Origin of the sequence: Streptomyces sp. NPDC002057 (genome assembly GCF_040296665.1) — a bacterium.
Classification (GTDB): Bacteria; Actinomycetota; Actinomycetes; order Streptomycetales; family Streptomycetaceae; genus Streptomyces.
In genome coordinates this window covers 1-115,343 of record NZ_JBEOXR010000007.1, presented here as the reverse complement: position 1 = coordinate 115,343, position 115,343 = coordinate 1, and the positions used below count along the sequence as shown (strand labels likewise).

At 72.8% G+C, this 115,343-nt stretch carries 89 protein-coding genes, 4 tRNA genes and 1 pseudogene (1 of these 94 running past the window's edge); 49 read left to right on the top strand and 45 right to left on the bottom strand.

The genetic code is table 11. The features are described from left to right. The 10 genes from ABT129_RS08680 to ABT129_RS08635 form a co-directional block, all read left to right on the top strand. Nucleotides 1-674 carry the 3' portion of a TIGR03364 family FAD-dependent oxidoreductase gene (locus tag ABT129_RS08680; protein ID WP_351898322.1) on the top strand. Its footprint begins 448 nt before the window's first position, so the window shows 674 of its 1,122 coding nt (coding positions 449-1,122); its start codon lies beyond the left edge, outside the window; its stop codon occupies nt 672-674. Between the two features lie 5 nt (nt 675-679). After that, nucleotides 680-1,366, top strand: coding sequence for a phosphonatase-like hydrolase (locus tag ABT129_RS08675; protein WP_351898319.1), 687 nt, complete (start codon nt 680-682; stop codon nt 1,364-1,366). After that, a complete protein-coding gene (locus ABT129_RS08670) occupies nt 1,363-2,415 on the top strand; it encodes an ABC transporter ATP-binding protein (protein WP_351898317.1) in 1,053 nt (350 codons plus the stop codon). Before ABT129_RS08675 ends, ABT129_RS08670 begins: the two co-directional genes overlap by 4 nt. Beyond that, a complete protein-coding gene (locus tag ABT129_RS08665) occupies nt 2,408-3,295 on the top strand; it encodes a 2-aminoethylphosphonate ABC transporter permease subunit (protein ID WP_351898315.1) in 888 nt (295 codons plus the stop codon). Before ABT129_RS08670 ends, ABT129_RS08665 begins: the two co-directional genes overlap by 8 nt. After that, nucleotides 3,282-4,079, top strand: coding sequence for an ABC transporter permease (locus ABT129_RS08660; protein ID WP_351898312.1), 798 nt, complete (start codon nt 3,282-3,284; stop codon nt 4,077-4,079). The genes ABT129_RS08665 and ABT129_RS08660 overlap by 14 nt, the downstream gene beginning before the upstream one ends. A 30-nt stretch (nt 4,080-4,109) precedes the next feature. After that, complete coding sequence (locus tag ABT129_RS08655) at nt 4,110-5,168, top strand: 2-aminoethylphosphonate ABC transporter substrate-binding protein (protein ID WP_351898311.1); 1,059 nt, start codon at nt 4,110-4,112, stop codon at nt 5,166-5,168. A 195-nt stretch (nt 5,169-5,363) separates the two neighbouring features. After that, nucleotides 5,364-6,899 (top strand): alkaline phosphatase family protein, encoded by a 1,536-nt coding sequence (locus ABT129_RS08650; protein ID WP_351898309.1) that lies wholly within the window; start codon nt 5,364-5,366, stop codon nt 6,897-6,899. A gap of 79 nt (nt 6,900-6,978) precedes the next feature. Then, nucleotides 6,979-7,758 carry an HAD-IIA family hydrolase gene (locus ABT129_RS08645; protein WP_351898306.1) on the top strand — a complete coding sequence of 260 codons (780 nt, stop codon included), beginning with the start codon at nt 6,979-6,981 and terminating at the stop codon, nt 7,756-7,758. Between the two features lie 119 nt (nt 7,759-7,877). Beyond that, a complete protein-coding gene (locus tag ABT129_RS08640; RefSeq protein WP_351898304.1) occupies nt 7,878-8,519 on the top strand; it encodes a PT domain-containing protein in 642 nt (213 codons plus the stop codon). 2 nt (nt 8,520-8,521) lie between these two features. Further along, the gene (locus tag ABT129_RS08635; protein WP_351898301.1) at nt 8,522-9,256 is read left to right on the top strand and encodes a class F sortase; all 735 of its coding nucleotides are present in this window, start codon (nt 8,522-8,524) and stop codon (nt 9,254-9,256) included. Nucleotides 9,257-9,563: 307 nt separating this feature from the next. Here ABT129_RS08635 and ABT129_RS08630 read toward each other — a convergent pair. Beyond that, nucleotides 9,564-9,637, bottom strand: a tRNA-Lys gene (locus ABT129_RS08630). Nucleotides 9,638-9,821: 184 nt separating this feature from the next. On the opposite strand from ABT129_RS08630, the gene ABT129_RS08625 reads away from it, so the two are divergent. From ABT129_RS08625 to ABT129_RS08600, 6 genes are all read left to right on the top strand, one after another. Further along, nucleotides 9,822-11,186 (top strand): peptidoglycan-binding protein, encoded by a 1,365-nt coding sequence (locus ABT129_RS08625; RefSeq protein ID WP_351898299.1) that lies wholly within the window; start codon nt 9,822-9,824, stop codon nt 11,184-11,186. 919 nt (nt 11,187-12,105) lie between these two features. Continuing rightward, nucleotides 12,106-13,968: an SPFH domain-containing protein gene (locus ABT129_RS08620; RefSeq protein WP_351898297.1), complete on the top strand. Its 1,863-nt coding sequence runs from the start codon at nt 12,106-12,108 to the stop codon at nt 13,966-13,968. 119 nt (nt 13,969-14,087) lie between these two features. Next, nucleotides 14,088-14,681: a lytic polysaccharide monooxygenase auxiliary activity family 9 protein gene (locus ABT129_RS08615; protein WP_351898295.1), complete on the top strand. Its 594-nt coding sequence runs from the start codon at nt 14,088-14,090 to the stop codon at nt 14,679-14,681. A 68-nt stretch (nt 14,682-14,749) separates the two neighbouring features. Continuing rightward, nucleotides 14,750-16,489, top strand: a complete 1,740-nt coding sequence (locus tag ABT129_RS08610; protein ID WP_351898293.1) for an AMP-binding protein — start codon at nt 14,750-14,752, stop codon at nt 16,487-16,489. Nucleotides 16,490-16,500: 11 nt separating this feature from the next. Then, nucleotides 16,501-17,805, top strand: coding sequence for a sensor histidine kinase (locus ABT129_RS08605; protein ID WP_351898290.1), 1,305 nt, complete (start codon nt 16,501-16,503; stop codon nt 17,803-17,805). Beyond that, complete coding sequence (locus ABT129_RS08600) at nt 17,736-18,398, top strand: response regulator (RefSeq protein WP_351898288.1); 663 nt, start codon at nt 17,736-17,738, stop codon at nt 18,396-18,398. The genes ABT129_RS08605 and ABT129_RS08600 overlap by 70 nt, the downstream gene beginning before the upstream one ends. A 75-nt stretch (nt 18,399-18,473) precedes the next feature. On the opposite strand, the gene ABT129_RS08595 is transcribed toward ABT129_RS08600, so the two are convergent. Together ABT129_RS08595 and ABT129_RS08590 are read right to left on the bottom strand one after the other, a co-directional pair. Further along, nucleotides 18,474-18,547: transfer RNA gene (locus ABT129_RS08595), tRNA-Lys, on the bottom strand. Between the two features lie 64 nt (nt 18,548-18,611). Further along, nucleotides 18,612-19,370: an IclR family transcriptional regulator gene (locus tag ABT129_RS08590; RefSeq protein WP_351898285.1), complete on the bottom strand. Its 759-nt coding sequence runs from the start codon at nt 19,368-19,370 to the stop codon at nt 18,612-18,614. Nucleotides 19,371-19,730: 360 nt separating this feature from the next. Here ABT129_RS08590 and ABT129_RS08585 point away from each other — a divergent pair, with 360 nt between their 5' ends. Together ABT129_RS08585 and ABT129_RS08580 are read left to right on the top strand one after the other, a co-directional pair. Continuing rightward, the gene (locus tag ABT129_RS08585) at nt 19,731-20,804 is read left to right on the top strand and encodes an LLM class flavin-dependent oxidoreductase (protein WP_351898283.1); all 1,074 of its coding nucleotides are present in this window, start codon (nt 19,731-19,733) and stop codon (nt 20,802-20,804) included. A 548-nt stretch (nt 20,805-21,352) separates the two neighbouring features. Then, nucleotides 21,353-23,047: a glycosyl hydrolase family 18 protein gene (locus tag ABT129_RS08580; protein WP_351898281.1), complete on the top strand. Its 1,695-nt coding sequence runs from the start codon at nt 21,353-21,355 to the stop codon at nt 23,045-23,047. Between the two features lie 192 nt (nt 23,048-23,239). Here the strand turns inward: ABT129_RS08580 and ABT129_RS08575 are convergent, their stop codons facing one another. Further along, complete coding sequence (locus ABT129_RS08575) at nt 23,240-25,102, bottom strand: putative bifunctional diguanylate cyclase/phosphodiesterase (protein WP_351898278.1); 1,863 nt, start codon at nt 25,100-25,102, stop codon at nt 23,240-23,242. Between the two features lie 356 nt (nt 25,103-25,458). Here ABT129_RS08575 and ABT129_RS08570 point away from each other — a divergent pair, with 356 nt between their 5' ends. Continuing rightward, the gene (locus ABT129_RS08570) at nt 25,459-26,709 is read left to right on the top strand and encodes a M6 family metalloprotease domain-containing protein (RefSeq protein ID WP_351898276.1); all 1,251 of its coding nucleotides are present in this window, start codon (nt 25,459-25,461) and stop codon (nt 26,707-26,709) included. An 83-nt stretch (nt 26,710-26,792) separates the two neighbouring features. On the opposite strand, the gene ABT129_RS08565 is transcribed toward ABT129_RS08570, so the two are convergent. From ABT129_RS08565 to ABT129_RS08535, 7 genes are all read right to left on the bottom strand, one after another. Beyond that, a tRNA-Lys gene (locus ABT129_RS08565) sits at nt 26,793-26,866 on the bottom strand. Continuing rightward, nucleotides 26,857-27,483: a hypothetical protein gene (locus tag ABT129_RS08560; RefSeq protein WP_351898274.1), complete on the bottom strand. Its 627-nt coding sequence runs from the start codon at nt 27,481-27,483 to the stop codon at nt 26,857-26,859. Before ABT129_RS08560 ends, ABT129_RS08565 begins: the two co-directional genes overlap by 10 nt. 158 nt (nt 27,484-27,641) lie before the next feature. Next, nucleotides 27,642-27,998 carry a DUF8844 domain-containing protein gene (locus tag ABT129_RS08555; RefSeq protein WP_351898271.1) on the bottom strand — a complete coding sequence of 119 codons (357 nt, stop codon included), beginning with the start codon at nt 27,996-27,998 and terminating at the stop codon, nt 27,642-27,644. A gap of 139 nt (nt 27,999-28,137) precedes the next feature. Continuing rightward, a complete protein-coding gene (locus tag ABT129_RS08550) occupies nt 28,138-29,484 on the bottom strand; it encodes an AAA family ATPase (protein ID WP_351898269.1) in 1,347 nt (448 codons plus the stop codon). An 8-nt stretch (nt 29,485-29,492) separates the two neighbouring features. Further along, entirely contained in the window at nt 29,493-31,082 is a 1,590-nt protein-coding gene (locus ABT129_RS08545; protein ID WP_351898266.1) for a hypothetical protein, read from the bottom strand. Between the two features lie 37 nt (nt 31,083-31,119). Next, a complete protein-coding gene (locus ABT129_RS08540; protein WP_502981690.1) occupies nt 31,120-32,307 on the bottom strand; it encodes a hypothetical protein in 1,188 nt (395 codons plus the stop codon). Beyond that, the gene (locus ABT129_RS08535; protein ID WP_351898264.1) at nt 32,201-33,079 is read right to left on the bottom strand and encodes a phosphatase PAP2 family protein; all 879 of its coding nucleotides are present in this window, start codon (nt 33,077-33,079) and stop codon (nt 32,201-32,203) included. Before ABT129_RS08535 ends, ABT129_RS08540 begins: the two co-directional genes overlap by 107 nt. A gap of 144 nt (nt 33,080-33,223) precedes the next feature. Between ABT129_RS08535 and ABT129_RS08530 the strand changes: the two genes are divergently transcribed. After that, the gene (locus ABT129_RS08530) at nt 33,224-33,817 is read left to right on the top strand and encodes a histidine phosphatase family protein (protein ID WP_351898262.1); all 594 of its coding nucleotides are present in this window, start codon (nt 33,224-33,226) and stop codon (nt 33,815-33,817) included. A 57-nt stretch (nt 33,818-33,874) separates the two neighbouring features. Here ABT129_RS08530 and ABT129_RS08525 read toward each other — a convergent pair whose 3' ends face one another. Beyond that, nucleotides 33,875-35,161: an NsdA family TPR-like regulatory protein gene (locus ABT129_RS08525; RefSeq protein WP_351898259.1), complete on the bottom strand. Its 1,287-nt coding sequence runs from the start codon at nt 35,159-35,161 to the stop codon at nt 33,875-33,877. Nucleotides 35,162-35,389: 228 nt separating this feature from the next. Between ABT129_RS08525 and ABT129_RS08520 the strand changes: the two genes are divergently transcribed. Both ABT129_RS08520 and ABT129_RS08515 read left to right on the top strand, forming a co-directional pair. Next, on the top strand, nt 35,390-35,833 hold the full coding sequence (locus ABT129_RS08520) for a hypothetical protein (RefSeq protein WP_351898257.1): 444 nt from the start codon (nt 35,390-35,392) through the stop codon (nt 35,831-35,833). Between the two features lie 88 nt (nt 35,834-35,921). Continuing rightward, the gene (locus ABT129_RS08515; RefSeq protein WP_351898254.1) at nt 35,922-36,788 is read left to right on the top strand and encodes a spermidine synthase; all 867 of its coding nucleotides are present in this window, start codon (nt 35,922-35,924) and stop codon (nt 36,786-36,788) included. A 55-nt stretch (nt 36,789-36,843) separates the two neighbouring features. Here ABT129_RS08515 and ABT129_RS08510 read toward each other — a convergent pair whose 3' ends face one another. Further along, nucleotides 36,844-37,425, bottom strand: coding sequence for a hypothetical protein (locus ABT129_RS08510; RefSeq protein ID WP_351898252.1), 582 nt, complete (start codon nt 37,423-37,425; stop codon nt 36,844-36,846). A 78-nt stretch (nt 37,426-37,503) separates the two neighbouring features. On the opposite strand from ABT129_RS08510, the gene ABT129_RS08505 reads away from it, so the two are divergent. The 3 genes from ABT129_RS08505 (at nt 37,504) to ABT129_RS08495 (ending at nt 41,285) form a co-directional block, all read left to right on the top strand. After that, on the top strand, nt 37,504-38,214 hold the full coding sequence (locus tag ABT129_RS08505; RefSeq protein WP_351898250.1) for a response regulator transcription factor: 711 nt from the start codon (nt 37,504-37,506) through the stop codon (nt 38,212-38,214). After that, on the top strand, nt 38,211-39,620 hold the full coding sequence (locus tag ABT129_RS08500; RefSeq protein WP_351898248.1) for a HAMP domain-containing sensor histidine kinase: 1,410 nt from the start codon (nt 38,211-38,213) through the stop codon (nt 39,618-39,620). The genes ABT129_RS08505 and ABT129_RS08500 overlap by 4 nt, the downstream gene beginning before the upstream one ends. A 150-nt stretch (nt 39,621-39,770) precedes the next feature. Next, nucleotides 39,771-41,285: a glycoside hydrolase family 18 protein gene (locus ABT129_RS08495; RefSeq protein ID WP_351898245.1), complete on the top strand. Its 1,515-nt coding sequence runs from the start codon at nt 39,771-39,773 to the stop codon at nt 41,283-41,285. Nucleotides 41,286-41,407: 122 nt separating this feature from the next. On the opposite strand, the gene ABT129_RS08490 is transcribed toward ABT129_RS08495, so the two are convergent. The 7 genes from ABT129_RS08490 to ABT129_RS08460 all read right to left on the bottom strand — a co-directional run bounded on the left by ABT129_RS08490 (nt 41,408) and on the right by ABT129_RS08460 (nt 49,700). Continuing rightward, nucleotides 41,408-43,057: a bifunctional aspartate transaminase/aspartate 4-decarboxylase gene (locus tag ABT129_RS08490; RefSeq protein WP_351898243.1), complete on the bottom strand. Its 1,650-nt coding sequence runs from the start codon at nt 43,055-43,057 to the stop codon at nt 41,408-41,410. A gap of 32 nt (nt 43,058-43,089) precedes the next feature. Next, nucleotides 43,090-44,793: an aspartate-alanine antiporter gene (aspT, locus tag ABT129_RS08485; RefSeq protein ID WP_351898241.1), complete on the bottom strand. Its 1,704-nt coding sequence runs from the start codon at nt 44,791-44,793 to the stop codon at nt 43,090-43,092. A gap of 9 nt (nt 44,794-44,802) precedes the next feature. Beyond that, nucleotides 44,803-46,485, bottom strand: a complete 1,683-nt coding sequence (gene aspT / locus ABT129_RS08480) for an aspartate-alanine antiporter (RefSeq protein ID WP_351898239.1) — start codon at nt 46,483-46,485, stop codon at nt 44,803-44,805. Nucleotides 46,486-46,748: 263 nt separating this feature from the next. After that, nucleotides 46,749-46,821 (bottom strand) — tRNA-His (locus ABT129_RS08475). Nucleotides 46,822-46,940: 119 nt separating this feature from the next. Beyond that, nucleotides 46,941-47,543: an oligoribonuclease gene (gene orn / locus ABT129_RS08470; protein WP_351898237.1), complete on the bottom strand. Its 603-nt coding sequence runs from the start codon at nt 47,541-47,543 to the stop codon at nt 46,941-46,943. Between the two features lie 170 nt (nt 47,544-47,713). Continuing rightward, entirely contained in the window at nt 47,714-48,883 is a 1,170-nt protein-coding gene (locus tag ABT129_RS08465; protein ID WP_351898235.1) for a helix-turn-helix domain-containing protein, read from the bottom strand. Nucleotides 48,884-49,319: 436 nt separating this feature from the next. After that, nucleotides 49,320-49,700 (bottom strand): hypothetical protein, encoded by a 381-nt coding sequence (locus ABT129_RS08460; RefSeq protein WP_351898232.1) that lies wholly within the window; start codon nt 49,698-49,700, stop codon nt 49,320-49,322. Nucleotides 49,701-50,045: 345 nt separating this feature from the next. Between ABT129_RS08460 and ABT129_RS08455 the strand changes: the two genes are divergently transcribed. Further along, nucleotides 50,046-50,567 (top strand): universal stress protein, encoded by a 522-nt coding sequence (locus ABT129_RS08455; protein ID WP_351898230.1) that lies wholly within the window; start codon nt 50,046-50,048, stop codon nt 50,565-50,567. Between the two features lie 172 nt (nt 50,568-50,739). Continuing rightward, nucleotides 50,740-51,303, top strand: coding sequence for a GPR1/FUN34/YaaH family transporter (locus tag ABT129_RS08450; RefSeq protein ID WP_351898228.1), 564 nt, complete (start codon nt 50,740-50,742; stop codon nt 51,301-51,303). Between the two features lie 177 nt (nt 51,304-51,480). On the opposite strand, the gene glmS is transcribed toward ABT129_RS08450, so the two are convergent. Next, nucleotides 51,481-53,298 carry a glutamine--fructose-6-phosphate transaminase (isomerizing) gene (gene glmS, locus ABT129_RS08445; protein ID WP_351898225.1) on the bottom strand — a complete coding sequence of 606 codons (1,818 nt, stop codon included), beginning with the start codon at nt 53,296-53,298 and terminating at the stop codon, nt 51,481-51,483. A gap of 61 nt (nt 53,299-53,359) precedes the next feature. Next, nucleotides 53,360-53,635, bottom strand: coding sequence for a hypothetical protein (locus ABT129_RS08440; protein WP_351898223.1), 276 nt, complete (start codon nt 53,633-53,635; stop codon nt 53,360-53,362). A gap of 193 nt (nt 53,636-53,828) precedes the next feature. Between ABT129_RS08440 and ABT129_RS08435 the strand changes: the two genes are divergently transcribed. After that, nucleotides 53,829-55,472 (top strand): beta-N-acetylhexosaminidase, encoded by a 1,644-nt coding sequence (locus ABT129_RS08435; protein ID WP_351898221.1) that lies wholly within the window; start codon nt 53,829-53,831, stop codon nt 55,470-55,472. A gap of 82 nt (nt 55,473-55,554) precedes the next feature. Here the strand turns inward: ABT129_RS08435 and ABT129_RS08430 are convergent, their stop codons facing one another. The 11 genes from ABT129_RS08430 to ABT129_RS08380 form a co-directional block, all read right to left on the bottom strand. Then, nucleotides 55,555-56,775 carry an FG-GAP-like repeat-containing protein gene (locus ABT129_RS08430; protein ID WP_351898218.1) on the bottom strand — a complete coding sequence of 407 codons (1,221 nt, stop codon included), beginning with the start codon at nt 56,773-56,775 and terminating at the stop codon, nt 55,555-55,557. 572 nt (nt 56,776-57,347) lie between these two features. Continuing rightward, entirely contained in the window at nt 57,348-58,208 is an 861-nt protein-coding gene (locus ABT129_RS08425) for a hypothetical protein (protein ID WP_351898216.1), read from the bottom strand. A gap of 343 nt (nt 58,209-58,551) precedes the next feature. After that, entirely contained in the window at nt 58,552-60,342 is a 1,791-nt protein-coding gene (locus tag ABT129_RS08420) for an IucA/IucC family protein (RefSeq protein WP_351898214.1), read from the bottom strand. Continuing rightward, nucleotides 60,339-60,869: a GNAT family N-acetyltransferase gene (locus ABT129_RS08415; protein WP_351898211.1), complete on the bottom strand. Its 531-nt coding sequence runs from the start codon at nt 60,867-60,869 to the stop codon at nt 60,339-60,341. Before ABT129_RS08415 ends, ABT129_RS08420 begins: the two co-directional genes overlap by 4 nt. Next, entirely contained in the window at nt 60,866-62,149 is a 1,284-nt protein-coding gene (locus ABT129_RS08410; RefSeq protein ID WP_351898209.1) for a lysine N(6)-hydroxylase/L-ornithine N(5)-oxygenase family protein, read from the bottom strand. The genes ABT129_RS08415 and ABT129_RS08410 overlap by 4 nt, the downstream gene beginning before the upstream one ends. Further along, nucleotides 62,136-63,575 (bottom strand): pyridoxal phosphate-dependent decarboxylase family protein, encoded by a 1,440-nt coding sequence (locus tag ABT129_RS08405; protein ID WP_351898207.1) that lies wholly within the window; start codon nt 63,573-63,575, stop codon nt 62,136-62,138. The genes ABT129_RS08410 and ABT129_RS08405 overlap by 14 nt, the downstream gene beginning before the upstream one ends. A 187-nt stretch (nt 63,576-63,762) precedes the next feature. Beyond that, nucleotides 63,763-64,626 (bottom strand): siderophore-interacting protein, encoded by an 864-nt coding sequence (locus tag ABT129_RS08400; RefSeq protein ID WP_351898204.1) that lies wholly within the window; start codon nt 64,624-64,626, stop codon nt 63,763-63,765. Between the two features lie 205 nt (nt 64,627-64,831). Then, nucleotides 64,832-65,992: an acyl-CoA dehydrogenase family protein gene (locus ABT129_RS08395; protein WP_351898202.1), complete on the bottom strand. Its 1,161-nt coding sequence runs from the start codon at nt 65,990-65,992 to the stop codon at nt 64,832-64,834. Nucleotides 65,993-66,000: 8 nt separating this feature from the next. Then, on the bottom strand, nt 66,001-66,918 hold the full coding sequence (locus ABT129_RS08390; RefSeq protein ID WP_351898530.1) for a hydroxymethylglutaryl-CoA lyase: 918 nt from the start codon (nt 66,916-66,918) through the stop codon (nt 66,001-66,003). Between the two features lie 14 nt (nt 66,919-66,932). After that, nucleotides 66,933-68,897, bottom strand: a complete 1,965-nt coding sequence (locus ABT129_RS08385; RefSeq protein WP_351898199.1) for an ATP-binding protein — start codon at nt 68,895-68,897, stop codon at nt 66,933-66,935. A 14-nt stretch (nt 68,898-68,911) separates the two neighbouring features. Beyond that, complete coding sequence (locus ABT129_RS08380) at nt 68,912-70,519, bottom strand: carboxyl transferase domain-containing protein (protein WP_351898197.1); 1,608 nt, start codon at nt 70,517-70,519, stop codon at nt 68,912-68,914. Nucleotides 70,520-70,606: 87 nt separating this feature from the next. Here ABT129_RS08380 and ABT129_RS08375 point away from each other — a divergent pair, with 87 nt between their 5' ends. Both ABT129_RS08375 and ABT129_RS08370 read left to right on the top strand, forming a co-directional pair. Beyond that, a complete protein-coding gene (locus tag ABT129_RS08375) occupies nt 70,607-71,218 on the top strand; it encodes an SACE_7040 family transcriptional regulator (protein WP_351898194.1) in 612 nt (203 codons plus the stop codon). 169 nt (nt 71,219-71,387) lie between these two features. After that, entirely contained in the window at nt 71,388-72,161 is a 774-nt protein-coding gene (locus ABT129_RS08370; protein ID WP_351898192.1) for a phosphatase, read from the top strand. A gap of 8 nt (nt 72,162-72,169) precedes the next feature. On the opposite strand, the gene ABT129_RS08365 is transcribed toward ABT129_RS08370, so the two are convergent. The 4 genes from ABT129_RS08365 to ABT129_RS08350 form a co-directional block, all read right to left on the bottom strand. Further along, entirely contained in the window at nt 72,170-73,123 is a 954-nt protein-coding gene (locus ABT129_RS08365; RefSeq protein ID WP_351898189.1) for a cation diffusion facilitator family transporter, read from the bottom strand. A gap of 22 nt (nt 73,124-73,145) precedes the next feature. Further along, on the bottom strand, nt 73,146-74,015 hold the full coding sequence (gene tesB, locus ABT129_RS08360; protein WP_351898187.1) for an acyl-CoA thioesterase II: 870 nt from the start codon (nt 74,013-74,015) through the stop codon (nt 73,146-73,148). 6 nt (nt 74,016-74,021) lie between these two features. Further along, complete coding sequence (locus ABT129_RS08355; RefSeq protein ID WP_351898184.1) at nt 74,022-75,179, bottom strand: acyl-CoA dehydrogenase family protein; 1,158 nt, start codon at nt 75,177-75,179, stop codon at nt 74,022-74,024. A gap of 87 nt (nt 75,180-75,266) precedes the next feature. Further along, a complete protein-coding gene (locus ABT129_RS08350; protein ID WP_351898182.1) occupies nt 75,267-76,634 on the bottom strand; it encodes a helix-turn-helix domain-containing protein in 1,368 nt (455 codons plus the stop codon). Between the two features lie 170 nt (nt 76,635-76,804). Between ABT129_RS08350 and ABT129_RS08345 the strand changes: the two genes are divergently transcribed. Further along, nucleotides 76,805-77,407, top strand: coding sequence for a hypothetical protein (locus tag ABT129_RS08345; RefSeq protein WP_351898180.1), 603 nt, complete (start codon nt 76,805-76,807; stop codon nt 77,405-77,407). Nucleotides 77,408-77,422: 15 nt separating this feature from the next. Here the strand turns inward: ABT129_RS08345 and ABT129_RS08340 are convergent, their stop codons facing one another. Further along, on the bottom strand, nt 77,423-78,955 hold the full coding sequence (locus tag ABT129_RS08340; protein ID WP_351898177.1) for a PucR family transcriptional regulator: 1,533 nt from the start codon (nt 78,953-78,955) through the stop codon (nt 77,423-77,425). A gap of 225 nt (nt 78,956-79,180) precedes the next feature. On the opposite strand from ABT129_RS08340, the gene ABT129_RS08335 reads away from it, so the two are divergent. The 6 genes from ABT129_RS08335 to ABT129_RS08310 all read left to right on the top strand — a co-directional run bounded on the left by ABT129_RS08335 (nt 79,181) and on the right by ABT129_RS08310 (nt 89,636). Beyond that, nucleotides 79,181-80,674: a sodium:solute symporter family protein gene (locus ABT129_RS08335; protein ID WP_351898175.1), complete on the top strand. Its 1,494-nt coding sequence runs from the start codon at nt 79,181-79,183 to the stop codon at nt 80,672-80,674. Between the two features lie 108 nt (nt 80,675-80,782). Further along, complete coding sequence (speB, locus tag ABT129_RS08330) at nt 80,783-81,760, top strand: agmatinase (RefSeq protein WP_351898172.1); 978 nt, start codon at nt 80,783-80,785, stop codon at nt 81,758-81,760. A gap of 133 nt (nt 81,761-81,893) precedes the next feature. Then, entirely contained in the window at nt 81,894-83,576 is a 1,683-nt protein-coding gene (locus tag ABT129_RS08325; protein ID WP_351898170.1) for a thiamine pyrophosphate-binding protein, read from the top strand. Between the two features lie 210 nt (nt 83,577-83,786). Further along, a complete protein-coding gene (locus ABT129_RS08320) occupies nt 83,787-87,515 on the top strand; it encodes an ABC transporter ATP-binding protein (RefSeq protein ID WP_351898168.1) in 3,729 nt (1,242 codons plus the stop codon). Between the two features lie 147 nt (nt 87,516-87,662). After that, a complete protein-coding gene (locus tag ABT129_RS08315) occupies nt 87,663-88,091 on the top strand; it encodes a hypothetical protein (RefSeq protein ID WP_351898166.1) in 429 nt (142 codons plus the stop codon). 99 nt (nt 88,092-88,190) lie between these two features. After that, on the top strand, nt 88,191-89,636 hold the full coding sequence (locus ABT129_RS08310) for a serine protease (RefSeq protein ID WP_351898164.1): 1,446 nt from the start codon (nt 88,191-88,193) through the stop codon (nt 89,634-89,636). A gap of 55 nt (nt 89,637-89,691) precedes the next feature. On the opposite strand, the gene ABT129_RS08305 is transcribed toward ABT129_RS08310, so the two are convergent. Beyond that, entirely contained in the window at nt 89,692-91,521 is a 1,830-nt protein-coding gene (locus ABT129_RS08305) for a glycoside hydrolase family 3 protein (RefSeq protein WP_351898161.1), read from the bottom strand. Between the two features lie 110 nt (nt 91,522-91,631). Continuing rightward, entirely contained in the window at nt 91,632-92,561 is a 930-nt protein-coding gene (locus ABT129_RS08300; RefSeq protein ID WP_351898159.1) for a LysR family transcriptional regulator, read from the bottom strand. Nucleotides 92,562-92,664: 103 nt separating this feature from the next. Between ABT129_RS08300 and ABT129_RS08295 the strand changes: the two are divergent. Together ABT129_RS08295 and ABT129_RS08290 are read left to right on the top strand one after the other, a co-directional pair. Beyond that, a pseudogene (locus ABT129_RS08295) lies at nt 92,665-93,588 on the top strand (EamA family transporter); the annotation flags it as partial. Between the two features lie 203 nt (nt 93,589-93,791). Continuing rightward, complete coding sequence (locus tag ABT129_RS08290) at nt 93,792-94,355, top strand: AAA family ATPase (protein ID WP_351898153.1); 564 nt, start codon at nt 93,792-93,794, stop codon at nt 94,353-94,355. Nucleotides 94,356-94,689: 334 nt separating this feature from the next. On the opposite strand, the gene ABT129_RS08285 is transcribed toward ABT129_RS08290, so the two are convergent. Continuing rightward, entirely contained in the window at nt 94,690-95,757 is a 1,068-nt protein-coding gene (locus ABT129_RS08285) for a LacI family DNA-binding transcriptional regulator (protein WP_351898150.1), read from the bottom strand. A gap of 112 nt (nt 95,758-95,869) precedes the next feature. Here ABT129_RS08285 and ABT129_RS08280 point away from each other — a divergent pair, with 112 nt between their 5' ends. The 3 genes from ABT129_RS08280 to ABT129_RS08270 are packed head-to-tail and all read left to right on the top strand — an operon-like array spanning nt 95,870 to nt 98,969. After that, nucleotides 95,870-97,021, top strand: coding sequence for a Gfo/Idh/MocA family protein (locus ABT129_RS08280; RefSeq protein ID WP_351898147.1), 1,152 nt, complete (start codon nt 95,870-95,872; stop codon nt 97,019-97,021). Beyond that, nucleotides 97,018-98,169, top strand: a complete 1,152-nt coding sequence (locus tag ABT129_RS08275) for a dihydrodipicolinate synthase family protein (protein WP_351898144.1) — start codon at nt 97,018-97,020, stop codon at nt 98,167-98,169. The genes ABT129_RS08280 and ABT129_RS08275 overlap by 4 nt, the downstream gene beginning before the upstream one ends. A 26-nt stretch (nt 98,170-98,195) precedes the next feature. Beyond that, the gene (locus ABT129_RS08270; RefSeq protein ID WP_351898527.1) at nt 98,196-98,969 is read left to right on the top strand and encodes a sugar phosphate isomerase/epimerase family protein; all 774 of its coding nucleotides are present in this window, start codon (nt 98,196-98,198) and stop codon (nt 98,967-98,969) included. A gap of 169 nt (nt 98,970-99,138) precedes the next feature. Here the strand turns inward: ABT129_RS08270 and ABT129_RS08265 are convergent, their stop codons facing one another. Beyond that, nucleotides 99,139-99,612 carry a DUF937 domain-containing protein gene (locus ABT129_RS08265; RefSeq protein ID WP_351898141.1) on the bottom strand — a complete coding sequence of 158 codons (474 nt, stop codon included), beginning with the start codon at nt 99,610-99,612 and terminating at the stop codon, nt 99,139-99,141. A 99-nt stretch (nt 99,613-99,711) separates the two neighbouring features. Here ABT129_RS08265 and recD2 point away from each other — a divergent pair, with 99 nt between their 5' ends. Both recD2 and ABT129_RS08255 read left to right on the top strand, forming a co-directional pair. Further along, nucleotides 99,712-101,937 (top strand): SF1B family DNA helicase RecD2, encoded by a 2,226-nt coding sequence (gene recD2, locus ABT129_RS08260; RefSeq protein ID WP_351898138.1) that lies wholly within the window; start codon nt 99,712-99,714, stop codon nt 101,935-101,937. A 179-nt stretch (nt 101,938-102,116) separates the two neighbouring features. Beyond that, nucleotides 102,117-103,406 carry a citrate synthase gene (locus tag ABT129_RS08255; protein WP_351898135.1) on the top strand — a complete coding sequence of 430 codons (1,290 nt, stop codon included), beginning with the start codon at nt 102,117-102,119 and terminating at the stop codon, nt 103,404-103,406. 589 nt (nt 103,407-103,995) lie between these two features. Here the strand turns inward: ABT129_RS08255 and ABT129_RS08250 are convergent. Further along, on the bottom strand, nt 103,996-106,233 hold the full coding sequence (locus ABT129_RS08250; protein WP_351898132.1) for a heavy metal translocating P-type ATPase: 2,238 nt from the start codon (nt 106,231-106,233) through the stop codon (nt 103,996-103,998). A 74-nt stretch (nt 106,234-106,307) separates the two neighbouring features. After that, on the bottom strand, nt 106,308-106,532 hold the full coding sequence (locus tag ABT129_RS08245) for a heavy-metal-associated domain-containing protein (RefSeq protein ID WP_351898129.1): 225 nt from the start codon (nt 106,530-106,532) through the stop codon (nt 106,308-106,310). A 269-nt stretch (nt 106,533-106,801) separates the two neighbouring features. On the opposite strand from ABT129_RS08245, the gene ABT129_RS08240 reads away from it, so the two are divergent. After that, nucleotides 106,802-108,010 (top strand): cation:proton antiporter, encoded by a 1,209-nt coding sequence (locus ABT129_RS08240; protein WP_351898126.1) that lies wholly within the window; start codon nt 106,802-106,804, stop codon nt 108,008-108,010. 29 nt (nt 108,011-108,039) lie between these two features. Here the strand turns inward: ABT129_RS08240 and ABT129_RS08235 are convergent, their stop codons facing one another. Then, on the bottom strand, nt 108,040-108,741 hold the full coding sequence (locus ABT129_RS08235) for a TetR/AcrR family transcriptional regulator (protein WP_351898124.1): 702 nt from the start codon (nt 108,739-108,741) through the stop codon (nt 108,040-108,042). 165 nt (nt 108,742-108,906) lie between these two features. Between ABT129_RS08235 and ABT129_RS08230 the strand changes: the two genes are divergently transcribed. Genes ABT129_RS08230 through ABT129_RS08215 form a run of 4 tightly spaced genes read left to right on the top strand, consistent with a single transcriptional unit; the run spans nt 108,907 to nt 115,260 of the window. Beyond that, complete coding sequence (locus tag ABT129_RS08230) at nt 108,907-111,237, top strand: MMPL family transporter (RefSeq protein ID WP_351898122.1); 2,331 nt, start codon at nt 108,907-108,909, stop codon at nt 111,235-111,237. A gap of 30 nt (nt 111,238-111,267) precedes the next feature. Next, nucleotides 111,268-112,596 (top strand): hypothetical protein, encoded by a 1,329-nt coding sequence (locus ABT129_RS08225; protein WP_351898119.1) that lies wholly within the window; start codon nt 111,268-111,270, stop codon nt 112,594-112,596. A gap of 47 nt (nt 112,597-112,643) precedes the next feature. After that, the gene (locus ABT129_RS08220) at nt 112,644-113,912 is read left to right on the top strand and encodes a tachylectin-related carbohydrate-binding protein (RefSeq protein ID WP_351898117.1); all 1,269 of its coding nucleotides are present in this window, start codon (nt 112,644-112,646) and stop codon (nt 113,910-113,912) included. 19 nt (nt 113,913-113,931) lie between these two features. Continuing rightward, nucleotides 113,932-115,260: a tachylectin-related carbohydrate-binding protein gene (locus ABT129_RS08215; protein WP_351898114.1), complete on the top strand. Its 1,329-nt coding sequence runs from the start codon at nt 113,932-113,934 to the stop codon at nt 115,258-115,260. Nucleotides 115,261-115,343 lie beyond the last annotated feature (83 nt).

Here is a 115,343-nt window from a genome sequence, read left to right as displayed (position 1 = left end):
CCCTCCGCGAGGCCCTCCTGGCCACCGGGAAGTACACCTTCCTGCCGCACCGCGAGGTCCGGGACGTCGTCGGGGAGAACGCGGTCCGCGACGACCGCGGCGAGGTCCACACCGGCGACGCCGTCGTCCTGTGCACCGGCGCCTGGCTCTCCGGCCTCGTCCGCGAGATCGCCGGCGAGATACCCGTCCGCCGCGTCCGGCTCCAGATGATGCAGACCGAACCCCTCGGCGAGGCGCTCACCACCTCCGTCGCCGACGCCGACTCCTTCCGCTACTACCCGGCCTACGCCTCCGAGGCGCTGGACTCCCTCCAGGCCGCGCAGCCGCAGGACCCGACCGCCGCCGCCCACCGGATGCAGCTCCTCATGGTGCAGCGCCTCGACGGCGGACTGACCATCGGCGACACCCACGAGTACGAGCACCCCTTCGCCTTCGACACCCTCGAAGACCCCTACGAACACCTCACCCGCGTCGTCGAGTCCTTCCTCGGGCGCCCGCTGCCGAAGATCAGGCGCCGCTGGGCCGGGGTGTACGCGCAGTGCGTCGACACCGGCCGGGTCGTGCACCGCCAGCGGGTCCGCGACGGCGTGTGGCTGGTGACCGGACCCGGCGGCCGGGGCATGACCTGCTCGCCCGCCATCGCCGAGACGACCGCGAACGAACTGGGCTGGTGAACACCGTGACCGCACACCTCACACACGACCTCGTCGTCCTGGACATGGCCGGCACCACCGTCGCCGACGGCGGCCTCGTCGAGCGGGCCTTCTCCGCCGCCGCCGAGCGGCTCGGCGAGGACCCCGCCACGATGATCGACTACGTCCGCGCCACCATGGGCGAGTCCAAGATCTCCGTCTTCCGCCACCTCTTCGGCGGCGACGAGACCCGCGCCGAACAGGCCAACGCCGCCTTCGAGGAGGCGTACGGAGAGCTGGTCGCCGACGGCCTGATCGCACCGATTCCCGGCGCGGCCGAGGCGATCGGCGCGCTGCGGGAGGACGGCAGGACCGTCGTCCTCACCACCGGCTTCGCCCGGGTCACCCAGGACGCCATCCTCGACGCCCTCGGCTGGCGCGACCTCGTCGCCCTCACCCTCTGCCCGGCCGACGCCGGCGGCCGGGGCCGCCCGTACCCCGACATGGTCCTCGCGGCCCTCCTCCGCACCGGAGCCGTCGACGACGTCCGCCGGATCGCCGTCGCGGGCGACACCTCGTACGACATGCTCAGCGGCGTCCGCTCCGGCGCCGGGATCGTGGCGGGCGTCCTCACCGGCGCCCACGGCGAGGCCGCGCTCTCCGAGCACGGCGCCGACCACGTCCTCGCCTCCGTCGCCGAACTCCCCGCGCTGCTCCGGGAGTGCGAGGCATGACCAGCGGCATCCGCTTCGACGCCGTGTCCGTCGCGTACGGCGGCACCACCGTCCTCGACCGCCTCGACCTGACCGTCGAGCCCGGCGAGGTCATGGCCCTCCTCGGGCCCTCCGGCTCCGGCAAGACCACCGCGCTGAGGGCCGTCGCCGGATTCGTACGGCCGGCCTCCGGGCGGGTGCTCATCGGCGACCGCGACGTCACCGGACTCCCGCCGTACAAGCGGGGGATCGGGATGGTCGTCCAGCAGTACGCCCTCTTCCCGCACCTGCGGGTCGAGGCCAACGTCGCCTTCGGCCTGAAGGCCCGGAAGGTGCCGAAGGCCGAGATCCCCGGCCGGGTCGCAGAGGCCCTGGAGATGACCGGCATGGCGGCCTACGCCCACCGGTACCCCCGGGAGCTCTCCGGCGGACAGCAGCAGCGCGTCGCCATCGCCCGCGCGCTCGCCATCCGGCCCAAGGTGCTCCTGCTCGACGAGCCGCTCTCCGCGCTCGACGCCCAGCTGCGCTCCGGGATGCTCGCCGAACTGGCGCGGCTCCACCGCGAGCTGCCGGACGTGTCGATCCTGTACGTCACCCACGACCAGGTCGAGGCGCTCACCCTCGCGGACCGGATCGCCGTCATGGACCGGGCCCGGCTCCAGGACTGCGGCACCCCGCAGGACCTGTACCGCAGGCCGCGCACGGAGTTCACGGCCTCCTTCGTCGGCAACGCCAACCTGCTGCCGGTGACGGTCGGCGCGGAGGGCGTCGCCTTCGAGGGGACCGCGCTCGCGGTCGCCACCGACGGCGCCGCCCCCGGCGCGGGCGCCACCCTCTGCGTCCGGCCGCACCTGGTCGGACTCGGCGACGGGCCGAACGCGCTGCGGGGCCGCATCGCCGAGGTCCAGTGGCGGGGCTCCACCCACCGGCTGTACGTGGAGGTGGGCGGGCACCGGGTGAAGGCGGACGTCCGGGAGCTGCGGGAGACGCCGCTGCTCGGGGCCGAGGTCACGCTCCACTTCGCCCCCGAGGACGCCGTGCTGCTCGGGGCGGGGGTGTCGGATGGCTAGCCGCACGGGCGCGCTCAGGGAACGGGCCCCGCTGGCGGAGGCCGTGGCCGCCCCCGCGGAACGTCCGCCCGCCGAACGCCGTACGGTCCCCGTCTGGGTCTGGGCCCTGCCGCCGGTCGCCGTGCTCGCCGTCGTCTTCCTCTACCCGCTCGCGCTCGTCGTCCAGGAGTCCCTGGCCCCCGGCGCGTACGCCGACGTCTTCGCCTCCGCGTCCTTCCGCGAGGCCCTCGTCACCACCGTGTGGCTGGCCCTCGCCTCCACCGCCGGCTGCCTCGTCCTCGGCTTCGTCCTCGCGGTCGTGATCGCCTTCGTGCCCTTCCCCGGCGGGAAGGCGGTGGCGAAGTTCATCGACGTCTTCCTCTCCTTCCCGTCCTTCCTCATCACCCTCGCCCTGCTCTTCCTCTACGGCACGGTCGGCATGGCCAACGGCGTCTGGACCGACGTCACCGGGGACCCCTCGGGCCCCTTCCGGTTCCTCACCACCCCGTGGGGCGTCCTCCTCGCCGAGATCACGTACTTCACCCCGTTCGTGATGCGCCCCCTGCTCGCCGCCTTCTCGCAGATGGAGACGGCCCAGCTGGAGGTGGCCTCCTCGCTCGGCGCCCGGCCGCTGCGGATCGTCCGGCAGGTGATCCTGCCCGAGGCGCTGCCCGCCCTCGCCGCCGGCGGCAGCCTCGTCCTCGTCATGTGCCTCAACGAGTTCGGGATCGTCCTCTTCACCGGCGCCAAGGGCGTCACGACCCTCCCGATGCTCGTCTACGGCAAGGCGATCCTCGAATCCGACTACGCCGCCGCCTGCGTCGTCGCCGTCGTCAACGTCGCGCTCTCCGTGGGCCTCTACGTCCTCTACCGGGGGGTGAGCCGCCGTGCTGGTGCATAGCCGTACGGGCAGGTGGACGGCGTGGGCCGGGTTCGCCGTCCTCTTCGTCCCGCTCTTCGCCCTGCCCCTGCTCGTCATCGTCGCCGCCTCGTTCTCCACGCACTGGTCCGGCGCCTTCCCCTCCGGGCCGACCACCGCGCACTACGCGGCGGCCGTGCGCGGCGAGTCCCTCCAGGCCCTCACCACCAGCCTGGTCACCGCCGTCACCGCGAGCCTGATCGCGCTGACCGCCGGCACCTGGGCCGCGCTCGCCGGGGCCGCGCTCGGCAGGAGGGGCAAGAGGGTCCTCGACGCCCTGTTCATGCTGCCGGTCGCCGTGCCGTCCGTGGTCGTCGGCCTCGCCGTCCTCGTCGCCTTCTCGCAGCCGCCGGTCCTCCTCAACGGCACCCGCTGGATCGTGATCCTGGCGCACACCGTCCTCGTCACGGCCTTCGCCCACCAGTCGGTCTCGGCCGCGATCCGGCGGCTCGACCCGATGTACGAGCAGGCGGCGGCCAGCCTCGGCGCCCGCCCCTCGTACGTCCTGTTCCGGGTGCGGCTCCCGCTCCTGCTGCCGTCCCTGAACGCCGCCGCGGGGCTCTGCTTCGCCCTGTCCATGGGCGAGCTGAGCGCCACGATGATGCTCTACCCGCCGGACTGGATGCCCCTTCCGGTGCTCATCTTCACCGCCACCGACCGCGGCTCCCTCTTCACCGGCTCGGCGCTCGCCGTGGTCCTCATGGCCGCGACCCTGCTGGCCCTCCTCGCCGTGTCCCGTATCCGCACCAAGGCCTCGTTCCGCTAGCCACGCCCGATGTCAGGAGAAAACGACGTTATGCGCACGTACGCCAAGCCGATCGCCGCCGTCACCGGCGCCCTCGCCCTCGCCTCCACCCTCACCGCCTGCGGCGGCTCCTCCGCCGCCTCCGACGAGAAGATCGTCACCGTCTACAGCGCCGACGGCCTCAAGGGCGAGGCGGGCGACGGCTGGTACGACAAGGTCTTCGCCGACTTCGAGAAGAAGACCGGCATCAAGGTCAAGTACGTCGAGGGCGGCTCCGGGGAGATGGTGCAGCGCGCCCTCCGCGAGAAGAGCAACACCCAGGCCGACGTCATCGTGACCCTGCCGCCCTTCATCCAGCAGGCCGGTTCCAAGGGGCTGCTCCAGAAGTACGCGCCGCAGGGCGCCGACCAGGTCGGCGGCGGCGACAAGGCGAGCGACGGCACCTGGACCTCCGTCGTCAACAACTACTTCGGCTTCATCCACAACAAGAAGGAGCTTCCCCAGGCCCCGAAGAGCTGGGAGGAGCTGCTCGACGCGAAGTACAAGGACCGGCTCCAGTACTCCACCCCGGGCGTCGCGGGCGACGGCACCGCCGTCCTCATCAAGGCCGTGCACGACTTCGGCGGCCAGGAGCCGGCCCTGGAGTACCTGAAGAAGCTGCAGGCCAACAACGTCGGCCCATCCTCCTCCACCTCCAAGCTCGCCCCCAAGGTGGACAAGGGCGAACTCCTCGTCGCCAACGGCGACGTGCAGATGAACTTCGCCCAGTCCAAGTCCATGCCGAACCTCGGGATCTGGTTCCCGGCCAGGGGATCGGGGAAGCCGACCACCTTCGCCCTGCCGTACGCGGCCGGCCTGGTGGACAAGGCCCCGCACACCGAGAACGGCAAGAAGCTCCTCGACTTCATGCTGAGCGAGGGCGCGCAGCGCGAGGTCAGCGCGATCGGCGGCGGCTTCCCGGCCCGCAAGGACGTCAAGGCCACCGACGCCAACGCCATCGAGCTCGCCAAGCTCCTCGACGGCGTCGAGATCTTCGAGCCGGACTGGGCCGACATCGACAAGAACCTCAAGACGTACGTGGACGCCTGGAAGTCCGCCACCGGCAGCTGACCTCCGCCTGACCGGCCGCCGACCGGCCGCCGACCGGCCGCCGACCGGAGGTCGATCGGCACCAAGAGTTCACCGTACGACCCTGGAAGCCCTCCGCACATCGCGGAAAGATAACGGGTACGGACCAACGCCCCTGAGAAATCAGGGGCGTTGGCGTGCGCTCCCACCCCAACCCCTCTGACGGAGGACTCCGACATGCCGATCAACGGCATCTCCCGCCGGACCGTGCTCGCCGCCGCCGGTGCCACCGCGGCCGTCGCCGCCACCGGAATCGCCACCGCCCCCGCCGCCCTCGCGGCCTCGCCCACGCTCCCGAACGGCACCAGCAAGGACAAGGTGCTCGTCGTCGGCATGGACGGCCTGCGGTACGACCGGATCGACGCCGCCAAGGCCCCGACCCTCAAGTCCCTGATGGCCGGCGGCACCTTCGGCCGCTCCCTGCTCTACGCCAACCCGATGGCCGCGACCTCCTCCGGCCCCGGCTGGTCCACGATCTCCACCGGCGTCTGGCCCGACAAGCACGGCGTCAGGGACAACACCTTCACCGGCAAGAACTACGGCCAGTACCCCGGCTTCCTCGCCCGTCTGCACCAGGTCCGCCCCGAGCTCTCGCTCTTCGCCGCCGTCGACTGGCCCGAGCTCGACACCCACGGCACCGTCACCCCCGGCGCCGACGCCAAGCTCGTCTACAACAACAACTACGTCGTCAACGACCTCGTGATCACGGACATCACCGAGGACGTCCTGCGCAACCAGAACCCCGACGTCCTCTTCGTCTACTTCGGCGAGACCGACGAGATCGGCCACAACCACGGCGCCGCCCACAGCAAGTACCTCGACGCCATCGACGTCCAGGACGGCTACCTCGGCCGCCTGCTCACCGCGATCAAGGCCCGCCCCGCCTACGCCACCGAGCGCTGGACGGTCATCGTCACCACCGACCACGGCCACACCGACGGCGGCGGCCACGGCGGCTCCGCCATCGAGGAGCGGCGCACCTTCGTCCTCGCCCAGGGCCCCGGCATCGCCGCCGGCGCCCGCCCCATCGACACCCGGCTCGTCGACGTCGCCGCCACGGTCTTCCACCAGCTCGGCATCGTCCCCGCCGCCTCCTGGGGCCTCGACGGCAAGCCGATCCAGGAGCGCTCCACCGACCCCTTCGACAGCCTGTACGGGTCGCTGACCGGCCGCGTCGACGAGACCGGCATCCCCGCCGGGGTCCTCGGCTTCACCCACACCGCGCCCAGCGGCTGGTCCGTCATCAACAACGCCATGGGCACCGGCGGCATGGCCGAGTGGCGCGGCTGGTCCTTCGCCACCGACGAGTTCTGGTCCCGCTCCCAGCGCGACCAGTCCCGCGAGCTCAACGTGCGCGCCCGGGGCGTCTTCGCCGTCGCCGACTCCGACGAGTGGGCCGACAAGGCCTTCTCGGGCACGTACGACTCGACCCTGGTCACCCCCGCGTACGGCGTCTCCGGGAAGAGCCGGGTCACCCTGGACTTCACCACCTTCTACCGCCAGGAGGGCAGCCAGACCGCCCAGGTCCAGGCCGTCTTCAACGGCGGCACCCCGACCGTCGTGAAGAACTACACCTCCGACGTCGTCTCGCAGCCCCAGTCGCTCACCGTGGACGTCCCCGCCGGGGCCTCCAGCGTGAGCTTCCGGTTCCGCTACACCGGCTCCAACAACTGGTACTGGACCATCGACGGGGTCAAGGTCACGGCTTCCTGATTAGGCTGGGGGCGTCGCCACAGTGCTGTCGCGGCGTCCCCAGCACACCGCACGTTTGTACGGCAGGAGTCCCGCACCCATGGCAGAGCGCAAGCCGATCGAATCCTGGCTGACCGACATGGACGGCGTCCTCATCCACGAGGGGGTGCCGATCCCCGGCGCCGACGCGTTCATCAAGAAGCTGCGGGAGACCGGGAAGCCCTTCCTCGTCCTCACCAACAACTCGATGTACACGGCCCGCGACCTGCATGCCCGCCTCGCCCGGATGGGTCTTGAGGTCCCCGTCGAGAACATCTGGACCTCGGCCCTCGCCACCGCCAAGTTCCTCGACGACCAGCGCCCCGGCGGCACCGCGTACGTCATCGGAGAGGCCGGTCTCACCACCGCGCTGCACGACATCGGCTATGTCCTCACCGACCACGCCCCGGACTACGTGGTGCTCGGCGAGACCCGCACGTACTCCTTCGAGGCGATGACCAAGGCCGTACGGCTCATCAACGCCGGCGCCCGCTTCATCTGCACCAACCCCGACGAGACCGGCCCCTCCCTGGAGGGCCCGCTCCCGGCCACCGGTTCGGTCGCCGCGCTCATCACCAAGGCCACCGGCAAGGAGCCGTACTTCGCGGGCAAGCCGAACCCGCTCATGATGCGCACCGGCCTCAACGCGATCGGCGCCCACTCCGAGTCCAGCGCCATGATCGGCGACCGGATGGACACCGACATCCTGGCCGGTCTGGAGGCGGGCATGCAGACCTTCCTGGTGCTGACCGGACTGACGTCGCAGGCGGAGATCGACCGCTTCCCGTTCCGCCCCTCCAAGATCGTCAAGTCGATCGCGGACATCGTCGACCGCGTGTAGCGGCACCCCGCGCCGGCCCCTGCGGATGCGAGAAGCCCCGATCCGGGTGACCCTGCCAGTATCAGGAGGTCACGATGCGTTCAGGTCCCATTGCTCTCCGTGCCGCAGGGGCGGCCCTGGTGCTGGTACTGGCACCCGCGGCCGGCGGCGCGTACGCCCACGACGGGGTGAAGGTCACCGTCACCCCGTCCACCGCCTCGCCCGGCGCCGACGTCGACGTCCGCGTGCAGGGCTGCAAGGGCACCACGGGTGCCGCCAAGTCCCGGGCGTTCGTCGCCGACGCGGAGCTCACCGGCCGGGACGGCGGGCACGCCCCGCTGTACGGCGACACGACCATCAGGTCCGGGGTCGAGACCGGCACGTACAAGGTCAGCGTGACCTGCGACGGCCACGACCACCGGGATGTCGGCACCGTGCGCGTCCTGCGCGAGAAGCCGACCCACGAGCCGACCCACCGGCCGACCCACCGGCCCACCCATGAGCCGACCCACCGGCCGACCCACGAGCCCACCCACCGGCCCACCCACCACGCCAGTCCGGTCGCCCCGGTCCGCGCCGGTGGGGGCGGCGCGGCCGCCTTCGCCGCCCCGGCCGCCCCCGGGGTCGCCCAGACGACCAGCGAGAGCGGCCTCGGCACCCCGTACACCCTGCTCGGCCTCGGCATGGCCGCGATCGCCGCCGTGGCCGTCGCCTTCCGCAGCTCCCGCCGCCGCGCCGCCGACTCCGGTACGGGTACGGGCTCGGGCTCGGGCCCGGAGTGACGGTGTCGTCCGGATCCCGCCCCGCGGGCAACGGGCGACTCGTCACCGGCGTGGCCTGGGCGCTGCTGCTCTCCGGGCTCTGGCTCTGGGGCCGCGAGGTCGCCGAGGGTCCCGAGGGCAGCTCCGCGCCGACCACCGGCGACATCGCCGCGGTCGGCCGCCCGCTCGGCGTGGCGCTGCCCCCCGCCAGGGAGCCGCTCGCACCCGCCGAACCCCGGCGGGTGGAGATCCCCTCCCTCGGCATCACCGCGCCCGTCGTGGCGCGCGGCCTGGACGCCACGGGCGCGATCGACCCGCCGCCCTACGAGATGCCCCACACGGTCGGCTGGTTCGGCGCCGGCACCGAGCCGGGCGCGGCGGGCCCGGCCCTCCTCGTCGGCCACGTCGACACCGACACCCGGCCCGCGGTCTTCTACGGCCTCAGCGCCGCCCGCCCCGGAGCCAAGGTCCGCGTCACCCGAACGGACGGATCGGTCGCCGAGTTCACGGTCGACGACGTCCAGGTCTATCCCCGGGAGGACTTCGACGCCCGCCGGGTCTACGGCGCCCGCGAACCCCACCGCGCCGAACTCCGCCTGATCACCTGCGGCGGCACCTTCGACCGCGCGGCCGGTACGTACACGGCGAACGTGGTCGTCTCGGCGTACCTGACGGACGCGGACACCGGCACGGACACCGGCACGGACGCGGGTGCGGGCACGGGGCCGGCGGTGGCCGCACCCCGGCTCCGGCCCTGACCGGACCGCGCCGGACCGCGTCGGGTCGGACCGCGTCGGACCGGTCCTCGGTCGGCGGGGCGGGGGGCGTCCCGGGCCGCCGCCGACCGGGCCGGTCCTCGACCGCGGGGCTCGCGGGCGCGGGAGGGGCCCGGTGCCGCCGCGGGAGGTCGGGGTTCCCGACACTGTAGAGGCCCCGTCCGGGGCGGGGGAGTGATTCGGCGGGTTACACAGGGGAACTCGCCCGCGACACACGGTAGTTCGCGTGAAAACGGCCGGAAGACGACCAAGACCCCCTCACCATCGGTGAGGGGGTCTTGACTCTGCGTGCGCCGCCAGGGACTCGAACCCCGGACCCGCTGATTAAGAGTCAGCTGCTCTAACCAACTGAGCTAGCGGCGCCTGCTGACAGAGAGAACTCTACCTGACGTGCGGGTGTGCTCCTGACCAATACCGCTCACCACCGGCCTGTCGGATGGTCGCATCAGGCCGTCGATCCGTCAAAATGCGATTTGTCCAGACAGTTGAGACACTGACGCCCAAAACCAAGGGTCAAAAGATCTTGACGAGTGTGGAGGGGAATCCCATGAGCGTGCCGGTCTTCGAGGAATTCGAGCCCGCGGCCGACTGCGGCTGCCCGGGGTGCGCCCGGCAACGGCGCGACCTCGCGCTCGGCCTGCCGGTCCGGGCCGGCGGCCACCCCGCCGCGCACGGCGCCCGCCGGGCCCTGGTCCTGGTGACGGCGGCGGGCGTGGTCCTGGGCGGGGGCGGCGGAGCGCTGGCGACGACCTTCCCCCCGCCGCCGGGACCGCTCACGCCGACGGACCCGGCGGAAGGGCCGCCGCGGGACGCCGGGACGGGGGCCGACACCCCGCAGGGCGGACGGGAGCCGCTGCACGGCGCGCCGGGCCCCGGCGCGGACCCCTCCCCGGCCGCGACCCCGACGACCAGTCAGATCTCGATCGGCACCCTGCGGAAGACGACCCGGGCCGAGATCATCAACCGCGCCAAGCTGTGGGTGACCGCGCAGGTCCCGTACTCCATGGAGAAGTACTGGTCGGACGGCTACCGCCAGGACTGCTCCGGCTACATCTCGATGGCCTGGAACCTCCGCAGCAACGAGTGGACCGGCAGCCTCGACCGCTTCGCCGACCGCGTCGACCGCACCGAGCTCCAGCCAGGCGACATCCTGCTCTTCCACAACCCGGCCAACCCCACGCGCGGCTCGCACGTCACGATCTTCGGCGGCTGGACCGACTACACCCACACCTCCTACGTCGCCTACGAGCAGACCAAGCCGCGCACGCGGAAGCAGGCGACGCCCCTGGCGTACTGGGAGAACTCCGACCGGTACGTGGCCTACCGCTACAAGGCCGTGGTGAGCGGCACCGGAGGGACCGGCGCCGGGGCGACGCCCACGGCGACCCCGTACCCGGGCGTGGCGATGTTCGGGACCGGGGCGAACAACGCGTACGTCACCCAGCTCGGCAGGCTCCTCGTCGACCGCGGCGGCAAGAAGTACTACAGCCGGGGCCCCGGTCCGAAGTGGGGCGAGGCGGACCGCCGCGCGACCCAGGCGTTCCAGCTCGCGCAGGGCTGGAAGGGCAGGGAGGCGGACGGCCTGCCCGGCCCTCAGACGTGGAAGCTCCTCGTGACCGGCACGGGCAAGGACATCGGCGGTTCGAGTGGTTCGAGCGGGTCGAGCGCGAATGCGACGGGGTTCCCCGGGCGTGGCGCCTTCCGTCCGGGCCAATCCAACGCATATGTGGAGAAGCTGGGCAAACAACTGGTGAAGCGGGGCTTCGGCAAGCACTACCTGTCGGGACCCGGTCCGCGCTGGACGGAGGCGGACCGCCGCAACGTCGAGGCGTTCCAGCGGGCACAGGGCTGGCGCGGCGCAGCGGCCGACGGCTACCCGGGCCCGGAGACCTGGCGGCGCTTGTTCCGATGACCCCGAGAGCATGAGGTGGACCCGAATGACGGCATCGACCCCGAACCCCGCGGACTCCGGCGCGGCGGCCTCACGTGACGCGGCCCGCACGGCGAGACGCCTGACGGACGGCACGCTCCCGCGCACGTCACCTCCCCAGGGAGCCCCGCCGACCCGCCGGGACACGACGGCGGACGCCGCCGGCGCGACGCCACCCGGCGTCTCCGAGCCGACGCCGACGGAGGGCGGTGCGCCGGCCCCGGTCGCGGGTGGGACGCCGAGCCGGACGCCCGCTTCGGACGGAGCGTCAGCGCTCGCTCCGAGCGGGGCATCCGCCCCGGCCGGGGGTGGCGCGCCGAGCGGCGTCCCGGCTCCGGACGGAGCGTCAGCGGCTGCCGTGGGAGGGGCATCCGCCCCCGACGGCGCCGGCGCGCCGCCCTCGATCCCGCCCTCGGACCCGTCCTTGGGTTCGACCCCGGCCTCGACCCCGGCCCCGGCGTCGGACGGCGCGCCCGTCTCGGGCGGGGTGTCCGTGTCGAGCGGGGCGCCGGTCCTCGCCGGGGGCGCGGTGGCCCCGGTCGGGGGCGGCACGTCGAACGTGACCCCGGCCGCGGACCGAGCGTCGGCGCCCGCCCCGGCCGGCCCGGCCCCGGGCGTGGCGTCCGCGCCCGTGCCGGGCGGGTCGCCGGCGCCGGCCGGGCGTGGCGCCCCGGTGACGGCGTCGGGTGCTGCGGCCGTGTCCGCCGCGGTGGCGTCGCCCGCCTCGGTGGCCGGGGAGTCCGGGCCGTCGCGCGACGGCGTCCCCGCATCGCTTGCCCCGGGCATCGCCGGGAGCGGAGTCACCGCCCCCGCCCCGGCTCCCGCCTCCGCCGATGTGCCGGCAGCCCAACCCGCTCGGCCCGCCGGGCAGCGGCCCGGACACCCTGCCGGGCCCTCCGGCGTGGCGTCCGTGCGTCCGGCCGGGCCCTCCGGCGTGGCGCCGGGCGGGGCCGACTCCCGCCCGACCGGCTCGGCCGCGGCCGCCGGACCGGAGACGGCCGACCGCGCGCCCTCGGCCGCCCGGCCCCACCAGGCCACCGGCCCCGCCGCCGGCACGGCCCCGGTCCACCGGGCCGGCGCCGCCCCGTCGGCCGCGGCCGTCTCCTCCGCGACGGCGGGCCCGCCCGCCGCCGTCACCCCGGGCTCCCGACCCGTCTCCGGGCCGGGAGCCGGTTCCGGCCTCGCCGGTACGCGGGCGGTCCTGTCCACGGGGCTGTCCGGCGCGACCGCGGGCGGCGGGCCCGGGCCCGTTCCCGCCGGTGCCGCCCCGCCGAAGGCCTCCGTCGTCACCGTGCGGTCCGGGGGAGAGGCGCCCGTCCCTGTCGCGGTCACCGCCCCACCGGCCCGCCCCACCGCCGCCGTGACCGCCCCGCCCGGCGCGGACCCGAAGGCCGGCCCTCCCGCCGAGCGCGACGACACCTCCCCCCGCCCCGGCGGGCGCGGTGACGCCGTGCCCGACTTCGGGCGGATCACCGGCGCCGCGGTCGGCGCCGTCGCCGTGCCCGTGGCCGCCGTGGTGCGGGTCGCGCGGCGGAAGAACGTGATCGGTTCGGAGACCACCGGCTCCATCCCGGTGCACCTGCTCTTCCGGGACGAGCCGGAGGGCGCCGTACCCCGTATGCCGCGCGACGACGACGGGGGCCCCGACACCGTCGCCATGGCCGCGCCCACCCCGTCGGGGACGGGCCACGGGCCCGCCATCCCGGGCCCGTCGAAGGTCCAGGTCCGGACGGGCCCGGTCGCCGACCCCGCGAGCGGGGGGAAGTCGAAGGCGAAGCCGAAGCCGAAGTCCAAGGAGGGGACCGGGGCCGCGTCCAAGGGACGGGCCGCGTCCTCCGCGCGCCCCGTCCCCACCGCCGACCCCACGCTGGTCGAGCGGCCGGGGCCGGTGCTGCCCGGCTGGGTCGGGGTGGCCGGCGGCGCCCTCGCGCTGGCCGGGTGCGCGGCGGTCGTGTGGTGGACCGGGGCCGTACCGGCGGAGGCGACGCGGATGCTGCGGCTGCCGGAACGCCCGTACAACGGCATCCACCTCGGCCAGTGGGCGCTGCTCGCGCTCGGTGTCGTGCTCACCCTGTTCGCACTCGGCGGGCTCGGCCGTGGCCGGGTCGGCTACGCCTATGTGCTGACGCTGTTCGGCGACTACCGCGGCACGGTCCGCCGCACCGGTCTGCTCTGGGCCAGCCCGCTCCTGCTGCGCCGCCGGGTCGACGTACGGCTCCGGCACTGGCGCAGCGAGCCGCTGTCGGCGGTGGACGCCAAGGGCACCGCGCTCGATGTCACCGTCCTCGTCGTGTGGCGGGTGCGGGACACCGTCCGGGCGGCGCTCGGCGTCGACGGGCACGAGGACTACCTGCGGGAGCAGGTGGAGGCGGCGATGGCCCGGGTGCTCTCGCAGCTTCCGGCGGACGCGTTCCACGAGGACGCTCCGACGCTCCGGGACGCGGAGGCGGTCGGCGAGGCGCTCACGCGGATGCTGTCGGCGGAGTGCGCCCCGGTCGGAGTGGACGTGTTCTCGGCGCAGCCGACCCGGATCGAGTACGCGCCGGAGGTGGCGGCGGCGATGCGGCGGCGCCGGATCGCGGCGATCGACGCGAAGCACCGGGACAGCGTGCTGACCTCCGTCGTGGACGCGGTGGACGACGTGGTCCACCGGCTGACCAGTCGTGGTCTGGTCGAGCTCGACGACTACGAGCGCAAGACGCTGGTCAAGGACCTGACGGTGGCGTTCTACACGGGAAGGACGGGTCCTGTGGAGGGTGCGTGAGGGGATGGACATGTTCAACTTCCGTCCATACCTTGGTACTTGGTCCAGACCAAAAATGTAGTGCCCGCACGCGTGCAGCACGGCCCAAGAACTCCCCCACGTTCTCCTGGAGCGACAGCATGCGCAATAAGTCAGTCGGGGCGGCGGTGGTGGCGCTCGGCGTCGCCGGCGCCACCCTCTTCGCCACCGGTAGCGCCGGAAGCCACGGCTACACCGACTCGCCCATCAGCCGTCAGAAGCTCTGCGCCAACGGCACCGTGACCAACTGCGGCAACATCCAGTGGGAGCCGCAGTCGGTCGAGGGTCTGAAGGGCTTCCCCTCCGCCGGTCCCGCCGACGGAAAGATCTGTTCCGCCGGGCTCTCGCAGTTCGCCCAGCTCGACGACCCCCGGGGCGGCGCGTGGCCCGCCACCCAGCTCACGGCGGGGCAGAGCTACAGCTTCCGCTGGCAGTTCACGGCCCGGCACCGCACCACCGACTTCAAGTACTACATCACCAAGAACGGCTGGAACCCGAGTCAGAAGCTGACCCGGGCCTCGCTCGACCCCCAGCCGTTCCTCACCGTCCCCTACAACAGCCAGCAGCCGCCGGCGACCCTCTCGCACTCCGGGACGATCCCGGCGGGCAAGACGGGCCGTCACCTGATCCTGGCGGTGTGGACGGTCGCGGACACCGCGAACGCCTTCTACGCCTGCTCGGACGTCAAGTTCTGACGGGTGCGCGGTTCGGTGACCGTTCCTGACGGTTCATTTCTGATGGACCGTCAGTTACAGTCCGGCCCATGAGGGGTGCGGACACCGTCGCGGAACTCGTACGGCGCCAATGGGGCGACCACCGGACCGGGCTGAGGGACGAGCACCACACCCTCACCCACCACCAGGTCGCCGCGGGCGCCGCCGCGCGGGCCGCACTGCTCGTGGACCTGATGCCACCCCTGCCGGGGAGCGAGCCGCACCTCGGCGTCCTGCTCGACAACACACCGGAGTACCCGCTCTGGCTCAGCGCGGCGGCCCTCACGGGGGCCGCCGTCGCCGGGATCAACCCCACCCGGCGCGGCGCCGAACTCGCCCGGGACATCCGGCACACCGCGTGCCGGGTCCTGGTCACCCAGCGCGCCCACCTGCCCCTCCTCGACGGCCTCCCGCTGCCCGGCGTCCGCGTCCTGGTCACGGACACCGACGCCTACCGGGAGCTCCTCGCCCCCTACGGGGACGCCCGGCCCGGCGACGCCCGCCTCGGCCCCGTACGCCCCGACAGCCTCTTCCTGCTCTCCTTCACCTCCGGCTCCACCGGCGCGCCCAAGGCCGCGCTCTGCAGCCAGGGGCGGCTCGCGGCGGCCGGCGCCTCCCTCGTCCGGCACTTCGGGGTCGGCCCCGACGACGTCCACTACATCTGCATGCCGATGTTCCACGGCAACGCGGTGATCGCCGACTGGGCGCCCGCGCTCACCGCCGGCGCCGGGGTGGCGCTCCGGGCCCGCTTCTCCGCCTCCCGCTTCCTGCCCGACGTCCGCCGCTTCGGCGCCACCTACTTCACCTACGTGGGCCGGGCCGTCCAGTACCTGCTCGCCACCCCGCCCGGCCCCGACGACCGCGCGCACCCGCTGCGGCTCGGCTTCGGCACCGAGGCGGGGGCGGTGGACGCGGCCCGCTTCCGGGAGCGCTTCGGCGTCCCGCTCGTGGAGGGGTACGGCTCCTCCGAGGGCGGCGCGGCGATCCAGCGGACCCCCGACACCCCGACGGGGGCGATCGGACGGGCCGCGCCCGGCGACGACCTGGCGGTCCTCGACCCCGAGACCGGCCGGGAGTGCGCCCCGGCCCGCTTCTCGCCCACCGGCCGGCTCCTCAACGCGGCCGAGGCCGTCGGCGAACTCGTCAACCGAGGCCGCTCGCCCTTCGAGGGCTACTGGCGCAACCCCGAGGCGGAGGCCGCCAGGCTGCGCGACGGCTGGTACTGGACGGGCGACCTCTTCTACCGGGACGCGGACGGCCACCTCTACTTCGCGGGCCGCACGGACGACCGGCTGCGGGTCGACAGCGAGAACCTGGCGGCGGCGACGATCGAGAACATCCTCGCCCGCTGGGAGCGGGCCGCGGGGGTCGCGGTCTACGCGATACCGGACCCGGTGGCGGGGGACCAGGTCATGGCGGCGTTCGCCCTGCGGGAGGGCGCGGCCTTCGACCCGGCGGAGTTCGCGGCCTTCCTCGCCGCGCAGCCGGACCTGGGCACGAAGATGCCGCCGCGCTTCGTCCGCGTGCTGCCCGAACTCCCCCTCACGGCGACGAACAAGATCCACCGGGTGGCCCTCCGCCGTGCGGCCTTCCTCTGCCCCGACCCCGTCTGGTGGCGCCCCACCCCGACCGCCCCCTACGAACCCCTGACCCCCACGGCGACGGCCACCCTCCGCGCGGAGTACGCGCGCCACGACCGAAGCCCGACGCCGCCGGGCCCGGGGGTAGGCCCAGCCCCACCCCCGGCGCACCCCCTCACCCCATGGCCCCGGCGCCGTCCCTCCGCCTAGCGTGGTCGCTCATGGACCCCCGTACCCCCTGGCAAGCCCTCACCCGGCCCCGTTTCCCGCGCGGCTCATGGCCCTGGCGGGCCGTCGGGTACCTGCTCACCGGCGGGCTGCTCGGGGCCGCCGTCTGCGCCGTGTTCCTGGTGCTCGGGGTGTTCTCGCTGTTCCTCGTCGGGCTGCCGCCGCTCCTGCTCTCCGGGCTCTTCCTCGGCGGCGTCGAGCGCAGGCGCCTCCGGCTCGTCGACCTGGACCCGGCCCCCGACCCGCACCGCGTCCCCACCGCCCCCGGCCCGGCCGCCTGGCTCCGGCTGCGGGCGGGGGAGCAGGCGACCTGGCGGGAACTCGCGTACGCCCTGCTCCTCGCCACCGTCCTGTGGCCGCTCGACCTCCTCGCGGTCGCCGTCGGGATCGGCCTTCCGGTCACCCTTCTCAGCGCCCCCGTCCAACTGGCGGTCGACGGCGACGAGACCAAGGTCGTCAAGGCGTACCTGGTGACCTCCTATCCGGAGGCCCTCGCCGCCGCCCTCCTCGGCGCCCTGCTCCTCGTCGCCCTCGCCTACCCGCTCGCCGCCTTCGCGGGCGCCCGCGCCGCGCTCGCCCGCGCCCTGCTCGCCCCGCGCGAGGCCGACGCGCGCAGCGGCAGGATCGGCGAGGTCATCGCCTCCCGGGCCCGGCTCGTGGACGCCTTCGAGGCCGAGCGGCGCCGGATCGAACGCGATCTGCACGACGGCGCCCAGCAGCGCCTCGTCGCCCTCACCATGACCCTCGGTCTGGCCCGGCTCGACGCCCCGCCGGGCCCGCTCGCCGACCAGCTGGCGAAGGCGCACACGGAGGCCGGGCAGGTCCTCACCGAGCTGCGGGAGCTCATCCACGGCATCCACCCCCAGGTCCTCGCCGACTACGGCCTGGGTCCGGCCCTCTCCGACGCCGCCGACCGGTCCGCCGTGCCCGTCGACGTCGACGTCGAGCTGCCCCGGCTGCCGGAGTCCGTCGAGAGCGCGGGCTACTTCGCCGGCTGCGAGGCCCTCGCCAACATCGGCAAGCACAGCGGCGCGACCCGGGCGCGGATCACCGCCCGGCACACCCGGGGCACGCTGCGGATCGACGTGGAGGACGACGGGCGGGGCGCCGCGGACCCGGCCCGGGGCACCGGTCTCACCGGACTCGCCGACCGGATCGCCGTCCTGGATGGCAGACTGACGATCATGAGCCCGAAGGGCGGGCCGACCCTCCTGCGAGTGGAGATCCCGTGTCCCGCACCGACCGAAAGCTCCGCGTCGTCCTCGCCGAGGACAGCGTCCTCCTCCGGGAGGGGCTGATCGGGCTCCTGGCCCGGTTCGGTCACGAGGTCGTCGCCGCCGTCGGCGACGCCGACGCCCTGCGCGGGGCGGTCGCCGCCCACGATCCGGACATCGTCGTGACCGACGTCCGGATGCCGCCGGGCTTCCAGGACGAGGGGCTGCGCGCCGCGGTCGCGCTCCGCGCCGAGCGGCCGGCCCTGCCGGTCCTGGTGCTCAGCCAGTACGTGCAGCGCAGCTACGCCGCCGACCTCCTCGACGCGGGGGACGGCACGGGCGTCGGCTATCTGCTGAAGGACCGGGTCGGGCAGGTGGAGGAGTTCCTGGACGCGCTGGCCCGGGTCGCGGACGGCGGGACGGTCGTCGACCCCGAGGTCGTCCGCCAGCTGCTGCGGCGGCACCGCGATCCGCTGGAGGCGCTGACCCCGCGCGAGCGCGAGGTCCTCGGGCTTGTCGCGGAGGGGCATTCCAACGGGGCGATCGCCCGTCGTCTGGTCGTGACGGAGGCGGCCGTCGGCAAGCACATCGGCAACATCCTGGCGAAGCTGGACCTGCCGCCGGCCGAGGACACCCACCGCCGGGTCCTCGCCGTCCTCACGTACCTCAGGGCCTGAGGGCCTGAGGTACGTGAGGAGGGTGCGGCGGGCACGAAAAAGCCCCCCGCTTCCGCGAGGGGCTCTTCCCGTCTGTGCGCCGCCAGGGACTCGAACCCCGGACCCGCTGATTAAGAGTCAGCTGCTCTAACCAACTGAGCTAGCGGCGCCTGCTGACAGAGAAAATACTACCCGGTCCCGCGGGGTGCTTCCGACCACCCCGCGGCCGGGTCCTCAGAGCGCCAGCGAGAGCACCACGGGGGCGGCTCTGCGGTTGAGCGTGTCGGCCGCCGCGCGCAGCCGGTGGGCGTGCTCGATCGGCAGGGAGAGCGCCAGGCAGCCCACGGCGGAGCCCGCCGTCAGCGGGACGGCGGCGCAGACCGTGCCCACCGCGTACTCCTGGAGGTCGAGCACGGGCACGGTCGCGGGGTGGCTGTCGAGCTTGGAGAAGAGGATCCGCTCGTTGGTGATGGTCCGCGAGGTCAGCCGGGCGATCTTGTGCCGGGAGAGGTGGTCCCGCCGCCCGTTCTGGTCGAGCTGGGTGAGCAGGCACTTGCCGACGGCGCTGGCGTGCGCGGCCGAGCGGAAGTCCACCCACTCGTTCACCTTGGGCGTGCGCGGGCTGTCGGCGAACTGGGTGATCTTCACCTCGCCGTCGATGTACCGGCTGATGTAGACCGCCGCGCCGACGGAGTCGCGCAGCTCGGTGAGGGTCTCCTGGAGCTTCGCCTCCAGGGCCTCGCGGCGGGTCATGCCGGAACCGAGGAGGACGAGGGAGTCGCCGATCACGTACGCGCCGTCGGCGACCTGCTCGACGTACCCCTCGCGACGGAGCATGAGGAGCAGCGACGAGAGGTGGGCGACGGGGAGGCCGGCTTCGCGGGCGATCTGGACGTCCGAAACGCCGCCACCGTGCCGTGAGACCGTCTCGAGGACGCGCAAGGCGTATTGCACCGAGTGGAACGGCGCGGTGGGCTCGGGCTTCAGCGCCACGGTTTCCCCCTACCAGGTTGTGACCGCAAGCTTTCGTACCACGATAGCCGCCAAGCACCGTTTGCGGGGCGGCTGTTGGCGAGAATGATGTGGAGCGTCCGGGCCGTACGCTGGGGCGCGCCACTCTGGCATATGCCAAGGTCATGAGTGGTGTACTGAGCCTCAGGTCAGGACCGTGCGCGGGGGCTCGCGCGCACCCGTCCGTCCGGCGGGGGACCGGAGATTTTTTACGGCGAAGCGGACGCGGTGAGGGCCCGAGCGGTGGCCGAGAACCGCCGGAATAAACGGAGCCCCCCTCCTGTTGTTGGCCTGACGTAGCCGAGTCGTGAGTTCGTACGTGTGCCGAGGAGGGTCCCGAAGGTGAGCGACGCTATTCGAGGAGAGGCGCGGGGTTCCGCGCCCGTGTCGCTGTCCGTGCTGGACCTGGTGACCGTCGGCGGCGGCAGCACCGCGACCCGGGCGCTCGCCACCAGCGTGGAGCTGAGCAGGCTCGCCGAGCGGCGCGGCTTCCACCGGCACTGGGTGGCCGAACACCACTCGATGCCCGGCGTCGCCTCCTCCTCGCCGGCGGTGATCCTCGCCCACCTCGCCGCCCACACCAAGCGCATCCGCCTCGGCTCGGGCGGCGTCATGCTGCCCAACCACGCCCCGCTCGTCATCGCGGAGCAGTTCGGCACCCTGGAGGCCTTCGCCCCGGGCCGGATCGACCTCGGTCTCGGGCGCGCGCCCGGCACCGACGGGGCCACGGCCGCCGCCCTGCGCCGCACCGACCGGCTCAACGAGGGCGCGGACGACTTCCCGGAGCAGCTCGCCGAGCTGACCCGGTTCCTCGACGACGACTTCCCGGACGGCCACCCCTACGCCCGGATCCACGCCGTGCCCGGTCCGGTGCAGGGCCCGAAGGGGCGCCCGCCGGTCTGGCTGCTGGGCTCCTCCGGCTTCAGCGCCCGCCTCGCCGGTCTGCTCGGGCTGCCCTTCGCCTTCGCCCACCACTTCTCGGCCAGGAACACGATCCCGGCGCTCGACCTCTACCGGGACTCCTTCCGGCCCTCGGAGCACCTCGACGCCCCCTACGCGATGATCGGCGTCTCGGCGTTCGCCGCCGACGAGGCGGAGCAGGCCCGCCGCCAGGTCCTCGCCGGCGCCCTCGCGATGCTGCGGCTGCGTACCGGCCGGCCGGGTCTCGTGCCGACGCCCGAGGAGGCGGAGGCGTACGGATTCAGCTCCGCCGAGCGGGAGTTCGTCGACGGCTGGCTCGCGAACATCGTGTACGGCACCCCGGACGAGGTCCGTACGGGCCTGGACGACCTGCGGAAGCGGACGGGCGCGGACGAGCTGATGATCACGGCGAACGCGCACGGCGGGGAGGCCCGGCTGCGGAGCTACGAGCTCATCGCGGACGCGTACGAACTCCCGGAGCTGCCGGAGGACTAGGGCCTGCCGTCACCTTCCCGTCTGCCCCGCGACGCCTGGCACGCGCTCTCGCCGCACCGGGCGAAAGCCCGAGTACGCCCAGTACGCCGACTTCCGCCCGGCACACCGAGAGCACGCACCAGACGCCGCGGGGCCGCCCTCCGGGCGACGACGGGAAGGTGACGACAGGCCCTAGGGCCTGTCGGTCGGGCCTGGGTCGCGGGGACCGGTCCGAAGACGGGTCCGAGCGAGGGTCCGGAGCGCTCCGGCGAACCGGGGCGACGCGTTCCGTGCCGGCGACGGCCGGGTAAAAACCCTGATCCTCGGGGTCGGTTGGTTCATTCCCGAACCACCCCCGCGCCTCCCCTAAGTGAACCTTAAACCGCTCGTCACCGATGGTGGCGGGCGGTTCCGCTTTGTGCTGCACCTCCCTGACGAGGCCTTTCTCGCTCGAATTGGTCTAGTCCTCAATCTGGTTCAGACCATTGACGCGCTGTTCACCCGCCGGTTATCACTGCTCCAGCTCCTGTACGGCACCACCCCCGCACTCCCCCCGATGGAGGCCGCACGTGCACCCCCGTAAGCCCTTGATCGCCGCGCTCCTCAGCTCGGCCCTCGCCGCCGGTGCCCTCGCGGCGACCGTAGGCCTCGGCTCCGCCCAGGCGGCCGACACGACGACCACCGCCTCCGCGGGCAACGTGCGCATCGCGTACTACGACCAGTGGAGCGTCTACGGCAACGCGTTCTACCCCAAGCACCTCGACACCCGGGGCATCGCGGGCCAGCTGGACGTCATCAACTACTCGTTCGGCAACATCCACCCCACCAACCTCACCTGTTTCATGGCCAACAAGGCCGCGGGTGACGACAACAACCCCAACGCGGGTGACGGTGCGGGCGACTCGTACGCCGACTACCAGAAGTCCTTCAGCGCGGCGGACAGCGTCGACGGCGTCGCCGACAAGTGGGACCAGCCGATCGTGGGCGTCTTCAACCAGTTCAAGGAACTGAAGGCGAAGTACCCCCAGCTGAAGATCAACATCTCGCTGGGCGGCTGGACCTACTCCAAGTACTTCCACGACGCGGCGAAGACGGACGCGAGCCGCAAGAAGCTCGTCTCCTCCTGCATCGACCAGTACATCAAGGGCAACCTGCCCGTCGAGGGCGGTTACGGCGGCGCCGGCACGGCGGCCGGCATCTTCGACGGCATCGACGTCGACTGGGAGTACCCCGGCTCCTCCGGCGGTCACCTGGGCAACCACTACGGCCCCGAGGACAAGCAGAACTTCACCCTCCTCCTCGCCGAGTTCCGCAAGCAGCTCGACGCGTACGGCGCGGCCAACGGCGGCAAGAAGTACCTGCTGACCTCGGCCCTCCCGGCCGGCCAGGACAAGATCAAGTACATCGAGACCGACAAGATCGGCCAGTACTTGGACTACGCCAACATCATGACGTACGACATGCACGGCGCCTGGGACGGCGACGGGCCGACGTACCACCAGTCCCCGCTCTACCCCTCGCCGAACGACCCGACCGACGTGATCGCCCCGGGCACCGAGAAGTACAGCATCGACTCCGCCATCGACTCCTGGATCGACGGCAACCCGGCCTACGGCATCGCCGGCGGCTTCCCCGCCAACAAGCTGACCCTGGGCTACGAGTTCTACTACCGCGGCTGGAAGGGCGTCCCGGCCGGGACCACCAACGGCCTCGCGCAGACCGCCACCGGCGGCTCCGGCGCCCGCCCGCTCAGCCAGCAGGCCGGCATCGCGCACTACAAGGAGCTCGGCGGCATCGTCGACAACGCGTCGACCACCTTCTGGGACGACCAGTCGAAGTCCTCGTACTTCTACAAGGACGGCGAGTTCTTCACCGGCCTCAACCAGAAGTCCATCCAGGCCCGGGTGGACTACGGCAAGCAGCGCGGCCTGGCCGGCGCGATGATGTACTCGCTCCTCGGCCTGGACAACAACGCCACCCTGCTGACCCAGATCAACACCGCGCTCGGCGGCACCACCACCCCGCCCACCACGCCGCCGACCACCCCGCCGACGACGCCCCCGACCACCCCGCCCACCACGCCTCCGACGACCCCGCCCACGGGCTGCGGCTCGCTCCCGGCGTACGTGGCCGGCACGGTCTACAACTCGGGCAATGAGGTCTCCCACAACGGCCGCAAGTACAAGGCCCAGTGGTGGACCCAGAACGAGACGCCGGGCACGACCGGCGAGTGGGGCGTGTGGAAGGACCTCGGCGCCTGCTGAGTGCCCGACCCGCTGAACCGCTGAACCCCTCATGAACCGCTGCCCCCGCCCGGAATGTCCCTCCGGCCGGGGGCAGTTCCATGCCCGGCCGACGCCCGCCCCGCCCCACGCCCCGATGGGACGGGGCGGCGCCCGCGCCCCGCCTCGGACGGGCAGCCCGCGCCCGCCTCGGACGGGCAGCCCGCGGGAGCCTCAGACCGGCAGCGGCTCCGTGCCGATCAGCTCGGCGATCCGGTCCGGTGCCACCGCCCGCGAGTACAGCCAGCCCTGCCCCGTGTCACAGCCGATCCGGCGCAGCCGGCTCGCCTGCCCCGAGGTCTCGACGCACTCGGCGGTGACCGTGAGCCCCAGCCGGTGGGCGAGTTGCACCAGGGCCTCGACGATCAGCTCGTCCGCCGGATTGGCGTGCTCCTCGTCCTGGAAGCCGCGGACGAAGGAGCCGTCGAGCTTGAGCACCGAGACCGGCAGCCGGCTCAGATAGGCCAGGTTCGAGTAGCCCGTGCCGAAGTCGTCGATCGCGATCCGCACGCCCATGTCACTCAGCGCCTGGAGCGCCTGGAGCGGCCGTCCGGCCGAGCCCATCACGGCGGACTCGGTCAGCTCCAACTGGAGCAGGTGCGGGGCGAGACCCGTCTCGGCGAGGATGCCGGCCACGTCCGCGACCAGGTCGGAGTCCCAGACCTGGCGGACCGCCACGTTGACGCTCACGAAGATCGGGCGTTCGCGCGGATGGTCCTTCTGCCACTGCCGGGCCTGGCGGCAGGCCGAGCGCAGCACCCACCGGCCCAGCTCCACGATCGAGCCGTCCTCCTCGGCGATCCCGATGAACCGATTCGGCGGGAGCGAGCCGAACTGCGGGTGGTTCCAGCGCACCAGCGCCTCCACCCCGCGCACCGCCCCGTCCGTCAGATCCACGAGGGGCTGGTACTCCAGGGCGAACTCCCCGCGCTCCACGGCCGGCCGCAGCGTGGAGGAGAGCGCCTGCCGGGTCATCCGGTGCGCGTTGCGCTCCGGGTCGAAGAGCGTCCAGCGGGCCTTGCCGTCGGCCTTCGCCCAGTACAGCGTGGTGTCCGCGGCCTGCATCAGGGCGGTCGCCGTCGTCCCGTGCCCGGAGCGCTCGACCACGCCGATCGAGGCGGAGACCGACAGCCGCTGACCGGCCAGGTCGAAGGGGAGCTGGAGCGCGCACAGCACCGAGCGGGCCAGGTCGGCGAGTTGCTCGGTGCCGGTGGAGTCCTCGACCAGGATCGCGAACTCGTCCCCGCCGAGCCGCGCCACGAGATGGCCGCCGCTACGGGTGTAGCCGTCGCTGTCCGCGCACTCCGTGAGCCGCGCGGCGACGGCGGCGAGCAGCCGGTCGCCGACCCGGTGGCCGAGGGTGTCGTTGACGGCCTTGAAGCCGTCGAGATCGAGGTAGCAGAGACCGATCCGCCCTGTTCTGCCATACCCGTACGACTCGTACGAAGAGCTGACCGCCTCCGTCGCGTCGGCGTCGTCCCCGCACCCGGCGTCCTGGGCGGAGGCCTCCAGGGCCGCCGAGAGGCGTTCGAAGAAGAGGGCGCGGTTGGGCAGCCGGGTCACCGGGTCGTGCATCTGGAGGTGGCGCAGCCGTGCCTGGAGCTCGCGCCGGTCGCTGATGTCCGCGATCGACAGCAGGACGCGCCGGCTGTCGGGGACGGGCGCGACGGTGACCTCGGCCCACAGCGAGCGCCCGTCGGGGTGCTTGAGGCGGCGCGTGCAGCGGAAGCGGGAGCGGCGGCCGCGCAGCACCTCGCGGTACGCGTGCCAGGTGCGCCCGTCGGAGGCGAGGTCGACCAGATCGGCGGCGGGCTGGTCCCGGAGCGCCCCGGCCTCGGTGCCGAGGAGGGCGCCGAAGGAGTCGTTGGCCGTGACGACGACGCCGTCCTGGTCGACGACGGCCATGGCGAGCTGGGAGACCCGGAAGGCGGCGTGGTAGTCGCGGAGTTCGGCGTGGTGACGCTCCGTGAGTGCGGGCTGGGCCGCGTACGTCTCCGGCGGCTCTGGGTGCACCGGTCCTTCGGGGGTTCCGCTCACCGCTCGCTCCCGTAGTGCAGTCGGGCCGGTCACATGTGGTCGGGACGGTCGGCCAAGGAAGAGTGAGCCGATCATAGAGCCCGTGCGGGCGGGCGTTCCAGCTCCGGGGGGCCATGGGGGAGCGTTCGCGGCCGGGGGGCCGCCCGCCGGCGCACCCCGGCCGATCGTTTCTGCGCGGGTCTGACACGGGTCTGCGAGGACATGACCGAATGTGACTTTCCGTGAGCTGAACCGCGCTCGTGTCGCGTCGACCCCGTGGTGCGCCCTCACCCGACCGGGGCAGCGGAAACATGCGAAACGCCGCAAACCGTCACAAGGTGGGTGGGGTATCCCGCATTCCCGATCCGGAGGTCCACGTGAGGGCTCAGCAGCCACCCGGGGGAGTGGAACGCTCGCGGCTGCGTGCCGGTGCGGCGGCCTTCACCTCGCTCGCCGCCCTGGCCGCCACCGGGCTCGTCGCCGGCCCCGCCGTCGGCGCGCCGACGGCGGGGCCCTGCGCCCTGCCGCGCACCGCGGCCCACCACTCGCTCGGCCTCGACACCTGGAACACGTCGTACCCGCGCCCCGACCGCACCCTCGACGCGGTCATGGTCTTCCTGTCCTTCCCCGACGCCGAGCCGCTCACCACGCCGGCCGAACTCGCCGCCGACCACTTCCCCGCCACCAGCGAGTTCTTCACCCGCGCCTCCTACGGGCGCTTCACCCTGCGCCCGCACCCCCAGCGCGTCTGGACCCCGATGCCCAAGGAGTCGGCCGCGTACGACATACGGCGGGACTGGGACGCCGGACAGCGCGCCGCCTACCTCCGTGACGCGATCGCCGCCGCCGACGCGGACGTCGACTTCTCCCGGTACGACATCGTCTACCTGGTCGCCGACCCCGACGCGCCGGGCGTGGACTCCGACGCGACCAAGGTCGTCAACCTCGAACGCCCGCTGGAGGTCGACGGCACCGAGCTCCGGCGCGTCGTCACCGTCTTCGAGCGGCACCCGCCCGACCGCAACGTCCTCGCCCACGAGACCGGGCACGTCTTCGACCTGCCCGACCTCTACCACCGCCCGGAGGACGGCAAGGGCGACTGGGACACCCATGTGGGTGACTGGGACGTCATGGGCAGCCAGTTCGGGCTCTCCCCGGACCTCTTCGGCTGGCACAAGTGGAAACTCGGCTGGCTCTCCGGCGCCCAGGTGACCTGCGTCCAGGGCGCGGAGCCCCGGCTGGTCAGCCTGGAGCCGACCGACGCCCCGCCCCCGCCCGGCGGCACCCTCGGCACCCGGCTCGCCGTGGTCCGCACCGGCCCCGACAGCGTCCTCGCGGTCGAGGCCAGGACCGACGCCGGGAACAACGCCGACACCTGCAGCGAAGGCGTGCTCGTCTACCGGGTCCGGGGCGAGGCGGCCTCCGGCGACGGCCCCGTCGAGGTCGTCGACGCCCATCCGCACACCGAGGCCTGCTGGGACCGCTCGGTCTACCCGCCGCTCGCGGACGCCCCCCTGGAGGAGGGCGAGACCCTCACGGTGCCCGGCACCGGGGTCCGGGTCGAGGTCACCGACCGCACCGGAACGGGCGGCTGGACGGTCAGGATCACCCCGCCCGCCGACGGCTGACGGGAACCGGCGCCCGGCCCCGCCCGGAACCGGCCCGGAGCACGAAGAAGCCCCCCGCTTCCGCGAGGGGCTTCTTCTGTCGGTGCGCCGCCAGGGACTCGAACCCCGGACCCGCTGATTAAGAGTCAGCTGCTCTAACCAACTGAGCTAGCGGCGCCTGCTGACGTCGTAGACATTAGCACCCGGATCGGCGGGAGGAAAAATCGATACCCGCACGTCGGCGGCGGAGATCGCCCGGACGGCCCGCACACAGGCCCAGAGCACGACCTCGGGGCCGGGAAGCCAGGGATTCCGGGTGTCGGGCGCCACCAGCCAGCGCGGCCCGGTGTCGCCGGACGGCACGAGCGGGGGCACGGTCACCGCGTCCCCGACCCCGTGACAGAGCGGCCGGGGGACCGCCTCGCCCCACTCCTCCCAGTCGAGCAGCGCCGGCAGCCGCTGGGCCGTGCCCGGCGCGGCGAACAGCATCATCCGGCCCCGGTGCACGGCGACGGGGCCCGACCCCGGGCCCTCCAGCCACAGCCGGTCCAGCATCCGGCGCCCGAAGACCGGGTCCACGTTGACGACGTCGAAGACCGTCCCGCAGGGCAGCGTCGCGGGGGAGGCCGGACGGGCCTCCCAGCGGGTGAGCGCGGCCTCGCGGCCACCGGCGGCCGAGGCGAGCCAGGCGGCCCCGTCGGCGGTCACCCGGGCGGTCTGGTGCCGGCCCTCGTCACCCTCCCGGAGGAACCGGAAGATGTCGTGCGGGGTCTCGTCGCGCAGCCACGTCGTCATGGCTCCAGATCTACCGGGCGTCACCGGCCGGTCGCCGAGTGTTCACGGAATCCCGGACAGGAGGGGAGGGCGAGGAGTATCGTGCCCCCCGGCATATGCCAGGGGTGCTTTTTCGGCCAGGGCGCGGTGGCCCCCGAAACGGCGCCCACCAGGCCCGCTCACTCCTCGCCGGGCCGCCCGTTCGTCCGGATCAGGTCGCGGCCGAACTCGATCATCTTCCGGGCGTAGTCCTCGGTCCACTGCGCCCGCTCGGCGACGTCCGCCGCAGTCAGCCGGTCGAACCGGCGCGGATCCGCCAGCTGCGCCGCCGCGATCGCCTGGAACTCGGTCGCCCGGTCCGTCGCCGCGCGGAACGCGAGCGTCAGCTCGGTCGCGCGGGACAGCAGCTCCCGCGGATCCTCCAGCGACTCCAGGTCGAAGAAGTGCTCCGGATCGGCGGTCGCCTCGGCAGGCTCGAAGACCAGCGGAGCCGGCCTGAGCCGCCGCTGTCCGCCCCGTTCCGCGGATTCCGCCATCGTCCGTCTCCTCCTCGCACAGGCACGGCCCGGAATCCCGGGCCGTCTTCCATTGTCCCGCGCCCCGCAAGAGCGCGTACCTCCCCCCGTACGCCCCCGGTCCGCCCCCGAGCCCCGGTTTCGGCGCCGGGAGGGCGGCTCAGGGCCTCCAGGCCACCCGGTGTTCCGCCAGATGCGCGAGGACCGCGTGGTTCGCCTCCCAGCCGTCCGGGAACGACACCGCGACCCCCAGCTGGACCGGCTCCGTCGACGGATGCGCGTCGAGCAGCTCCGTCACCCCCGCGCGGCACACCACCACGCACGCGTGCCGGTGCCGGGAGGCGAGCACGCACAGCCGGCCCGTCTCCAGGTGGAAGGCCGTCGCGTCCGGGCGCCCGGACAGGGGATGGAGGACGACCGTCACGTCGTACTCGCGGCCCTGGAGCCGGTTCGCGGTGTCCACCGTCACCCCCGTCACGCCCAGCTCCGCGAGCGCCGCCCGGACCGCCGCCGCCTGGTCGCGGTGCGCGGTGCCGACCGCCACCCGGTCGGGCGTCAGGGGTACGGGGGTCTCCGCCCGCTCCGAGACCGCCGCGCCGCCCCGGTCGAGGAGCCGGCGCACCACCAGGGCGACCGCGCCGACCGCCTCGGGGTCCGTCCGCGGGGTGTGCCGGGCCGGCAGTTCGAGCAGGCCCCACCCCGACTCCGCCGCCTCGTCGAGGACCCGGTCGGGACCCGACCCGTCCGACGCCACCGCGAAGGAGAGCCTCCGGTCCCCGTGCCCGGTGCCGCTGCGGAACGGCGTGAAGGGGTAGAAGGCGTCCGAGACCAGCGGCGCGGCCGAGGCGGGCAGCCGCCAGGACACCGGCAGCCGGTGCTGCGGCAGCTCCGGGTTGTGCGCGAGCAGGGTGGAGACCGCGCTCGCCGACGGGTCGTACGAGAGCCCCGCCCACTGCTCCGCCCCCACCACCGAGAACGGGTCCAGCTGCCCGGGGTCGCCCACGAACAGCGCCCGCTCGAAGAGGCCCGCCACGGCGAGCAGCGCGTCCGAACGCATCTGGTACGCCTCGTCGACGATCGCGTGCGCCCACGGTTCGACGTTCTTCACGTGGCCCCACTTGGCGGCCGTGGAGATGACCACGGGCAGCCCGGCCAGCTCCCCCGCCTTCGCCGACTTCCGTACGTTCTCCAGGTCGTCGAGCGCCTTGTCGTACGGGTCGGAGTCGTTCGAGTGCAGCCGGCCCACCTCCAGCTCCGGCTCCTTCTCGGCGAGCCTCAGCACCAGGTCGTCCACCTGCGCGTTCGTCTGGGCCACCACCATCAGGGGGCGTCCGGCGGCGGCCAGTTCGAGCGCGGCCCGCACCACGAGCGTCGACTTCCCGGCGCCGGGCGGGGAATCCACGACGACGCCCCGGGAGGCGCCGTGCAGGGTGTCCGCGAGGATGGCGGCCGTCGCCCGGCCGGCCTCAGCCGACGGGTCGAAGACCTGCGTCGCGGTATCGGACATCGACCGGCTCACAGCACGTCCTCCGAGGTCACGGCGTCGGGCAGCTCCACCGCGTCCGTACGCGGCGGGCCGCCGTGCGTCCAGGGCGTCTCCTCCGGATCCGGCAGCTGCGGCCCGACCCGCTGGTCGTGCTCGAACAGCGTCCAGGAGATCCGCTCGCCCTTCTCCGGCACCGAACCCTCCGCGGGCTCCTTCGAACGGCCCATCCGGTCGAGGAGCCGCAGCAGCAGCGCCCCGTCCTCCTCGTACCGCACGAACTCCGCCGACTGCGGCTTCCCGTCGAGCGAGCGGAACACCTTCACCCGCTCGCCCAGGTGCGGCCGGTCCTCCGTGCGGACCGTCAGGAGCGGACGCGGCGCGGGCCGCTTCGACTCCGTCCACGCCATCGTCACCTCGACCACCTCGGCCGCGAACGCCTCGCCCGCCAGCCGCCGGCCGGCCAGCACCAGCGGATCGTCCAGGGCCTCCTGCGCCTCCAGCTGGCCCTGCGCCTGCTCACGGGCCGCGAGCTTCCGGGCCGCCGTCACCGCGTCGTCCCGGCGCGGCTGCGGCGGCTCGCCGGCCGTCACCCGGTCCCGGTGGGCGGTGAAGGACCAGCGGTCGCGGGTCCAGCGGTCCTCGACCCTGGCCCCCTCCGGCAGCTCCCGCAGCAGGCCGACCGAGCGCCAGACCGCGTCCCAGGTCGGCTTCAGCTGGGAGACCACCAGGCGGCGCAGCTCCCGCTCGGCCCGGTGCAGTTCGCCGAGGCCCGTGTCGGCGGCCTCGCCGTCCTCGGCCGCGCCGAGCGCCTGCCGGGCCCGGTCGTACCGCTCGATCGCGGGCGCGAGGAGCCCGTTGTCGAAGGCGGGGTCGGTGGCGGGTCCGGCGGGCGGGCACAGCAGCTGCCCCCGGGAGTCCCGGCCCGTCTCCGCCCGCAGCGCCGCCTCGGCGCCGGGCTCCCCGTCGGACGGGTCGATCCAGGCGAGCAGCGCGCCCAGGTGCTGGTCCTCCAGGGAGGACTGCCCGGTCGCCCAGTGCCGGTTGAGGAGATCGGTCGCGGAGAGCAGCAGCGAGGAACCGGGCACCCGGGCCCGGTCGCCGAAGTGCGTCAGCCAGCGCCCGAGCAGCGGGACGCGCGGCGGCGCCGGGAACGGCGTCTCCGGGTCCTGCTCGGCCGTCCGCCGGAACCGGGTGGACCGCCCGAGCAGCCGTACGTACTCCACGCCCGCCCGGCTCGGCACGAGCAGCTGCGGCGCGTCCGCGCACAGCTCGACCTCGACCTTCACCTTCTTGCCGGTCTCGGGGTCCGTCTCGCTCCGCTCCACCGCCTCGACGGCGTCCGTGAAGGAGTCGACGTACGGCAGGACCTCCTCGGCCAGGTCGGCGAGGAACGCGAACCGCAGGTCCCGGTCCCGGGGCTGGGCCACCACCAGGAGCCGGGGCTCCTCCGGGTCGGTGCCGACCAGGGCACCCAGCGGGGCCCCCGCCTCACCGGCCGTCGTCAGCGGGACGAGGACGAGGGGCCGCGCGGAGAGCCGCCGGTGCCGGACGGTGGCGAGCGGCTGCGCCCGGCCCGACTCGACGGCCTCCAGCCGGGCGAGGGTGGAGATCAGCGACATGCGGGGGCCTTTCGGGGCACGGCGCGGGCGGGGGGTGTCAGCAGGGGCATTCGGTGTGCTCCAGGGCAGTGCGTGCGGGCGCCGATGCCAGCGCCTCCTCGCGCAGCGCCCGCGCCCGGCGCAGCGCCGCCACCGCCGGGTCCGCCGGGTCGCCCTCCTCGCCGCGCGAGGCCGCGAGCACCGCGCCGACGGTCGTCAGACCGCCCAGCTCACCCCGTACCGAACGGCCCAGGGTCTCCACCGCGCCCGCCTCCCGCGCCCGCGACCGGCAGTGGAAGGCCAGCTCGCAGGCGGCGAGGCACTCCGGCGCGTACTGATGGGGCACCGATTCGACGGCCGCCGTCAGCTCCTGCGCCGACCGCTCCACGTCGAAGCTCGTGCCCTTCGGCAGGGCGTCCGCGATCTCGTCGATCCGGGTCAGCCGGTCGAGCTGGCGGCGGGTGACCGAAAGCTGCTTGCGCACGTCCACGACCGAGGCCGTCGGCACGTTCGAGAAGTCCTTCGGGCAGACGAGGAGCACCGACCGGGCGACCCGCGCGCCCTCCGTGCGGGCGGCCACCCGCTCCAGGGCCAGCACGTACACGGCGGCCTGGCGGGCCGCCGCGCCCACCTTCGACGCGTCGGCCGCGCCGTCGACCATCGGGAAGGACTTGATCTCCACGACCGTCCACCCGCCGTCGGGACGGACCACCACCGCGTCCGGCTCCAGGTACACGGGCGAGCCCGCCACCTCCAGGGCGAGCAGCGGATGGTCGAGCAGCGCCCAGCCGCCGGCGCCGGTCGCCTCCCGCAGGGCGAGCGCCGTGCGCGCCACCCGCCCCTCGGGTCCGGCCGCCGCCAGATCCGGCACGGACACCGTGCCCGGCTCCTCGACGCCGATCAGGCGCAGCAGCTCGCGGCCGCCGTCCGCCTTGACCTTGGCCTCGAAGGAGTTGCCCCGCACGATCGCGAACTGCGACTGCCCGAACGGGGCCGGTGAGCCGAGCTTCGCGGCGAGGGCGGACTTGTCGACGCCGGCGCCGTCGAGCAGGGCCCGCCGGCTGCAGCCGGGGTTGGCGGCCAGCGCCGCCAGCGCCCGCGCGTCCAGCGGACGCGGTGGAGTGCCCGGCCCGCGCAGCTCAGCGAGCTTTCCCCGAGTCCTCGGCTCCGCTCGGGCAGGGGAGACCCCGAGCCGACGTGTCGTCTGCGGAGGTTCTGACAGACCGCTGTCCAGGGATGCGCTCACCCGTGGAAGTCTCGCATCCGCCACTGACAACCGGGGGCGCTTCCGCCCTCCCGCGCAGCCGGGCGGCGAGCCGCAGGGCGTGCGGGGTGAGCAGCAGACCGGCCCCCATCACGGCCGCGCCGGCGACCGCGTCGAGCAGATAGTGGTTGGCGGTCCCCATCACGACGACCGTCGTGAGCAGCGGATACGCCACCCCGAGGGCCTTCGCCGCCGGTGTCCGCCCGTACCGCCACAGCATCACCCCGCACCACAGCGCCCAGCCGACGTGCAGGCTGGGCATCGCCGCGTACTGGTTGGTCATGCCGCCGAGCCCGCGCGGCGCGCTGGCCTCGCCGCCCCACCAGCCGTACGCGCTGAAGTGGGCCATCGTGTCGGTGAAGCCGTACGCCGGGTCGAGCAGCCGGGGCGGGCAGGTGGGCAGCAGGGTGAAGCCGACGAGACCGAGCAGCGTGGAGACCATCAGCCAGGTGCGGGCGGCCCGGTACTCCGCCGGGCGGCGGCGGAAGAGCCAGATCAGGAGGGCCGGCGTGACGAGGTAGTGCAGCGAGGCGTACGCGAAGTCCGCCGGGATCCCCAGGGCGGGCACGTCCGTGAAGAGCCGGTTCAGCGGGCTCTCGGCGTCGATCCCCAGCGCCCGCTCGACGCGCAGGATCCCGAGCCCGTGGTCGACGGCCGAGGCCTCGTCGCCCCGCACCAGCAGCCGTCCGCCCGAGTAGGCCGCGTACACGACCGCGATCAGCGACAGCTCGGCCCACCAACGTGGCTTGCTCATGCGGAAAAGTCCCCCCAGACGGTCATGGCCCCGGGGGAGGTGACGCGGGGCGCCGCCGGCAGGTTGCCCCGACGTCACCCCGAATCCACGTGGGCGATGATGGGAGAGGCACGTCCGCACCGTGAACCCCTGGAGATCCTTCCCATGGCACCGCGCATCCTGCTCGCCCGGCACGGCCAGACCGAGTGGTCACTTCTCGGCCGGCACACCGGCAGGACCGACATACCCCTGCTCGACGAGGGGCGGCGCGGCGCGAAGCTGCTCGGCGAGCGCCTGCACCGCGGTCCCTGGCAGGGCCTGCCGGGTGTGGAGGTGCGCACCAGCCCGCTGGTCCGCGCGAGCGAGACCTGCGAGCTCGCCGGCCTCGGCGACCGGGCCGAGCCGTGGGACGCGCTGATGGAGTGGGACTACGGGGCGTACGAGGGGCTGACCCCGGCCCAGATCCAGGAGATCCGCCCGGGCTGGCTCATCTGGCGTGACGCGGTCCCGGAGGGCGAGTCCCTCGCCGAGCTGTCGGCCCGTGCCGACGAGGTCGTGGAGTGGGCCCGCTCGGCCGACCGTGACGTCCTGGTCTTCGCGCACGGCCACATCCTGCGGTCGATCGGCGCCCGCTGGCTGGGCGAGGACGTCTCCTTCGCCTCCCGCATCCGCCTCGACCCGACGAGCCTGTCGGTCCTCGGCTGGGCGTACGGCGCCCCGGCGGTCGAGCGCTGGAACGACACCGGGCACCTGGAGTAGTCCCGGGCGCGGGGACGTGCGGTCGGGACGCGGCCGGCGCCCGGCGGGTGCGTGCGGTCAGTACGCGGCCAGCACCCGGCGGGTCTCCGCCAGCATCCCGCGGATGCGCGCCGAGGCGATGCCCTCCAGGGAGTCCACCACCCGCCTCGCCTCCACCGCCGCCTCGTCCGGCCGCCCGGCGTGCGCGAGGTCCTTCGCGAGATGGGCGCGGTAGAGCGCCAGGTTCCGGGCGAAGTGGGGGTTCTGCAGGACCGTGGCCCGGTGGGCGTGCCGGGCGGCCCGGCCCCAGTCGCCCAGGGCCGACCAGCACTGGGCCTCCAGGGCCTCCCGCTCCGGCTCGCCGAAGAACGACATCCACTCGGGGTCGCCGTCGGCCGGACCCCGGTCGAAGAATCCGTGGGCGCGGCCGAGCGCCTGCTCGCAGGCCGAACGGTCGCCGAGCCCCGCCCACGCTCCGGCCTCCCGCAGGGCAAGCAGGGAGAGCAGCCGGGCCGAGTCCAGCGGCTGCGCGGCCCGCAGGCCCGCCTGCGCCGCCCGCACCGCCTCGCGGTACCGGCCGGTGTCGCGGGCCAGGAAGGACGTGTTGCAGAAGGCGTGCGCCTCCAGGGCCGCGTTCCCCGACACGCGCGCGGTGGCCAGGGCCTCCGCGTAGTGCGAGCGCGCGTCCTCGTGCCGGCCCGAGTCGTGGGCCAGCCAGCCGACGGAGAGGGAGAGTTCGCCCGCGCCCGCGTGCAGCCGGTCCTCGGTGGAGCGGCGGGTCATGGTCCCCGTGTCGAGCAGGGTGTACGCGGCCCGGAGGGGCTGGGCGGCGACCTTGTAGAGCCCGTCGGCGCCGTGCCGGTCGTCGAGCAGACGGATCTGCCGTACGGCGTCCTCGACGGCCCGGACCTCGGCCTCGCCGATCCGGTGGGTGCCGCGGGGGGCGGGGATCGCGACGGCGGTGCCGCCGAGTCCCAGCGAGGCGGCCGCCAGGGTGGCGGAGCCGCTCGTCATGAATGCGCGACGCAGCACGTCGCTCTCCTCATCGTTCCGGGTCGTGGTGGCGGCGGGGGAGAGGGTCCCGGCCGGGACGGCCTGCCGCCGGCCGCGCACCGACTCCCGCGCGGAGAAGCCCAGGTCGGAGAGGTCCAGACCGGGGAACATATGGAGGAAGACCCGCTCGTACGCGTAGTTGGGGCAGCGGATCTCGCCCGCTTCCACGCGCCCGATGTAGCGGGCGTCGCACGCGACCTGTTCGCCGATCTCCCGCGCCGCCCGGCGGACCGCCGCGGCGAACTCCGCCGGCGAGTGCTGTCCGCGGAGCCGGCGGAAGGCGAGATTGGGAACTGCCCGTGACATCGCCATGGCCGAGCCCTCTCCTGTGCTGCCGGTGGTGGTCCGGCAGCACAGGAACGTACCTGCTGTGACAGGATGCCTACGCAGAGTTTTGCTACAAATCGGATATCTCGCCTGGGATCTGCCATGAACTGCCATCCTTTGCGGCGGGAAACCGCCGTAGCCGTTGACGCGTCCGGGCGTTGAACCGTAAGGGAGAGACGGAACGTGTCTCCTCAGGAGCGAGGAGGGGTCCCCATGTCGGAGATCGGTTCGCAGTCGGCCACGTGGCACGCGTCCGCCCCGGAGGCCGACGGGCCCCAGCCCGCCGCCGAGCCCTGGGACCTGGTGACCGTGCCGGTCCGACAGGGCCTGGAGGCCGTGGACATCCTGCGGCGCGGCGCCGTCCCCGCCGTCGGCCCCGTCGTCCACGACGGCACCTGCGACACCCTGGGCTTCCTCGTCCCGCCGGGCACGGCCGCCGCCTGGGACATGCCCGGCAGCGCGTGTACGCGGACCTCGGGACGCGGCCTGCGCCTCCCCGAGCTGCCGGAACTGCCCGAACCCGCCGGGGACGCGCCCCGCCCCGCCGGCTGGCTGCTGCCCCCCGGGGACACCGACCCGGTCACCGACCCCGTCGTCCTGCGCGAGGCGCTCGGCGAGGCCGCCCGCCTCATCGAGGCGGCCGACGGCTGCCACTGAGGCACCGTTCCGGCCGCCGTCGCGCCCTCCGGTCCGGCCCCGCCCGGCCGCCGGGCGGGCCCCTCCCGGCTGCGCCGATAATGGGTCCGTGGCCAGGAACAAGCAGCGTGACCGGGCGGCGGCTGCCGTCTCCGTCGTCGAGACCGTCGACGGCGGGCTCGCCGAACTCATACCCGACCGGGAACGCCCGCGCGCCTGGACGCTCCTCATCGACGGAGCCCCGCAGTCCCACGTGGACCTCGACGACCCGGCCCACCTCTCCTTCGAGTACCAGCGGCGCCTCGGCCACATCGCCGACCTCACCGCCCCGCCGAACCGCCCCCTCCAGGTCGTCCACCTCGGCGGCGGCGCCTTCACCCTCGCCCGGTACGTCGCCGCGACCCGGCCCCGCTCCACCCAGCAGATCGTCGAACTCGACGGACTCCTCGTCCAGCTCGTCCGCCGGGAGCTGCCGCTCGACCCCGGCGCCCGCATCCGGGTCCGCTCCACCGACGCCCGCGCCGGGCTCGCCAAGGTCCAGGACGGCTGGGCCGACCTCGTGATCGCCGACGTGTTCAGCGGCGCCCGCACCCCGGCCCATCTGACCAGCACCGAGTTCCTCGCCGAGGTGCGGCGGGTGCTGCGGCCCGGCGGGCTCTACGCGGCGAACCTCGCCGACGGTCCGCCCCTGACCCATCTGCGGGGCCAGATCGCCACGGCCGCCACCGTCTTCCCCGAGCTGGCGCTGACCGCCGACCCGACGGTGCTGCGCGGGCGCCGCTTCGGCAACGCGGTCCTGCTCGCCTCCGACCGCGAGCTGCCGGTGGCCGAGCTGACCCGCCGGGTCGCCACCGATCCGCACCCGGGCCGGGTCGAACACGGCCGCGCGCTCGCCGACTTCGCCGGGGGAGCGGCGCCGGTCACCGACGCGAGCGCCAAGCCCTCACCCGTACCGCCCGCCTCCGCCTTCCGCTGAGCCGGACGGGCGGCGCGGTCCCCTCGGGCGGCGCGGCCCCTCGGGCGGCGCGGCCTCAGACGGCGCGGTCCTCGATCTCCACCCGGGGTGCGGTGTCGTGCCAGACGCAGAAGACGGACAGCTCGCGGCCGTTCGCCGTGAACGTGACCCGGATCCACGTCGGCTGCTTCCACACCTGCATCTGCCAGCCGGAGGCGGGGGTGGCCGAGACCAGTTCGGCCGAGGTCTCGCCGAGGTCGAAGGTGACCCGGCCGCCGTCCACCGTCCAGGTCTTCACGTTCGAGCCGGAGTCGGCCGGGGCGGTGGACGGCGGAGCCTCGGTCGTGGGCTTCGCCGGCCGTGACGGCGGCGCCGAGGGGGTGGCCGGGGTCGAACGGCCGCCGCTCGGCGTGGGCTTCGTGGTGGGGGGCGCGGAGGGCTCGGTGGTCGCGGGACTCCGGGTCGAGGAGGTCAGCGGATCGCTGCCGCCCGCGACCGGTTCGCCGGCGCTGCCGACCGGGAGGGGCAGCGCGCGCGGAGGGTCGTAGACGGTTCCGGACAGCACCGTGTGCACTCCCCACCAGGACAGGGTGACCGCCGCGCCGGTGGCGAGCGACCAGGCCAGGGCGTGAACGAGTCCTCTTCGCATCCGGGCCATACTGCACCACACCGCGTGGACCCCCGCCGGAGGGTGGTCGATCCTTCACATTCCCCCGAATGGCGTACGGTGCGGCCCATGGCAAGTGTGCTCGTGGTCGAGGACGACCAGTTCGTGCGCTCCGCCCTCATCCGCCATCTGACCGAGCTCACTACGGAATCCCACACCGTACGGAGTGTCGGCACGGCTCTGGAGGCGTTGCGCGAGGTCGCCCATTTCCGTTTCGACGTGGTCATCCTGGACCTCGGACTGCCCGACCTGGACGGGTCCGAGGCGCTCAAGATGCTGCGCGGCATCACCGACGTACCGGTGATCATCGCGACGGCCCGGGACGACGAGGCGGAGATCGTACGGCTCCTCCACGCCGGGGCCGACGACTACCTCGTGAAGCCGTTCTCGGTCGACCACCTCTCGGCCCGGATGGCGGCCGTCCTGCGCCGGGCGCGGGGCTCGGCGGGCGAGGCGCCGCCGTCCCGGGTGATCCGGGTCGGCGGGCTGACCGTCGATCCGCTGCGCCGTCAGGCGGAGCTGGACGGCGCCCCGCTGGACCTGACCCGGCGCGAGTTCGACCTGCTCGCCTTCCTCGCGGGCCGGCCCGGTGTCGTCGTCCCCCGCAAGGAGCTGCTCGCCGAGGTGTGGCAGCAGTCGTACGGGGACGACCAGACCATCGACGTACATTTGTCATGGCTGCGGCGTAAATTGGGTGAAACGGCCGCCAGGCCCCGCTATCTGCACACCCTGCGCGGGGTCGGCGTGAAGCTGGAACCGCCCCGGGAGCCGCAGCCGTGAGATGGGCGCTCGTCAAGGTGGCGCTCGCCGTCACCGTCATGGTCGTCGTCGCCTTCGCCGTACCCCTCGGACTCGTCGTCAAGGAGATGGCCCGCGACCGGGCGTTCTCCAACGCCGAGCGGCGGGCCGCCGGTCTCGCCCCCGTCCTCGCCATCACCACCGACCGCGACGAGCTGGACAAGGCCGTCGCCACCACCGAGGACGGGGCCGCAGGGCGGCTCGCGGTCCACGTGCCCGCCGAGGAACCCGGCTCCGCGCCCCTGGAGATCGGCACCCGGCGGGCCGACGACGAGGCGCTCGCGGCCACCCGCCGGCTCGGCCGGGCCTCCATCGCCGAGGTCCCGGGCGGCTTCGCGCTGCTCCAGCCCACCGCCCTCAGCAGCGGCGAGGTCGCCGTCGTCGAACTCTTCGTCCCCGAGGGCGAGGTGTCCAACGGCGTCGCCACCGCCTGGCTGGTCCTCGCCGGGGTCGGCATCGCCCTGATCGTCGGCTCCGTCGCCGTCGCCGACCGGCTCGGCGTCCGGATGGTCCAGCCCGCCCAGCGGCTCGCGGGCGCCGCCCACGACCTCGGCGAGGGCCGGCTCGGCGCCCGGGTCCCCGAGGAGGGGCCGCCCGAACTCAAGTCGGCCGCCGTCGCGTTCAACTCGATGGCCGACCAGGTCGTCCAACTCCTCGCCAACGAGAGGGAGCTGGCCGCCGACCTCTCCCACCGGCTGCGCACCCCGCTCACCGTGCTCCGGCTCAACGCGGCCTCGCTCGGCTCCGGTCCGGTCGCCGAGCAGACCCGCGCGGCCGTCGAGCAGCTGGAGCGCGAGGTCGACATCATCATCCGCACGGCCCGGGACGCGAAGCCGCAGACGCAGGCGACCGGACCCGGCGCGGGCTGCGACGCCGCCGAAGTCGTGCGCGAGCGGATGGAGTTCTGGTCGGCGCTCGCCGAGGACGAGGGCCGCCGGGTCCGCGTCGCGGGCGTCGAGCGCCCGGTCCGGATCCCCGTCGCCCGCCCCGAACTCGTCGCCGCCCTGGACGCGTTGCTCGGCAACGTCTTCCGGCACACCGCGGAGGGGACGGCCTTCTCGATCGACGTCCACAACGGCGACGACGCCGTCATCGTCCTGGTCTCCGACGCGGGCGCCGGCATCGCCGACCCCGCCGCCGCCCTCGCCCGGGGCAACAGCGGCGCCAGGGACGGCTCCACCGGTCTCGGCCTGGACATCGTGCGCCGGATGGCAGAGGCCACCGGCGGCGACGTCCGCATCGGGCACTCGGTGCTCGGCGGCACCGAGGTCCGGATCTGGATCGGGCTCGACGGGCGCCGCACCGGGAGCACGGCCGGCCGCCGGGGCCACCGCCCGAGCCGCCGCCGGCGCGGGGGCACGGGCACCCGCCGGGCCGCCGACGGCTGACGCCGCGCCCCAACCTTTCGTGGTTCCGATGTCTTCCTTAAGCGGAGCCTAAGGATCCCCGCCCGTGTCCACGGACACCGTTTTGTCCGTTCCCCGGTCGCTAGCGTGCTGCCGCACCCCCCACTTCCGGCACGTAGAGGCAGGCACGCGATGGGCACCAGTTCGCACCGGCGCAGGGCGAGCACCAGGACCAAGGTCGTCGGGGCGGTCGTCGCCGCCGCCGTCGTCGGCGGCGCCGCGTTCGCCCTCACCGGTACGGCCCAGGCCGCCGCGGTCGGCGCCGCGTACACCAGGACCAGCTCCTGGACCGGTGGCTACACCGGGCAGTACGTCGTCACCAACGAGACCTCCGCCGCCCAGTCCGACTGGACCCTGGAGTTCGACCTCCCGGCCGGGACGACCATCGGCTCCCTCTGGAACGGCGAGCACACCGTCTCGGGGCGCCACGTCACCGTGAAGCCCGCGAGCTGGAACAGGCAGCTGGCACCCGGCGCCTCGGTCACCGTCGGCTTCGTCACCTCGGCGGCGGGAGAGGCCGGCGACCCGTCCGGCTGCCTGATCAACAAGGCGACCTGCTCCGCCGGAGGCACCGCCCCCACCCCCAGCGGCCGTCCCACCGACCCGCCCACCGCCACCGCCTCCCCCTCGGCCACCACGACCCCGAAGCCGACCGCCACGGCCACCACCAGCCCCCGGCCGACCGCCACCGCGACCACGGCGCCGCCCACCCCCACACCGACGCCCACCGCGACCGCGACCGGCGGCCCGGTCACGGCCGCCCGGTACGCGCCGTACGTCGACACCTCGCTCTACCCGGCGTACGACCTGCTCGCCACCGCCGACGCCACCGGTGTGAAGGAGTTCAACCTCGCCTTCATCACCTCCGGCGGCGCGTGCGCCCCGCTGTGGGGCGGCGTCACCGACCTCGCCGACGACAGGGTCGCCGCCCAGATCGGCGCCCTGCGCGCCAAGGGCGGTGACGTCCGGGTCTCCTTCGGCGGCGCCGCCGGCCACGAGCTGGCCCTGAACTGCTCGTCCTCCTCGGCGCTCGCCGCCGCGTACGGCAAGGTCGTCGACCGGTACAAGCTCACCAAGGTCGACTTCGACGTCGAGGGCGCGGCCCTCCCGGACACCGCCGCCAACACCCGCCGCTCGCAGGCGATCGCCCAGCTCCAGAAGTCCCACCCCGGCCTGAACGTCTCCTTCACCCTGCCCGTCATGCCCGAGGGCCTGACCCAGCCGGGCGTGGACCTGCTCGCCGACGCCAAGAGGAACGGGGTCCGCGTCGACGCCGTCAACATCATGGCGATGGACTACGGGCCGGCGTACAGCGCCGACATGGGGACGTACGCGATCCAGGCGGCGACCGCGACCCAGGCGCAGATCAAGGGTGTCCTCGGGCTCTCCGACGCGGCGGCCTGGAAGGCCGTCGCCGTCACCCCGATGATCGGCGTCAACGACGTCACCACCGAGATCTTCAAGGTCGACGACGCCACCCAGCTCGTCGACTTCGCGAGGTCGAAGGGGATCGGCTGGCTCTCGATGTGGTCCTCGACCCGTGACAAGCAGTGCCCGGACGGCGCCGTGAACCGCGCCGACGCCACCTGCTCCTCGATCCTCCAGCAGCCGCTGGCCTTCACGAAGGCCTTCGCCGCCTACAAGTAGGCCCGCCCTCCCCGTAGCCCCCCCCGCAAGCCATCGCGCCCCCCACACGCGCGCCCCGGCCGACGACACCCCACCCCCCTCGGCCGGGGCGCGCCCCCCTTCCCCGCGACGCCTCGTACCGGTCAGCCCCGCGAGGCCTTCCACTCCTCCGCGTAGTCGTCGAAGATCGCCCGCAGATGGTGGCCGATCTTCAGGTAGTCCAGGTCGTCGAGGTTGGCGAGCGAGACCCGGACCGACCACTCGGGGCCGTCGAAGCCCCCGCCGTTGAGGAGGACGACGCTGGTCTGCTCGGCCAGCCGGAACAGCGGGTCGACCGGCTCGTAGTTCTTCTCCAGGAAGTCCGCGAAGTCCTTCCCGTGCACCCGCTCGGCCTCCGCGATCAGGTCCAGCTCGATGTAGTACCCGGCCCGCTTCGGGTCCTCGGCGATCTTCATGTGGGCGCCTTCGAGGAGCAGGTCGAGCCGCCGGCGGACGATGCCCCGGATCCTCTCCTTGTAGGCCTGTCCCTGGGGGAGCAGGTCGAAGAGCGAGAACAGCGACATCATGACCTGCTGGGGGAGCGAGAGCCCGGCCGTGTGGTTGAGGGCGACCTGCCGTGAGTCGGCGACCAGACGGTCGATGAACCGGATCCGCTCCGGCTCCAGGCTGAGCGTCCCGTACCGCCTGTTCAGCCGGTCCTTCTCCTCCCGCGGCAGGTTCGCGAGCATCTCGTCGACGACGTTGTCGTCGTGGAGGCCGATGACGCCGAGCCGGTGGCCCGTGCAACCGTAGTGCTTGGAGTACGAGTACACGAGGAGCGTGTTGCGCGGCAGGTCGGCGGCGATCGAGCGGAAGCCCTCGACGAACGTGCCGTACACGTCGTCCGTCACGATCATCAGGTTCGGGTTGGCGGTGGCGACGATGTCCTTGATCTGGTTCGCGACGCGCTCGCTGAGCGCCAGGGACGGCGGGTTCGACGGGTTGACCAGGCAGACCATCTTCACCGAGGGGTCGGCGAGCTTGGCGACCTCCTCGGTCGGGTAGCGCCACTCGCGCACGCCGGTCTCGGTGAAGAGGCTCGCGTTGACCGTCACGACGTCGAAGTCGTACGTGTCGAGCTCGGGGATCTCGATGTACGGGGTGAAGACCGGCACCATCAGCGCGATGCGGTCGCCCTTCCGCAGGATGCCGTTCTTCATCAGGGAGTCGAAGATGTAGCACATCGCGGCCGTGCCGCCCTCGGTCGCGAAGAGCGACATGGTCCCGGCGGGCGGCCGCCGGTCGAACATCTCGTCGTCCAGGTAGCCGCGCACGATCTGCTCGGCGTGCGGCAGCATCCGGTCCGGCACGGGGTAGTTGTCGCCGATCGTGCTGTCGGTCAGCTCGTGCACGAACGCGTCCTTGTCGAAGCCGAAGCGCTCGACCGCGTACTCCACACAGCTCTGCAGCAGCTCGATCCCGGGCAGGTCCGGGTGGCGCCGCACGAAGGTGTCGAAGCGCTCCCCGGAGCCGGGGAGCTCGGGCATGCCGCCGAGGTCGTCGGCGGTCCAGACGCGGCGGGACTCGGAGAGGGAGAAGTAGCCGAGCGCGAAGAAGGCCTCCCGGGGGCCGGTGGCGACCCAGTTCGGGTTGCCGCGGCCCGCGTTGAGCATCTGCGTCTGCGACTTCTCCTTCTGGCCGGGCTTGCCGGCCTGCGCCGCCTGCGCGATCTGGATGAACTTGTCCTTGAGCTCGAACGGCGAGAGCTGCGCGAAGGACTGGATCTCCTCGCGGGTGAAGGTGGTCCTGGGCACGGTGACTTCCTTACGTACGAGAGGGATGCGGGTCAGTGGTTGAGGAGGACGATCACGGCGCCCCAGATGGTCAGCAGGACGTTGCCCACCGCGTAGGGGATCGTGTAGCCGAGCGTCGGGATCTGCGAGCGGGACTGTTCGTTGATCGCGCCGATCGCCGCCGTCGTCGTCTGGCCGCCGGCCAGGACGCCCATCAGGATCGGGAACCGGATCTTCTGGACGTGGTGGCCGAGCAGGAAGCCCACGATCAGCGGGATCACCGTCGCCACCGCGCCCCAGACGAGCAGCCCCCAGCCGGCCGTCGAGAGGCCGCTGGTGAAGCTCGGCCCGGCGTTGATGCCGACGACCGCGATGAAGAGGCAGAGGCCGAGGGTGTCCATGAACCACTGGGCGCCGGGCGGCACGTTGCCGTACGTCGGGTACTTGCCGCGGATCCAGCCGAAGACCAGGCCCATGATCAGGGCGCCGCCGGAGGTGGAGAGCGAGATCGGCACGCCCGACACGGTCAGGGCCGGGATGCCGACGCAGCCGCCGAGGAAGATGCCGAGGCCGACCCAGAGCATGTCGGTGGCGAAGGAGGTCGGCACGGGCTTGCCGATCGCCCTGCCCGCCGGGTCCACCAGCCGCTTCGGGCCGGTCAGGATCACCGTGTCGCCGCGCTCCAGGCGGGTGGAGAGCCGGTACGGGAACTCCGCGCCCGAGCGGTACAGCCTGTCGACGTACACGCCGACCATGAACGGCTCGCGGCGCAGTTCGGCGATCGTCCTCCCGAGCTGCTTCTTCTCCGAGGCGACGACGTGCAGGGTCTCCGTCTGGTAGCCGAGGAGTTCGACGTCGTCGGTCTCGGCGCCGATGTGGGTGCGGGCGTCGAAGTCGACGAGCGAGCCGCGGAGCGCGCTGACCGCCACCGTGTCCCCCTCGTGGAGCACCGTCCCCTGGTCGTGGTCGAGGATCCGTCCGTCGCGCCGCACCCGGGTGACGTAGACGCGGCGGCCGAGCGCCCGCTGCTGGTTCTCGACGTCGTCGATCGTGCGGCCCACGAGGTCGGGACGGTCGATGCGGTACGCGCGCAGGACGACCTCGTAGTAGCCCTCGGCCAGGTCCGGGTCGTCGCCCGGGGCGTCCAGCTCGGCGGCGAGGGCGGCCGACTCGGCGGCCAGGTCCCGCTTGTAGAGCTTGGGCAGGACGTTGGCGAGGAGCATCGCGCAGAGGATGGTGCCGAGCGGGTAGGTGACGGCGTAGCCGATCGCGACCAGGTTCTCCTCGGTCTTCATCTGCTCGGCCGAGAGCCCCGGCAGGTTGCCGATGGCGTCCTGGGCGACACCGATGACCGCGGACTGGGTGAGCGCGCCGCCGAGCAGGCCGGCGGAGAGCCCGGGGCCGTACCCCAGCATCACGGCGAAGCCCCAGGAGACGAGGAGGCCCGTCACACAGACCACGACCGCGTTGACGACCTGCGGCAGACCGTCCTTCCGCAGGCCCCGGAAGAACTGGGGACCGACCTTGTAGCCGAGGGCGAAGAGGAACATGGTGAAGAAGAGGTTCTTCACGGTGCCGTCGATCGTCACCTTGAACTGGGCGCCGAGCAGCAGACCGGCCACGAGACAGCCGGTGACGGCGCCGAGCGCGATCGCCTTGTAGCGGAGTCTGCCGAAGAGGAAGCCGAGCGCGACGGTGATGAAGACGAGCAGCTCGGGGTGGGGCTGGAAGACGTTCCGGTTGAGGAAGTCGATCATCGCGTCCCCTCACGCCCCGAGGATGCCGACGAGCAGGGGGCCGGTCAGCGGGAGCAGGAAGTTCGAGAGCGTGTACGTGATGGTGTAGCCGAGCATCGGGACCGAGCTCTGGGCCACCTGGGTCACCGAGGTGATCGCCGGGGTCGAGCACTGCTGGCCCGCGATGGCGCCGATCAGCAGGGGCTTCTCGATGTGCAGGAGCTTGCGGCCGACGAAGAGCGAGATCGTCGCGGGGATCAGGACCATCGCGATCCCGGCGAACGGCAGCAGGGCCCCGTACTCCTTGAGCAGCGGCCAGGCCTGCGGACCCGACACCAGACCCGTGCAGGCGATGAAGATCGCCAGGCCCATGTCCTTGAGGGTGGAGGCGGCCTGCGGGGGGAACGCGCCGAAGGTCTGGGTCCGGGAGCGGAACCAGCCGAAGAACAGCCCGGAGATCAGACAGCCGCCGCCGGTGCCGAGCGACATGGGGACGTCGCCGAAGGTGACCACGATCTGCCCGAGGAGCGAACCGCAGACGATGCCGAGCCCCAGGTAGATGAAGTCGGTGGAGTCGTTCTTCACGACCGCGCCGACCTTCGACGCCAGCTTCCCGAGGCCCGAGCGGGCGCCGACCAGGGTGAGGACGTCACCGCGGTGCACCACGGTCTCCGGGGTCGCCGGGAGGTGCTGGTCGTTGCGGAGCACGTCCGTCACGTACACCCCGCCGGAGGAGAACTCCGGGTGCTCCTTCGACAGGGCGTCCAGGGACCTGCCGACCGCGCCCTTGTCGGTCAGCGAGACCTGGGTGGTGGCGAGCGGGGTGTCGAGACCGGGCACGGCCGGGGTCTCGGGACCGATGACGCGCCCCGCCTCGATGATGTTGGCCCGCCGCCCGACGGTGAGCACCAGATCGGAGAGGGTCAGCTCGAAGTCGGGCGGGGGAGGGGTGAGGACCCGGCTGCCCCGCTTCACCGCCTCCACGGTGACCCGGCCGCCGAGCGAGCGTTCCAGGTCGCCGACCTTGGCGCCGTCCGCCTGGGTGACCAGGAACGTCCGGCCGACCATGCCCGGGAGCGCCTCGCGCTCGTCGGACTCCAGACCGCCGCCGGAGCCGCGCATCTTCTCCCACAGCTCACGGGAGGCGTCGCGGAGGTTGATCCGCATCATCATCGGCATGATCTGGCTGGTGTAGATGACGATGGTGATGAGGCCGAAGAGGTAGCAGACGGTGTACGCGGTGGCCACGTGGCCCTGGTACTGGGTGATCTGCTCCTGCGTCAGGCCGGAGAGGTTGCCGATGGCCTCGGTGGCCGTACCGACGACCGCCGACTCGGTGGCGGCACCCGCGAGGATGCCGGCGGCGGTGCCGACGTCCAGGTCGAAGGCCTTGGCGAGGCCGAGGGCGATGCCGACGACGGAGACGAGTTCGATGAAGCAGAGGGTGAAGTAGCGCAGGCTCTTCTTGTTGAGGTTGGCGAAGAACTGGGGTCCGGCCATGTAGCCGAGCGAGAAGATGAAGAGCGCGAAGAAGATCGTCTTCACGTCGTCGGAGATGGTCACCTTCGCCCAGGCGCCGAGGAGCAGCGAGACGATCAGGGTGCCGCAGATGCCGCCGAGCGTGATGGGGCCGACGCGGAGCTTGCCGACGAGATAGCCGGCGGCGAGGCAGAGGAAGAGGGCGAGTTCGGGGTTGTCACGCAGGACTCCCATGCGCCCTCACCTCGCCCCATCGTGACGATATGTGGGGATATTGGACATATGGGGACGCTAACAGGGTGAACGTCGAAGTGGATCAACGCCTCGCCCGAACGGGTGAGCGCCGGGAGGGTGACCGGGAACACACTCCGGAGTGGCGCCGGGGGTGCGCTCGGGGGCGCGTCCGGGAGGCGGGCGCGGGCGCGGCCGGGAGCGCGGCCGGAGGCGCGAGAACGACCGAGGCCCCGGTTCTTTCGAACCGGGGCCTCGATCATCAGGGTGAGTAACGGGACTTGAACCCGCGACATCCTGGACCACAACCAGGTGCTCTGCCAGCTGAGCTATACCCACCATGCCCGGCGGTTTTCCCGAAGGTTTCCCTGACCGGCCGAGAAGAAGTCTACAGGGTCCTGGAGGGTGCTCGCGCCCGCATTGATCCGGGGGCGCGAGCGGGCCCTACCCGACGGGGGTCATTCGGCCGGGACGACGTGGCGGGCCGCGATCTGCTTCGCGGTCTCCGAGTCCGGACCGGGCTGCGGGACGAAGATCGCCTCACGGTAGTAGCGCAGCTCGGCGATGGACTCGCGGATGTCGGCGAGCGCCCGGTGGTTGCCGTTCTTCTCCGGACTGTTGAAGTACGCCCTCGGGTACCAGCGGCGGGCCAGCTCCTTGACCGAGGAGACATCGACGATCCGGTAGTGCAGGTGGCCCTCCAGGGCGGGCATGTCCCGGGCGAGGAAGCCGCGGTCCGTGGAGACCGAGTTCCCGCACAGGGGCGCCTTGCCGGGCTCCTTGACGTGCTCGCGGATGTACGCGAGGACCTGGGCCTCCGCGTCGGCGAGCGTGGTGCCGTCGGCGAGCGCGTCCAGGAGCCCCGAGGACGTGTGCATCCGGCGCACGATCTCCGGCATGGTCTCCAGGGACGCCTCCGGCGGGCGGATCACGATGTCCACCCCGTCGCCGAGCACGTTCAGTTCCGAGTCGGTGACCAGTGCGGCCACCTCGATGAGTGCGTCGTCCGTCAGCGAGAGCCCGGTCATCTCGCAGTCGATCCACACCATGCGATCGTTCATGCGTCCTACCTTAGGGGCTCTTCACCCAGGGGGTGTCGCGTCGATCGGCGGCCCGCGTCGCCCGGCCCTGCGGGCGGGCGGTCCCGCGGACGGCGAAGGGCGCCCGGGGGAGGTCTCCCCGGGCGCCCTTCGGTCCTGCGGCGCGCCGCTCGTGGCCGCGCGGGTCGGTGCTACGGCGCGCTGCGCTGGCCCGGGAGCGAGGCGCGCCCCGGAGCGTAGGCGTCGGACTGCGGCTTCCCCGGGTCGAGCGGGGACGCCGGGCGCCGGATGCCGGCCGAGACCTGGGCGGGCACGACCGCGTCGAGCACCGCCGTGCCGGTCTCACCCTGCGGCCGCCGCGCGCGGTACGCCGCCCGGTAGGCGGCCGGCGAGGAGCCGAGCTGACGCCGGAAGTGGCCGCGCAGCGCCACCGGCGAGCGGAAGCCGCACCGGCCCGCGACCTCGTCGACCGAGTAGTCGGAGGTCTCCAGCAGCCGCTGTGCCTGGAGCACCCGCTGGGTGATCAGCCACTGCAGCGGTGCCGAACCGGTCAGCGAGCGGAACCGGCGGTCGAAGGTCCGCCGTGACATGTACGCGCGGGCGGCCAGGGTCTCCACGTCGAACTGCTCGTGGAGGTGCTCCAGCGCCCAGGCGACGACCTCGGCCAGCGGGTCGGCGCCGATCTCCTCGGGTAAAGACCTGTCGAGATAGCGCTCCTGACCGCCACTGCGCCGCGGCGGGACGACCAGCCGGCGCGCCAGGGCGCCCGCGGCCTCCGTGCCGTGGTCGGTCCGCACGATGTGCAGACACAGATCGATTCCGGCCGCGGTGCCGGCGGAGGTCAGCACGTCCCCGTCGTCCACGAAGAGCTCCCGGGGGTCCACATGGACCGACGGGTAGCGCTTGGCGAGCGTCGGCGCGTACATCCAGTGCGTGGTCGCCGGCCGGCCGTCGAGCAGACCGGCCGCGGCGAGCACGAAGGCACCGGTGCACAGACCGACGATCCTCGCGCCCTCCTCGTGTGCGCGGCGCAGCGCTTCGAGCGCCTCCGGTGGCGGCGGCGAGGTGATCGACCGCCAGGCCGGGACGACGACGGTGCCCGCGCGGCTGATGGCCTCCAGGCCGTAGGGCGCGGTCAGTTCGAGCCCGCCGGTGGTCCGCAGCGGGCCGTCCTCGCCGGCGCAGACGAGAAGGCGGTAGCGGGGCACCCCGGCGTCCTGCCGGTCGATGCCGAAAACGGAGAGCGGGATGGAGCTCTCGAAGATGGGGCCGCCACTGAACAGCAGCACCGCGACGACTTCGCGACGGCGGCGCCCGGTCAGTTTCCGTGCGGCCTCCGGTGCGGCGGAGTCCTGGCTCATGACGCTAAGCCCCCCTCGGTGTTCGCGTCTCCCTGGTCGTGTCGCTCCTGCACGTTTCCCCTCGGTTTTGCACGAGACCCCAGTCTTCGGTACCCATGATCGAATCTACTGCGTCCTGTGGCGCCGGCGTGACAAGTTCTCCGTCCGGTGGATTGTCGACAAGGCCACTTGGCGCGAAGCGATCGATCGGGAAGTCTTCCGTCCGGTGGCCGCCCGGAAAGGGGTGCCGCGACGAACGCCCCCGTACGCGGGGGGTGTGGGCCCTTGGGGCGGGGCATATTCGGGTGCTGGCGCCGGGGTTGGCCAACCGTTCCGCCAAGGACTCGCCGACGGATGGAAGTTGGCTGAAAACATATGGGTTCGGGTGTACGAACCTGTCAACTCCAAGGGGGGCGGGCCTCGCCGGGGCACCGTTTCGGCCCGGTTTCGTCCCGCGCTACCCCCTCCCGCGGACGCTCTCGCCGCGCAGCCCGCGTTCCGAGCGGCGCAGCAGCACCCGGCAGGCCGCCGTCACCGAGACGAGGCCGAGCGCGGTCCCGGCCGCCCCGCCGAGCGAGGTGCCGTAGACGACGAGGACCACCGGGACCAGCGCGCAGCAGAAGACCGCCCAGCGGACGACGTCGCCGGCCTGGTCCGCCGTACCCGCCCCGGGTACCGGTCCCGGGGGCGGGTAGGCCGCTCCCGGCCTGGTTCCGGGGTCCGGGGCCGCGGGGACGGGGGAGGAGAGGACGGGCGCCCGGCGGCGGCCCCGGGGGGCGGCGAGCGTGACGGCGGGGACGGTGGGGGTCTGGCCGGCTGCGGTCGATGGTGCGGGCACGGGCGGTCTCCCTGCGACGGTGGGCTGGACCTGTGGCAACGAGGAGCGGAACGTTCCGGTCACTCTGGGCGACGTCCGTTTGGCCCCCGTACGGACGCCTGTAGGGCACAACCGGCATTGCCAGATCCCGAGCCGCTCGTGCATGCTCCCTGGAACGCCGCGCGCGAGCGGCGGGCACGCCGGGAGTGGCCCGGCGGGCTCTGGGCAGGAGAGGAGTGTCGCCGTACCCTTGGGGGTATGGGCTTGGGAAGATGATTCCCGGACACGACACCGCTTCGCCGCCCGTTGTTCCGTCCCCTCCTTTTCCCGTCCCTTCGCACGAGGACTCCCTTCGCCGAGACACCGATGGCCGGTCACGAAATCCCCGAACCCGCGGACCGCAAGCGCGTCGCCGACTCCACGGTCGACCCCCTCGCGGTAGAACAGCCACGTCACGCCTGCGACCCGGCCTTCCGGCACGGGGTCGTCGTCGGCTTCGACGGCTCCATGTCCAGTGAACGAGCCCTCGCGTACGCCATCGGGATGGCCAGGCGCTCCGGCTCGGGCCTGATCATCGTGCACGTGGCCAACCGGCTGCCCACCACGGTGTGGGCCGGCTGCGAGCCCCCCGTCTTCGTCGACGTGCCCGACCACCGCACCGAGGTCCTCGGTCTGGAGCTGGCCTGCGCCGAGCACCTCTCCGAGGTGCCGTGGATCCTCGTCGAGCGCGGTGGCGACATCTGCCACGAGCTGGAGGAGGTCGGCCGGGAGTACTCGGCCGACGCGATCGTGGTCGGCTCGACGCACGGCATCGTCGGGCGGATCTTCGGCTCGGTGGCCGGCCGTCTCGCCCGCCGCGCCCAGCGGCCCGTGATCGTCATCCCGTAGCGCGCGCACCGCGTCCGTCCCGCGCGACCCGGTGGCTCTCTTTCTCAACTGCCGTCATCCGGCCATAAATTCGGCCTTCGTCAGGTGAATTGTGTGCTTGTGAAGGGTACATAAAGACCACCGGATCACAGCAGCTCACGCAGGACACCTGCGCATCTGAAGGGAGCCCGCCGTGGACAACGACGTCGCCGCGGGAAACACCACTTCCACTCTCGGCCACCTCGCACTCGGACTGACCCTGCTGGCCTTCGGCCTGGGCGGTACGGGTGTCATCGACAACGTCGCGGCAGCGGATGCCGCGGGCCTCGCCACCTGGGTCGGCGGGGTCACGCTCTTCCTCGTCGGCCTGCTCGCCCTCCGCGCGGGCGACAAGGGGGACGGCACCGCGTTCACGGCGCTCGGCGCCTTCTGGTTCACCTGGGGGACCGCGGTCGGCGGCGGCGCCACGGCCGACGCCGTGGGCGTCTTCCTGCTCCTGTGGGCGCTCCTCGCGCTCACGCTGACGCTGGCCGCCTCGGGCAGCGGACTGTTCGGACAGGGCGTGTACGGGCTGCTGTTCGTCGCGCTCCTGCTGCTCGGCATAGGGGCGCTCGCCGACAACGGGGGCCTCGCGAAGGCGGGCGGCTGGGCGGCCGCGGTCGCCGGCCTCGTCGCCTGGTACGGCGCCACGGCGGCCGTCGCGGGCTGGCCGACGGCCCTGGGCAGGGCGAACCGCAGCGCGGCGGCGGCGAGCTGACCGAAGGAGAGCGGCGCTCACGAGCCCACGAGAAAGAAGAAGCGGTCCCCCTCGCACCTGGGTGTGCGAGGGGGACCGCTCCGTGTCCGGTCGAACCGCCGGGGGACAGGCCCGGTGGTGCGGGTCGGGGGGCAGGCCCCGACGCGCGGCTCGGGGGGACAGGCCCCGAGGCCGCCGCTACTCGACCGTGACGGACTTGGCCAGGTTGCGCGGCTTGTCGATGTCGCGGCCCATGGCGAGCGCCGTGTGGTAGGCGAGGAGCTGGAGCGGGATGCCCATCAGGATCGGGTCCAGCTCGTCCTCGTTCTTCGGCACGACGATGGTGTGGTCGGCCTTCGCCTGCGGCTGGTGCGCGACCGCGAGGATGCGGCCGCTGCGGGCCTTGATCTCCTCCAGGGCGGCGCGGTTCTTCTCCAGCAGGTCGTCGTCGGGGACGATCGCCACCGTCGGCAGGGCCGGCTCGATGAGGGCGAGCGGGCCGTGCTTCAGCTCGGAGGCCGGGTACGCCTCGGCGTGGATGTAGGAGATCTCCTTCAGCTTGAGGGAGGCCTCCAGGGCGACGGGGTAGCCCCGGACGCGGCCGATGAACATCATCGACTGGGCGCCGGCGTACTCCGCGGCGATCTTCTTGATCTCGTCCTCGGTCTCGAGGATCTCCTGGATCTGCGCCGGCAGCTTGCGCAGGCCCTCGATGATCCGCTTGCCGTCGGTGACGGACAGGTCGCGGATGCGGCCCAGGTGCAGGGCGAGCAGCGCGAAGGCGGTGACCGTGTTGGTGAAGCACTTGGTGGAGACGACGCAGACCTCGGGGCCGGCGTGCACGTACACGCCGCCGTCGGCCTCGCGGGCGATGGCGGAGCCGACCACGTTGACCACGCCGAGGACGCGGGCGCCCTTGCGCTTGAGCTCCTGGACGGCGGCGAGCACGTCGTAGGTCTCACCGGACTGGGAGACGGCGATGTAGAGGGTGTCGGGGTCCACGACCGGGTTGCGGTAGCGGAACTCCGAGGCCGGCTCGGCGTCGGCGGGGATGCGGGCCATGGACTCGATGAGCCCGGCGCCGATGAGGCCGGCGTGGTACGAGGTGCCGCAGCCGAGGATCTTGATCCGGCGGATGGTGCGGGCCTCGCGGGCGTCCAGGTTCAGGCCGCCGAGGTGCACGGTGGAGAAGCGGTCGTCGATCCGGCCGCGCAGCACGCGGTCGACCGCGTCGGGCTGCTCGGAGATCTCCTTGTGCATGTACGTGTCGTGGCCGCCCATGTCGTAGGAGGCGGCCTCCCACTCGACGGTCTCGGGGGTGGCCGTGGTGGTGGTGCCCGAGGTCGTGTACGTACGGAAGTCGTCGGCCTTGAGGGTGGCCATCTCGCCGTCGTTCAGGGTGACGACCTGGCGGGTGTGGGCGATCAGGGCGGCGACGTCGGAGGCGACGAGCATCTCCTTCTCGCCGATGCCGAGGATGACCGGGGAGCCGTTGCGGGCCACGACGATGCGGTCGTTGAAGTCCGCGTGCATGACGGCGATGCCGTAGGTGCCCTCGATGACCTTGAGCGCCTCGCGGACCTTCTCCTCCAGGGTGGAGGCCTGCGAGCGGGCGATCAGGTGGGTGATGACCTCGGTGTCGGTCTCGGAGGCGAAGACGACGCCGTCGGCCTCCAGCTTGGCGCGGAGCTCCTGGGCGTTGTCGACGATGCCGTTGTGGACGACGGCGACCTTGTTCTCGGGGTCCAGGTGCGGGTGCGAGTTGACGTCGCTCGGCGCGCCGTGGGTGGCCCAGCGGGTGTGGGCGATGCCGGTGGTACCGGTGAAGCGCTTGGGCACACGGGCTTCCAGGTCACGGACGCGACCCTTGGCCTTCACCATCTTCAGGCCGGAGGCCTTCGGGCTGGTGACGACCATGCCGGCCGAGTCGTATCCCCGGTACTCCAGTCGCGCCAGGCCCTCAAGGAGCAGGGGGGCGACGTCGCGCTTTCCGATGTAACCGACAATTCCGCACATAAAGGTGAAACCCCTCCAGGTCAGTGGATGTACTCGGCCGTCCGGGCGGTCCGGTCCGCCGTCAGCCGTAGACGATGCGGCGCAGCTGCCGGAGCGACAGTTCCGGTGGCGCCACGGCCCGGTGCGGCAGTTCCGCCGCGATCCGTTCGAAGATCTCGGCGTTCACCGACCCGCCGGACTGCAGTTCGCGGTGGCGGCGGCGGACGAACTCCTCGGTCGTCTCGTCGAAGTACGCCAGCACGTCGAGGATCACCCGGGCGGCCTCACCGCGCTGGAGCGCGGTGCTGCGGACCAGATGGTCGATGAGGTCGTCGTGCGACGGGCGGCGTTCGAGCACCCGTGAATACTGAGGGGTTCTCCCCGACTTTCGCAAGAATCCTGCCCGATATCGGGCAGGGGCGTCCCCGTGGGCCCTCCTGGAGAGGGGCTTGGTCCAGACCTTGACCGAACGGAGTCTCGGCGGTACGCATGGTGACGGTTCGGATATACAACTCGACAGACGCGTCCAACGCCCGAAGGGGACCAAGCCTGTGAGACAGCGCCGAAGGATTCCGCGCCTGATCGGATCCCTGCTCCTGGTCGCCGCCGCCGGTGTCGGCTGCGGCGAGGCCGCAGCCGACACCCGGCGGGACGGCAAGAGCGGCGACGGCCGGGCGGCCGCCGCCGAACCCGAGGTCCGCCCGCTCGGCCGCATCGTGCCCCTGCCCGCCTCGGTCACCCCCGGCGGCGAGCCCTACACCCTCACCCACTCCACCCGCATCGGCGTGGACACGGTCAACCGGGAGACCCGGGACATCGGCCGCTACCTCGCCGGACTCCTCCGCCCCGCCACCGGCTTCCCGCTGCCCGTCGTCGACGACGCCGCCGCCCGCGGCGGCATCCGGCTCCGGCTCAGCCCCGGCGACACCGCCCTGGGCGACGAGGGCTACCGGATCAGCTCGGCGCCCGGCGGCCTCACCCTCACCGCCCGCGCACCCGCCGGCCTCTTCCGCGGCGTCCAGACCCTGCGCCAGCAGCTGCCCTCCGCCGTCGAGCGGAAGAGCGTCCAGAACGGCCCCTGGAAGATCGCGGGCGGCACGATCACCGACACCCCGCGGTACGGCTACCGGGGCGCCATGCTCGACGTCGCCCGCCACTTCTTCACCGTCGACGAGGTGAAGCGGTACATCGACCAGCTCGCCCTCTACAAGGTCAACACGCTCCACCTGCACCTCTCCGACGACCAGGGCTGGCGCATCGCCGTCGACTCCTGGCCCCGGCTCACCACCTACGGCGGCTCCACCGAGGTCGGCGGCGGCCCCGGCGGCTTCTACACCAAGGCGCAGTACACCGAGATCGTCCAGTACGCCGCCTCCCGCTACCAGGAGGTGATCCCCGAGATCGACATGCCGGGCCACACCAACGCGGCCCTCGCCTCCTACGCCGACCTCAACTGCGACGGCGTCGCCCCGCCCCTCTACACCGGCATCAAGGTCGGCTTCAGCTCGCTCTGCGTGCCGAAGCCCGTCACGTACGACTTCGTCGACGACGTGATCCGCGAGATCGCCGCCCTCACCCCCGGCCGCTACCTCCACATCGGCGGCGACGAGGCGCACTCCACCAGCCACGCCGACTACGTGACCTTCATGGACAAGGTGCAGCCGGTTGTCGCGAAGTACGGCAAGAAGGTCGTCGGCTGGCACCAGCTGACCGGCACCACCCCCGCCGAGGGCGCCCTCGTCCAGTACTGGGGCCTCGACCGCACCCCCGCCGCCGAGAAGGAGCGGGTCGCCGCGGCCGCGCGGAACGGCACCGGGCTGATCCTCTCGCCCGCCGACCGGACGTACCTCGACATGAAGTACACCAAGGACACCCCGCTCGGCCTCGCCTGGGCCGGGTACGTCGAGGTCCAGCGGTCGTACGACTGGAACCCGGCCGGCTACCTCCCCGGCGCCCCGGCGAGCGCGATCCGGGGCGTCGAGGCCCCGCTGTGGACCGAGACCCTCGCCACCACGGACGACCTCGACGTCATGGCCTTCCCGCGCCTCCCCGGCGTGGCCGAACTGGGCTGGTCGCCGGCGTCGAGCCACGACTGGAACACGTACAAGGTCCGGCTCGCCGAACAGGCCCCGCGCTTCGACGCGCTGGGCATCGACTACTACCGCTCGCCGCAGGTGCCCTGGCCGACCGGCTGACCCCCCGCTGAGACGGCGAAGCCCGGCCGGGACGGTGTGCTGTCCTGGCCGGGCGTGGCGGTGATCCGTCTCCGGCGGTGGGTCAGAACGCGCCGTTGAGGCCCCACCACTCGCCGTCGGTGAGCTCGCCGGCCGCGAAGCCGCCGTTGCCCCGGCCGCGGTAGCCGACCAGCCAGCCCGGGTGCCCCCGGAAACCGTCGATGACGTAGTTCTCGTTGCTGACGGCCGAGAGGTCGGCCCGGCCGTCGCCCGTGGAGTCACCGACCGCGAGGAAGGTGTCCATCGCGTTCCAGCCGCCGGAGCCGATCAGCTTGCGGGCCCCGAGGCCGCCGGAGGCGGTGCCCGGGTAGGACCAGAGCTTCCCCGTGGACTTCTCCCGGGCGATCACGTCGACGCGGCCGTCGCCGTTGGTGTCGCCGGGGCCGACGAGGGCGTTCATGGCGTTCCAGCCGCCGGAGCCGATCAGCTTGCGGGCCTTGAGACCGCCGGAGCCGGAGCCCGGGTAGAGCCAGAGCTTCCCCGTGGACTTCTCGACGGTCAGCAGGTCGGCGCGGCCGTCCCGGGACAGGTCGCCGACGGCGGCGATCCGGCTCATGCCGTTCCAGCCGCCCGAACCGAGGAGCTTGCGGGCGCCGAGCCCGCCCGTCCCCGTGCCGGGGTACAGGTACAGCCTGCCGGTCGAGGGCTCGCGGGCGAGGACGTCCTCGCGGCCGTCGCCGGTGAAGTCGCCGTGGCGCACCAGGGCGTCCAGGGAGTTCCAGCCGCCGGTGCCGACCAGCCGGCCCGAGCCGTCGCCGGGCAGGAACCAGAGCCGTCCCACCAGGTCCCGGACGAGGACGTCGGCCTTGCGGTCACGGTTCAGGTCCCCGAAGCCCGCCGCCTTGGGGGAGGTCTCCGCCTGCCAGGAGGGGTAGGCGGGCTGGGAGCACTCGCGGTCGGTCGGGACGAACTTCAGCGAGGCGATGGTGATCGTCCCGCCGGAGGTCCAGGAGCCGTTGGACGACGGGTTCTCCGACCAGTAGCCCTCGTGAGCCTTGTAGCCCGGGGTCTCGTACAGGCAGGCATACACGGACGTCCGGTTGATGTACGAGCCGAACCGGGTGCCCCACGACCCCATCGAGGCCATGTTCGTCTTCGTCTTGAGCATCGACCCCCTGGCGTTCTCCTGCGTCCACGCGCAGAAGTACCCCTTGGGGCAGTCGCCCACGGCCGCCTGGGCGGGCGCCGCCGTACCGACCGCGACGGCACCCAGGCTCGCGAGCCCCAGCAGCGACGCCAGGCCCCGCTTGATCAGCATCTGCATCTGTTCCCTTTCCGCTCCACCGAATGAGACCGACGACCGGCCGAATGGTTGTACGGGTGAGGGAAGGGAGCGAGACGACTGGAACGGCGTAGGGAGCGGGGATGCCCGGCCGGGCTTCGTGTCCACGTCGGCGCACGTCGCCGGGATCGCCCGGCGGGCAGGTGCACCGACGTGGACACGACGGTCGCGTGGATCAAGGCGAGCCGCCCCGGAACCCTCCCGCGGATCAGGAGCATTGCCGCAGTGGCCGCCCCCGGCCGTCTCGGGCAGGCAGGCCGGGGACGACAGTCGGGCCGACTGCTCGCACAGGCGTCGTCGCCGAACCGGGCACGAAAGGAATGCTCATTCCGCTCGGCGTGAGCCGAATCTTCCCCAGACGTATTCGAAGGCGGCAGTGGCGCCGAGGACGAGCAACACGGCCCAGTACCAAGCGAGGCCAAGCAGCACGGACGCAATCAGCACCGTGAGGAAGACGATGGCCCAACCCCACCACGGCCTGGGGGATGATGGCTTGTTCACGATTGTCCTTAACGGTTGGTCGCGATACGCACGTGTCCGCTGGGCGATCGATTCTACTTGCAGTTACCGCTGCTGACCTTGGTGAGCTTGCCGCTACGAGGGACGATCTTGGTCTGGTAGCAGGCTCCGCCCTCAAGGGTTTTGTCCTTGACCTGGTCGCGGATGAACGCACCCCAGTCCTTGACCGTCTTGTACCCGATGGCGGAGCAGATGGCCGTCGCGGCTCGCTTGAGTCCGACGTGCGGGATCTTGTCGAGAACGGAACAGCCGGCGAGATTGGCGAAATACCCGACGCTTCCCGCGGCAATCGCGTAGGACTTCCATTCATAACCCCACGAGCTGAAATACGCGCCCAGGCCGAATGTGACCTTGGGGTCTGCGACCACCGGGAACGCGGTGCCCTCGTCGGTCTGCACCGTCTGAACGAGGGTATTGCCCTCCAGCCGGTAGCTGGTCGGAACAGATCGGCCAGCAGCGTCCTTGGCCCACGGTGCGTCGATTTGGCCAATCACCTCGCCCATGCCGTCGAGTGCGCCGCGCGCCAGGAGATATCCCCCGGTTCCGTCGTCGACGAGGCGCACGTCACCCTGCAGGCCCAGCGGGAATCGGTGCTCATTGGACGCCGAGGAGTCCTTCAGGGTGACGAGCGTGCGGACTCCTCCATCGGAAGTCGCCTGGACGGACAGATCGGTCGCCTCGGTGGCGTTCTTGTAGACGACGGTGCCGGATTCCGACGTCAGGCCGACGGCCTGGGCGGACGCTCCCTGCAGCCCGAGGGAGACCACATCGCCGGACGTGGCCCTGGCTTCGATCCGGCCGTCCGCGCTCGACGGCATGGTCACCGTCACAGGTCCTTCGTCGTCGGCGGTGACCGCCTTGGTGGTGAAGGACGCGCCGGCGACGGGCTTGGTCACATCGGCGACTCCCGTCGCCTTCTCCACGATCAGGGCAGAAGATTCCGCACCCGTCGAGCGGCCGGAGTCGGCAGAGGCAGGGGATGCTGCCAAGAGAAGGGCACCCACTGAAAGCGCCGATATTCCATTGAGAAGGATCGACGAGCGGGCAGGCGCATGCATTTGATTACCCCCATGAAGCAAACTGGTGAAGTGCTCAAGCCACTTGGTCAGAGTGGCAGCGGCAATCCTAGGGCACGGAATTACAGCGTTGATCACCAGTTGAGCAAGATCAGAGGTTCGTCCGCCGGCCCGCAGGTGTGTGAAAGCCCACCGGCGGATTCACCACGTCACATCCTCATCGTCAGGCGAAGCGGGCGATCGGGTTCACCAGGTCGCCGACGAGCTGCAGGGCCGCCGACGGATCCGACAGGTCGACCATCTGCCTGTTGTCGCGGAGCTGGAGGCGGTTGAGGGCCGACAGGGCGAAGGTCTCCGCGAACATGTCGTACCGGGCGAACCGGTCGGCCAGCTCCGGCCTCGACTCCTCGTAGGCCCGTACGCACTCCGCGACCGTCCGCCAGAAGCCGTCCTCGTCGAGGACGCCCTCCGTCGCCAGCGCCGCCGCCAGGAAGCGGAAGAAGCAGTCGAAGACGTCCGTGAAGACCGAGAGGAGCTTCATGTCCTCGGGGATCTCCGCGCGGACCCGCTCCACCGCCGGCGGCAGGACCGCCGCCGGGTCCATGACGACGATCTCCTCGGCGATGTCCTTGAAGATCGCCCGCGCGACCGCGCCGCGCTCGTCGAGGACCAGGATGACGTTCTCGCCGTGCGGCATGAACGCCAGGTCGTACGCGTAGAAGCTGTGCAGCACCGGCAGGAGGTAGGCGTCCAGGTACCGGCGGAGCCAGGCGGCCGGCTCCAGGCCCGACTCCTCGATCAGCGCGCCCGCGAAGGACGCGCCCGTGTGGTCCACGTGGACGAGGGAGGCCATCGTCGCCAGGCGCTCGCCCTCGGCGAGGGCCGGCACCGGCGACTCGCGCCAGAGCGCGGCCAGCATCTTGCGGTACGGCGAGTACCGGTCCGTCGCGGCCTCGTACTCCAGGTGCCGGTAGCCGACGGCCGCCCGCTCGCGGATGATCGAGAAGCGCGCCGCCGCGAAGACGGAGTCCGACTCGATCAGGGTGTGCAGCCAGTCGTTGATGGCCGGGGTGGCCTCCATGTACGCGGCCGACAGACCCCGCATGAAGCCCATGTTGAGGACCGACAGCGCCGTCTTGACGTAGTGCTTGGCCGGGTCCGAGGTGTTGAAGAAGGTGCGGATCGACTGCTGGGCGAGGTAGGTGTCGTCGCCCTCGCCCAGGTACACCAGGCGCTGCCGCGCGACCTCGGCGGCGAAGGTGACGGACAGCTTGTTCCACCACTGCCAGGGGTGCACCGGCATGAGGAGGTAGTCGGCCAGGTCCAGGCCGCGCGCGGCCAGGGTCGCGGCGAAGCCGTCCACCGCCGCGTCGCCGAGCTCGGCGCGGACGAAGGTCTCGTAGTCGATGCCCGCGCCGGCGGTGAAGGTGGCGCGGTCGCGGCGCGCCGCCAGCCAGATCAGGTGGATGTCGCTCGCGGCCTCGGGGGCGTACGCGCGGAACTCGTCGACACCGAAGCCGAGCCGGCCGTTGTTGGCGACGAAGCAGGGGTGGCCCTCGGTCATCCCGGTCTCGATCGCCTGGAAGCCGGCCCGGGCCAGCTCGGCGGAGGTGACGGGCGGCTTGGTCGCCTTGAAGGCCGTACCGGCGAGGGTGGAGGAGATCTCCTCCAGGTAGACCGGCAGGACCTCGTCGCTCAGGCCGAGGGAGCCGCGCAGCTCGGTGACGAACTGGAGCGCGTCCAGCGGGAGCCGCTCGTCGCCGCGGTGGCGGCTGATCGACTCGGCGTGGACCTGCCAGTGGTCCAGGGCGTACCGGTCGGCGGTGAAGCGGTACTCGGTCGCGCCGTCGTCGGAGCGGACCGCGTACCGGCCGTCGCCCAGCTCGCGCGGGTCGAGGAGCCGCTCGTGGGCGAACTCGGCGAGGCCCTTGCGGATCAGGGCGCGGTCGGCGTCGGCCCACAGCCCGGGGGTGAGGTGGGCGACGGGGTTCTCGGTGGAACGGGGGGTGCTCACGCGGCGGCTCCCACGGCGGCCTCGAAACGTGCCCGGGTGCAGAAGCTCAGCAGGGCCTTCTTCTCCGGCTTCTGGATCTCGCGCTCGGGCACGAAGCCGACGGCCTCGTTGAGCGCGTGGACGGCCTTGTTGGACACGTCGGGCTCGACGACCACGCGGGCGGTCGCCGGATCGGCGAACAGCTCGGCCATCACGGCGGTGATCACCCTGCGGGTGAAGCCGTGGACGGGGGTGTCGGTCGGGGCGACGAGGAAGTGCATGCCGACGTCACCGGGGAGCGGGTCGTAGAGCCCGACCAGCTCCAGGTGGGCCGGGTCGTAGCGCTCCATGAGGATCGCGGGGACCCCGTCGACCAGGCCGATGAACGCCTCGTGGTGCGGGTGGGCGGCGAAGGCCGTGTACTCGCGCACGACGTCGTCCAGGCTCGCGTCCTGCATCATCCAGAAGGCGGCCTTGGGGTGGGTGACCCAGGAGTGGAGCAGCTCCGCGTCCTTGACGGGATCGAGCGGGCGGAAGCGGACGGTCATGCGGCGAACTCCTGGAAGGCGATGGTCTTCTCGACGGGGTAGTGGTCGTAGCCCAGCATCGCCCCGATGATGTACGCGTTGCGGTACGCCCCCATGCCGAGGTCGGGCGAGGTGATGGAGTGCGTGTGCACGGCGGAGTTCTGCAGGAAGATCCCGCGGCCCGTCGTGTCGATCGCGTAGTTGCGGGCCACGTCGAAGCGGCCCCGGCCGTCCCAGACCAGGCGGTCGCGGACCGGCTCCAGGAAGGCGGGGACGGCGTACCGGTACCCGGTGGCGAGGATGAGGCCCTCGGTGTCCAGGGTGAAGTCCTTCTCCTGCTCCTCCTGGCGGAAGCCGAGGGTGTACGTACCGGTCGTCCCCTCGTACGCGGCGGTGTGCAGCGCGGAGTTGGTGAGGAGCCGGGTGGGCACGGGCCCGTCGAGGTTCTTCTGGTAGAGCAGGTCGAAGATGGCGTCGATCAGCTCGCCGTCGATGCCCTTGAAGAGGCCCTTCTGCTCGGTCTCCAGGCGGTAGCGGGTCTTCTCGGGCAGCGCGTGGAAGTAGTCCACGTACTCCGGGGAGGTCATCTCCAGGGTGAGCTTGGTGTACTCCAGCGGGAAGAAGCGCGGGGAGCGGGTCACCCAGTTCAGCCGGTAGCCGTGGACGTCGATCTCGCTCAGGAGGTCGTAGTAGATCTCGGCGGCGCTCTGGCCGCTGCCGACCAGGGTGATCGACCGCTTCTTCTGGAGCTCCGCCTTGTTCTGCAGGTAGCGCGAGTTGTGGATCAGGTCGCCGCCGAGGTCCCGGCAGGTCTCGGGGACGTACGCCGGGGTGCCGGTGCCGAGGACGATCCGGCGCGAGCGGAACGTCTCTCCGGCCTCGGTGGTCACCGTGTACACCTCGGTGGCCTCGTCGAAGGTCACGGAGGCGACGGTCGTCGAGAAGCGGATCGAGGAGAGCCGCGCGGCGGCCCAGCGGCAGTAGTCGTTGTACTCGGTCCGCAGCGGGTAGAAGTTCTCCCGGATGTAGAACGAGTACAGCCGGCCCTTGTCCTTCAGGTAGCTGAGGAAGGAGTACGGCGAGGTCGGGTCGGCCATCGTGACCAGGTCCGACATGAACGGGGTCTGGAGGTGGGCGCCGTCGAGGAACATCCCCGAGTGCCACTCGAAGTCGGGCTTCGACTCCAGGAAGACGCCGTTCAGCTCGTCGATCGGCTCGGTCAGGCAGGCGAGTCCGAGGTTGAACGGACCGAGCCCGATGCCGATGAAGTCGTGGATCTCGGTCGTCTCAGGCGTGGACAAGGGTCTCTCCCAGGTACTGCTCGGCGTGGCCGGCGATCAGATCGAGGACGGCGGCGATGTCGGCCGCGGTGGTCTCGGGGTTGAGCAGGGTGAACTTGAGGTACTGGCGGCCGTCGACCTTGGTGCCGGCGACGACGGCCTCGCCCGAGGCGAACAGGGCCTTGCGGGCGTGCAGGTTGGCCCGGTCGATCTCCTCGGGCGAGGTGGCGCGGGCCGGGATGTAGCGGTAGACGAGGGTGGAGAGCCGGGGCTCGACCACGACGTCGTAGCGCGGGTCGGCGGCGAGCAGCGCGAAGCCCTCGGCGGCGAGGTCGCAGACCTCGTCGAAGAGCTGCCCGACACCGTCGGCGCCCATGACGCGCAGGGTCATCCAGAGCTTGAGCGCGTCGAAGCGGCGGGTGGTCTGGAGCGACTTGTCCACCTGGTTGGGGATCCGCTCCACGACCGTCCGGGCCGGGTTGAGGTAGTCGGCGTGGTAGGTCGCGTGGCGCAGGGTCGCCCCGTCGCGGACCAGCAGCGCCGAGGAACTCACCGGCTGGAAGAAGGACTTGTGGAAGTCGACGGTGACCGAGTCGGCCCGCTCGATGCCGGCCAGGAGGTGGCGGCGGGTCGGCGAGGCGAGCAGTCCGCAGCCGTAGGCGGCGTCCACGTGCATCCAGGCGCCGTACTCGTCGGCCAGGGCGGCGACCTCGGGCAGCGGGTCGATGGAGCCGAAGTCGGTGGTGCCGGCGGTGGCGACGATCGCCATCGGGACGAGGCCCTCGGCGCGGCAGGCCTCCAGCTCGGCGGCGAGGACCACGGACTGCATCCGCTTGTCCCGGTCGACCGGGACGGAGATGACGGCGTCCTGGCCGAGGCCGAGGAGGTTCGCGGACTTCTGGACGCTGAAGTGGCTGCACTCGGAGGAGAAGATCCGGAGCTTCGACAGGTCGTCCGTCTTCGCCTCCTCGCGGGCGAGGAGCAGGGACTGCAGGTTGGACTGCGAACCGCCGCTGGTGAAGACGCCGTCGGCGGCGGGGCCGAAGCCGATGCGGCCGTTGGTCCAGTCGACGAGCTTGCGCTCGATGAGGGTGCCGCCCGCGCTCTGGTCCCAGGTGTCGAGCGAGGAGTTGACCGCCGAGAGGACGGCCTCGCCGAGGACGGCCGGGATGACCACCGGGCAGTTGAGGTGGCCCAGGTAGCGGGGGTGGTGGAAGTAGACGGCGTCGCGGAGGTAGACGCTCTCCAGCTCGTCGAGGGCGGCGGAGGAGTCGCCGAGCGGCCGGTCGAGGTCGACGGCGTCGATGACGGGCGCCAGCTCGGCGGGGGTCACGCCGGTGAACGGGGCTCGCGTCGTGGCGAGTCGGTCCGCCACGCGCGCGACTCCCTCGGTGACGGCGCGCCGGTAGCTCTCCGCCGTGGCGTCGTTGAGCAGGTGCGAGCGCATGTGGGGGGCCTCCTGGTGCGGGGCTCGGTCGCGCCCTCCGGACAGGAAATGGGGGCGAGGGGCGACACGGTGAAAGCTAGGTTAGCCTAACCTAACTTTTTCTCGTGTCGACCCCTCGCCCCGCCTGGGTCACGCCCGTTGGTGCCGTATCGCCCGGAGTGTCCGAAACGGCGGAGTGTGGCCTCTGTTACTCCTCGGTGAGGGCGTCCTCGCGCGTCTCGTCCGGGACCTCGCGCAGCGCGTCCTCGGACAGCCCCTTGCGCCAGTAGCCGACGAACGTCACCCGGCGGCGGTCGAGTTCGCGCTCCCGCACGAAGTACCTCCGCAGCGCCTTCACCGCGCCGGACTCGCCCGCGATCCAGACGTAGGGGGCCTCGCCGGGCAGTTCGACACCGCGCACCGCGTCCACGGCGGACGGCGCCCCCTCCTCCCGTACGAGCCAGGTGACGCGCGCGTCCGCCCGCGTCGACAGCTCCGCGCGGTCACCGGAGTACGGCACTTCCAGGAACACCTGGGCGCGGGTCCCGGCCGGCAGCCACTCCAGGACGGCCGACGCGGCGGGGAGGGCCGTCTCGTCCGCCCAGATCAGCACCGAGTCGGCGTCCCCGGGCGGCTGGAAGCGGACGGCGGTGTTCTCGGCGACCGCCGGGCCGAGCACGACCACGCGGTCGCCGGGCACGGCCCCGCCGGCCCAGCGGCAGGCGGGGCCGCCGTCCTCGTGGAGCGCGAAGTCGATGTCCAGCTCGTCCACCGGCCCGGTGCGCTGCTCGCGGACGGTGTACGAGCGCATCACGGCCCGGACGTCGGCGGGCATCGCGCGCCAGGCGCCGAGGACCGCGTACATGTCCTGCCCGTCCAGCGGCGGCAGGACGGGCTCCTCCTGGCCGGGGTGCGGCAGGAAGAGGGAGAGGGACTGGTCGCGGCCGCCGGCGGCGAACCTCCGCAGGTCGTCGCCGGTGAAGGTGATCCGGACCAGCGACGGGCCGAGCCGCCGGGTCCGGTCCACCCGGAGGCGGAAGAACTGGAAGGGGGCGGTCTCGGCGTGCGTCATGGGGCAGGACACCTTTGCGGTACGGGCGAGGGTGAGCGCGAGGGCGGGCGAGGGCGACCGGGAGGGCGGGCGAGGGGTCGGTCACCCCGAGGGAGAGTCAGGATAGGTTAGCCTAACCTCACAATTTCGGGGTGGGGCGGGGCGGCACGACGGAGCCCGCCGCCCCGAGGGGACGACGGGCTTCCGTGGGCGGCCGGGCCGGCCTTCAGGCCTGCAGGCCCAACTCCCGCGCGATCAGCATCCGCTGGACCTCGCTCGTGCCCTCGCCGATCTCCAGGATCTTCGAGTCGCGCCACATCCGGGCCACCGGGTACTCGTTCATGAAGCCGTAGCCGCCGTGGATCTGCGTCGCCTCACGGGCGTTGTCCACGGCCACCGTGGAGGAGTACAGCTTCGCGATCGCCGCCTCCTTCTTGAACGGCTCGCCGAGGACGAGCCGCGAGGCCGCGTCCCGCCAGCCGACCCGGGCCATGTGGGCCTTCGTCTCCATGTCGGCGATCTTGAACTGGATCGCCTGGTTGTCACCGATCGGCCGGCCGAAGGCGTGCCGCTCCTTCGCGTACTTCACCGACTCGTCGACACAGCCCTGCGCGAGCCCGGTCGCGAGCGCCGAGATCGCGACCCGGCCCTCGTCGAGGATCCGCAGGAACTGCGCGTACCCGCGCCCCTCCTCGCCGAGCAGGTTCGCGGCGGGCACCCGGACGTCCGCGAAGGACAGCTCGCGGGTGTCCGAGGCGTTCCAGCCGACCTTCGAGTAGGGGGCGGCGACGGTGAAACCGGGGGTGCCGGAGGGAACGATGATCGAGGAGATCAGCGGGCGCCCGTCGGGCTTGCGGCCGGTGACCGCCGTGACCGTCACCAGACCCGTGATGTCCGTACCGGAGTTGGTGATGAAGCACTTGGAGCCGTTGATGACCCAGTCGTCGCCGTCACGGACGGCGGTGGTGCGGGTCCCGCCGGCGTCGCTGCCCGCGCCGGGCTCGGTCAGCCCGAAGGCGCCCAGGATCTCGCCCGAGCACATCCGGGGGAGCCACTCCCGCTTCTGCTCCTCGGTGCCGAACAGGTGCAGCGGCATCGCGCCCAGCGAGACGCCCGCCTCCAGGGTGATGGCGACCGAGGAGTCGACCCGGGCCAGCTCCTCCAGGGCGATGCCGAGAGCCAGGTAGTCGCCTCCCATGCCGCCGTACTCCTCGGGGAACGGCAGCCCGAACAGGCCCATGCGGCCCATCTCGCGGACGATCTCGTAGGGGAACTCGTGCCGCTCGTAGTAGTCGCCGATCTTCGGCGCCACGACGTCGTGGGCGAACGCCTCGACGGTACGGCGGAGTTCCTCGTGCTCTGCGGAGAGCCGGTGGTCGAGGGACATGGTGTTCGTCACTCCTTGTGGGAGAGGGCGCGGACGGTCCGGGAAGGGCTGGGTCGGCCCAGCTGTTCGGCCATCCACACGCTTGCGGCGGTGAGGGCGGTCAGATCGACCCCGGTCTCGATGCCGAGACCGTCGAGCATCCACACGAGGTCCTCGGTGGCGAGGTTGCCCGTCGCGCTCTTCGCGTACGGGCAGCCGCCGAGTCCGCCGGCGGAGGCGTCGACGGTGGTCACTCCGTGGCGGAGCGCGGCGAGGGTGTTGGAGAGGGCCTGGCCGTAGGTGTCGTGGAAGTGCACGGCGATACGGGAGGTGGGGACGCCGGCCTCGTTCAGCGCGGTGAGGAGCGCCTCGACATGGCCCGGGGTGGCCACCCCGATCGTGTCCCCGAGGCTCAGCTCGTCGCAGCCCATCTCGGCCAGCGCCCTGGTGACCCGGACGACCTGCTCGATCGGGACGGCGCCCTCCCAGGGGTCGCCGAAGCACATCGAGAGATAGCCGCGGACGTTCAGCCCCGCCTCTATGGCGCGGGTGACCGTCGGGGCGAAGAGCGCGAGGGCCTCGTCGACGGTCCGGTTGAGGTTGGCCTTCGCGAAGGACTCCGTGGCGGAGGCGAAGACGGCGATGTCACGGGCGCCGAGCGCGAGGGCCCGGTCCAGGCCGCGCTCGTTGGGCACGAGCACCGGGAGCCGGACCGGCAGGTCGCGGACGAGCGGGAACAGCTCCTCCGCGTCCGCCAGTTGGGGCACCCACTTGGGGTGCACGAAACTGGTGGCCTCGACGGTGGAGAGCCCGGCGGCGGCGAGCCGCCGGACGAACTCCGCCTTCACCCCGGTCGGGACGGCCGTCTTCTCGTTCTGCAGCCCGTCCCGGGCGCCGACCTCGTGGATCCGGACCCGGGCGGGCAGCGCCGGATCCCGCACCGTCATGGGCAGACCCGTGGTCACGCGTCCTCCCCGGCGGTCTCGTGGGGCGCCACCACGGCCAGGACCTGGTCCATGGCCACGGTGGAGCCGGGGGTGACGTCGAGCTCGGTCACGGTGCCGGCGTGCGGGGCGGAGATGACGTGCTCCATCTTCATCGCCTCGACGACCAGCAGGCTCTGCCCGGCCTCGACCTCGTCCCCGACCGCCACCTTGACGACGGTCACCGTGCCGGGCATGGGCGCGGCGAGCGTGTCGGCACCGCCGTGCCTCGCCCCGCTGAGCGCGGCCTCGACCGGGTCGTGGTCGAGGACGTGCCAGGAGTCGCCGTCGCGGCCGAGCCAGTCGCCCGCGCGGTGGAAGGTGTGGGTGACGCCGTCCAGGGTCACCGTCACCGCAGTGTCCGTGACCCGGGTGCGCTCCGGGGCCGCGACCGTCACCGGTTCCCTTCCCGGCACCCGTACCGGGAAGGAGAGCGGGGCCGGCCGGCCGCCCAGGCGCCAGCCGCTCGGCACCGAGAACGGGTCCGTCCAGCCGTCCCGGGGCGCCGGGGCCAGCTCCGCCCGCCGGACGGCCGCCGCCGCCGCGTACACCTCCGCCGGTACGTCCTGCCGGACCAGGCTCTCGGCGTCCCGCTCCACCAGACCCGTGTCCAGGGCGCCGGAGACGACGTCCGGGTGGGCCAGCAGGTTCCGCAGGAAGCCCGCGTTCGTCGGGACGCCCAGGGTGACCGTGTCCGCCAGGGCCGCGCGGAGGCGGCGCAGGGCCGTCGGTCGGTCCGGGGCGTGGACGATGACCTTCGACAGCATCGGGTCGTACAGGCTGCCGACCTCCGTGCCCTCGCTCAGACCCGAGTCCGTGCGGACGCCTCCCCCGAGCATTCCGTGCAGGGGGGACCCCTGCGGCTCGCGCAGCGAGAGGACCGTGCCGCCCGAGGGGAGAAAGCCCCGGGAGGGGTCCTCCGCGCAGATCCGGGCCTCGATCGCCCAGCCGGTGAGGCTGATGTCGTCCTGCGCGAAGGCCAGCTTCTCGCCCGCCGCCACCCTCAGCTGCCACTCCACCAGATCGATGCCGGTGATCAGCTCGGTCACCGGGTGCTCGACCTGGAGACGGGTGTTCATCTCCATGAAGTAGTACGAGGACGGGTCGACGCCCGGGACGATGAACTCGACCGTCCCCGCGCCCACATAGCCGCAGGAGCGCGCCGCCTCGACCGCCGCCGCGCCCATCGCCGCGCGGATCTCCGGAGTCAGCAGGACGCTCGGCGCCTCCTCGATGATCTTCTGGTGGCGGCGCTGGAGCGAGCACTCGCGCTCCCCGAGGTGCACGACGTTGCCGTGCGCGTCCGCCAGGACCTGGATCTCGATGTGCCGGGGCCGGTCGATCCACCGCTCCACGAGCAGCGTGTCGTCACCGAAGGAGGAGCGCGCCTCGCGGCGGGCCGCCGCGATCTCGTCGGTGAGCGTCGACAGGTCGCGCACGAGGCGCATGCCCTTGCCGCCGCCGCCCGCCGAGGGCTTGAGGAGCACGGGGGCGCCCAGCTCGCGTGCCGCCGCCTCCAGTTCCGGGTCGGCCGCGCCGGGGACGACCGGCACGCCCGCCGCCTTGACGGTCTCCTTCGCCGTGATCTTGTCGCCCATCAGGGAGATCGCGGGGGCGGGCGGCCCGATGAAGACGAGGCCGGCGTCCGCGCAGGCCCGCGCGAACCCCGCGTTCTCCGCGAGGAATCCGTAGCCGGGGTGGACGGCCTGCGCGCCGGTGCGGGCGGCGGCGTCGAGGAGCGCCGGGACGGACAGGTACGACTCGGCGGCGGGCGGCGGGCCGATCCGCACCGCCGTGTCCGCCTCCCGCACGTGCCGGGCGTCGGCGTCCGCGTCGCTGTACACGGCCACCGAGCGCACGCCCATCTCCCGCAGCGTGCGGATGACCCGGACGGCGATCTCGCCCCGGTTGGCGACGAGGACGGTGTCGAACATGGACTGCATCTCCGTGGGTCCCCTCACATCCGGAAGACGCCGAACTGGGGGTCTCCCAGGGGCGCGTTGGCACAGGCGGTCAGGGCGAGCCCGAGGACCTGCCGGGTCTCCAGCGGGTCGATGACCCCGTCGTCCCAGAGCCGGGCGGTCGCGTAGTAGGCGCTGCCCTGGCTCTCGTACTGCTCGCGGATCGGGGCCTTGAAGGCCTCTTCCTCCTCCGCGCTCCACCCGTCGCCGAGCTGGTCGCGCTTGACCGTCGCGAGGACGGACGCGGCCTGCTCGCCGCCCATGACCGAGATCTTGGCGTTGGGCCACATCCACAGGAAGCGCGGCGAGTACGCCCGGCCGCACATCGAGTAGTTGCCCGCGCCGTACGAACCGCCGACGACCACGGTCAGCTTCGGGACGCGGGTGGTCGCCACGGCCGTCACCATCTTGGCGCCGTGCTTGGCGATGCCGCCGTGCTCGTACGCCTTGCCGACCATGAAGCCCGTGATGTTCTGCAGGAACACCAGCGGGATGCCGCGCTGGTCGCACAGCTCGATGAAGTGCGCGCCCTTCTGGGCCGACTCGGCGAACAGGATGCCGTTGTTGGCGACGATCCCGACCGGGTGCCCGTGGATCCGGGCGAATCCGGTGATCAGCGTCTGCCCGTACTCGGACTTGAACTCCTGGAAGCGGGAGCCGTCCACGACCCGGGCGATGACCTCGCGCACGTCGTAGGGGGTGCGGGAGTCCACCGGCACCGCGCCGTACAGCCCGTACGGATCGACCTTCGGCTCCTCGACCGGCTCCACCGACCAGGGCAGCGGGCCGCGCTCCGGGAGCGTGGCGACGATGTTCCGGACGATGCGCAGCGCGTGCGCGTCGTCCTCCGCCAGGTGGTCGGTGACGCCGGAGATCCGGGAGTGGACCTCGCCGCCGCCCAGCTCCTCCGCCGTCACGACCTCACCGGTCGCCGCCTTCACCAGCGGCGGACCACCGAGGAAGATCGTGCCCTGGTTCCGCACGATCACGGCCTCGTCGCTCATCGCCGGGACGTACGCGCCACCGGCCGTGCACGAACCGAGGACCGCCGCGATCTGCGGGATGCCCGCGCCGGACATCCGGGCCTGGTTGTAGAAGATCCGGCCGAAGTGCTCCCGGTCGGGGAAGACCTCGTCCTGCATCGGCAGGAACGCGCCGCCCGAGTCGACCAGGTAGAGGCAGGGGAGACGGTTCTCCAGAGCCACCTCCTGGGCGCGGAGGTGCTTCTTCACCGTCATCGGGTAGTACGTGCCGCCCTTGACGGTCGCGTCGTTGGCGACGATCACGCACTCGCGGCCCGAGACCCGGCCGATGCCCGCGATGACACCGGCCGCCGGTGCCTGGTCGCCGTACATGCCGTTCGCCGCGAGCGGGGCCAGCTCCAGGAAGGGTGAGCCCGGGTCGAGCAGGGCGTCCACCCGGTCCCGCGGCAGCAGCTTGCCGCGCGCGGTGTGCCGGGCCCGGGACTTCTCACCGCCGCCCAGCGCCGCCGCCGCGAGCTTGGCGCGCAGGGCGGCCGCCAGCTCGTGGTGCGCCGCCTCGTTCGCCTGCCAGGCCGGCGAGGCGGGATCCGCCGCACTCGACAGCACAGGTGCCTGCTGCATCCCTCGAGCTCCCTTGCTCGGTTAATGAGCGTTAACGTATGTCGCTCAGGTTAACGACCGCTAACGGGGTTGTCTAGAATCGAATCCATGACCACGACCCCGACCGTCACCGGTAGAACCGCCACCGGCCGGACCGACGCCCCCACGCGGCGCGAGCAGATCCTCAAGGAGGCCGCCCGCCTCTTCGCCGAGCGCGGCTTCCACGGCGTGGGCGTGGACGAGATAGGAGCCGCCGTCGGCATCAGCGGCCCCGGCCTCTACCGCCACTTCCCCGGCAAGGACGCGATGCTCGCGGAACTCCTCGTCGGCATCAGCGAGCGGCTCCTCGACGGCGGCCGGCTGCGGGTCGGCGAGAGCGCCGGCGGCCCCGAGGCCCTGCTCGGCGCCCTCATCGACGGACACATCGACTTCGCCCTCGACGACCGGCCCCTGATCACCCTCCACGACCGCGAGCTGGACCGGCTCAAGGACGAGGACCGCAAGCGCGTACGGCAGCTGCAGCGGCAGTACGTGGAGCTGTGGGTCACGGTGGTGCGGGAGCTGTACCCCGACGCGGGGGAGTCCGAGTCGCGGACCGCCGTCCACGCCGTCTTCGGCCTCCTCAACTCCACCCCGCACCTCGCCGCCCTCGGCCGCGGTCCGATGGAGGCCCTCCTCAAGCGCCTGGCCCACGGGGCCTTCGGGGCGCTGGAAGGCTGAGCCCACGGCGGGTCCACGGCGGGTCCTCCGGCGGGTCCGCGGCGGGTCCCCAGCCGATCCCCTGGCGGCTCCACGGCGGGTCCGCGGCCGATCCTCCGGCGGCTCCACGGCGGGTCCACGGGCCGGAATGATTGCCCACATCGGGGCGGCGTCCTCCAGAATGAGCCCCATGCCGATACTCAGCCGCCCCGCCCTTGTCGAGCACCTCGTCCGCACCCGGATCGCGGGAGACGTCGCCACGCCGCGCGACAACAACCTCTCCCACTACCGCAAGCTCGCCAACGGCGACCGGCACTACTGGCTCGGCCTGGAGCTCGGAGACCGCTGGGCCGACGAGCAGGACGTGCTCGCCGTGATGGCCGAGCGCTGCGGCGTCGTCGACGACCCGGCCCACCGCACCGGACAGGACACCATCGACCCCGAGCTGACCGTCGACGGCCTCGACCGCATGGCCGCCCGGCTGCGCAAGGCCGCCGCCGGCAAGGAGCGGGTCCTCTTCGCCACCGGCCACCCCGGCGCGCTCATCGACGTCCACAGCCGCGTCGCCGCCGGGCTCCGCGCCCAGGGCTGCGACATCGTGAAGATCCCCGGCGGGCTCGTCGCCGACGAGGGGTACGTCGTGCAGTTCGCCGACGTCGCCGTCTTCGAACGCGGCGCCAGCCTCTGGCACACCCACTCCCCGGAGCCGATGAACGCCATCCTCGACGCGCTCGGCGAGGCCGGCCGCCCCGACCTGGTCGTCGCCGACCACGGCTGGGCCGGGCGGGCGGGCCAGCGCGGGATCGACTCCGTCGGCTACGCGGACTGCAACGACCCCGCGCTCTTCATCGGCGAGGCGGAGGGCACGATGCAGGTCACCATCCCGCTGGACGACCACGTCCTCGACCCGCGCTTCTACGAGCCGATGACGGAGTACACGCTGGCGGCGGCCGGCCTGTCCTGACGGCCGGTCTACTCCGGCGGCCCGGCCGGCCGGTTCCGGCGCTGCCCCACCCCCGGCGTGGGGTCCAGGTAGACGCGGCGGATCGACGGGAAGCGCTCGCGCAGCTGGGCCTCCGCGTCCTCGCACGCCCACTCCACCTGCGCCGCCGACGCCACGTCCCGGAAGTCGATCTTCGCCGCGATCAGCACCTCTCCCGGCCCCTGGATGAGCGTCGTCAGATCGAGGACGTCCACGATGTGCGGCACGGAGAGCAGCTCCTCGCGGACCTCGGCCCGTACGTGCTTCGGCAGCGGCCGCCCGATGAGGAGCTCGGCGTTGGAGCGGCCGAGCACCCAGGCCACGTACACGAGCAGGACGCCGATGAGGATCGATGCGACGCCGTCCCAGACGCCCGAGCCGGTGATCTGGCCGCCGAGGAGGCCGCCCGCCGCCAGCATCAGTCCGGCGAGGGCGGCGGAGTCCTCCATGACCACCGCCTTGACGGTGGTGTCGGGGGTGAGCCGCATGTAGCGGGCGAACGGGGTCCGCGCCCGCTCCGCCTCGGCCTGGACCTGCCGGACGCCGGTCCGCAGGGAGTACCCCTCCAGGAGGAAGGCGATGCCGAGGACGATGTACGAGACGAGCGGGTCGCCGAGCTCCTCGCCGTGGGTGAGGGTGTGGATACCGTCGTAGATCGAGAAGACCGCGCCGCCCACGAAGGTGGCGACGGCGGCGAGCATCGCCCACACGTACCGCTCGCCCGCGTACCCCACGGGGTGGTCCTCGTCGGCCGGCTTCCCGCTCCGCTTGAGCGCGGTCAGCAGCATGACCTCGGTGACGGTGTCGGCGACCGAGTGGGCGGCCTCCGACAGCATCGCGCTGGACCCGCTGATGACACCGGCGACGGCCTTGGCGGCGGCGATCCCCAGGTTCGCCACCGCCGCCACGATCACTGTGAAGGTGCTCTCACCGTTCTCCGCCATGATCGGACGGTATGTCCGGTCATCAGTGCGGGACGCGAACGACACCCTCCTGGATGACGGAGATCGCGAGCTTCCCGTCCTGCGTCCAGATCCTGGCCTGACCGAGACCGCGCCCGCCGGCGGCGGACGGCGACTCCTGGTCGTACAGGAGCCATTCGTCGGCCCGGAACGGCCGGTGGAACCACATCGCGTGGTCGAGGGAGGCCCCGACCACGTCCCCGACGGCCCAGCCGCCCCGCCCGTGCGCGAGCAGGACGGAGTCGAGCAGCGTCATGTCGGAGACGTACGTCGCCAGGCAGAGGTGCAGCAGGGGGTCGTCGGCCAGCTTGCCGTTGGTGCGGAACCACACCTGCGAGCGCGGCTCGCGCGGCTCGCCGACCGAGCCCCACGGCGGGGTGTCCGCGTACCGCAGGTCCACCGCCGCGCGCGCCTGGACGAGCCGGGACGCGACCTCCTCCGGCAGGTGCCGGGGGAGCATCTCGGCGGCCGTCGGCAACGACTCCGGGTCCGGCGCGGCCGGCATGTCCGCCTGGTGGTCGAGCCCCTCCTCGTACGCCTGGAAGGAGGCGGAGAGGTGGAAGATCGGCTGCCCGTGCTGGACCGCGACGACCCGGCGGGTGGTGAAGGACCGGCCGTCACGGATGCGGTCGACCGTGTACACGATCGGCGCGCCGGGGTCGCCGGGGCGCAGGAAGTACGCGTGGAGCGAGTGCGCCGGACGGTCCTCCGGCACGGTCCGCCCCGCCGCCACCAGCGCCTGGGCGGCCACCTGGCCGCCGAACACGCGGGGGACGAGCGCGGAGCGGGACTCGCCCCGGAAGATGTCCCGCTCGATCCGCTCCAGGTCGAGCAGATCGAGCAGGGCGTCCAGGGCGTTGTGCGGATCGGGCACGTGGACCTACAAGCCCATCGACTTGGCGATGATCGACTTCATGATCTCGCTGGTGCCGCCGTAGATGCGGTTGACGCGGTTGTCCGCGTACAGGCGCGCGATCGGGTACTCGTTCATGTAGCCGTAGCCGCCGTGCAGCTGGAGGCAGCGGTCGATGACGCGGTGCGCGACCTCGGTGCAGAAGAGCTTGGCGCTCGCGGCCTCGGCCGGGGTCAGCTCGCCGGCGTCCAGGGCCTCCAGGGCGCGGTCGGCGACGGCCTCGGCCGCGTCCACCTCGGCCTGGCAGGCGGCCAGCTCGAACTTGGTGTTCTGGAAGTGCGCGACCGGCTTGCCGAAGACCGTGCGGTCGGTCACGTACTGCTGGGCGAAGCGGACGGCGGCCTTGGCCTGGGCGTACGCGCCGAAGGCGATGCCCCAGCGCTCGGAGGCCAGGTTGTGGCCGAGGTAGTAGAAGCCCTTGTTCTCCTCGCCGAGCAGGTCCTCGACCGGCACCTTCACGTCGACGAACGCCAGCTCGGCGGTGTCGGAGGTGCGCAGGCCGAGCTTGTCCAGCTTGCGGCCGATGGAGTAGCCCTCGGACGTGGTGTCCACGGCGAAGAGGGAGATGCCGTGGCGGCGGTCCTCGGCCGTCGGGGCGGACGTACGGGCGCAGACGATCACGCGGTCGGCGTGGACGCCACCGGTGATGAAGGTCTTCGAGCCGTTGAGGACGTAGTGCGTGCCGTCCTCGGAGAGCTTGGCGGTGGTCTTCATGCCCGCGACGTCGGAGCCGGTGCCCGGCTCGGTCATCGCGAGGGCCCACATCTCCTCGCCGGTGACGAACTTCGGCAGGTAGCGCTTCTTCTGGTCGCCGGTGGCGAGCATCTTGATGTACGGCAGGGCGAGCAGCACGTGGACGCCGGAGCCGCCGAACTGGACGCCCGCGCGCGAGGTCTCCTCGTACAGGACGGCCTCGAACTTGTGGGTGTCCAGGCCCGCGCCGCCGAACTCCTCGGGCACGTTGATGCCGAAGACGCCCAGCTCGCCGAGCTTGTCGTAGAACTCGCGCGGCGCCTGACCGGCCGCGAACCACTCGTCGTAGACGGGAACGACCTCGGCCTCGATGAAGGCCCGGATGGTCTCCCGGAACGCCTCGTGGTCCTCGTTGAATACGGTACGGCGCACGAGCCGCCTCCTTCGGGTCCTGTCCTGGTCCGGCCTGGCGCTTGTCTAAGCGCTTGCTCAGCCTCGTCCTCCGAAGTTACCCAGCGGTCACCCGCTCTGTCCAGAGCTCTCGCCTGTGATCCAGCGCCTACCGATGTCGTCGTACTCCTGGACCGGCCTTCCCTCGATCCCACTGGTTCGAAACGGCTCCCCCTCCTCGTCCCCGATCCGGACCGTGCCCGAACGGCCCTCGGAGCTCCACACCAGCTCCAGGTACCAGCGGCAGTCGCAGCCCGCGGTCCGGGCGGTGACGAGCAGTTCCTCGGGGTCGGTGGAGGTGACCGTGTACGGGAAGGAGACGGCGGGGATCTTCCGGCCCTCGGCGCCGGACGCGTCGTAGCCGTCGACCGGCCGGGCGAGCGGACGCGATACGTCGAGGTCGACGGCGAAGTGGCGGGGGGTGACGGCGCCGCCGCAGCCGTTGCCCATCCGGTAGGCGGTCCAGGGGAGGGGCGCGGCACGGTCGACGACGCGGACGTGGAGGGCCTGGAGGACGACGGCGGACGACGGCGACCTGCCCTGGAGCGAGATCCGCACGAGCGTCTCCCCGCCGTGCACGGCGGCGTGCGCGCCCGCCCACGCGGCGGCGTCCCCCGGCGGCGGAGGCGGCGCGAAGCCGCGCGCGCCGCGGTCGACGAGATAGACGTGCCCGCAGCCGTCCTGCCAGACCTGGGAGTCGGCGGTCCAGGTGAAGGGCGCGGGAGCCGGGGCGGGCCTCGTCCCGGTCCCCGTCGTGGTCGAGGCCGGTGGGGCCGTGGACCTCGGAGGGGCCGCGGCCTCCGGACCGCCGGGGAACCCGGGCCGTACGAGGACCAGGACGAGCGCGAGAGCGATCACGGCGGCCCCGGCCCCGGCGACCAGCGCGCCCCGCCGGAACCACGGCCGGGCGGCGCGCGGCGCGGGGACGGGGGTGACGGCGGTGACGGTACCGAGGGCGGGGGAGACGGGCGCGTGGGGGGCGGGCTCAGGTGCGGGCTCCGGCTCGGACCTCGGTTCGGGGGTGCGCTCGGGGGTGGGTACGGGCGTGGGCACGGGTTTCGGTCCCGGCTCCCGCTCGGGCTCCTGTTGCCGCTCCCGGTCCGGTACGGGCTCCCGTTCCCCCTCCGGCTCCGGTTCCGGCTCCGGTTCCGGGTGCGGTTCCGGCTCCGGCGGGATCGGGCGGCGGGAGCGGTCCGCGCGGCTCCACAGTTCTTCCAGGGTCCGGCGCTCGCGCTCGTCGGCGCCGCAGAGGCGGGCCATCCGGTCGATCACGGTGAACCGTTCCGGCACCGTCTCGCCCGAGCAGTACCGGTGCAGCGTGGACGCGCTCACGTTGAGCCGGCGGCCCAGCGATTCGTAGCTGCGGCCGCCGCGTGCCTTCACCGCGCGCAGCCGCGCCGAGAACTCCTCGACCGCCGCGTCCTTCGACTTTCCCATCCGGCCCCGACCCCATCCCGTCCCACGGCATCCCGCACCACTCACGTTCTCCCACGTCAACGGGGGTGGAATGGTTCCGGGACGAGAAGGCGCGCGGCAGCGTTGCGGCGGCCGGGCGCCTGGCCCGAGGCTGGTGGAGCACCGACCGAACCACAGGGGGATCACCAGTCATGACCACGTTCCGTTCCGCACTCACCGCCTCCGCCGTCGTCCTGGGCCTCGCGGCCCTCGCCACGGCCCCGGCGCAGGCCGCGGCCCAGCCCGCCTTCCTCGCCGCCTCCCAGATGCCGTCGTCGTCGACGCCGTGGACCGCCAGCCAGATCTTCACCGGCGTCCCGGAGAACGGCGGCGCCCTCTGCGCCCCGTACAAGATCCCGGCGCAGAACACCCGCTACCGCGAGTTCAACACCGAGCTCGACACCAACGGCGTCCAGATCACCACCGTCGCCCGCACCGAGGCCGACGCCGTGAAGCTGGTCGACACCCTGCGCAAGTCCCTCGCCGGCTGCGGGCCCCTGCTTCAGAAGCAGAACCCGGGCCTCAAGGCCGTCAGCGCCGCCCACGGCAAGGTCGCCGTCGAGGAGGGCGCCTGGGTCTACAGCCTGGACACCGCCGACCCGCAGGTCGGCAACACCGACATCCACCTCTTCTCGGTGGGCCGGGACGGCAGGACCGTCACCTTCGTCCGGTGGGGTCAGATGGGCGACTTCAAGGACGCCCCGCTGAACGCCTTCAGGACGACGACGAAGACCGCGGTCAACAAGCTCCACTGACCCCGGGGCCCGGGATCACCCGGACGCGGAGGTGAGCGCGAACCACAGCTCCATCCGTACGTTCGGGTCGTCCAGGTCCCGGTCCAGGAGCGCGGCGCAGCGGGTGATCCGCTGCCGGACGGTGTTGCGGTGGATGTCCATCGCGGTCGCCGTCCGGTCCCAGCTGCCGTGCAGGGACAGCCAGGTGCGCAGGGTCTCCCCGAGCGGTTCCGTGAGGGGGGCGAGCAGGGCGCGGGAGTGGGCGGCGGCCTCGGCCGGGTCCACCAGGGCGGCGATGCCTCCCGGGCGGTGGCGGACCAGGGGCGTCCGGGTGGCCTCCGCCCGGCGCAGGGCCCGTGCCGCCTGCGCGTCGGCGGCGGCGAGCTCCTCCGCCCCGGCGGGCGCGCCGACGCCGAGGGTCCAGCCGGGCTGCTCGGTGACGGGGGCGGAGGCGGGCAGCAGCAGGCGGACGGTCACGGGGGTGTCGTCACGCCGGCCGCCGCCCGCCTTCCCGCGGGCCTCTCCGGCGTCCGCCCCGCCCGTCTTCCCGCCCCCCGCCTCTCCGCCGTCCCCATCCGTGTCCACCAGGGGCGTCCCCAGCGCCGCCGCCAGCGAGGCCGCCGCGAACGGGGTGCCGTCGCCGCCCCGTGCGTGGACCACCGTCCACGGGCCGGCGCCCAGGCCGCCCACGACCTGCGCCGGGGCCGCGCCGAGCAGCAGCCGGACCAGGGCTCCGTCCCGTACCGTCGCCTCCGCGCCCCGGTGCGGTGCCGTGAGCAGGGACAGCAGGACGACCGCGACCCCCGCGACCGTGTGGTCCCCGGGGCCGCGCCGCTCCGTCGCCACCCCGAGCGTCAGCCCGTCGCCGCCGCCGAGCGCGTACGCGGCGAGCCGGAGACCGCCGCCGTCCCCGCTCGCCGAGGCGGGACCGCCGGGGCGCGGCCCGAGCACCCCCGCCAGCTCGCGCAGCGCCCGCGCCGCGTCCGCCGGCACCTCCCGTCCGGCCGCCACCGACTCCGTGCCGTCCGGGCCGAAGAGGACCGCCCGGCCGCCCAGCCGTGAGGCGAGCGCGCCGAGCACCGCGGGGACCGGGGCCGGCCGGGCGGCGGCCGCCGCCAGGGACTGCTGGGCCTCCGTCACCCGGCGCAGTTCGTGCAGCCGGGCTTCCGCCATCAGCCGCCACAGCGCCCGCGCCACCGCGGTGAACGGGGTCTTCGGCGGCACCTCGACCAGTGGCAGCCCCTGGCGGGCGCAGGCCTCGACCAGCTCCTCCGGGACCGTGTCGTACACCGGCGCCACCCCGAAGCCGAGCGCCGCCGCGCCCGCCGCCACGACCCGCTCCACGTAGCGGGCCGGGTCGGTGAGCTGCACTCCCGCGGTCATCAGCAGCTCGCCGCCGAGCAGGTACGGGTAGGGGTCGGCCATCTCCGAGGTGTGCACCCAGTGGATCGAGACGTCCTCGGGCCCGGCGAGCAGCCGGAGCCCGAGGTCCCGGCGGGCGAGCAGCGCGGTGAGGGAGACGGGCGGGGCGGGGGGAGTGGCGGCGAGCTCGGCGGAGGTCATGGTCATGTGCCCTTCGTACATCTCGCGGCCGGACAGTGGAGGAAACGTACACTTCTACGTCGCTTTCCGGCCACCTACTGTCGTGGCATCCAGAGGCCGCGGGTACGGGCGGATGTCCCCGCGATCCGCCTCCGGATCCCTCTCCGGAGGCCCCGGGCCACCAGGCCGCACGGCCCTCCGAGGGGGATTCCCCCGCACGACACGCCACCGAGGTGCGCGAAGGAGGGCCCCATGGCCGTCGATTACACAGTGATCGTCCTGTATCTGGCCGGCATGCTCGCGATGGGCTGGTGGGGCATGCGCCGCGCCAAGTCCAAGAGCGAGTTCCTGGTCGCCGGACGCCGCCTCGGGCCCTGGATGTACTCCGGGACCATGGCCGCCATCGTCCTCGGCGGCGCGTCCACCATCGGCGGCGTCGGCCTCGGCTACAAGTACGGCCTCTCCGGGGCCTGGATGGTCTTCGCCATCGGCCTCGGACTGCTCGCGCTGAGCGTCTTCTTCTCCGCGCGGATCGCCCGGCTCAAGGTCTACACCGTCTCCGACATGCTCGACCTCCGCTACGGCGGCCGGGCCGGCGTCATCTCGGGCGTCGTCATGTGGGCGTACACGCTGATGCTCGCGGTCACTTCGACCATCGCGTACGCCACGATCTTCGACGTCCTCTTCGACCTGCCCCGGACCGTCGCGATCGTCCTCGGCGGCACCATCGTCGTCGCCTACTCGACGCTCGGCGGCATGTGGTCCATCACCATCACCGACATGGTGCAGTTCGTGGTGAAGACCGTCGGCGTGCTGCTCCTGCTGCTGCCGATCGCCGTCGTCAAGGCCGGCGGCTTCGCCGAGATGAAGGCCGCGCTGCCCACCTCGTACTTCGAGCCCCTCGGCATCGGCGGCGAGACGATCTTCACGTACGTGCTGATCTACACCTTCGGCATGCTCATCGGCCAGGACATCTGGCAGCGGGTCTTCACCGCCCGCACCGACAAGGTCGCCAGGTGGGGCGGCACCGTCGCCGGCACCTACTGCCTCGCGTACGCCCTCGCCGGAGCCGTCATCGGCACGGCCGCCAAGGTGATGTACCCGAACCTGCCCAGCGCCGACGACGCCTTCGCCACCATCGTCAAGGACGAGCTGCCGATGGGCGTCCGGGGCCTGGTCCTCGCCGCCGCCCTCGCCGCCGTCATGTCCACCTCCTCGGGCGCCCTCATCGCCTGCGCCACCGTCGCCAACAACGACATCTGGTCGAAGCTGCGCGGGCTGACCGCGAGGAACGACGACGACCACGACGAGGTGAAGGGCAACCGTCTCTTCATCCTGATCATGGGCGTCGCCGTCATCGCCATCGCGATCGCCCTCAACGACGTCGTCCAGGCCCTCACCGTCGCCTACAACCTGCTGGTCGGCGGCCTCCTCGTGCCGATCCTCGGCGGCCTCCTCTGGCGCCGGGGCACCGTCCAGGGCGCGCTCGCCGCGGTCACCGTCGGTGGTCTGGCCGTCATTGGCCTGATGTGGGCTTACGGAATCCTGGCAAATGAGCCTGTTTACTATGGTTTGTTGGCCTCACTCGCCGCATATGTGATCGTTTCCCTGCTGACCCGTCCGACGGACGCCGCCGTGCTCGCGCACTGGCGCGCCCGCCTCGCGGGCCGGGAGGCGCCCGAGGACACCCCGTCCGAGGGCTCCGAGCCCGAGGGCGACGCCGTGCCGGTGGCGGCGACCGGCTGAAGCCACCAGCGGCGGCGGGTCGCGGCCCCCTGACCGGGGACCGCGACCCGCCGCACCGGACGAGACCCGTCCGGACACCCCGACCGAACACCCAGGAGGACCCCGACCATGAGCAGCAGCGACCAGAACACCCCGCGCGGCCCGATCGACTCGTCCCGCATCCCGCGGTACGCCGGTCCCGCGACGTTCGCCCGGCTGCCGCGACTCGACGAGGTCGGCACCGCCGACATCGCCGTGGTCGGCGTCCCCTTCGACAGCGGCGTCTCCTACCGCCCCGGCGCCCGCTTCGGCGGAAACGCCATCCGCGAGGCCTCCCGCCTGCTCCGGCCCTACAACCCGGCGCAGGACGCCTCCCCGTTCGCCCTCGCCCAGGTCGCGGACGCCGGTGACATCGCCGCCAACCCGTTCAACATCAACGAGGCCGTCGAGACCATCGAGGCCGCGGCGGACGACCTCCTGAACTCGGGCGCCCGCATGATGACCCTCGGCGGCGACCACACCATCGCCCTGCCGCTGCTGCGCTCCGTCGCCAAGAAGCACGGCCCCGTCGCCCTGCTCCACTTCGACGCGCACCTCGACACCTGGGACACCTACTTCGGCGCCGAGTACACCCACGGCACCCCGTTCCGCCGCGCCGTCGAGGAGGGCATCCTCGACACCGAGGCGCTCTCCCACGTCGGCACCCGCGGCCCGCTGTACGGCAAGCAGGACCTCACCGACGACGAGAAGATGGGCTTCGGCATCGTCACCTCGGCCGACATCTACCGCCGCGGCGCCGACGAGGTCGCCGACCAGCTGCGCCAGCGCATCGGCGACCGCCCGCTGTACATCTCCATCGACATCGACTGCCTCGACCCGGCCCACGCGCCCGGCACCGGCACCCCCGAGGCCGGCGGCATGACCTCCCGCGAGCTCCTGGAGATCCTCCGCGGCCTCTCCTCCTGCAACCTGGTGTCGGCGGACGTCGTCGAGGTCGCCCCGGCCTACGACCACGCCGAGATCACCGCGGTCGCCGCCTCCCACACCGCGTACGAACTGACGACGATCATGTCCCGCCAGATCGCCGCGAGCCGCGAGGCGAAGTAGGACCCGGCCGGGTCGCGCGCCCACGTTCCCCAGGGCCGGGCTCCCCCGGAGGCGGCTCCGGGGGAGGGTGGGCGCACGACCCGGCCACCGGGCCGCACCGCACCGACCACGCCACGTCCCGAGGGGACCGTTCATGACCCACGACCACGACGTCGTCCTGCGCCCCACCGCCGCGCAGACCGAGGCCGCGCTCAACCCGCCCGCCGGACGCAACGGCGGCGACCTCGTCGTCGAGACCCTCACCGGCCTCGGCGCCACCACCGTCTTCGGCCTCCCCGGCCAGCACGCCCTCGGCATGTTCGACGCGCTGCGCCGCTCCTCCCTCCGGTACGTCGGCCTCCGCGTCGAGAACAACGCGGGCTTCGCCGCCGACGCGTACGGCCGGATCACCGGCGAGGCCGCCCCGCTGCTGCTCTCCACCGGCCCCGGCGCGCTCATGTCGCTCGCCGCGCTCCAGGAGGCCGCCGCCGCCTCCGCCCCCGTCCTCGCGATCGGCAGCCAGATCCCGGTGGCCGGCCTCGGCGGCGGTCGCCACGGCTACCTGCACGAGCTGCGCGACCAGCAGGCCTCGTTCCGGGACGTGGTCAAGTCCGTCCACACGGTCCGTACGCAGTCCCAGATCCCGTCCGCGATCGCGGCGGCCTGGGAGTCGGCCCTCACCGCCCCGCACGGCCCGGTCTGGGTGGAGATCCCGCAGGACGTGCTCCTCGCGGAGACCACGCTGCCGGTCGTGACCGCCATGGACGCGACGCCCGAGGAGGTCGTCCCCCGCCCCGAGCTGACGGCGGTCGCCGCCCACCTCCTGGCGCACGCCGAGCGCCCCGCGGTCATCGCGGGCGGCGGAGTCGTCCGCTCCGACGCCTCAGGGAAGCTCCTCGCGCTCGCGGAGCGCCTGGACGCCCCCGTCGTCACCACCTTCGGCGGCAAGGGCGCCTTCCCCTGGGAGCACCCGCTGTCGCTCCAGTCCTGGCTGGAGGACCGGCACACCACCGACTTCCTGGAGGACGCCGACGTCCTCCTCGTCGTCGGCTCGGGCCTCGGCGAGCTGTCCTCGAACTACCACACCTTCGCCCCGCGCGGCCGGGTGATCCAGATCGAGGCCGATGCCGGGAAGCTGGAGTCCAACCACCCGGCGCTCGGCATCCACGCCGACGCCCGCCTCGCCCTCCAGGCCCTCCTGGAGACCGTCCCGGAGCGCCGGGACCCGACGGCCCCCGAGCGGGTCTCGGCCGTCCTCGGCAGGGTCCGGGAGCGGATCGCCGCCCAGGACCTGGGCCTGGAGCAGCGGATCGTCGCGGCGGTGCGGGAGGCGCTGCCGGACCGGTCCCCGAGCTTCTGGGACATGACGATCCTCGCGTACTGGGCGTGGTCGGCCTTCGACGCCCGGCACCCGAACACGATGCACTCCGCGCAGGGCGCCGGCGGCCTCGGCTACGGCTTCCCGGCCGCGCTCGGCGCCGCCGCCGCCGACCCGAGCCACCCGGTGCTCGCGGTCTCCGGCGACGGCGGCGCGATGTACTCGATCGCGGAGCTGGCCACGGCGAAGCAGTACGGCCTCGACGTCACCTGGCTGATCGTCGACGACGGCGGCTACGGCATCCTGCGCGAGTACATGACGGGCGCCTTCGGCGAGGCCACCGGCACCGAACTCGCCCGCCCGGACTTCGTGGCCCTGGCGGAGTCCTTCGGCGTCCCGGCCACGCTGACCACCCCGGAGACCCTGACGGCGGACCTCGCGAAGGCCCTCGCGACCCCGGGCCCGTCCGTGGTGGTCCTCCCGGCCCTCCTGAAGATGTTCGAGCCCACCCACCTCTGAGCCGCCCGGCGCGACCCTCCGGCCCCGCGCGGGCCCCCTCCCGAGGGGCCCGCGCGGGGCCGTGCCGTACCGGGGCAGGACCTAGGACCGAAGTCCCGCCCCCGCTCCGACTTCGGTCCCGTCTCCGTCCCCCGATTGTTGCGGCGGGATGAAATCGCAGCCCAGCCGTGTTGGGCCTTCCGGTAGAGCAGGACGGACGGGAGGCCACTCGTGGCGGTCGGGGAGAAACAGCAGGGCTGGGCGCGCAGGCTGGCCGGGTACGCGTGGCGGTACAGGACGAACACGCTGCTCGCGCTCGGGTCCTCGCTCGTCGGCATGGCCGTGCTCGCCCTCGTGCCGCTGGTCACCAAGGTGATCATCGACGACGTCATCGGCACGAAGACCAAGGACCTCGGCGTCTGGACCGGTCTCCTCATCGGCGCCGCCGTCGTCGTCTACGTCCTCACCTACGTCCGCCGCTACTACGGCGGACGGCTCGCCCTCGACGTCCAGCACGACCTGCGCACCGACATGTTCGCCACCATCACCCGGCTCGACGGGCGGCGGCAGGACGAGCTGTCCACCGGACAGGTCGTCGGACGGGCGACCAGCGACCTCCAGCTGATCCAGGGCCTGCTGTTCATGCTCCCGATGACCGTCGGGAACGTCCTGCTCTTCGTCATCTCGCTCGCCGTGATGGCCTGGCTGTCGCTGCCGCTCACCCTCGTCGCCCTCGCCGTCGCCCCCGCGCTCTGGTTCATCGCCAAGCGGAGCCGCACCCGCCTGCACCCGGCCACCTGGCACGCGCAGCAGCAGGCCGCCGTCGTCGCCGGCGTCGTCGACGGGGCCGTGACCGGCGTCCGGGTCGTCAAGGGCTTCGGCCAGGAGGACCAGGAGACCGGCAAGATCCGCGAGGCCGGGCGGAAGCTGTTCGCCGGGCGGCTGCGGACGATCCGGCTGAACTCGAAGTACACCCCGGCCCTCCAGGCCGTCCCCGCCCTCGGCCAGGTCGCCGTCCTCGCGCTCGGCGGCTGGCTCGCCTACCGCGGCCAGATCACCCTCGGCACCTTCGTCGCCTTCTCCGCGTACCTGGCCTCGCTCGTCGGCCCGGTCCGCATGCTCGCCATGGTCCTCACCGTCGGCCAGCAGGCCCGCGCCGGCGTCGACCGGGTCCTCGAACTCGTCGACACCGAGCCGGTCGTCCAGGACGGCGCCAAGGAGCTCCCGGCGGACGCGCCCGCCACCGTCGAGTTCGACGACGTCTCCTTCGCGTACGACGAGGGCAGGCCGGTCCTCGACGGCTTCTCGCTGGAGATCAGGCCCGGCGAGACCGTCGCCGTCGTCGGCGCGTCCGGCTCCGGCAAGTCCACCGTCTCGCTCCTCCTGCCCCGCTTCTACGACGTCTCCCGCGGCGCCGTCCTCGTCGGCGGCCACGACGTCCGCGAGCTCACCCTGGACTCGCTGCGCGCCGCCGTCGGACTCGTCCCCGAGGACTCCTTCCTCTTCTCCGACACCGTCCGCGCCAACATCGCGTACGGCTTCCCGGACGCCTCCCAGGAGCAGATCGAGACGGCCGCCCGCGCCGCCCAGGCCGACCGGTTCATCGCCGAGCTGCCCGAGGGGTACGACACCAAGGTCGGCGAGCACGGCCTCACCCTCTCCGGCGGCCAGCGCCAGCGCGTCGCCCTCGCCCGCGCGATCCTCACCGACCCCCGGCTCCTCCTCCTCGACGACGCCACCTCCGCCGTCGACGCCCGGGTCGAGCACGAGATCCACGAGGCCCTCAAGTCCGTGATGGCGGGCCGTACGACCCTGCTCATCGCGCACCGCCGTTCCACCCTCGGCCTCGCCGACCGCATCGCCGTCCTGGAGCACGGCCGGCTCGCCGACATCGGCACCCACGCCGAGCTGGAGGAACGCTCCCCGCTCTTCCGGCGCCTCCTCACCGACCCCGAGGAACTGGGCGCCGTCTCGCCCGGCCACACCACCCCGCCGGCGCCTCCCGAGGACAGCACCCTGCGGGCCGAACTGGACGCCGAGTTCGACGCCGAGCGCGGCATCACCCCGACCCTGTGGGTACGGGACGAGGCCGCGGGCCGGGAGAGCGACCCGCCCGGAGCCACCCCCGAGCTGCTCGCCGCCGTCGAGGCCCTGCCGCCCGCCACCGACACCCCCGGCATCGACGAGGCGCGGGCCGTCTCGGCCGAGGACGCCTACGGCCTGCGCCGGCTGCTGCGCGGCTTCGGCGTCCCGCTGCTCATCAGCCTCGGCCTGGTCGCCCTCGACGCGGGCGCCGGGCTCCTGCTCCCCGTCCTGATCCGGCACGGCATCGACGAGGGCGTGAACCGGCTCGCGATCGGGGCCGTCTGGGCGGCCTCCGCGCTCGCCCTGGTCACCGTCCTCGTGCAGTGGGTCGCGCAGACCGCCGAGACCCGGATGACCGGCCGTACCGGCGAGCGGGTGCTCTACGCGCTGCGCCTGAAGATCTTCGCCCAGCTCCAGCGGCTCGGCCTCGACTACTACGAGCGCGAGCTGACCGGCCGGATCATGACCCGGATGACCACGGACGTGGACGCCCTGTCCACCTTCCTGCAGACGGGCCTGGTCACCGCCTTCGTCTCGGTCGTGACCTTCTTCGGCATCATGGTCGCGCTGCTCTTCCTCGACCTCCAGCTGGCCCTGGTCGTCTTCGCGACCCTGCCGGTCCTCGCCGTCGCCACCTTCTTCTTCCGCCGCTCCAGCGTGAAGGCGTACGAGCTGGCGCGCGAGCGGATCAGCGTCGTCAACGGCGACCTCCAGGAGTCGGTCACCGGCCTCCGGATCGTGCAGGCCTTCCGCCGCGAGCGGTCGGGCGCGGCCCGGTTCGCCGCCCGCAGCGACGACTACCGCGAGGCCCGGGTCCGCGGCCAGTGGCTGATCTCGATCTACTTCCCCTTCGTGACCCTGCTCTCCTCGGTGGCCGCCGCGGCCGTCATGATCGTCGGCGCGAACCGGATCGAGGCGGGCACCCTCACCACCGGCGCGCTCGTCGCCTACCTCCTCTACATCGACCTGTTCTTCGCCCCCGTGCAGCAGCTCTCGCAGGTCTTCGACGGCTACCAGCAGGCCGCCGTCTCGCTGAAGCGGATGCAGGAACTCCTCCAGGAGCCGACGTCGACGGCCGCCGCCGACGCCCCCCTGGACGTGCTGTCGCTGCGCGGTGAGATCGCCTTCGAGGACGTCTCCTTCGCGTACGGCGGAGAGGACGGGACCGCGAAGGACGAGACCGCCCTCACCGGCATCGACCTGCGCATCCCGGCCGGCCAGACCGTCGCCTTCGTCGGCGAGACCGGCGCGGGCAAGTCGACCCTGGTCAAGATGGTCGCCCGGTTCTACGACCCGACGGCCGGGCGGGTCACCGCCGACGGCACCGACCTGCGGGACCTCGACCTGACCGCGTACCGGCACCGGCTCGGCGTCGTCCCGCAGGAGGCGTACCTCTTCGCCGGGACGGTCCGCGACGCCGTGGCGTACGGCCGCCCCGACGCGACCGACGCCGAGGTGGAGGCGGCGGCCCGCGCGGTCGGCGCGCACGACATGATCGCCACGCTCGACGGCGGCTACCTCCACGAGGTCGCCGAGCGGGGCCGCAACCTCTCCGCCGGCCAGCGCCAGCTCATCGCGCTGGCCCGGGCCGAACTCGTCGACCCGGACATCCTGCTCCTCGACGAGGCCACGGCCGCCCTCGACCTGGCCACCGAGGCCCAGGTCAACCACGCCACCGACCGCCTCGCCGGCCGCCGCACCACCCTGGTCGTCGCCCACCGGCTGACCACGGCGGCCCGCGCCGACCGGGTGGTCGTCATGGACCACGGGCGGGTCGCGGAGGACGGCACCCACGAGGAGCTCCTCGCCCTCGGCGGCCGGTACGCGGCCCTGTGGAGCACCTTCATCGGGGAGCCGCAGCCCGAGCGGGTGTGAGCCGGTCTCCGGCCCGGCGCCGGCCGGTCTCCGGCCGGTCTCCGGCCGGGCGCGGCCGGGCACGGCCGGGCCGAAGAGCCGGAGGCAACCATTCCGGAGGCGGTTGCGTCGTACGTCCGTACGCCGCGCCACTCGGGAGGGGAACGCATGCGCAGGGACACCGACGACGCACGAGGCCGCCGGAGGCTGCTCGCCCGTGTCCTCGCGCCGCTCCTCGCCGCCGCCGTCCTGCTCCTGGTCCCCGGCACCGGGAGCGGGCTCGGACCCGGCGCCGCCACCGCCGAGGCCGCCTCCGTCTGCGCCGGCCGGCCCACCCGGACCATCGCCTTCGCCACCGGCGAGCTGCGCCTCTACAAGACCCGCGACTACGCCTGCGCCGTCACCGTCGCCAAGCGGCCCGGCCCCCGCCGCGCGATGGCCGTCTCCCTCCAGCCGAGGGGCGCCCGGCCCGCCGTCCGGTCCGGGCGCTTCGACCGGCAGGCCGGACCCGTCACCGTCCACGCCCTCAACCGCTGCGTCCGGGCGTCCGGTTCGGTGGCCGGCCGGGGGACCTCCACCGGCTGGATCCTGTGCTGATGCGAAGGAAAGTCCAAGGGTAAGGATCAACTGGGTCTGGCGGTCCACACGTTGCCCCCGCTAGGTTCGCGACACCGTTGTGAACCAAGGGGAGGGTGAATGCGCAAGTCGCTGAGATGGGCGCTGTCGCTTTCGGTGCTCATAGGCACCGTGGCACCGACCGGCGTGGCTACCGCCGCGGACACGGACACGGGCAGCACGGCCGTCGTCGACTCGCAGAGCACGGACATCAAGGACCGCATCCTGGCGATCCCCGGGATGAGCCTGATCGAGGAGAAGCCGTACGCCGGCTACCGCTACCTCGTCCTGAACTACAAGCAGCCGATCGACCACCGGCGACCGTGGGCGGGCACGTTCGACCAGCGGATCTCCGTCCTCCACAAGGACACGGCCCGTCCGACCGTCTTCCGCACCAGCGGCTACTCGCTGAGCACCACCCCGAGCCGCGCCGAACCGACGCGGATCATCGACGGCAACCAGGTCTCCATGGAGTACCGCTTCTTCACGCCGTCCCGCCCGCAGCCCGCCGACTGGTCGAAGCTCGACATCTGGCAGGCGGCCAGCGACCAGCACCGCATCTTCACGGCCCTGAAGAAGATCTACGGCCAGAAGTGGCTCTCCACCGGCGCCTCCAAGGGCGGCATGACCGCCACCTACTACGAGCGCTTCTACCCGCGTGACATGGACGGCGTCGTCGCCTACGTCGCCCCGAACGACGTGGTCAACAACGAGGACTCGGCCTACGACCGCTTCTTCGCGACCGTCGGCACCAAGGAGTGCCGCGACCGGCTGAACAACCTCCAGCGCGAGGCCCTCGTCCGCCGCGCCCCGCTGGAGGCCAAGTACAAGGCCTGGGCCGAGGCGGAGGGCGCCACCTTCAACACGGTCGGCACGCTCGACAAGGCCTTCGAGGCCGTCGTCCTCGACTTCGTGTGGGGCTTCTGGCAGTACTACGGCGAGGACGTCTGCGACCAGATCCCGGTCGCGAAGACGGCCACCGACGACGAGGTCTACGACACGATCGACGCCTACTCCGGCTGGTCCGCCTACACCGACCAGGGCCTGGAGCCGTACACGCCGTACTACTACCAGGCGGCGACCGAGCTCGGCTCGCCCACCATCAAGCAGCCGCACCTGAAGGGCCTCAGCCGCTACGGCTACCAGCCGGCCCGCAACTTCGTGCCGCGCGAGATCCCGATGAGGTTCAAGCAGCACGCCATGCGGGACGTCGACGACTGGGTCCGCAGGAACGCCGACCGGATGCTCTTCGTCTACGGCGGCAACGACCCGTGGGGCTCCGAGAAGTTCCACCTCGGCAGGGGCGCGCGCGACAGCTACGTGTACACGGCGCCGGGCGCCAACCACGGGGCCACCGTCGCCGCGCTCGTCGAGGCCGAGCGGAACAAGGCCACCGCCCGCATCCTCGCCTGGGCCGACGTCCCCGCCCCGGCCGTCCAGGCGGCGCAGCCGCTCGCCCGCTTCGACGCGCGCCTCGACAGGCCGGTCGACGAGGACGCGACGCGGGAGCACGGCCTGCGGCCGTAACCCGTCCGCGGAGACACGGTGAGGGGGTGCGCCCGACCGGGCGCACCCCCGTCCGTCATCGGCGGTACGACAGTCCGTGGCCGACCGGGTAGAGCACCTCCGCCGGGTCGTCCGCGCTCTGCACCGGGACCGGGAGGCGGCCCCGCGGCCGGGCCCGGCCCGCCAGCACCCGTACGGCGGCGCGGAGTTCGACGTCGGTCCAGGAGTACGTGGCGAGCGTCGCCCGCTGCCCGCCGATCCGGGCGATGTCGTACGGGTTGCGGATCGCGATCGTCACGACGGGCACCCCGGTCGCCACCAGCCGCGCCACGAGGGTGCGCTGGGTACTGGTCGCGGTCACGTTGTACGTGCCGACGACCACCACGTCCTTGCCCGAGGCCGCCGCCACCGCCTCCTCGATCCTCGCCGCCGTCGGGGTGATCCCGGTGGAGAGCGCGGTCGCGGTGAACCCCAGCTCCCCGAGCGCCGTCGCCAGGGTGGTGGTGGGCGGACCCGTCGTCCCCGACGGCGAGGCCGGATCGGCGCCGACGACGAGGACCGAGCGGTGGCGCGCCGGTCCCAGCGGCAGGAAGCCGCCCTCGTTGAGCAGCAGGGTCGTGGTGGCCTCGGCGATCCGGTCGGCCTGGGCCAGGTGCGAGGAGGACCCGACCACCCGGTCGACACCGGCCCGGGTCACGTACGGGTTCCGGAAGAGGCCGAGCTTCGCCTTGAGCCGCAGGATCCGCAGGATCGATTCGTCGAGCCGGTCCTCCGTCAGCTCGCCGGTCCTGACCGCCGTCAGGACCGCGTTCCAGGCCACGTCCAGCTTCGGCGGGTTGAGCAGCTGGTCCACGCCGGCCTTCAGGGCGAGGACCGGCACCCGCTCGTCCCCGTACTTGGTGCGCACCCCCTCCATGCCGAGCGCGTCGGTGACCACCACGCCGTCGTAGCCCAGCTCCTCGCGCAGGATGCCGGTGAGGATGGGCCGCGACAGGGTCGCCGGGTCCTCGGTGGGGTCGAGCGCCGGGACCACGATGTGCGCGGTCATGATCGAGTCGATCCCGGCGGCGATCGCCGACCGGAACGGCGGGGCGTCCAGCGCCGACCACTCCGCCCGGGTGTGGGTGATCGTCGGCAGCCCGTGGTGGCTGTCCACGGCGGTGTCGCCGTGCCCCGGGAAGTGCTTGGAGGTGGCCGCGACCCCGGCCCGCTGGTACCCCTTGACCTGCGCGGCGACCAGACCGGCGACCGCCGCCGGGTCGGCACCGAAGGACCGGACGCCGATCACCGGGTTCGCCGGGTTGACGTTGACGTCCGCCACCGGCGCGTAGTTCTGCCGGATGCCGACGGCCGCGAGCTCCGCGCCCGCGATCTGCGCCGCCCTGCGCGCGTCCGCGTGCGAGCCCCCGGCGCCGAGGGCCATCGCCCCGGGCAGCAGCGTGGCCGGCTCGCCGACCCGGCAGACGATGCCGTGCTCCTGGTCGGTGGAGATCAGCACCGGGACCGGGGTGGGCCGCGCGAGCGCCGCCTGCTGGATGCCGTTGGACAGTCCGGCGATCTGCTGCGGGTCCCGGGTGTTGTGGGCCCACGCGAAGTAGATGACCCCGCCGACGTGGTAGCGCTCGACCAGCTCGGCGGCCGTACGGACCCCGATCTCCTGGAGGTTCGCGTCGATGTCGGCCTGGTCGGGGTCGGTCGCGGAGTGTCCGTACACCCGCATCACGAAGAGCTGGCCGACCTTCTCTTCGAGGGACATGCGGTCGATGATCCGCCGGAGCTTCCGGTCGTCGTGCCGGTCCTTCTCGGCGTGGGCGGGGGTCGTGACCCCGGTGACGGCGGCCGCTGCCGCGGCGGCGGTCACCGTGAGGAGGGTGCGTCGGGAGGGGGCGGGGGCGCGGTGGTGCACTGATGCTCCTTCCGGCCGTGCGAGGTTGGAGGAATCGTTCGGAAGCCGCCCTCTGAAGCGGTGAAGGAAACTTCCAAGGAGTCACGGATAGCCCGAAAGTAACTGCCAGGTCAAGGACCCGCGCACGAATCACCCACGGCGGCGATCCCGGGCCAGAGATCCTGGAGCGTACGGACCGTCTCCCGGATCGCCGGGCGCCGCGCCGCCCCGGTCCGCCACATGGCGTGCAGGCGGCGCGTCGGCATCGGGTCGAGCCGCACCGGCACCACCTCCGGCGGCAGCGTCCCGCGGCCCAGGCGCGGCACGAGCGCGATGCCCAGACCGGCCGCCACCAGCGCCACCTGCGTGTGGTTCTCCTCCGCCTGATGCGTGATCAGGGGCTCGAAACCCGTTTCCCGCAGCGTCCGCGTCAGCCAGTCGTGGCAGACCGTCCCCGGCGGCTGCGAGATCCACCGCTCCGCCGCCAGCTCCTCCCGCCGCACCGACTCCCGCGCCGCGAGCGGATGGTCCCGGTGGACGAGGATGTCGCACAGGTCGTCACCGATCACCGCCTGCTCCACGCCCGGCGGCACCGGCAGCGGCGCGATGTCCCAGTCGTGCGCCACCGCCAGATCGATCACCCCCCGCGCCACCAGGTCGATCGACACGTGCGGGTCCACCTCCGAGAGCCGCGCGTCGAGCTCCGGATGGAGCCGGGCCAGCTCCGCGAGCGCCCGGGGCATCAGACCGCGCGCCGCACTCGCGAAGCAGCCGATCGCGAGCCGGCCCGACGGCAGGCCCCGCCGCTCTTCGAGCCGTACCTCCGCCTCCTCCACGAGTGCCAGCAACTGCTGCGCGGTGGAGGCCAGGTGATGGGCGTCGTCGGTGAGTCGGACGCCCCGGCCGCTCCGTTCGAGGAGGGTCGTACGGGTCTCCCGCTCCAGCTTCTGGATCTGCTGGGAGACCGCGGACGGCGTGTAGCCGAGGGCGGTGGCGGCGGCGCCGACACTGCCGTGGACGGCGACGGCGTGCAGGGCGCGCAGGCGGCCGAGATCCAGCACGGTTCCTCCAGGGGCTCGACCCGACGGGAATGAAGTGTTGCTACATCCCACCATGAAGGAACCCGTGCTGGTGCTACACGATCGTGACGGCGATGCTCGATCCATGCGCCCCGCCCACCTCGCCCTCGCCGCCCTGGTCGCCGCCGTCTGGGGGGTCAACTTCGTCGTCATCGAGATCGGCCTCGACCACTTCCCGCCGCTGCTCTTCTCCGCCCTCCGCTTCCTCGCCGCCGCACTGCCCGCGGTGTTCCTGGTGGGCCGCCCGACCGTGGCCTGGAAGTGGATCCTGGCGGTCGGAGTCGTCCTCGGCGTCGCCAAGTTCGGGCTGCTCTTCACCGGCATGGACCTCGGCGCCCCCGCCGGGCTCTCCTCCCTCGTCCTCCAGGTCCAGGCCGTCTTCACCGCTCTCTTCGCCTTCGTCGCCCTCGGCGAACGCCCCGGCCGCCTCAAGGTCGCGGGGATGGGGGTCGCCCTGGTGGGCATCGGCGTGGCCGCCGCCGACGAGGGCGGCGGCGGCGCGGGCTCCGGGGCGCTCCTGGGCTTCGCCCTGGTGATCGCGGCGGCGGCCTGCTGGGGCGTCTCCAACGTCCTCACCCGCAAGGCCTCCCCGCCCGACGCCCTCAACTTCATGGTCTGGGTCAGCACCGTGCCCGTCCTGCCGCTGCTGGCCCTCTCCCTCCTCCTGGAGGGTCCGGAACGCGACCTCGCCGCCCTGCGCGGCCTCGACTGGACCGGTGTCGGCGTCATCGTCTACGTCGCCTGGATCACCACCGTCTTCGGCTTCGGCGCCTGGGGCTGGCTCCTCCGCCGCTACCCGGCCTCCTCCGTCGCCCCCTTCTCCCTGCTCGTCCCCGTCTTCGGGATGTCCTCGGCGGCCCTCTTCCTCGGCGAGGGCGTGAGCCCGCTCCGCTGGTGCGCGGCGGCGCTCCTGGTCGGCGGAGTGGCCCTGACGTCCCTCGCGCCGGGCCGCCGACGCCCCGGGGCCTCGGGGGCGCCGGAGGAGGCGGTCCCGGCCGGCACCTCGGCGACGGGCGAGGGACCGGTGGCGGCCGGGGGAGTGGCGGCGTCCGGTGGCTCCGTGGCGGCCGAGGGTGCGGTGGCGGCCGGTGGCTCCGTGGCGGTCGAGGGGTCGGTGGCGGCCGGTGGCTCCGCCGCGGCGGGAAACTCCGTGGCGGCCGAGGAGCCCGTGGCCGTATCGTCGTCCGGCCCCGTCAGCGAGGAAAGGCCCGCATGACCTTCGCGCACATCACCGTCGACGCCCCCGTGCCCGCCCCCGGCGCCCTCCTGCTCGCCGGTATCCCCGGCAGCGGCAAGTCCACGGTCGCGGCGGCCCTCGCGGCCCGCTTCGCCCGGTCGGCGCACATCGAGGTCGACGAGCTCCAGTCCCTCATCAGGAGCGGCGGCCACCGGCCCACCCCGGACGGCGACCCGGAGGCGGACCGGCAGATCCTGCTGCGCGCCCGCAACGCCTGCCTCCTCGCGGACAGCCTCGCCGCCGCGGGGTTCCTGCCGGTCCTCGACGACGTGGTCGTACGCCGCTCCCACCTGGACTTCTACCGCGCCCACGCGAAGACGGACCCGCTGCACGTGGTGATCCTCGCCCCCGGTCCGGACAAGGCCTGGGAACGCAACAACGCCCGGGACAAGCGCCTGACGACGAACTGGGCGTTCCTGGACGAGGCGATGCGCGCGGAACTCCCGGACCAGGGCGTCTGGATCGACAACGCGCACCAGACGGTGGAGGAGACGGTGGAGGCGGTCCTGAGGGCTACGGGACTGACGCCGGAGGGGTGAACGCAGGGCCCGGCGCCGGAGGGGCGGCGAGAGGGCGGAGCCGCGCACAGGCGGCTCCGGAGCCCCGCACGCACCGCGATCCGCAGGCGTCTCCAGGCCACACCGCGATCCGTAGGCGTTCCCAGGCCGCACGGCGATCCACAGGCGCCCCAGGCCGCTCCGGAGCCCCGTACGCACCGCGATCCTTAGGCCTCCCCAGGCCTCCCCAGGCCTCCCCAGGCCTCCCCAGGCCTCCCCAGGCCGCTCCGTAGCCCCTGGGCTCCCCGACGTCCGCGCGCCCCGCCCGCCGACGCGCGCGAGCGGTTCGCGCTCGGCCCGCCCCCGGCCGGCCCCGTCAGCCCCCCGTGCCCGCGGAGCGGTCCCGAGGCCGCCCCGTCGACCCCCGCACCACCAGCTCGGCCGGGACCTTCTCCAGGCCGCCCGCCGGGGGCTCCTCCGTGCCCATCGCCAGGCGGCCCGCCCGTACCCCCGACGCGTGGAGGGGGAGGTGCACCGTCGTGAGGGACGGGACCGCGTCCACCGAGAACGGCAGGTCGTCGAAGCCCGCCACGGACACGTCGCCCGGGATGTCCAGGCCCCGTTCCCGCAGGGCCGCGCAGACGCCGAGGGCCACCGTGTCGTTGGCGGCGACGACCGCAGTGAGGTCCGGGTCGCGGGCGAGGAGTTCGGCCGTGGCCTCGTATCCGGCCCGCCGGTCGTACGCGCCGTGGACCGTCGGCCCCTCGGCGACCCCGGCCGCCGCGAGCGCCGCCCGGTGGCCTTCGAGGCGGTGCCGGGTGGTCGTCCGGTCGGCGGGGCCCGCCGCGTAGCCGATGCGCCGGTGGCCGAGGCCGAGCAGGTGCTCGGTGAGCCGTCGCGCGCCGGTCCGGTTGTCGAAGACGAGCGCCGCCGTGTTCGCGTCGCCCGCGACCGGCGGGCGCCCGCACAGCACGACCCGGGTCCCCGCCTCCGCCAGCTTGGCGAGCTTGCCGGCCGTCGCCGCGAGGTGTTCGGGGTCTTCGAGGGAGCCGCCCATGAGGATCACGGCCGCGGCCCGCTGCCGCTGGAGCAGGGTCAGATAGGTCAGTTCGCGCTCGGGGGAGCCGCCCGTGTTGCAGACGACGGCGAGTTTCTCGCCGCCGCCGCGCCCCGACGCGCCTTCCCCGATGGCGCTCTGCGCCGCGCTCGCCATGATCCCGAAGAAGGGGTCGGCGATGTCGTTGACGAGGACGCCGACCAGGTCGGAGGTGGCGGCGGCGAGCGAGCTGGCGGGGCCGTTGAGGACGTAGTCCAGCTCGTCGACCGCCCGCAGGACCCGTTCGCGGGTCGACGCGGCGACCGGGTAGTTGCCGTTGAGGACGCGGGAGACGGTGGCGGGGGAGACCCGTGCGCGGGCGGCCACGTCCGCCAGGGTGACGGTCATCGTGTGCGTACCTCCGGGGCCCTTGTCGACGGCGATGTCGGCAGGCTAGCGTCATCCCCGATGGAAAGCGCTTTCTATCGAGGCGCGGAACAGCCGGGGAGAGGAACCTTTCGTGACACGCAGGACAGTCCGCATCGCCATGAACGGCGTCACCGGACGCATGGGATACCGCCAGCACCTCGTCCGGTCGATCCTCGCCCTGCGCGAACAGGGCGGCCTCGACCTCGGCAACGGCGAGACCCTCTGGCCCGAGCCGGTCCTCGTCGGCCGCCGCGAGCCCGCCCTGCGCGCGCTCGCCGAGCGCCACGGCCTCACCGAGTGGTCCACCGACCTCGACGCCGTCCTTGCCGACGACAGCGTCGACATCTACTTCGACGCCCAGGTCACCTCCGCCCGCGTCGACGCGCTCACCAGGGCGATCGGGGCCGGGAAGCACATCTACACCGAGAAGCCGACCGCCGCCGACCTCGCCGGCGCCCTCGCGCTCGCCCGGCTCGCCACCGAGAAGGGCGTCAAGCACGGGGTCGTCCAGGACAAGCTGTTCCTGCCGGGCCTGCTCAAGCTCAAGCGCCTCATCGACGGCGGCTTCTTCGGCGAGATCCTGTCCGTGCGCGGCGAGTTCGGCTACTGGGTCTTCGAGGGCGACTGGCAGGACGCCCAGCGCCCCAGCTGGAACTACCGCTCCGAGGACGGCGGCGGCATCGTCGTCGACATGTTCCCGCACTGGGAGTACGTGCTCCACGAGCTCTTCGGCCGGGTCACCTCCGTCACCGCCCAGGTCGCCACCCACGTCCCGCGCCGCTGGGACGAGCAGGGCAAGCCGTACGAGGCCACCGCCGACGACGCCGCCTACGGCATCTTCCAGCTGGAGGGCGGCGCCGTCGCCCAGATCAACTCCTCCTGGACCGTCCGCGTCAACCGCGACGAGCTCGTCGAGTTCCAGGTCGACGGCACCCACGGCTCCGCCGTCGCCGGCCTGCGCAACTGCCGGGTCCAGCACCGCTCGGCCACCCCCAAGCCGGTCTGGAACCCGGACATCCCGGCGACCGAGCCCTTCCGCGAGCAGTGGCAGGAGATCCCCGACAACGCCGAGTTCGACAACGGCTTCAAGGCCCAGTGGGAGCTGTTCCTGCGCCACGTCACCCTCGGCGAGCCCTACCACTGGGACCTGCTCGCCGGCGCCCGGGGCGTCCAGCTCGCCGAGCTCGGCCTGCGCTCCGCCGCCGAGGGCCGCCGCCTCGACGTCCCGGAGGTCTCCCTGTGATCCGCCTGCCCGAAATCGGCGGAGGCGTAAGGGAGTACGAGCCCCGGACCGAGCCCCTGCTCCCGGGCGGGAGCGGCCCCCTGACCTCCCGTACGGTCTTCTCCGCCGCCCACGTCGTCGCCGACCCGTACGCCGACACGAGCCCCGACTCGCCCGCCGCCGTCGACTGGGACGCCACCCTCGCCTTCCGCCGCCACCTCTGGTCCCACGGCCTCGGGGTCGCCGAGGCCATGGACACCGCCCAGCGCGGGATGGGCCTCGACTGGACCGGGGCGGCCGAACTGATCCGCCGCTCGGCCGCCGAGGCCCGCAGCGTGGGCGGCGCCATCGCCTGCGGCGTCGGCACCGACCAACTCATCGGCCCCGCCGACCTGGTGGCCGTGCGCAAGGCGTACGAGGAGCAGCTCGCCCTCGTCGAGGAGACCGGCTCGCAGGCGATCCTGATGGCCTCCCGCGCGCTCGCCGCCGCCGCGCAGGGCCCGGACGACTACCTCGACCTGTACGGCCACCTCCTCCGGCAGGCGGGCGAGCCGGTCGTCCTGCACTGGCTGGGTCCGATGTTCGACCCGGCGCTCGACGGCTACTGGGGCTCGGCGGACCTCGACACCGCGACCGAGACCTTCCTGGAGGTCGTCGCCGCCCACCCCGACAAGGTCGACGGCATCAAGGTCTCCCTCCTCGACGCCCGGCGCGAGGTCGAGCTGCGCCGCCGCCTCCCCGAGGGCGTCCGCTGCTACACGGGCGACGACTTCCACTACCCGGAGCTGATCGCGGGCGACGAACAGGGCTTCAGCCACGCCCTGCTCGGCATCTTCGACCCGCTGGCGCCGCTGGCCGCCGAGGCGGTGCGGACCCTGGACACGGGCGACGCGGACGGCTTCCGCGCGATCCTCGACCCGACGGTCGCCCTCTCGCGCCACCTCTTCCGGGCCCCGACCCGCTTCTACAAGACGGGCGTGGTCCTCCTCGCCTGGCTGGCCGGGCACCAGGACCACTTCACGATGGTCGGCGGCCTGCAGTCGGCCCGCTCCCTCCCGCACCTCGCCCGCGCCTACGAACTCGCCGACGGGCTCGGCCTGTTCCCCGACCCCGCCCTCGCGGAGGAGCGGATGCGCTCCCTCCTGGCGGTCCACGGAGGCCTCCGGTGAACCGCGACCGCTTCAGCGTCAACCAGATGACGGTCAGGCAGCTCACCCTGCCGGAGCTGGTCGCCCACTGCGTCCGGCTCGGCATCCCGGGCGTGGGCCTGTGGCGCGACCCCGTCCGGGAGTACGGGGTGGAGGCGGCGGCCGCGCTCGTGCGGGACGCGGGCCTCACCGTGACCACCCTCTGCCGGGGCGGCTTCTTCACGACGGACGGCTGGCTCGCGGAGAACCGCGCGGCGATCGACGAGGCGGTGACGCTCGGCACCGACACCGTCGTCCTGGTCTCCGGCGGCCTCACCCCCGCCTTCCCCGACCTGGCCTCGGCCCGCGCCCGCATCACCGAGGCGATCGGCGAACTCGCCCCGTACGCGGGGGAGCGCGGTATCCGCCTCGCGGTCGAGCCCCTGCACCCGATGTACGCGGCCGACCGCTGCGCGGTCTCCACCCTCGACCAGGCCCTGGACATCGCGGAGCGGTTCCCCGCCGAACAGGTCGGCGTCGTCGTCGACACGTACCACCTGTGGTGGGACGACCGGGCCCCGGCGGCGGTGGCGCGCGCGGGCGCGGCGGGCCGCGTCCACTCCTTCCAGCTCGCCGACTGGACCACCCCGCTCCCCGCCGGCGTCCTGAACGGCCGGGGTCAGCTGGGCGACGGCGCGATCGACCTCCGGGCCTGGGCCGACCTGGTCGAGAAGGCCGGCTGGACGGGCCCGGTGGAGGTCGAGCTCTTCAACGACGAACTGTGGGCGAGGGACGGCGTGGAGGTCCTGGAGGAGACGCTGGAACGCTTCCTGGCGATCTGACCGGCCCGACGCCGCCAAGAGCCACCCGGCCCCTCGCCACGCGTCCTTCGGGCCGCGGACGGTCGCGAACAGGGCGGAGAGGTCCTCGTCGATGCCGCACTACTTCCCCGGGCCGCCCAGGAGGTCGCCCAGGCCTACTTCCCCGGGCCGCCCAGGAGGTCGCCCAGGCCTACTTCCCCGGGCCGCCCAGGAGGTCGCCCAGGCCGCCCGCCGCCGCGCCGCCGGCCTTCTTCGTCGCGGCGCGTTTCGTCAGCACCGCCAGGACCACCGGGACCAGGATGTCGACCGCGCGGGTCACCGTGGCGGCCGGGATGCCGGCCCTCCTGGCGATCGCGTTCGCCGCCGGGCGGGCCAGCTTGCCCAGGACGCCCGCCATCAGACCGCCGGCCGCGAGGCCGCCGAAGGAGGCGACGCCCTGGAGCGGAGGCTCGGCCGAGGTCACCTCGTCGACGGCGGCGCGGACCTCGTCCGCGCTGGCCGGCTCGGCCGCCGCCTGCCGCAGCTCGCCGGAGAGCTCGGCCACCGAACTGCCCACGAGCTCCTGGGCCCCCGCGGCGTCGCTGCCGAGCAGCCCGGCGATCTCCTGGAGCCGGTCGTCGCCGAGCTCGTTCAGGACGTCGTCCTGGAAGGAAGATTCACTCATGCCGGAAACGCTACGTTTCATCCGGTTCACCGGCACCCCGGGAGGGGAGTCGCGCACAGCGCCCGGCGGGCTGTCCGAGCCCTTCGCTACGGTCGGTCCATGTCCAACGAGGGTCGCGGGCCGGCAGTGCTCGAAGGGGTTCTGGAGCGAATCACCTATGCCAACGAGGAGAGCGGGTACACGGTCGCGCGGGTCGACACCGGGCGCGGGGCAGGGGACCTGCTCACGGTGGTCGGTTCGCTGCTCGGCGCGCAGCCGGGGGAGTCGCTGCGGATGGAGGGGCGCTGGGGCTCCCATCCGCAGTACGGCAAGCAGTTCACCGTCGACAACTACACGACCGTGCTGCCCGCCACGATCCAGGGCATCCGCCGCTATCTCGGCTCCGGCCTCGTCAAGGGCATCGGCCCCGTCTTCGCCGACCGCATCACCCAGCACTTCGGTCTCGACACCCTCGACATCCTCGAAGACGCTCCCGCGCGGCTGATCGAGGTCCCGGGGCTCGGCCCCAAGCGGACGAAGAACATCACGGCCGCCTGGGAGGAGCAGAAGGCGATCAAGGAGGTGATGGTCTTCCTCCAGGGCGTCGGCGTCTCCACCTCCATCGCGGTCCGGATCTACAAGAAGTACGGGGACGCCTCGATCTCCGTCGTCCGCAACCAGCCCTACCGGCTCGCCGCCGACGTCTGGGGCATCGGCTTCCTCACCGCCGACCGGATCGCCCAGGCCGTGGGCATCCCGCACGACAGCCCCGACCGGGTGAAGGCCGGTCTGCAGTACGCCCTGTCGCAGTCCAGCGACCAGGGCCACTGCTTCCTGCCCGAGGAGCGGCTGATCGCGGACGCGGTGAAGCTCCTCCAGGTCGACACCGGGCTGGTCATCGAGTGCCTCGCCGAGCTGGCCGAGGACCCGGAGGGGGTGGTGCGGGAGACCGTGCCCGGGCCGGAGGGGACGCCCGTCACCGCCGTGTACCTGATCCCCTTCCACCGGGCCGAACTCTCGCTCGCGGGTCAGCTCCGCCGGCTGCTGCGGGCCGAGGAGGACCGGATGCCCGCCTTCCGCGACGTGGCCTGGGACAAGGCCCTCGCCTGGCTCGCGGACCGGACCGGGACCTCCCTGGCGCCCGAGCAGGAGGAGGCCGTGCGGCTCGCCCTCACCCGCAAGGTCGCGGTGCTCACCGGCGGTCCCGGCTGCGGCAAGTCGTTCACGGTCCGGTCCATCGTGGAGCTGGCCCGCGCCAAGAAGGCCAAGGTCGTCCTCGCCGCCCCCACCGGCCGGGCCGCCAAGCGGCTCGCCGAGCTGACCGGCGCCGAGGCCTCCACCGTCCACCGGCTCCTGGAGCTCAAGCCCGGCGGTGACGCGGCCTACGACCGGGACCGGCCGCTCGACGCCGATCTGGTCGTGGTCGACGAGGCCTCCATGCTCGACCTGCTCCTGGCGAACAAGCTGGTGAAGGCGGTCGCCCCGGGTGCCCATCTGCTGCTCGTGGGCGACGTGGACCAGCTTCCGTCGGTCGGCGCGGGCGAGGTCCTCGGCGATCTGCTCGCCCCGGGCAGCCCCGTACCGGCGGTCCGGCTGACCCGGATCTTCCGGCAGGCCCAGGAGTCCGGCGTCGTGACCAACGCGCACCGGATCAACGCGGGCACCCCGCCCAGGACCGAGGGGCTGCCGGACTTCTTCCTCTTCGTCGAGGAGGAGACGGAGGACGCCGCCCGGGTCGCCGTGGAGGTGGCGGCCCGCCGGATTCCGGCCAAGTTCGGACTCGACCCGCGCCGCGACGTCCAGGTCCTCGCCCCCATGCACCGAGGGCCCGCCGGCGCCGGTTCGCTCAACGGGCTGCTCCAGCAGGCCATCACCCCGGCCCGCCCGGACCTGCCGGAGAAGCGGTTCGGCGGCCGGGTCTTCCGCGTCGGCGACAAGGTCACCCAGATCCGCAACAACTACGACAAGGGCGCCAACGGGGTCTTCAACGGCACGGTCGGCGTCGTCACCGCCCTCGACGTCGTCGAACAGCGGCTGACCGTGCGGACGGACGAGGACGAGGAGGTGCCGTACGACTTCGACGAGCTGGACGAACTCGCCCACGCGTACGCGGTCACCATCCACCGCTCCCAGGGCAGCGAGTACCCGGCCGTGGTGATCCCGGTCACCATGAGCGCCTGGATGATGCTGCAGCGCAACCTGCTCTACACGGCCGTGACCCGGGCGCGGAAACTGGTCGTCCTGGTCGGCTCCCGGCGGGCGATCGCCCAGGCGGTCCGTACGGTCTCGGCAGGCAGGCGCTTTACCGCACTCGCGTTTCGGCTCACAGGCGGTGCCCTCGTGTGAAAGATCACGGAGGACTACCGGAACCGGGGCGAAGGGGGCAGGATATGAAGGTTGGCGGCACTGAGTGCCGCCGATTGGCCCAATGGTCGACCCCGAGTGCACTCTCCTGAGCCAAATGGGGGATGGTAGAGACAGTCAGGGCACCTCGAAGAAGAGGCACTACGTCGGTGAGGGATGACGTGAGCGACAACTCTGTAGTACTGCGGTACGCGGACGGTGAATACACCTACCCGGTGGTCGAGAGCACCGTCGGCGACAAGGGCTTCGACATCGGGAAACTCCGAGCCCAGACCGGTCTGGTCACCCTGGACAGCGGATACGGCAACACCGCCGCCTATAAATCCGCGATCACCTACCTCGATGGTGAGCAGGGGATCCTGCGGTACCGCGGCTACCCCATCGAGCAGCTGGCGGAGCGCTCCACCTTCCTTGAGGTGGCGTACCTGCTGATCAACGGTGAGCTGCCCAAGGTCGACGAGCTGGCGACCTTCAAGAACGAGATCACGCAGCACACCCTCGTCCACGAGGACGTCAAGAACTTCTTCCGCGGTTTCCCGCGGGACGCCCACCCGATGGCGATGCTGTCCTCGGTGGTCTCCGCGCTGTCCACCTTCTACCAGGACAGCCACAACCCGTTCGACGAGGAGCAGCGCCACCTCTCCACGATCCGGCTGCTCGCCAAGCTGCCGACGATCGCGGCGTATGCGTACAAGAAGTCGATCGGCCACCCCTTCGTCTACCCGCGCAACGACCTCGGGTACGTCGAGAACTTCCTGCGCATGACCTTCTCGGTCCCGGCGCAGGAGTACGACCTGGACCCGGTCGTCGTCAACGCGCTCGACAAGCTGCTGATCCTGCACGCGGACCACGAGCAGAACTGCTCGACCTCCACCGTGCGTCTGGTCGGCTCCTCGCAGGCGAACATGTTCGCGTCGATCTCCGCCGGCATCTCGGCCCTGTGGGGCCCCCTGCACGGTGGCGCCAACCAGTCGGTCCTGGAGATGCTCGAAGGCATCAAGGCCAACGGCGGCGATGTCGACTCCTTCATCCGCAAGGTGAAGAACAAGGAGGACGGCGTCCGCCTGATGGGCTTCGGCCACCGGGTGTACAAGTCCTTCGACCCGCGCGCCAAGATCATCAAGGCGGCGGCGCACGATGTCCTCTCGGCCCTCGGCAAGTCCGACGAGCTGCTCGACATCGCGCTCAAGCTGGAGGAGCACGCGCTCTCCGACGAGTACTTCGTCTCGCGCAACCTCTACCCGAACGTGGACTTCTACACGGGCCTGATCTACCGCGCCATGGGCTTCCCGACCGAGATGTTCACCGTGCTGTTCGCGCTCGGCCGCCTTCCCGGCTGGATCGCCCAGTGGCACGAGATGATCAAGGAGCCGGGTTCCCGCATCGGCCGCCCGCGCCAGATCTACACGGGCGAGGTCCTCCGCGACTTCGTCCCGGTCGAGGGCCGCTGACCCGGACACGATGACGTAGGGGCACCCCCGGTCGGTCACACCGCGACGGGGGGTGCCCCTTTCGCGTGGCCGCGCGTGGCCTCGCGGCGCCTCGCGCGGCGAGCGAGCCGAAGGGGCGCGTCGGTGTCGGGACGGCGAACGCGCGGAGGCCCGACGAAGGAGGGTCGAGCACGATCGCCGTCCCGACACCGACTCCGGCGCCCCGGAGGCGAGCGAGCCCTGAAAGAGAAGCGAGAAGCGCCCCGCTACCGATCCCCCCACGGGTCGGTAGTCGGGGCGCTTCCCATATCCCGGAGCGGATTCCCCCCACGGGATCCGGGCCGGGCGTCTGCCGGGCGTCAGCAGAAGCTACGCGGGTCAGGCGCTACGCGGTCTGCCGGGGTACGTACGGGAGGGCCGCTCAAAGCTCCCCGGTGCACGTGCCCCGGCCAACGCTTGCCTGGAACATCCCCCAAGACATTCCATGAACGTCCCCCAAGACGTTCTCGGCATCGCCCACTTAGACTCGCGAACAGCCCAGATGGTTACCCCACAATATCTGTGATCTAGATCTCCTTGTGAAGGTCCTGTGCGTCACGTGTAGGTGAATTCACGCGAAGCGCCGCAGCCGAAGGCTGTTGGATACGACGAACACGGACGAAAAGGCCATCGCGAGGCCCGCGATCATCGGGTTGAGCAGTCCGGCCGCCGCGAGCGGCAGCGCCGCGACGTTGTAGCCGAAGGCCCAGAACAGGTTGCCCTTGATCGTCGCGAGGGTCCGCCGGGAGAGCCGGATCGCGTCCGCGGCGACCCGCAGGTCGCCCCGGACCAGGGTCAGGTCGCTCGCCTCGATCGCCGCGTCCGTGCCCGTCCCCATCGCGAGACCGAGGTCGGCCGTCGCGAGCGCGGCGGCGTCGTTCACCCCGTCGCCCACCATCGCGACCGTCCGGCCCTCCGCCTTCAGCCGCCGGACCACCTCGGCCTTCTCCTCGGGCAGCACCTCCGCGATCACCTCGTCGATGCCGACCCGGGCCGCGACGGCCTCCGCCTCGGCCCGGTGGTCGCCGGTCAGCAGGACGGGCCGCAGCCCCAGGCCGCGCAGCCGGGCGACGGCCTCGGCGCTGGTGTCCTTGACGGTGTCCGCGACGGTCAGGGTGCCGCGGGCGACCCCGTCCCAGGCGACGTGGACGGCGCCGGCCTCCGTCCCGGCGGGCACGTCGACGCCCTCGGCCGTGAGCAGGGCGGCGCGTCCGACGAGGACCTGGTGGCCGTCGACGGAGCCGCGCACCCCGAGCCCGGGGACGTTCTCGAAGCTCTTCGGTACGGGCAGCTCCCCGCACCGCTCGGCGGCGCCGGCCGCGATCGCGCGGGCCACCGGGTGTTCGGAGGAGTGCTCCAGCGCGCCCGCCAGCCGCAGCAGCGTCTCCTCGTCGACGCCCGCGCCCTCGTACGCGTACACCGTGCGCAGGGACATCCGGCCCGTGGTGACCGTGCCCGTCTTGTCGAGGACGATCGTGTCGACGCGGCGGGTGGACTCCAGGACCTCGGGGCCCTTGATGAGGATGCCGAGCTGGGCGCCGCGGCCGGTGCCGACCATGAGGGCGGTCGGGGTGGCCAGGCCGAGGGCGCAGGGGCAGGCGATGATCAGGACGGCGACGGCGGCGGTGAAGGAGGCGGTCGGGTCGTCGGTCACGAGGAGCCAGGTGACGAGGGTGCCGAGCGCGAGGAGCAGCACCACGGGGACGAAGACCGCGGAGATCCGGTCGGCGAGCCGCTGCACCTCGGCCTTGCCGTTCTGGGCGTCCTCGACGAGCTTCGCCATCCGGGCGAGCCGGGTGTCGGCGCCGACGCGGGTGGCCCGGACGACGAGCCGTCCGGAGACGTTGACGCAGCCGCCGGTGACGGCGTCGCCCTCGGTGACGTCGAGGGGGAGCGATTCGCCGGTGAGCAGGGAGGCGTCGACCGCGGAGGCGCCCTCGGCGACGGTGCCGTCGGTGGCGATCTTCTCCCCGGGGCGTACGACGAAGAGGTCGCCGGTCCGCAGGGCGGCGACCGGGATCCGTACCTCCGTGCCCCCGCGCAGGACGGCCACGTCCTTGGCGCCCAGCTCCATCAGGGCCCGGAGCGCCGCGCCCGCCTTCCGCTTGGCGCGGGCCTCCAGGTAGCGGCCGAGCAGGATGAAGGTGACGACGCCGGCCGCGACTTCGAGGTAGATCGTCGAGGCGCCGTGGGAGGGGTCGACGGTCAGGTCGAAGCCGTGGCGCATGCCGGGCATGCCCGCGTCGCCGAGGAAGAGGGCCCAGAGCGACCAGCCGAAGGCGGCGAGGGTGCCGACGGAGACGAGGGTGTCCATGGTGGCGGCGCCGTGCCGGAGGTTGGTCCAGGCGGCCCGGTGGAAGGGCAGCCCGCCCCAGACGACGACGGGTGCGGCGAGGGTGAGGGAGAGCCACTGCCAGTTGTCGAACTGGAGCGCCGGGACCATGGCGAGGAGGACGACGGGCGCGGCGAGGAGGGCGGAGACGGTGAGCCGCTGCCGGAGGGAGGCGAGTTCGGGGTCCGGGGTCGCGCGCTCGTCCGGGTCCACGGGTTCCGGTTCCGGTGGCGGGGGTTCCTCGGCGGTGTAGCCGGTCTTGACGACGGTGGCGATCAGCGCGTCGATCCCGACCTCGGGCGGGTGCTCGATCCGCGCCTTCTCCGTGGCGTAGTTGACGGTCGCGGTCACCCCGTCCATGCGGTTGAGCTTCTTCTCGACGCGGGCCGCGCAGGAGGCGCAGGTCATCCCGCCGATCGTCAGCTCGCTGACGGTCGCGGGGGTGGTGCCGGTGGTGTCCGTGACGCTGGGGGTCATGTGCGGTTCCAAAGGGGAGCAGGGCCGTACCCGGTAACGGTACGGCCCTGCGCGGTGTTGCCCGTGGGTGCGGGTCAGACCAGCTCGTAGCCGGCCTCGTCGACGGCGGCGCGCACGGCCTCCTCGTCGAGCGGGGCGGCGGAGACGACGGTGACCCGGCCGGTGGAGGCGACGGCGGTGACCGAGGAGACACCGGGCAGTTCGGAGATCTCGCCGGAGACCGCGCCCTCGCAGTGGCCGCAGGTCATGCCCTTGACCTGGTAGACGGTGGTGAGTTCGGTCTGCGTCTCTGCGGTCATGGCGTTCTCCTCGTGGGTTCAGGACCGTACGCCACCAGTTTATACCCCTAGGGGGTATGAATTCCAGTTCCGGCGCGTTCGCGGGCCGCGGGGGCGGTGGGGTCATGGTGATGGAGGGGCCCCGAGTGGCTGTGGAGTGGACGGGCGCCCGCGCCCGCCCGCCCCGCCAAGCCCCTCCGCCGGCGGGGCGTCCGGCGGGCCGTGGCCGGCCGGACACGGCCGACGGGATGCGACGGCGTCCGGCCCGGAGCCTATGGTAAACACCCGATATGTCGCATTCGGGGACCACGCTCATCCTGATCATGACGATCGCCGTCCTGGCGCCCCTGCTCGCCTACGCGATCGGGCGACGGCTCCCCGTCCCCCTCGTCATCTTCGAGATCCTGCTCGGCATCGTCATCGGCCCCGACGTCCTGGACTGGGCCCACCCCGACGCGCTGATCGACGGACTCTCGCAGCTCGGCCTCATCATGCTGATCTTCCTCGCGGGGTACGAGATCGAGTTCGGCAAGGTCCGCGGCGACACCCTCAAACGCTCCGTCCGCGCCTGGCTGATCGCCCTCGTCCTCGGCCTCACCGCCGGCATCCTGCTCGGCGGCGGCTACACCAAGGGCGTCTTCATCGGAGTCGCGCTCACCAGCACCGCCCTCGGCACCGTCCTGCCCGTCCTGCGGGACGCGGGAGACCTCCACGGGAGGTTCGGCACGGTCGTCATGGCCTTCGGCGCCGTCGGCGAGTTCGGCCCGATCATCGCGATGGCGCTGCTGCTCAGCGGGCGCGGCGCGGGCGAGTCGACGGTGCTCCTCGCCGTCTTCGCCGCGCTCACCGCCGGGGCCCTCTACTGGGCACTGAGGCCGCGCCCGCCGTGGTTCTCCCGGATCATCGCCAAGACCCTGCACAGCAGCGGCCAGTTCGCGGTCCGCTTCGTCTTCCTGCTGCTCGCCCTGATGCTGGGCGCCTCGCAGGCCCTCGGACTCGACGTCCTGCTCGGCGCCTTCGCCGCCGGACTCGTCACCCGTCTCCTCCTGGCCGGGGCCGCGCCCGAGTCCGGGCCGCAGATCCTGGAGAAGATCGAGGGGGTCGGTTTCGGCTTCCTCGTCCCGGTCTTCTTCGTCGTCACCGGGATCGAGTTCGACCTGGCCTCGCTCCTCGAAGGCGGCCGGACCCTGCTCCTGCTCCCGGTCTTCCTGCTGCTCTTCCTGGTGGTACGCGGCGGCCCGATCTGGTTCCTCGCCCCGCGCGACCTCGACCGCAGGGAGCGGGGCGGGCTCGTCCTCTACGGCTCCACGGCGCTGCCGCTCGTCGTCGCCATCACCACCATCGGGGTGGACGACAAGGCGATGACGGCGGGCGAGGCCGCGGCCCTCGTCGGGGCCGGCATGCTCTCCGTCCTCGTCTTCCCGCTGGTCGCGCTGAAGTCGCGGGCGGGCGGGAAGGGGCTGCCCGCCGAGCGGATCGGCGGCTCGGAGTCGTGGTGACGGACCCGGCGGCCCCCTAGGGGTGTCGGTCAGGCCGGGCTCGCGGCCGCCGGGGAGCCGTCCAGCGCGGAGTCGCCGGCCCGGGAGCCGCCGATCGGGGGCTCGCCCGCCGGGGGCCCGTCGACGAGGGGGGAGAGGTAGCGCAGGAGGAGCGTCTTCAGCTCGGCGACCGTGGCGTCCCGCTCGGCACCCTCGGGTGCGGCGAGGACCAGGTCCAGGCCCCCCTTGAAGGCGGCGAAGGCCATGCCCGCGGTCCGCAGGCGGTCCGCGACGGACAGCGCGGGCGCGTAGTGGGCGATCACCTCCTCCACGCGGGTGAGCAGGGTCGCGTGCAGCTCGTCGTGCTCCTCCGCGATCCGGCCGGGGACCTCGGAGCCGTGCATCAGGGCGAGGAAGGCCGGGTTGGCGCAGTTGAACTCGATCAGCGGGTCGACGACCGCGTCCAGGAGTTCGGGCAGCGGCAGGGCGAGGTTCTCCGGGGTGAACGCCTGGCCGTGGGCCTCGCGCATCTCGTGCAGCAGGCGTCCGCCGAGTTCGATCGCGATGGCTTCCTTGTTCGGGAAGTACTGGTAGAGCGTGCCGGGCGAGACATGGGCCTCGCGGGCGATCGCGTTGGTGCTGGACGCCGTGTAGCCGTTGGCGCAGAAGACGTTCGCGGCGGCCTGGAGCAGCTCCGCGATGCGGCGCTCGCCCCGCGCCTGGCGGCGGCGCGGCTTCGGTTCTTCGGACATGGCTGTCCCCAGCTCTCCTCAACACGTTTGACAAACACGAGAGGTCGCTCGCATTCTTGAGAAACGCGAGTGATCACTCGTGTTTGCCAGTCTATGGCAATGGGCGACCCATGCGACCTGCCGGGAAGCGTGTGCGCACGGGTCAGGTGAAGGGGACACCGCGTCATGGCCGAAGTCAAGAAGACAGCGCCCGGAGGGACCGGCCCGGGAGAAGCCCCAGGTGGGACCAGGGGCCGGGGCGGCGGATGGACGCGGTTCGTGACCGCCCGGCCGAGGCTCACCCTCCTCGTCGCCCTCGTCCTCACCGCCCTCGCCGTCCTCGCCGGCGGCGGGGTCGCCGACCGGATGGGCAGCGGCGGCTGGGAGGACCCGGCCGCCGAATCGACCTACGCGGCCGAGGCGCTGGAGCGCAGGTTCCCCGGCTCCCGGCCCAATCTGCTCCTGCTCGTCGACGCCGGAGCGGCCGGGACCGACGCCCCCGCGGTCGTCGCCGAGGCCGAGCGGCTCGCCGAGCGGCTCGACGCCGAGCCGGGCGTCGACGGCGTCGGCTCCTACTGGTCCACCGGCTCGCCCGCCCTCCGCTCCGAGGACGGCCGGAAGGCCGTGATCGCCGCCCGGATCGCGGGCGAGGAGAAGGACGCCGCCGCCGTCCTCGACCGGATCGCCCCCGCGTTCCGGGGCGCGCACGGGCCCGTCGAGGTGTCCCTCGGCGGCGACCTCGCCGTGCGCCACGAGATGCAGACGGTCATCCAGGAGGACCTGCTGAGGGCCGAGCTCATCGCCCTGCCCCTCACCCTCGTCCTGCTCGTCATGGTCTTCGGCAGCGCCGTCGCGGCGCTGCTCCCGCTGGGCGTCGGCATCGTCGCCATCCTCGGGACCAACGCGGTCCTGCGCGGCATCACCGAGTTCACGGACGTCTCCGTCTTCGCGCAGAACCTGACGACCGCCCTCGGGCTCGGACTCGCCATCGACTACGCCCTGTTCGTCGTCCGCCGCTACCGCGAGGAGCTCGCCACCGGCGCCGACACCCGCACCGCCGTCCGCACCACCCTGCGCACCGCCGGCCGGACCGTGCTCTTCTCCGCCCTGACCGTCGCGGTCTCGCTCGCCGCGATGCTGGTCTTCCCGCAGTACTTCCTGCGCTCCTTCGCGTACGCGGGGATCGCCGTCGTCCTCCTCGCCGCCACCGCCGCGCTCACCCTGCTCCCGGCGGCCCTGGTGCTGCTCGGCGACCGGGTCAACGCGCTCGACCTGCGGCGTCTCCTCCGGCGGGGCCGGGCTGCCGGGAAGGCCGCCCCCGGCTCCGAGGCCCCCGTCTCCGAGGCCCCCGGCTCCGCCGCCGGTGGTGACGGTGACGGCGCGGGCTGGGGCCGGGTCGCCGCGCTCGTGATGCGCAGGGCGCCGGTCTTCGCCGTCCTCACCACCGCGGGGCTCGTCCTCCTCGGACTGCCCTTCCTGGGCGTGAATTTCGGCACCGCCGACGATCGTCAGCTCCCCGTCACCGCCTCCTCCCGGGTCGTCCAGGACCAGCTGCGGGACGGCTTCCCCGGCAACCCCGGCGGCGGCCTCACCGTCCTCGCCGAAGGCCGGGCCACCCCCGCGCAGTACGCGGCCTACCGCGAGCGGATCGGCGCCCTCGACGGCGTCGCCCGGGCCGACGGACCCGTGACCGCCGGCGGCGGCCACGCCTATTTCACCGTCGTGCCCGAGGGGGAGACCGTCGGCGCGGAGGCCCAGCGGACCGTGGCCGAACTGCGCTCCGTACCGGCTCCGTTCGACACCTCCGTCACCGGACAGGCCGCCGTCCTCGTCGACTCCAAGGACGCCCTCGGCGAACGGCTGCCCTGGGCGGCGGCCGTCATCGTCGTCGTCACGCTGCTCCTCGTCTTCCTGCTCACCGGAAGCGTCCTCATCCCCGTCCAGGCCGTCGTCCTCAACGCCCTCAGCCTCACGGCGATGTTCGGAGCCGTCGTCTGGGTCTTCCAGGACGGACACCTCGCCGGACTCCTCGGCTTCACCCCCACCGGCGACATAGAGACCACGCTGCCGGTGCTCATGTTCTGTGTGGCCTTCGGACTCTCCATGGACTACGGGGTGTTCCTGCTCTCCCGCATCAAGGAGGAGTACGACGTCACCGGCGACCACGAGCACTCGGTCCGCTTCGGGCTCCGCCACACCGGCGGTCTCATCACCGCCGCCGCCGTGATCCTCGCCGTCGTCATGGTCGCCATCGGCACCTCCCGCGTCACCAACACCAAGATGCTCGGCCTCGGCGTCGCCCTCGCCGTCCTCATGGACGCCATGGTGGTCCGCAGCCTCCTCGTCCCCTCCGTGATGAAGCTGACCGGCCGCCTCACCTGGTGGGCCCCGGGCCCGCTGCGCCGCTTCCACGACCGCTTCGGAATCAGTGAGAACGACTCGTACAACCCTTCGCCCACTCCGGGTGTCATAGAGGTGTCCGAGGAGTTGCGGGAGACCGCTTCCTCTCGTCAATGAACTGATTCCATGGGGGAATTCGTGTTACGTATGCGTACGAGCCTGGTCCTGGCGACGGCCCTTGTCGTCGGAATCGCACCGGTGGCGCTCGGGGGAGCGGCGGCCGTGGCCGCACCGGTGTCGGCCCAGGCAGGAACGACCGCCGAGACCGGCGCGGTCGTGCAGGAGGGCGGCCGGCTGACCGTGCCGGCCGGCCCCGAGGGACCGGTGACGCTCCGCTTCAAGGCGACGCTGCCGGCCGGGGTCACCGGACCGGTGGAGACCCGCGTCACCCTGCCCATCACCAACTGGCCGGCGGGTGGTTGGACCGACCACCGCACGGCGGAGCGGATCGACTCCACCTGCTCGGTCGGTGGCGGGGCCTTCGAGGCCTGCGCCTGGCGGGGTACGAGCCTCACCGACGACGCCGGCCCGTCCCGGGTCCTGATCGACCTGCCCGCCGTGGAGGCCTCGGCGACCCTCGACTTCGCGGTCACCCTCGACCTGTCGGACGACCTCGGCTGGATCGGCTCCCTCGACGCGCCCGTCGAGCTGAAGGACGCGAGCGGGACCGTCGTCGCCCGGGGCACGGTCGGACTCGACGTCGTCGAGTCCGTCCCGGCGGCCGACGCCCGCGGCGCCGTCCACGCCCGCGACAAGAACGGTGTCCTCTGGCGCTACGAGGCCACGGGCAAGGCCGACAGGTCCCTCACGCCCCGCAAGCGGATCGGCGGCGGCTGGAACGGCTACTCGGAGATCGTCCAGCTGACCCCCACGACCGCCGCCGGTACCGGTGACCTGATCGCCCTGGGCACGAACGGTGTCCTCTGGCTCCACGAGGGCACCGGCGACCCGGCCGCCCCGTTCGCGTCGGGCATCCGGGTGGAGGGCGGCGGCGGCCTTCCCCAGTGGGCCGACTACACGACCATCGCCTCCAACGGGGCGGGCGGTCTCTTCGCCCGGGACAAGGCCGGCGTCCTCTGGAACTTCCAGCGCGGCGGGGAAGGAGGGGTCGACATCTTCGAGCCCCGCGTGCGCGTCGGCAGCGGCTGGAACATCTACACGGAGATCACCGCCTTCGGCGACGGCCTGGTCGCCCGCGACGGGGCCGGGACGCTCTGGAAGTACAACGCGTCCTCCTCCGGTTCGCCGAGCGCGCCGTTCACCGCCCGCTGGAAGGTCGGCGGCGGCTGGAACGTCTACAACGACATCGTGGGGACGAAGGAACTCGGCCGCTGGAGCCGCACCGAGCTGTTCGCCCAGGCCACCGACGGCACGGTCTGGGCCTACGACTCCAAGACCTCCGCCTCCGGCTACGCGCCCGGCTCGGCCCGTACGCAGCTCGGTTGGGGTTGGGACATCTACACCGCGGTGATCTGACACCTCTTCAGGGGGGATCCATGAGGCATGTCCGCACGTTTCCTGTCGTGGCGGGTCTTCTGCTCGCCACGCTGATCCCCCCGGCCGCCGGAGGGGCGCGGGCTCTCGCCGCGCCCCTCCCGGCCGCCCCCGGCCCGGCGCCGGCCGGGCCGGGAACCGTCGTCCAGCGGAACGGCACCGTCCTCGTCCCCGCGGGCGAGGAGGGGCCGGCCACCACCTATCTCCACGCCACGCTTCCGGGCGGGGCCGCCGGGCCGGTCACGGCCCGGCTGTGGTGGTCGAACCTCGACTGGTGGGGAGCCGAGCGGCCCGGCTGGCTCGGCCACCTCACCTGGTCCTGCGCGGTGAACGGCGGCCCGTTCACCCCCTGCCCCCTCGTCGGCCCCCGGGACGGCAAGGGCCCCTCCCTCCCCCTGCCCACGGCCGAGGCGGCGCCCACCCTCACGTACGCCGTCCGGGTCGACGCGGCCACGTACGGCTCCGTGGGCGTCCCCGCCTGGGGCAGCGTCTCGCTCACCGGGGCGACGGGAGCGGAACTCGCCCAGGGGAACGTGGAGTTCGACTTCGTCCCCGGCACCCCCGAGGCGGACCTGCGCACCGTGCTGCACGCCCGTGACCGCGGCGGTGTGCTCTGGCGGTACGAGGGGACGGGCAAGGCCGCGAAGCCCTTCAAGGCGCGCACACGGGTCGGCGGCGGCTGGGGCGTCTACACGGCGCTCACCAAGCTCGGCCCCTCGACGGCGAACGGCGAGGGCGACCTCGTGGCCCGCGACGGCGACGGCGCCCTCTGGTACTACTCCGGCTCGGGCGACCCGGCGGCCCCGTTCTGGCCGAGGGTGCGGGTCGGCGGCGGCTGGAACGCCTACACCTCCCTCACCGGCACCCCCACCGGCCTGCTGGCCCGGGACCGGTCCGGCACCCTCTGGCACCACCGGCGCGCCCACGGAGCGCCGCCCCACGCGCCCTTCGAGGCCCCCGTCCGGGTCGGCGGCGGCTGGAACGCCTACACCGCCATGACCGCGGTCGGCCCGGGCCTGGTGGCCAGGGACGCGAGCGGGGTCCTCTGGTTCCACCGCAAGGGCGACCGGAACGACCCGGCCGCCCCGTTCGCGCCGCGTGAGCGCGTCGGCGGCGGCTGGAACGTCCACACCGGTCTCGTGGGCACCGGGGACCTGGGGCGCCTCACCCCGCCGGACCTCGTGGCCCGTGACCGGGACGGCCTCCTCTGGGCGTACGAGGGCGGCTCCGTCACGCCTCCCGGAAGGACCCGGACGCAGGTCGGCCGGGGCTGGAACATCTACGACACCCTCCTCTGACGGAACCCGGGGAATCGCCATGAGACACCTGCGCAGAGCCCTGGCCGCGACGGGAGTCGCCCTCGCCGTCGTGGTGCCGGCGGCCGCCGGCTCCGTGACGGCCGCTCCGTCGCCCGCGCCCGCCGCCCCCGGGACCGCTTCCCCCGCCGCCCCGGGAACGATCGTCCAGGAGGGCGGGCCGCTGGCCGTGCCCTCCGGCGAGGAGGGGCCGGTCACCACCCGGCTCACCGTCAGCCTGCCGCCCGGGGTCACCGGACCGCTGCGGGGGGAGCGCGTCACCTTCAGGGCGGAGCCCGGGATGCCCGGGGCCCGCCCCGGGGAGATGGTCACGTCGACCTGCGCGGTGAACGGCGGGGCGTTCCGCTCCTGCCCCTGGGGATCGCCCGACCCGGAGACCGTCCAGGGCACCTGGCTCGTCCTCGACCTCCCCCCGGCCGAGGTGCCGGCCGGCTCCTCCACCGTCACGTACGACATCACCGTCGACGTGCCCTCGGGCCTGGAACGGCTGGGCCGTCTCTCCTCGACCGTCGAACTGCGGCACGGCACCGGCACGGTGGCCGCGAGCGGCCCCCTCACCTTCGACTTCGTGCGCGGCACCCCCGAGGCCTCGCGGCGGGCCTCCCTGCACGCCCGCGACCGGGACGGCGTGCTCTGGCAGTACGACGCCACCGGGCGCACCGACACACTGCTCAAGGCCCGCAAGCGGGTCGGCGGCGGCTGGGGCGTCTACACCGCGATCACCGAGCTGGAACGCACGACGGCGGCCGGCGCCGGGAACCTGGCGGCCCGCGACCGGGACGGTGTCCTCTGGTTCCACCGGGGCAGGGGTCCGGTGAGCAGCGGTCCGTTCGAGCCGCGCAGGCGGGTCGGCGGCGGCTGGAACGCGTACACGAGCATCGTCGGCATGCCGGACGGCTCCCTCCTCGCCCGGGACCGGGACGGCGTGCTCTGGCGTTACCCCCGGACGTCCATGGCGGACCACCCGTTCGGGAGCCGGGTGCGGGTGGGCGGCGGCTGGAACGCGTACACGAGCATCGTCGCCTTCGGGGACGGCCTGGTCGCGCGGACCGCCGACGGCGGACTGTGGCGGTACGAGAGGGCGGAGGGCGGGGAGCCCGCGGTGCCCTTCGCGCCCCGCCGCGCGGTCGGCGGCGGCTGGAACGCCTTCACCGCGCTCGCGGGCGCGGGGCCGGTCGGCGGCCACGACACCTCGCTGGCCGCCCGGACCGGGGACGGCAGGCTGGTGGTGTACGGCGTGGTCAGGTGGGGGGACCGGAACCGGTACAGCGAGCCGTACCACCCGCGCCCGGCCGGCTGGGGCTGGAACATCTACGACCTGATCGTCTGAGCGGCGGGGACGAGGGCGCCGCCGACCGCGCCCCCGCCCGGAGGACCCGCACGGCGCGGCGCCGGGCCCGGAGCGTTCCGGGC

What these genes read in the sequence shown, in the direction of transcription:
- ABT129_RS08505 (WP_351898250.1), top strand. Translation starts at nt 37,504, where the DNA reads ATGGCAAGTGTGCTCGTGGTCGAGGACGACCAGTTCGTGCGCTCCGCC.
- ABT129_RS08310 (WP_351898164.1), top strand. Translation starts at nt 88,191, where the DNA reads ATGCGCAAGTCGCTGAGATGGGCGCTGTCGCTTTCGGTGCTCATAGGC.
- ABT129_RS08670 (WP_351898317.1), top strand. Translation starts at nt 1,363, where the DNA reads ATGACCAGCGGCATCCGCTTCGACGCCGTGTCCGTCGCGTACGGCGGC.
- ABT129_RS08245 (WP_351898129.1), bottom strand. Translation starts at nt 106,532, where the DNA reads ATGACCGCAGAGACGCAGACCGAACTCACCACCGTCTACCAGGTCAAG.
- ABT129_RS08315 (WP_351898166.1), top strand. Translation starts at nt 87,663, where the DNA reads ATGCGCAGGGACACCGACGACGCACGAGGCCGCCGGAGGCTGCTCGCC.
- aspT (WP_351898239.1), bottom strand. Translation starts at nt 46,485, where the DNA reads ATGGGAGTCCTGCGTGACAACCCCGAACTCGCCCTCTTCCTCTGCCTC.
- ABT129_RS08335 (WP_351898175.1), top strand. Translation starts at nt 79,181, where the DNA reads ATGGCCGTCGATTACACAGTGATCGTCCTGTATCTGGCCGGCATGCTC.
- glmS (WP_351898225.1), bottom strand. Translation starts at nt 53,298, where the DNA reads ATGTGCGGAATTGTCGGTTACATCGGAAAGCGCGACGTCGCCCCCCTG.
- ABT129_RS08265 (WP_351898141.1), bottom strand. Translation starts at nt 99,612, where the DNA reads ATGAGTGAATCTTCCTTCCAGGACGACGTCCTGAACGAGCTCGGCGAC.
- ABT129_RS08525 (WP_351898259.1), bottom strand. Translation starts at nt 35,161, where the DNA reads ATGGCGATGTCACGGGCAGTTCCCAATCTCGCCTTCCGCCGGCTCCGC.
- ABT129_RS08375 (WP_351898194.1), top strand. Translation starts at nt 70,607, where the DNA reads ATGACCACGACCCCGACCGTCACCGGTAGAACCGCCACCGGCCGGACC.
- ABT129_RS08380 (WP_351898197.1), bottom strand. Translation starts at nt 70,519, where the DNA reads ATGCAGCAGGCACCTGTGCTGTCGAGTGCGGCGGATCCCGCCTCGCCG.
- ABT129_RS08270 (WP_351898527.1), top strand. Translation starts at nt 98,196, where the DNA reads ATGACGGTCAGGCAGCTCACCCTGCCGGAGCTGGTCGCCCACTGCGTC.
- ABT129_RS08225 (WP_351898119.1), top strand. Translation starts at nt 111,268, where the DNA reads ATGCGTACGAGCCTGGTCCTGGCGACGGCCCTTGTCGTCGGAATCGCA.
- ABT129_RS08610 (WP_351898293.1), top strand. Translation starts at nt 14,750, where the DNA reads ATGAGGGGTGCGGACACCGTCGCGGAACTCGTACGGCGCCAATGGGGC.
- ABT129_RS08400 (WP_351898204.1), bottom strand. Translation starts at nt 64,626, where the DNA reads ATGACGCACGCCGAGACCGCCCCCTTCCAGTTCTTCCGCCTCCGGGTG.
- ABT129_RS08240 (WP_351898126.1), top strand. Translation starts at nt 106,802, where the DNA reads ATGTCGCATTCGGGGACCACGCTCATCCTGATCATGACGATCGCCGTC.
- ABT129_RS08465 (WP_351898235.1), bottom strand. Translation starts at nt 48,883, where the DNA reads ATGAGCCAGGACTCCGCCGCACCGGAGGCCGCACGGAAACTGACCGGG.
- ABT129_RS08645 (WP_351898306.1), top strand. Translation starts at nt 6,979, where the DNA reads ATGGCAGAGCGCAAGCCGATCGAATCCTGGCTGACCGACATGGACGGC.
- ABT129_RS08235 (WP_351898124.1), bottom strand. Translation starts at nt 108,741, where the DNA reads ATGTCCGAAGAACCGAAGCCGCGCCGCCGCCAGGCGCGGGGCGAGCGC.
- ABT129_RS08345 (WP_351898180.1), top strand. Translation starts at nt 76,805, where the DNA reads ATGACCACGTTCCGTTCCGCACTCACCGCCTCCGCCGTCGTCCTGGGC.
- ABT129_RS08655 (WP_351898311.1), top strand. Translation starts at nt 4,110, where the DNA reads ATGCGCACGTACGCCAAGCCGATCGCCGCCGTCACCGGCGCCCTCGCC.
- ABT129_RS08625 (WP_351898299.1), top strand. Translation starts at nt 9,822, where the DNA reads ATGAGCGTGCCGGTCTTCGAGGAATTCGAGCCCGCGGCCGACTGCGGC.
- ABT129_RS08405 (WP_351898207.1), bottom strand. Translation starts at nt 63,575, where the DNA reads ATGCGCTCGCACCTGCTCAACGACGCCACGGCGGAGAGCTACCGGCGC.
- recD2 (WP_351898138.1), top strand. Translation starts at nt 99,712, where the DNA reads ATGTCCAACGAGGGTCGCGGGCCGGCAGTGCTCGAAGGGGTTCTGGAG.
- ABT129_RS08665 (WP_351898315.1), top strand. Translation starts at nt 2,408, where the DNA reads ATGGCTAGCCGCACGGGCGCGCTCAGGGAACGGGCCCCGCTGGCGGAG.
- ABT129_RS08535 (WP_351898264.1), bottom strand. Translation starts at nt 33,079, where the DNA reads ATGAGCAAGCCACGTTGGTGGGCCGAGCTGTCGCTGATCGCGGTCGTG.
- ABT129_RS08395 (WP_351898202.1), bottom strand. Translation starts at nt 65,992, where the DNA reads ATGTCCCTCGACCACCGGCTCTCCGCAGAGCACGAGGAACTCCGCCGT.
- orn (WP_351898237.1), bottom strand. Translation starts at nt 47,543, where the DNA reads ATGAACGATCGCATGGTGTGGATCGACTGCGAGATGACCGGGCTCTCG.
- speB (WP_351898172.1), top strand. Translation starts at nt 80,783, where the DNA reads ATGAGCAGCAGCGACCAGAACACCCCGCGCGGCCCGATCGACTCGTCC.
- ABT129_RS08555 (WP_351898271.1), bottom strand. Translation starts at nt 27,998, where the DNA reads ATGGCGGAATCCGCGGAACGGGGCGGACAGCGGCGGCTCAGGCCGGCT.
- ABT129_RS08605 (WP_351898290.1), top strand. Translation starts at nt 16,501, where the DNA reads ATGGACCCCCGTACCCCCTGGCAAGCCCTCACCCGGCCCCGTTTCCCG.
- ABT129_RS08650 (WP_351898309.1), top strand. Translation starts at nt 5,364, where the DNA reads ATGCCGATCAACGGCATCTCCCGCCGGACCGTGCTCGCCGCCGCCGGT.
- ABT129_RS08325 (WP_351898170.1), top strand. Translation starts at nt 81,894, where the DNA reads ATGACCCACGACCACGACGTCGTCCTGCGCCCCACCGCCGCGCAGACC.
- ABT129_RS08340 (WP_351898177.1), bottom strand. Translation starts at nt 78,955, where the DNA reads ATGACCATGACCTCCGCCGAGCTCGCCGCCACTCCCCCCGCCCCGCCC.
- ABT129_RS08550 (WP_351898269.1), bottom strand. Translation starts at nt 29,484, where the DNA reads ATGTCCGATACCGCGACGCAGGTCTTCGACCCGTCGGCTGAGGCCGGC.
- ABT129_RS08530 (WP_351898262.1), top strand. Translation starts at nt 33,224, where the DNA reads ATGGCACCGCGCATCCTGCTCGCCCGGCACGGCCAGACCGAGTGGTCA.
- ABT129_RS08350 (WP_351898182.1), bottom strand. Translation starts at nt 76,634, where the DNA reads ATGGGAAAGTCGAAGGACGCGGCGGTCGAGGAGTTCTCGGCGCGGCTG.
- ABT129_RS08385 (WP_351898199.1), bottom strand. Translation starts at nt 68,897, where the DNA reads ATGCAGTCCATGTTCGACACCGTCCTCGTCGCCAACCGGGGCGAGATC.
- ABT129_RS08290 (WP_351898153.1), top strand. Translation starts at nt 93,792, where the DNA reads ATGACCTTCGCGCACATCACCGTCGACGCCCCCGTGCCCGCCCCCGGC.
- ABT129_RS08250 (WP_351898132.1), bottom strand. Translation starts at nt 106,233, where the DNA reads ATGACCCCCAGCGTCACGGACACCACCGGCACCACCCCCGCGACCGTC.
- ABT129_RS08230 (WP_351898122.1), top strand. Translation starts at nt 108,907, where the DNA reads ATGGCCGAAGTCAAGAAGACAGCGCCCGGAGGGACCGGCCCGGGAGAA.
- ABT129_RS08510 (WP_351898252.1), bottom strand. Translation starts at nt 37,425, where the DNA reads ATGGCCCGGATGCGAAGAGGACTCGTTCACGCCCTGGCCTGGTCGCTC.
- ABT129_RS08215 (WP_351898114.1), top strand. Translation starts at nt 113,932, where the DNA reads ATGAGACACCTGCGCAGAGCCCTGGCCGCGACGGGAGTCGCCCTCGCC.
- ABT129_RS08495 (WP_351898245.1), top strand. Translation starts at nt 39,771, where the DNA reads ATGGGCACCAGTTCGCACCGGCGCAGGGCGAGCACCAGGACCAAGGTC.
- ABT129_RS08545 (WP_351898266.1), bottom strand. Translation starts at nt 31,082, where the DNA reads ATGTCGCTGATCTCCACCCTCGCCCGGCTGGAGGCCGTCGAGTCGGGC.
- ABT129_RS08455 (WP_351898230.1), top strand. Translation starts at nt 50,046, where the DNA reads ATGGCCGGTCACGAAATCCCCGAACCCGCGGACCGCAAGCGCGTCGCC.
- ABT129_RS08430 (WP_351898218.1), bottom strand. Translation starts at nt 56,775, where the DNA reads ATGCAGATGCTGATCAAGCGGGGCCTGGCGTCGCTGCTGGGGCTCGCG.
- ABT129_RS08285 (WP_351898150.1), bottom strand. Translation starts at nt 95,757, where the DNA reads ATGACCGTCACCCTGGCGGACGTGGCCGCCCGCGCACGGGTCTCCCCC.
- ABT129_RS08390 (WP_351898530.1), bottom strand. Translation starts at nt 66,918, where the DNA reads ATGACGGTGCGGGATCCGGCGCTGCCCGCCCGGGTCCGGATCCACGAG.
- ABT129_RS08370 (WP_351898192.1), top strand. Translation starts at nt 71,388, where the DNA reads ATGCCGATACTCAGCCGCCCCGCCCTTGTCGAGCACCTCGTCCGCACC.
- aspT (WP_351898241.1), bottom strand. Translation starts at nt 44,793, where the DNA reads ATGATCGACTTCCTCAACCGGAACGTCTTCCAGCCCCACCCCGAGCTG.
- ABT129_RS08520 (WP_351898257.1), top strand. Translation starts at nt 35,390, where the DNA reads ATGTCGGAGATCGGTTCGCAGTCGGCCACGTGGCACGCGTCCGCCCCG.
- ABT129_RS08365 (WP_351898189.1), bottom strand. Translation starts at nt 73,123, where the DNA reads ATGGCGGAGAACGGTGAGAGCACCTTCACAGTGATCGTGGCGGCGGTG.
- ABT129_RS08415 (WP_351898211.1), bottom strand. Translation starts at nt 60,869, where the DNA reads ATGACCGTCCGCTTCCGCCCGCTCGATCCCGTCAAGGACGCGGAGCTG.
- ABT129_RS08615 (WP_351898295.1), top strand. Translation starts at nt 14,088, where the DNA reads ATGCGCAATAAGTCAGTCGGGGCGGCGGTGGTGGCGCTCGGCGTCGCC.
- ABT129_RS08560 (WP_351898274.1), bottom strand. Translation starts at nt 27,483, where the DNA reads ATGACGACGTGGCTGCGCGACGAGACCCCGCACGACATCTTCCGGTTC.